51 protein-coding genes, 1 tRNA gene and 16 pseudogenes are annotated in these 109,450 nt (G+C 43.2%); 56 read left to right on the forward strand and 12 right to left on the reverse strand.

Going from position 1 to position 109,450, the window contains the following annotated elements:
- Window positions 1-305 precede the first annotated feature (305 nt).
- The 47 genes and pseudogenes from JCM10512_RS12590 (at window position 306) to JCM10512_RS24865 (ending at window position 80,797) form a co-directional block, all read left to right on the forward strand.
- The gene (locus JCM10512_RS12590; RefSeq protein ID WP_044163552.1) at window positions 306-587 is read left to right on the forward strand and encodes a fasciclin domain-containing protein; all 282 of its coding nucleotides are present in this window, start codon (window positions 306-308) and stop codon (window positions 585-587) included.
- Window positions 584-2,074 carry a fasciclin domain-containing protein gene (locus tag JCM10512_RS12595; protein WP_044163554.1) on the forward strand — a complete coding sequence of 497 codons (1,491 nt, stop codon included), beginning with the start codon at window positions 584-586 and terminating at the stop codon, window positions 2,072-2,074. Before JCM10512_RS12590 ends, JCM10512_RS12595 begins: the two co-directional genes overlap by 4 nt.
- Window positions 2,020-2,634 (forward strand): fasciclin domain-containing protein, encoded by a 615-nt coding sequence (locus tag JCM10512_RS12600; RefSeq protein ID WP_158332218.1) that lies wholly within the window; start codon window positions 2,020-2,022, stop codon window positions 2,632-2,634. The genes JCM10512_RS12595 and JCM10512_RS12600 overlap by 55 nt, the downstream gene beginning before the upstream one ends.
- Before the next feature lie 12 nt (window positions 2,635-2,646).
- Window positions 2,647-5,994, forward strand: coding sequence for a SusC/RagA family TonB-linked outer membrane protein (locus JCM10512_RS12605; RefSeq protein WP_044163557.1), 3,348 nt, complete (start codon window positions 2,647-2,649; stop codon window positions 5,992-5,994).
- Between the two features lie 12 nt (window positions 5,995-6,006).
- Window positions 6,007-6,687 carry a RagB/SusD family nutrient uptake outer membrane protein gene (locus tag JCM10512_RS12610; RefSeq protein ID WP_044163559.1) on the forward strand — a complete coding sequence of 227 codons (681 nt, stop codon included), beginning with the start codon at window positions 6,007-6,009 and terminating at the stop codon, window positions 6,685-6,687.
- Window positions 6,653-7,609: a RagB/SusD family nutrient uptake outer membrane protein gene (locus tag JCM10512_RS12615; protein WP_044163560.1), complete on the forward strand. Its 957-nt coding sequence runs from the start codon at window positions 6,653-6,655 to the stop codon at window positions 7,607-7,609. The genes JCM10512_RS12610 and JCM10512_RS12615 overlap by 35 nt, the downstream gene beginning before the upstream one ends.
- Before the next feature lie 13 nt (window positions 7,610-7,622).
- The gene (locus tag JCM10512_RS12620; protein ID WP_158332219.1) at window positions 7,623-9,272 is read left to right on the forward strand and encodes a fasciclin domain-containing protein; all 1,650 of its coding nucleotides are present in this window, start codon (window positions 7,623-7,625) and stop codon (window positions 9,270-9,272) included.
- Window positions 9,269-9,397, forward strand: a complete 129-nt coding sequence (locus JCM10512_RS24610; protein ID WP_262482606.1) for a hypothetical protein — start codon at window positions 9,269-9,271, stop codon at window positions 9,395-9,397. Before JCM10512_RS12620 ends, JCM10512_RS24610 begins: the two co-directional genes overlap by 4 nt.
- 32 nt (window positions 9,398-9,429) lie before the next feature.
- The gene (locus JCM10512_RS12625) at window positions 9,430-10,485 is read left to right on the forward strand and encodes a fasciclin domain-containing protein (protein WP_081741300.1); all 1,056 of its coding nucleotides are present in this window, start codon (window positions 9,430-9,432) and stop codon (window positions 10,483-10,485) included.
- Complete coding sequence (locus JCM10512_RS12630) at window positions 10,482-11,096, forward strand: hypothetical protein (protein WP_044163566.1); 615 nt, start codon at window positions 10,482-10,484, stop codon at window positions 11,094-11,096. The genes JCM10512_RS12625 and JCM10512_RS12630 overlap by 4 nt, the downstream gene beginning before the upstream one ends.
- Before the next feature lie 23 nt (window positions 11,097-11,119).
- Window positions 11,120-14,308, forward strand: a complete 3,189-nt coding sequence (locus JCM10512_RS12635; RefSeq protein ID WP_044163568.1) for a SusC/RagA family TonB-linked outer membrane protein — start codon at window positions 11,120-11,122, stop codon at window positions 14,306-14,308.
- Window positions 14,309-14,320: 12 nt separating this feature from the next.
- Window positions 14,321-16,072: a RagB/SusD family nutrient uptake outer membrane protein gene (locus JCM10512_RS12640; RefSeq protein ID WP_148298390.1), complete on the forward strand. Its 1,752-nt coding sequence runs from the start codon at window positions 14,321-14,323 to the stop codon at window positions 16,070-16,072.
- Between the two features lie 31 nt (window positions 16,073-16,103).
- Window positions 16,104-17,132: a right-handed parallel beta-helix repeat-containing protein gene (locus JCM10512_RS23955; protein ID WP_244437169.1), complete on the forward strand. Its 1,029-nt coding sequence runs from the start codon at window positions 16,104-16,106 to the stop codon at window positions 17,130-17,132.
- Window positions 17,129-17,698: a rhamnogalacturonan lyase domain-containing protein gene (locus JCM10512_RS23960; protein WP_244437171.1), complete on the forward strand. Its 570-nt coding sequence runs from the start codon at window positions 17,129-17,131 to the stop codon at window positions 17,696-17,698. Before JCM10512_RS23955 ends, JCM10512_RS23960 begins: the two co-directional genes overlap by 4 nt.
- Window positions 17,699-17,720: 22 nt before the next feature.
- A complete protein-coding gene (locus JCM10512_RS12650; RefSeq protein ID WP_044163570.1) occupies window positions 17,721-18,374 on the forward strand; it encodes a hypothetical protein in 654 nt (217 codons plus the stop codon).
- Window positions 18,375-19,436: 1,062 nt separating this feature from the next.
- On the forward strand, window positions 19,437-22,754 hold the full coding sequence (locus JCM10512_RS12655) for an exo-rhamnogalacturonan lyase family protein (protein WP_044163572.1): 3,318 nt from the start codon (window positions 19,437-19,439) through the stop codon (window positions 22,752-22,754).
- A gap of 91 nt (window positions 22,755-22,845) precedes the next feature.
- Window positions 22,846-25,811: pseudogene (locus JCM10512_RS12660) on the forward strand (glycoside hydrolase family 2 protein).
- Between the two features lie 6 nt (window positions 25,812-25,817).
- Entirely contained in the window at window positions 25,818-28,214 is a 2,397-nt protein-coding gene (locus JCM10512_RS12665) for a glycosyl hydrolase 115 family protein (protein WP_044163574.1), read from the forward strand.
- A gap of 80 nt (window positions 28,215-28,294) precedes the next feature.
- Window positions 28,295-30,132, forward strand: a pseudogene (locus JCM10512_RS12670) (rhamnogalacturonan lyase).
- 10 nt (window positions 30,133-30,142) lie between these two features.
- Window positions 30,143-31,548 (forward strand): annotated as a pseudogene (locus JCM10512_RS12675) (glycoside hydrolase family 88/105 protein).
- 34 nt (window positions 31,549-31,582) lie between these two features.
- Complete coding sequence (rhaM, locus tag JCM10512_RS12680) at window positions 31,583-31,897, forward strand: L-rhamnose mutarotase (protein WP_044163576.1); 315 nt, start codon at window positions 31,583-31,585, stop codon at window positions 31,895-31,897.
- A gap of 135 nt (window positions 31,898-32,032) precedes the next feature.
- The gene (locus tag JCM10512_RS12685; RefSeq protein WP_044163638.1) at window positions 32,033-36,325 is read left to right on the forward strand and encodes a hybrid sensor histidine kinase/response regulator transcription factor; all 4,293 of its coding nucleotides are present in this window, start codon (window positions 32,033-32,035) and stop codon (window positions 36,323-36,325) included.
- Window positions 36,326-37,568: 1,243 nt separating this feature from the next.
- A pseudogene (locus JCM10512_RS12690) lies at window positions 37,569-39,978 on the forward strand (glycoside hydrolase family 88 protein).
- 36 nt (window positions 39,979-40,014) lie between these two features.
- The gene (locus JCM10512_RS12695) at window positions 40,015-41,448 is read left to right on the forward strand and encodes a glycoside hydrolase family 28 protein (protein WP_044163579.1); all 1,434 of its coding nucleotides are present in this window, start codon (window positions 40,015-40,017) and stop codon (window positions 41,446-41,448) included.
- Window positions 41,448-42,757, forward strand: a pseudogene (locus JCM10512_RS12700) (glycoside hydrolase family 88/105 protein). The gene JCM10512_RS12695 and the pseudogene JCM10512_RS12700 overlap by 1 nt, the downstream one beginning before the upstream one ends.
- Before the next feature lie 235 nt (window positions 42,758-42,992).
- The gene (locus JCM10512_RS12705; protein ID WP_044163582.1) at window positions 42,993-44,534 is read left to right on the forward strand and encodes a pectate lyase family protein; all 1,542 of its coding nucleotides are present in this window, start codon (window positions 42,993-42,995) and stop codon (window positions 44,532-44,534) included.
- 36 nt (window positions 44,535-44,570) lie between these two features.
- Complete coding sequence (locus JCM10512_RS12710) at window positions 44,571-46,820, forward strand: fasciclin domain-containing protein (protein ID WP_044163584.1); 2,250 nt, start codon at window positions 44,571-44,573, stop codon at window positions 46,818-46,820.
- 21 nt (window positions 46,821-46,841) lie between these two features.
- Window positions 46,842-50,105: a SusC/RagA family TonB-linked outer membrane protein gene (locus JCM10512_RS12715; RefSeq protein ID WP_044163639.1), complete on the forward strand. Its 3,264-nt coding sequence runs from the start codon at window positions 46,842-46,844 to the stop codon at window positions 50,103-50,105.
- Between the two features lie 12 nt (window positions 50,106-50,117).
- A pseudogene (locus JCM10512_RS12720) lies at window positions 50,118-51,657 on the forward strand (RagB/SusD family nutrient uptake outer membrane protein).
- Window positions 51,658-51,669: 12 nt separating this feature from the next.
- A complete protein-coding gene (locus JCM10512_RS23965; RefSeq protein ID WP_244437173.1) occupies window positions 51,670-52,749 on the forward strand; it encodes a fasciclin domain-containing protein in 1,080 nt (359 codons plus the stop codon).
- Window positions 52,725-53,393 (forward strand): DUF5108 domain-containing protein, encoded by a 669-nt coding sequence (locus JCM10512_RS23970; protein ID WP_244437175.1) that lies wholly within the window; start codon window positions 52,725-52,727, stop codon window positions 53,391-53,393. The genes JCM10512_RS23965 and JCM10512_RS23970 overlap by 25 nt, the downstream gene beginning before the upstream one ends.
- Entirely contained in the window at window positions 53,380-53,751 is a 372-nt protein-coding gene (locus JCM10512_RS24860; RefSeq protein WP_369346473.1) for a hypothetical protein, read from the forward strand. The genes JCM10512_RS23970 and JCM10512_RS24860 overlap by 14 nt, the downstream gene beginning before the upstream one ends.
- Complete coding sequence (locus JCM10512_RS12730; RefSeq protein ID WP_369346474.1) at window positions 53,745-55,034, forward strand: hypothetical protein; 1,290 nt, start codon at window positions 53,745-53,747, stop codon at window positions 55,032-55,034. The genes JCM10512_RS24860 and JCM10512_RS12730 overlap by 7 nt, the downstream gene beginning before the upstream one ends.
- Window positions 55,035-55,053: 19 nt before the next feature.
- Window positions 55,054-58,189: pseudogene (locus JCM10512_RS12735) on the forward strand (SusC/RagA family TonB-linked outer membrane protein).
- A gap of 5 nt (window positions 58,190-58,194) precedes the next feature.
- Window positions 58,195-59,811 (forward strand): RagB/SusD family nutrient uptake outer membrane protein, encoded by a 1,617-nt coding sequence (locus tag JCM10512_RS12740; RefSeq protein ID WP_148298391.1) that lies wholly within the window; start codon window positions 58,195-58,197, stop codon window positions 59,809-59,811.
- Window positions 59,812-59,977: 166 nt separating this feature from the next.
- Window positions 59,978-62,086 (forward strand): glycoside hydrolase family 95 protein, encoded by a 2,109-nt coding sequence (locus tag JCM10512_RS12745; RefSeq protein WP_044163591.1) that lies wholly within the window; start codon window positions 59,978-59,980, stop codon window positions 62,084-62,086.
- A gap of 85 nt (window positions 62,087-62,171) precedes the next feature.
- Window positions 62,172-65,364 (forward strand): annotated as a pseudogene (locus tag JCM10512_RS12750) (DUF4450 domain-containing protein).
- A gap of 37 nt (window positions 65,365-65,401) precedes the next feature.
- Window positions 65,402-66,808, forward strand: a complete 1,407-nt coding sequence (locus tag JCM10512_RS12755) for a glycoside hydrolase family 28 protein (RefSeq protein ID WP_044163593.1) — start codon at window positions 65,402-65,404, stop codon at window positions 66,806-66,808.
- A gap of 32 nt (window positions 66,809-66,840) precedes the next feature.
- Window positions 66,841-67,221, forward strand: a complete 381-nt coding sequence (locus tag JCM10512_RS12760; protein WP_044163595.1) for a hypothetical protein — start codon at window positions 66,841-66,843, stop codon at window positions 67,219-67,221.
- A gap of 266 nt (window positions 67,222-67,487) precedes the next feature.
- Entirely contained in the window at window positions 67,488-68,183 is a 696-nt protein-coding gene (locus tag JCM10512_RS12765; RefSeq protein WP_044163597.1) for a hypothetical protein, read from the forward strand.
- Between the two features lie 46 nt (window positions 68,184-68,229).
- Window positions 68,230-68,952, forward strand: coding sequence for a DUF4369 domain-containing protein (locus JCM10512_RS12770; RefSeq protein WP_044163599.1), 723 nt, complete (start codon window positions 68,230-68,232; stop codon window positions 68,950-68,952).
- A complete protein-coding gene (locus tag JCM10512_RS12775) occupies window positions 68,945-69,319 on the forward strand; it encodes a DUF1573 domain-containing protein (protein WP_044163601.1) in 375 nt (124 codons plus the stop codon). The genes JCM10512_RS12770 and JCM10512_RS12775 overlap by 8 nt, the downstream gene beginning before the upstream one ends.
- Window positions 69,320-69,407: 88 nt before the next feature.
- Entirely contained in the window at window positions 69,408-70,997 is a 1,590-nt protein-coding gene (locus tag JCM10512_RS12780) for an O-antigen ligase family protein (RefSeq protein WP_244437177.1), read from the forward strand.
- 17 nt (window positions 70,998-71,014) lie between these two features.
- Window positions 71,015-72,964 (forward strand): discoidin domain-containing protein, encoded by a 1,950-nt coding sequence (locus JCM10512_RS12785; RefSeq protein WP_044163641.1) that lies wholly within the window; start codon window positions 71,015-71,017, stop codon window positions 72,962-72,964.
- A 1,175-nt stretch (window positions 72,965-74,139) separates the two neighbouring features.
- A pseudogene (locus JCM10512_RS12790) lies at window positions 74,140-78,427 on the forward strand (hybrid sensor histidine kinase/response regulator transcription factor).
- 49 nt (window positions 78,428-78,476) lie between these two features.
- A pseudogene (argS, locus tag JCM10512_RS24615) lies at window positions 78,477-80,268 on the forward strand (arginine--tRNA ligase).
- Window positions 80,269-80,419: 151 nt separating this feature from the next.
- On the forward strand, window positions 80,420-80,797 hold the full coding sequence (locus tag JCM10512_RS24865; RefSeq protein WP_044163606.1) for an outer membrane beta-barrel protein: 378 nt from the start codon (window positions 80,420-80,422) through the stop codon (window positions 80,795-80,797).
- 69 nt (window positions 80,798-80,866) lie between these two features.
- Here the strand turns inward: JCM10512_RS24865 and JCM10512_RS12805 are convergent, their stop codons facing one another.
- The 7 genes and pseudogenes from JCM10512_RS12805 to JCM10512_RS12835 all read right to left on the reverse strand — a co-directional run bounded on the left by JCM10512_RS12805 (window position 80,867) and on the right by JCM10512_RS12835 (window position 90,832).
- Window positions 80,867-81,589 (reverse strand): DUF169 domain-containing protein, encoded by a 723-nt coding sequence (locus JCM10512_RS12805; RefSeq protein ID WP_044163608.1) that lies wholly within the window; start codon window positions 81,587-81,589, stop codon window positions 80,867-80,869.
- Between the two features lie 18 nt (window positions 81,590-81,607).
- Window positions 81,608-82,102 carry a hypothetical protein gene (locus JCM10512_RS12810; protein ID WP_044163610.1) on the reverse strand — a complete coding sequence of 165 codons (495 nt, stop codon included), beginning with the start codon at window positions 82,100-82,102 and terminating at the stop codon, window positions 81,608-81,610.
- Window positions 82,086-82,529 (reverse strand): MarR family winged helix-turn-helix transcriptional regulator, encoded by a 444-nt coding sequence (locus tag JCM10512_RS12815; RefSeq protein ID WP_044163612.1) that lies wholly within the window; start codon window positions 82,527-82,529, stop codon window positions 82,086-82,088. The genes JCM10512_RS12810 and JCM10512_RS12815 overlap by 17 nt, the downstream gene beginning before the upstream one ends.
- Window positions 82,530-82,835: 306 nt before the next feature.
- On the reverse strand, window positions 82,836-85,187 hold the full coding sequence (gene topA / locus JCM10512_RS12820) for a type I DNA topoisomerase (protein WP_044163613.1): 2,352 nt from the start codon (window positions 85,185-85,187) through the stop codon (window positions 82,836-82,838).
- A 298-nt stretch (window positions 85,188-85,485) separates the two neighbouring features.
- A complete protein-coding gene (locus JCM10512_RS12825) occupies window positions 85,486-87,228 on the reverse strand; it encodes a TonB-dependent receptor (protein WP_044163615.1) in 1,743 nt (580 codons plus the stop codon).
- Window positions 87,229-87,235: 7 nt separating this feature from the next.
- Entirely contained in the window at window positions 87,236-90,250 is a 3,015-nt protein-coding gene (locus JCM10512_RS12830; RefSeq protein WP_044163617.1) for a tetratricopeptide repeat protein, read from the reverse strand.
- 61 nt (window positions 90,251-90,311) lie between these two features.
- A pseudogene (locus tag JCM10512_RS12835) lies at window positions 90,312-90,832 on the reverse strand (NUDIX hydrolase).
- A 322-nt stretch (window positions 90,833-91,154) separates the two neighbouring features.
- Here JCM10512_RS12835 and ahpC point away from each other — a divergent pair.
- Both ahpC and ahpF read left to right on the forward strand, forming a co-directional pair.
- On the forward strand, window positions 91,155-91,721 hold the full coding sequence (gene ahpC, locus JCM10512_RS12840) for an alkyl hydroperoxide reductase subunit C (protein ID WP_044163620.1): 567 nt from the start codon (window positions 91,155-91,157) through the stop codon (window positions 91,719-91,721).
- A gap of 79 nt (window positions 91,722-91,800) precedes the next feature.
- Window positions 91,801-93,351, forward strand: coding sequence for an alkyl hydroperoxide reductase subunit F (ahpF, locus tag JCM10512_RS12845; protein ID WP_044163622.1), 1,551 nt, complete (start codon window positions 91,801-91,803; stop codon window positions 93,349-93,351).
- Window positions 93,352-93,354: 3 nt separating this feature from the next.
- Here ahpF and JCM10512_RS12850 read toward each other — a convergent pair whose 3' ends face one another.
- Both JCM10512_RS12850 and JCM10512_RS24870 read right to left on the reverse strand, forming a co-directional pair.
- A complete protein-coding gene (locus JCM10512_RS12850; RefSeq protein ID WP_044163624.1) occupies window positions 93,355-94,062 on the reverse strand; it encodes a LamG domain-containing protein in 708 nt (235 codons plus the stop codon).
- 188 nt (window positions 94,063-94,250) lie between these two features.
- Window positions 94,251-98,194 (reverse strand): annotated as a pseudogene (locus JCM10512_RS24870) (hybrid sensor histidine kinase/response regulator transcription factor).
- A 348-nt stretch (window positions 98,195-98,542) separates the two neighbouring features.
- Between JCM10512_RS24870 and JCM10512_RS12860 the strand changes: the two are divergent.
- The 5 genes and pseudogenes from JCM10512_RS12860 to JCM10512_RS12875 all read left to right on the forward strand — a co-directional run bounded on the left by JCM10512_RS12860 (window position 98,543) and on the right by JCM10512_RS12875 (window position 105,904).
- A pseudogene (locus JCM10512_RS12860) lies at window positions 98,543-101,502 on the forward strand (SusC/RagA family TonB-linked outer membrane protein).
- 20 nt (window positions 101,503-101,522) lie between these two features.
- Window positions 101,523-103,156 (forward strand): annotated as a pseudogene (locus JCM10512_RS25095) (RagB/SusD family nutrient uptake outer membrane protein).
- A gap of 27 nt (window positions 103,157-103,183) precedes the next feature.
- Window positions 103,184-103,789, forward strand: a complete 606-nt coding sequence (locus tag JCM10512_RS24015) for a BACON domain-containing protein (RefSeq protein ID WP_244437187.1) — start codon at window positions 103,184-103,186, stop codon at window positions 103,787-103,789.
- Complete coding sequence (locus tag JCM10512_RS24020; protein ID WP_244437188.1) at window positions 103,786-104,844, forward strand: hypothetical protein; 1,059 nt, start codon at window positions 103,786-103,788, stop codon at window positions 104,842-104,844. Before JCM10512_RS24015 ends, JCM10512_RS24020 begins: the two co-directional genes overlap by 4 nt.
- 61 nt (window positions 104,845-104,905) lie before the next feature.
- On the forward strand, window positions 104,906-105,904 hold the full coding sequence (locus JCM10512_RS12875) for a glycosyl hydrolase family 18 protein (protein ID WP_044163626.1): 999 nt from the start codon (window positions 104,906-104,908) through the stop codon (window positions 105,902-105,904).
- A 208-nt stretch (window positions 105,905-106,112) separates the two neighbouring features.
- Here JCM10512_RS12875 and JCM10512_RS12880 read toward each other — a convergent pair whose 3' ends face one another.
- Both JCM10512_RS12880 and JCM10512_RS12885 read right to left on the reverse strand, forming a co-directional pair.
- Complete coding sequence (locus JCM10512_RS12880; RefSeq protein ID WP_044163629.1) at window positions 106,113-106,571, reverse strand: HU family DNA-binding protein; 459 nt, start codon at window positions 106,569-106,571, stop codon at window positions 106,113-106,115.
- Window positions 106,572-106,723: 152 nt separating this feature from the next.
- Entirely contained in the window at window positions 106,724-107,329 is a 606-nt protein-coding gene (locus JCM10512_RS12885; RefSeq protein ID WP_044163632.1) for an HU family DNA-binding protein, read from the reverse strand.
- Window positions 107,330-107,762: 433 nt separating this feature from the next.
- Here JCM10512_RS12885 and JCM10512_RS12890 point away from each other — a divergent pair.
- Window positions 107,763-108,565 (forward strand): annotated as a pseudogene (locus JCM10512_RS12890) (inositol monophosphatase family protein).
- Between the two features lie 9 nt (window positions 108,566-108,574).
- Window positions 108,575-109,286, forward strand: a pseudogene (locus JCM10512_RS12895) (ComF family protein).
- Window positions 109,287-109,334: 48 nt separating this feature from the next.
- Here the strand turns inward: JCM10512_RS12895 and JCM10512_RS12900 are convergent.
- A tRNA-Asn gene (locus JCM10512_RS12900) sits at window positions 109,335-109,408 on the reverse strand.
- Window positions 109,409-109,450 lie beyond the last annotated feature (42 nt).

The raw sequence follows: 109,450 nt of genomic DNA on the forward strand, positions 1-109,450 counted from the left end.
AACTCAATAAATTGAAGTATGAAAAACAACAAGGCTCGTATGTCTAGTCATGAGAGTGAACTCCGATGCTATTGCCTCTTATCTGGAAAAGATGAAATTCTTATTAGTTTCGGGCTCTTCGACTAAGAATATTCATCAAATATGATTCCGCTCTTTATTATATTAAATCTAAATTGTTAAAATCATGAAGCATTCGCTCTATTATGAACGTATAGGGTATGAATGGAAAACAAAAGCATTAAGAACTGTTTTTCGTCTACTTTTACTATGCTGTATGGTGTCTTGTTCTGACAATGACTCCTATTATGACCGTCCTTCTTGCTGGAAAAGCTATTTATGATGTTTTGAAAGAGAAGGGTAACTTTAAGATGTATCTCGAAGCTGCAGACAGAACTTTGTATAGTTCCGTTCTTAAAGGGTCGGGAAATTACACGGTGTTTGCCCCTAATGACGATGCATTTAAAAAATATCTAACGGAAAATGGATACACTTCGGTAGAAGCTATTCCTGTAGACGAGCTCACTAAAATTATCGGCTACTCGTTGGTTTACAATAAGTTTGAAGCGGCACACTTGGTGATGCTTTGATTTCTAAACTTTGGGAAGAAGGAACATCTATCAAAAAACGTACTTCTTATTATGGAACTCTATATAAGGAGGCTATTAACGGTGTGGAGCAATGGGTAGCAAATGGCTATACAGATGTCTCTCAGGTACAGAATAGTAATTACTATAAGTATCTTCCCATTTATACGTCTTCTTATTTCAACTCGAATGGGCTTAGCGCAGACGATTATACGATTTTCTACCCAGGTAGTACATATACAGGACTAAATGTCCAAGGAGGACGTATCGTAAACTCTGATATATATGCCGAGAATGGTATTATTCACGAAGTGGATGTCGTAAGCTATCCGTTGCAGAACTTGGATGAATCTCTGAAGAAAGATGAGAATGGCACTGCTTTTCGCAATATATTGGAAACTAAAGTGGCGAACTCCTATTTATTTATAGACTGGGTGGAGGCTCCTTTAACTACAGAGGTGTACAAGAAGCTTTATCCCGACCGTAACATTACTGAGGTTTATTTGAAATCTTATAATTCGCTTCCATTCAACCCGAATTACGAGTACTATTCAGGAGCTTTGGGAACATCCGAACAAGCTGGATTTACCTACTTTATACCATCTAATGCTGCTGTTGAGACGTTTACTACTGAACTAAAAGAGCGTGCTCGAGTGGATGACTTATCATCTTTGTCAAAGTCAGTGTTGGGGTATTTTCTCAATGCCCATATGGTGAATGAGATTGTTTGGCCATCGAATTTCAAAAAATCGATGAATGCAAACGGTGAGTTTATTAATGGAAAGGGACTTTCGGGAGTTGGGTTTGCCGAGAGCGGTGTAACCAAGAGTACATTTGCCAGCAACGGTGTGAAATATAATATCGATCACGTGATAAAGAGTAAATATTTCAATACTGTTTATTCTGAAGTATTGCTTAATCCCGACTACAAGATGGCTTACTATGCTTATACTAAGTTCTTTGCCAATAGTGTGGTTGAAGAGTTGCTTAAAAGCCCTATTACTGGTTACCTAGAGGAAAATTATACGATTTTGCTTCCTAGCGACGAATTGCTGAAAGCGGATGGATATACCTATAACGAGAACGACAACACATTCGCCAACTCCTCTAAACTAGGCAGTTCGATGAATGCTGATGACCGTCTGAAGCGCTTGTTACAAATGTGCGTGTTCAAACGTATTAAGAATGATGAGGTAAATACGGAAATCGCTAATTTCGCAGGCTCTCCCTCATTGGGATATGGTGGTTATGGTTATGCAGTCAATGACTATGGTGACATGATTCGTTTCAAAGATAACAAGATTCAGGCCGTCGGTAATATTCTTGATGGAGATGAAGTGACAGCTACCGAATTAAAAGATTTCGCTTATAATAATGGACGTGTATTTGGCATCGATAAAATGCTTCAATTCAGCCACGCACAACGAAACCTACTGTGGCAGAAGGGTGGGAAGATCAGACAATATATGCATTCCTTACCAAGTATGTGACTGATAACCCCGATGGAAAACTATTCAAGGATTATTTGGATAAACTGACACTTTATAATGCTACCGATCAAACAATCACCGGTATAAGTAAGGCTGGCTTTTATACAGTTCTTGTTCCGACGAAAGCTGCCATAGAACAGGCAGTCGCTTCCGGCTTATTGCCAGCACTCAATGATGTGTTACTGACGGATGAGAACCAATCTAAGGCTTACATATTTGTGATGACACATTTCCTCTCCGGAGTAGTGATACCAGATGATGGAACACCACGTATTGATCCGGGTAATTATGAGACATTAAGTATGCCTACAAGTCTGAAAATAACTGTACCCGAATGGGATCTGGTATCAACAAGACTATATGTAAATGTAGCAAAACAGACGGATGGTACATTGAAATTTACTCCTAGAAATTATGAAGTCGGAACGACAGTAGCTGTTGAAGGTGTTAATAATGGCACTGTTGTACGGGATGTAAAGAAGAGTAATGTGATGGGGCCTCGTGCTGTTATACACGCAATAGACCATGCGCTGCTATTTAAGATTAATCCAAAACAATAAAGCAACGATATTATGAAAAGTTACAAACAGACCTGCCGGTTGATGACCGCTGCAGTGAAACTTATAGTATTGGTAAGTTTGTGTGCTGCTCCTTTCGCATTGTCGGCCCAGGTCACGGCAACAATGATTCGGGGTGTGGTGAAAGCTGCTTCGGACAAAACGCCTCTGCCGGGAATCCATGTACTATATATGAATAAGGACGGGCGCGTTGTAGGAAATGCTGTCACTGATATAGACGGCAACTACAGCTTACGTACGGAGACACGAGCCGGTGATAAAATAGTCTTCAGCTTTGTAGGAATGAAGAAAAAGACGATTCCTATGCGCGATGGAATAACTACGATCAATGCTTTGCTGGAGGATGATACTCTCATTGACGAAGTCGTAGTTACTGCAAAAAGACAGTCAAATAATGGTTTCATGAACATCAATGAGCGCGACTTGACTACTGCCGTTAGCCGTATCTCGATGGATGAGATTGCAGACGGACTTGCCGGTGCTAGTGTAGACGATGTGCTTCAAGGACAGATAGCTGGTTTGGATATTACCGCTAGCAGTGGTAATCCCGGATCGGGAATGTCTATGCGTATTCGTGGTACTACCTCGATTAACGGTTCTTCACAGCCAATGATTGTTGTGGATGGCTTCCCGTATGAAACGGAAATATCCGCAGACTTTGACTTCGCAACAGCAGACGAAGAGGAGTATTCACAATTGCTGAATATATCGCCGGCGGATATCAAGGAGATTGCTGTATTGAAAGATGCTGCCGCAACCGCACTTTATGGCTCGAAAGCGGCTAATGGTGTTTTGTTGATTACGACAAAACGTGGTTCTGTGGTTACTAAGCCTCGTGTTGCTTATTCGTTCAAGGCCAATATAACAGAGCGTCCGGAAGGAGTTCCCACCTTGTCTGGTTCCGAATATACAACGATGATACAGGAAGGTTTGATGAATGCCGGTAGATACTATGATCCTACTAGTCAACCAGAGTTTGCTTATGATGTGAATCAGCCTTACTATTTTTATAACTATGGTCAGAATACGGATTGGTTCCGTGCTGTTACCAGAGCCGGATTCAGTCACGAACATAATGTCTCAATCTCCGGTGGTGGAGAGAAAGCTCAGTACCGCGCTTCCGTTGGTTACTATAATTGGAGTGGTACAACTATCGGAACTTCACTCGATCGTATTACAGCACGTCTGAACGTGGATTATAATATATCGAGACAGTTGAAGTTCCAAGCAAGTATGGCTTATGTACGTACTGACAATGATAAAAACTATATTTCGTACCTGTCATCTAGTGCGGATGTGAGTGGCATGGCTTTCAATCGTATGCCGAATATGAGTATTTATGAATACAATGAGATCGGACAGTTAACGGGTGGCTATTTCTCACCACTCACTTCACCACAAGGGTACTGGAACTCTAATTCCAACAGTTCTAGCCAGATTTACAATCCTGTAGCAATGGCTGAAAATGGTAGTTATTCTATTCTGTCCAATCGTATCACATCCAATCTCTCATTGATATGGACTCCGATATCTTGGTTACGCTATCAGCTCGATGTTAGTTTCGACGTGATGAATGATAAAAAGAAAGCGTTTTTGCCTCAGACAGCTACTGGTCGCCTTTGGAACGAAATTGCCGTTAATAAATCGGATGATGTAGACTCTGAAGCATTTACGATGTATACCATGAATAAGGTGCTTTTTATGCCTAATCTTGGAAAGAACCACAACTTTCAAGGTATGTTGGCTTTGACCACTAATGATAAACGTTCTTATTCTTATAAGGCTACAAGTGGTAATAGTGCTAGTCCTTTTCTACAAGATCCGTCGATTCCATCGCGTGTAGCTGGGAATTCATATCTTGGTATTAACTCGGGCAATTCGCAAAATAGAACGGTAGGTCTACTGGCTAATGTTCAATACAGTTTACTCGACCGCTATATTCTAGGCGCTAGTGCCCGCTATGACGGTAGTTCGCGTTTCGGTAAAGACGAGCGGTGGGGTATGTTTCCTAGTATATCTTTCCGATGGAGAGTTTCGGGTGAACCGTTTATGAAGTGGAGCGAAAAATGGTTGGACGAACTTAGCCTTCGTACCAGTTACGGTGTGAACGGTAATCAACCGAAGTACGACTATGGGTATGTCAGCCTCTACAATCTTTATGATTATTCTTATCTGGGTGAGTCGGGTTCTTATCCGTCTTCATTGGAATTGAACGAACTCCGTTGGGAACGTTCTACACAATGGAACTTTGGAGTGAACTTTGCCGCATTTTCCAATCGATTGAATATTGACTTTGAGGTGTACAACAAGCATACAACCGACCTTTTCTTTTATAATTTGACGATACCTTCTTCCACCGGTTTCAGTAATGTGAATATGAATGTAGGAACGATGGATAATAAAGGATTTGAACTCTCTGTGAAAACTGTGCCATTCCGTACGAAAGACTGGAGGGTTATGTTCAATTTCAATATTGCACGGAATAATAACTATATCCGCGAGATATCCGATTACTATCCGATGGAATCGGGTGTGAGTACCAGCAATGGCTCTTATATCCGTCGCTTTGAGATAAACCAATCATTAGGTTCTATCTATGGCTACCGTTACAAAGGTGTTTATCTAAACTCCGACCAAACGATTGCTCGTGATAAGAATGGAAATAAAATTTATTCGTATGATAGTTACGGTAACCCTGTTCCTGTTCGTATGCGGTTTAGCTATCCGTCTATCGGCTATGAATTCCAGGCTGGTGATGCCATGTACGAAGATATTAATAATGACGGTAATATTGACTACAAGGATATTGTTTATTTGGGTAATGCCAGTCCTATATTGACGGGAGGTTTTGGCCCGGGTGTTTCATGGAAACAGATCAGTCTTCAGACCTTCTTTAATTTCCGCTACGGGAATAAGATTATCAACTCTACAAAGATGAATCTGGAAAATATGCGTGGTTACAATAATCAAAGTAAAGCTGTATTGAAACGTTGGAGACATTCATACGAAGATGAGGCATCTGCACCATCCGGATTGTTGCCGCGTGCATTAATTGGTGTAGGATACAATTATTTAGGTTCTGACCGTTTTGTAGAGGATGGATCATTCTTACGCTTTAAGTCACTTACGCTGAAATATACGTTTAAGAAAGAGCAATTGAAAAAGACATTCTTGAGTGATTGCTCTGTGTATCTGACGTTGAATAACCTTTATATATGGACAAACTATACCGGACAAGATCCTGAAGTGTCGGTCGGTAGTGATCCGTTTAAAATGGGATATGACAACGGTTTGGTTCCGAAATCCTTCAACGCTATGTTAGGTTTAAATGTTTCGTTTTAAAAAAGAAAGAAGATGAAAAAACTAAAATATCTTGTTTATATCATGCTGGTTCTGCAAGGTGTCATCTCTACATCATGTAATGAATGGCTGAACCTCGAACCAAACGATGGTGTGCCGCGCGATAAATACTGGAAAACAAAAGAAGACGTAAATTCAGCTGTAGTAGGCGCATATATTTCGATGACTAACAGTGATCTTATGACCCGCATGTTTCTTTACGGTGAATGGCGTGCGGACATGGTTACTTATTCTCCCACCTATATTAATTCAAATATAGAAGATGTAGTCAACGGAGAAATCTCTGCCGACAATTCATTCTTGAATTGGGCTAGCTTCTATACCACGATTAATCTTTGCAATACAATACTGAAATATGCGCCTCAAGCGCAAGCAAACGATAAGTCGTTTTCAGCTACGTTATTGAAAGAATATGAAGCTCAGGCAATCGCTATTCGTAGTTTAATGTATTTCTATTTGGTGCGTTCATTTGGTGACGTGCCGTTGATATTGGAAGCCTATACAAATAGCTCGCAGGAGATGAGTGTGGCGAAGAGTAGTCAGGAAACTATTCTGAACCAGTTGGTCGAAGATCTGACGTATGCTGAAAAGTATATACCTTATAAATATAGTAGCACGGATGCTGCGCGCAACAAAGAAGATGACTGCCTATGCAGTGAAGGCCTTGTTGGCTGATGTATATCTCTGGAAAGAAGAATATGCTAAGTGTAGTGCCAAATGTGATGAAATTATCAATTCCGGACAATTCGCTTTGATTTCGGTACATCGTGATGAAGTAATACTTGAAGGTGCTACTCCGGAAGAGAATGATACCATTTACTATCCTAGCGAGACTGCTTATACTCAGCTATACGACCAATTGTACTACAAAGGTAACTCTACGGAAAGTATTTTTGAAATACAGTTTTCTGCTGAAGGCATGAATCCTTTCTATAATTATATGAATTCGAGCAAGGGCTGGTTAATGGTAAACGAGGATGGTATTGCCAATGTATTCACCCCTACCGGCTTCGGTAAGAATAACTATTTCGATGTTCGTAAGGTAATCTCTCAACGTATGAATCGCATCTGGAAGTATATCGGTGTGAACCTTAACACGGAGCGCCAATTGGAGGAGTATACATCTAATTTTATTGTATATCGCCTTGCGGAAATCTATCTGATGAAAGCCGAAGCATTGTCACAAATGGCTATTCAGGCCAATGATGATTGGACTATGCTAAAAGAGGCTCGTGCTTTGATTGAGAAAGTACGTGTACGTGCTAATGCAGTAGAAAGTACTGATCTTACCTATAAACAACCCTCTTACAGTGGAAAGACGCTGGAACAGTTCATCTTGGATGAGCGCGCCCGTGAATTTGTGTTTGAAGGTAAGCGTTGGTTTGACGTATTGCGTCAGGCAAAACGCGGTAACTATGCTGGTGATAATCTGCATTATCTGATTGATTTGGCCGGACTTAGTGCACCACCTGAGAAGACGTACATACTGCAAACTAAGTATAAGAATTTCGGCTCTCACTATTTGCCTATTTATCAAGATGAATTGGAGGCCAATCCGGCGTTAGTACAAAATGATTTTTATGCAACCAATAACTAATCTTTCTATAGATATGAAACGACATTATTTACAATTTTGCGGCTTCTTCTTGTTGGTTCTTACCATATTCTGGGGAAGCTCTTGCGATGATGAACTGGAAGGTACTGTATATCGGACTTCCGATGTGAAAATGATAGACGAATATTTAGAAGATCCGGCGAATAATTTGACCGATTTTCTAGCTATTATAGATAAAGCTGATTACCGTGGTATGCTTCATGCATATGGTACATATACCCTTTTTGCACCGAACAATGCTGCTGTCGAGAAATATATGCAGGAAGAGGGAAAAACTATTAGCGGGTTGACTAAGGAAGAAGCGATGACTATCGTGGGGTATCACGTGGTGAATGACACGATCGCAAGCAGTAGTTTTGTAGACGGACGTTTACCTTCGCGTAATATCGTAAGACAGTACCTTACTACTCGTACTCGCGAAGAAAATGGTAAAGTCTATATAGAGGTAGATCGCAAGGCGCGGGTTCTTAACAAAGATATTTCCGTTGGTAATGGTATCGTTCATACGATCGATGCGATGTTGAGTAAATCTGTAAAAACTGTTGCGCAACGAATAGACGAACTGCCTGACCGTTTCTCTTTCATGAAAGATTTGTTTAAAGAGACGAACATCTATAAGACGTTGGGGACTGTGGAGAATAAGATATACTATGGTGTATTCATGCAGGACAATCAAACATTTATTGATGATGGCATAGAGACGAGGGAGAAACTGTTAGCGCATTTGCGTGCTGCTACACCCGAAGTGGATAAGGATGCCGATTTAATAGAGAACTTTGTCTCTTATCACGTAACCCGTGATACGACCTATAAGTATGTAGTAGATTTAATGCTCGCTTCCGCATTGCCTACCGTAGTGAAAGATCAGGTGTTGAGTTTCTCCATGACAAAAGATGTCATACTGATCAACGAGTTTAAAGTAGGGCAATTGAATGAAGATGGTGTTCAAGTAGCTCGTTTGAGTGAATATACCGACTTGAGTTGTTTGAATGGTGTGATGCATGAAGTGCTGGGGACGTTGGAGATTAAAAAACGTATGGCATACCGTGTTTATTGGGATTTGGGAGAACAACCCGAAATGAAGGCTTTGAAAGGCTTCCGTACTGCAGGTACCTCTGTCAAATTTACTAATGATCAGCTTTCTGAAGTGGAAATCGGTGGCAAGGGATACATCACATACGGAGCAGGTACTGTTGCTATTTCTGCAAAGAATGAACAATATGTTTATGGTGACTATGTTAGAATGCGTATGGACACGAGATCTGTCAACGGCCTTTGCCCGTACGTTGAGTTTAAAATGCCACTGTTAGTCGAGGGAAGTTATAAGGTATGGCTTTGCTGGCGTCGTGAAAATGCGACTACTTTCCGTACTACCTTCAAACAAGACGGGCAAGAAGACCAAGTATTGCCTACAGTAATCGATTTGTCTCCCTATATGCCAATAGTATGGGCGGATCAAGCAAAGAATCTTGCCGATCATGCAGTTATGGAGCAAAACGGGTGGAAACAATATACGGCTCGTGTTTGTGTAAACATCATGAATAGTCGCTTAATAGGTACTATTAAAGTGAATTCTACCGGCCGGCATTCGCTTCGCTTGATGCGCTTACTTCTGGAAGTAAGGGGGAAAGTAGCTTCGATATGATTCAGTTTATCCCAGTTGATGAGGACCAGACATGGCCCATGATAGATATGGAAGGTAGCTTGATAGAGAAGGGGACACCCGGAACGGGAATCTTCCCGCATACACCTTATGCTTGGGAGAATTGACAGAATAAACCTGTAAAAAATAGTGTATAATTATGAAAAGAATAATTCGAAATATGCGAGGGGTATTGGCAATAGTAGCCATAACACTTATCGCTACAGCTTGTAACGACCAGTGGGATGACCACGTCGGTGTAGGCGGAAAGACTTTGCAGGGGACAACACTCGATGCTGTTCGTGCTAATCCAGAACTATCCGTCTTTTATGAAATGTTGGTAAAAACAGAATATGATGCGGTTTTAAATGGCGATTATGAGCTAACCGTATTGGCACCGGACAATGCGGCACTTGCTGAATATAAAAGTAAGAGCATAAATGAAATGAAAACTATAATCAGAAATCATATTTCATTTCTTACGTATGATGCAAAACAATTGGCTGCACAGGCAAGTATTACCATGATAAATGGCAAGCGCTTGTCAACGTCTTTATTAAAGTTGGATGCAGCAAATTCTGATGTGTTGTGCAACAATGGAGTACTTCATGTGGTAAAAACAGCCGTTATGCCTGCACAGAATATTGACGAGTACTTACAGACCATTGCTAAAGGTACGTATATTCAGCTAGATGCGTTGTATGCCCAAACTCGGAAAGTCATGGATGAAGATAAAAGTGTGCAAATAGGGGTAAACGATGAGGGAAAAGCTGTTTACGATACCGTTTGGACCACGCGTAACCACTTTTTCGAGGTGATGCCGGTTGCCAACGAAGACTCTCTTTATACATTCGTAGTGTTAGATAATGAGAACTTTAAAATATTGAGCGCTAAGTATGCTAAATATATGCAGCAAAACACAGTAAGCGAGACAGACTCTCTTGCTACTGATGAATTGATTCGTGACTTAGTGTTCCATGCGGAAAAAACAACGGCTCTGAGCGGTGTTCAGGTAGACTTCAGTCATGCTACAACAGTGAAGGAGTATAAAGCTTCTAACGGATTGGTACGCGTTATGAATGGTGTAGACATTAAATTGAAAGACAACAAAATCAAACCGATACTTATTGAGGCGGAATCTTTCTTGTCTACACAAGATGCAACGGTTGTATCTACCGTCAGCGCAGTTATGCAAGCGGCGGTTGGGATGTTATGATATCCGGGATTTCGAGACAAAAACGTCTGCTCTTTAATGAAGATGGTACGCCAATACTCAATACAGATGGTACTCAATCGGAGAAGACCTACCAATTTGCTTGGAATACAAATAAATATACGGCGGTGAAGAATTTTTATCTGCTATATAATGCACGGGTGAATTCGGTCGATTACGATATCTATTGGTTATCATACGATGATTTGGCTTCGCATGTAGCTCAGGATGAATTCCCTGAGTCTACATTGACATTAACCCAGAAATTATTTGCATCAATGCCGGGAGAAAAAGTTCTTTCACGTAACTCGGATGGATTGATACTCAATAATTACTTGAAGGGGGAGACTGGAAACTTGACTGCTTTTGTCGCTTCTTCACTTGCCGGTGTTATCAAAGAGGAACATTTGGCGAAATGGACATTGGAAGCTGATAGCAGGTATCCCTTGGCAAAGGTGGAAGGTGCGTCTGTAGATCCTTATGTGTTCTCTGTTCCTAAAATGGGAACAGCTACGTTCATGGTTTGCAATACGACCAATGCGGCAACGGGCAACGGGGGAATGATGTTCTTGGATTACATAAAATTGGTTCCCCGTATTGCAGAAGGAGATTAAATGACTTTTAAACAAAGAAGAATATGATCGAGAAAATTAAATATGTAGGACTCCTTGTTGCTTGTGCCTGTGCTATTCCTGGCTTTGCACAAGAACAAACTGATACGGTTCCTCGCAAAATAACCCATGAAGAACGCTTAGCGGTAAATGCTAAAACAGTGAAAGGAACTGTAGTGGACGCTGTTAAAGGGATGCCGCTGGAAGGTATTAGCATCTCTATACCGGGGATTAGTGCTGCAATGACGAACGAAAAAGGAGAGTTTTCTATTCGGACGAATACGCAGGAAGCGGAATTGCTCGTATCTGGCCCGGGATATCAACAGAAATGGGTTGCGTTGAAAGGCCGTTCCACAAATATTCGTATTGCGTTGAACGACGAGGCGACCGCAACTGTTTTTAAAGATATATTGACTCCGCTGGGTTATGTAAGCGGAAACCGGGTAACAACTCCCATTACACAATTGGATGATGATAACTCAAAGAGTCCGGCTGTGACTCCCGACGCTTTGTTACAAGGAAAAGTGGCAGGTTTGAATGCTATAACCCGTTCGGGAATGGACGGCGCGGGACTGAATACATTTCTGCATGGATTCAACTCCATTTATACCAATAGCCAGCCTCTGTTGATTATTGATGGTATGATTGTAGAGAATATGTCGGCAGGCGTATCATTGATAGATGGCTATCTATCTACTCCACTCAATAGTATAGATGTAAAGGACATCGAACGGATATCGGTGTTAAAGGACGCTTCTGTGTTGTATGGAGTGAAAGGAGCGAATGGTGCAATCATTGTAGAAACCAAACGGGCTAAATCGCCTGAAACGACTATCAATGTACATGCGCAGATGGGCGTGAACATGAAGCCGTCATCTATCCCTGTTTTGGACGCTTCGCAGTCGAAGCGTTATTTGGCCAGTGTTTATCAGAGTCGCGGATACTCTGCAAACCAGATGAGTAAACTACCATTCCTTAACTCTGAAAAACCGGTGTTACAGGAGTGGGGGTACGAAGGTAATGTCGATTATTATCGCTACAATAAAAGTACGGATTGGCAGGACAATCTATTCTCTAAGGGATTCAAGTCAGATTATAGCCTGAGTGTGACTGGTGGAGATGAAGTCGCTTTGTATGCTGTATCCCTAGGTATGTTAAGCAACAAAGGTGTGATAGATGGTACGGATTATTCTCGTTTCACAGCGCGACTGAATACGGACATCTCAATCTCACCAAAATTAAAGGTGCAAACTAGCATGAGTTTTATCTACGGTAAGAAAAACTTGGCGGCAGAAGGTAGCAAATCAGCATTGAACCCTATCTATTCAAGTTTAGCGAAAGCCCCTTTTACGGTAGCAAACATTTATGACGAACAGGATCTGATGTCACCGTTGCTGGAAAATGTAGATATGTTTGGTATAGCAAACCCACAGGTGGTGCTTGATGATGTGATGCATGAAAATTCCAATTATGGATTTATGGGTAACGTGTCTGTGAAATACAGTGTGTGGAAAGATCTTACATTGAGCACAGTTGTTGGGCTACGCTTTAATAAAGAGCGTGAACGTGTTTTCCACCCAAGTTCGGGTATTCCGTACGGAGAGTTGCCAACAGCTATGATAACGAATGAATTACAGCATCGTGTAGAGCGGATATTTACACTTTCTAACGAGACACGTGCTAATTATTTGTTTAAGTTTGGTGCTGATCACCGTTTGGATGCCACACTAGGAATGCGCTATCTTAATACGAAAGGTGAAGACGACTGGGGAAAGGGATATAACTCCGCCAGTGATAACTTTACTTCGATTAACTACGGTTTGAATGAACTCCGTCAAGCAGGTGGTTCTATCGGGGAATGGAACTGGTTGGCATTTTATGCTAATTTGGCTTATTCATGGAAGGATCGTTATTTCCTGACAGGTACTTTTTCGGCCGATGCTTCTTCGCGGTATGGTGATGATATTGGACAGTTCCAATCATTCCCAGCAATTTCGGGAGCGTGGCTCATTTCTTCCGAACCATTCATGAGGAATATTGATAAGGTTGATTTGCTGAAGCTACGTGCCGGGTACTCTACTGCCGGCAATGACGATATAGGTAACTTTACCGCTCGTCGTTATTATACATCTCAGAACTTGATGGGAAACTACGGGTTAGTGCGAGGTAACTTAGTGAATACAGCATTGAAACCAGAGCGTGTAGGTAAGTTTAATGTAGGTGTAGATGCCTCTTTCTTCAATGAACGCTTGTCTCTTTCGGCCGATTTCTACCGCACTAATGTGAAGGATATGATCGCTTATTCGTCAATAACACCTATATCTGGATTCTCTACTTATGTCGATAATAATGGTGAGATGCAGAATACTGGTTTTGATTTTTCTTTGAGTGGAAGACTGCTCAACTTAAGGGAGTTGAAATGGGATGCGGGACTAACAGCGTCGCATTATAAAAATAAGGTTACCAAACTGAATGGGGATCGCTACTTGACTGATATTGCTGGCGGAACGATTCTTACTGAAGTGGGAAAACCGTTAGGAGTATTCTACGGTTACAAAACTAATGGTGTGTATGCTACTTCAGCAGAAGCTGCTACTGATGGGTTATATCATCGCTCGGGACTGCAGGATTTGGCTTTTGGAGCAGGTGATGTGCGTTTTGTTAATTTGAATGCTGCTGATAAATACATCAACGAGAGCGATCGTACGGTGATTGGCGATCCGAACCCGGATGTTTTCGGAGGGCTTTTCACGAGTGTAAGTTGGAAACAGTTTAAACTTTCTGCGCGGTTTACTTACTCTGTGGGTAACGATGTGTATAACTATACTCGTAGTACACTGGAGTCGATGAATGGACTTGCCAATCAAACGCAGGTAGTACTGAATCGTTGGACTAAGGAAGGCCAGATAACAAACGTTCCTAGGGTTGTATATGGTGATCCGATGCAAAATTCTCGTTTCTCTGACCGTTGGATTGAGGACGGATCGTATCTAAAATTTAAGAATTTAACATTGAGCTATGATGTACCAATGAAGAAAGGTTTGATTAGAGGGTTGCAAGTGTATGCTGTAGCGGAGAACCTGGGCACATTGACTTCCTATAAGGGATATGATCCTGAATTTAGTGTCACTGCAAGTCCATTGGGGTATGGTATTGACGCTTTTGTCACTCCACAAACACGTACATTCTATGTTGGCTTGATACTTGGATTATAAAAAATAGTAGTTATGATGAAAGAATTTAAATATATCACTTTATGCTGTTGCATGCTAGCATGCAGCTCGTGCATAGATACGGAATTGGAGCAGGTAGTCGATCACAAAGATCACTATCAGACTATACCCGATGCTGACAATGCGATTATCGGCTTGTATGGTCAGTTTATGAAGCTTGCAGAACAAACGATTGTATTGAACGAATTGAGGGGTGATTTACTGGATGTGACAGTCAATTCTTCTACGGATCTGCAAGAAATCAACACGAACACGCCATCGTCGGGTAATAAGTATGTAGATCAGTCTAATTATTACAGTGTCATACAGAACTGTAATGATATCATGGAAGGTTTTGATACGATGTTGGCTAGCAACAAGATGACCAAAGACGAATATGCCGAACGTTATTCGGATGTAGCAGCATTGCGTTGTTGGACATACTTGCAACTTGGTATTCAGTTTGGGAAAGTGGCTTATGTTACCGATCCAGTGGTAACGGTGGATCAGGCTAAGCAGTTGGAAACATTGCCTAAAATAGGATTAGATGAGTTACTCCCTAGGTTGATTACTTGCATGGAGCAGCTCCCCTCACTGGAAGAGTATCAGAATTCTTCGCTGGTGAAATATAATCTGGATGGTTATTCTTTGCAGTACTTCTTCGTTAATAAACGTATTTTGTTAGGCGATCTCTATTTATGGAACAATGATTATATGCAAGCTGCTGTTACCTATCGCAAAGTTTTATCGGCAACAGAAGATGCTGATGCTGTAGGGAATTCTTTGAAATATCGTTGTGCGATTAATCCCATCACTTCATCGGCAGACCCGACGAGTTTTTTTATGATTGGTTATGAACGTTGGCACGAACAGGATATTAATAGTTACCACAATACATGGAAGAATTTATTCTCGCTTCCGATGACTGATCGCTATATGCCTAATGAAATGATTTGGACGATTAGCTATGACAAAGCTTATAAACCTTATTTTCCTTTGATTGACTTGTTTGCTAATACCGGACACGGAGAGTATCAGTTGAAACCTAGTATTCATGCTGTGAAAAACTTGTGGGAAGCACAAGAGCAGTCAAATGGGTTTCGTTATGATGCACGTGGGCGGGACGGATCGTTTAGTGTGGTGAATGGTGAGTATGTAGTACAGAAGTATTTGAATGATTATGACGCGTCGAAGCCTTATGAGAAGAGTGGACGGTGGTTCTTATACCGTGCATCTACAGTTATGCTTCGATTTGCTGAGGCTGCCAATCGCTGTGGTAAGCCCCTACTGGCTTATGCTCTGCTAAATCAGGGCATAGGGTCGACATTCGCTTGGGGAGACGATTATCAAGACTACAAAGTGCATAATGCAGTGAGTGGTTGGGGACCGGGACAACCTTACCCAGCGCCATTCTACTTCGATGCACGATATGTCGATGCTCCAACTTTTCGTGGCCCATGGCGTAATTTCGGTGGTGTTCGTGGGCGCGTTTACTTGAAGAGTAAAGAGTTTCCGGCAAATTGTGTGACTACCGGTGACTCTATCAGATACATGGAAAAAGAATTGATAGAGGAAGCAGCACTAGATTACGGATTTGAGGGACATCGCTGGGAAGATTTAATCCGCGTTTCTCGGCGTATGAATAAGGAAGGACGGGATGGCTCTGCTTACTTAAAAGGTATCTTGGAACCGAAATATTCGTTATCCGGTGAAGCTATGCCTGACTATTCGATAGAAAGTAAATGGTATTTGAATATAACTAAGTAGGCTTAATGTCTCTTGATGAAAAAAGAAAATTATGAAGAATATTACAAGAATAGGAACTTTACTTTTGGGACTGATTTTATCAGTCCCCTTGGTTGCACAGCAGATATATTATATGGACCCTGTAGGAAACGATAATAACCCGGGGACCAAAGATCGGCCTTTTGCCACTTTGGTGAAAGTACAGAGCGTGGTCAGTGCCGGCGATCGAGTTTATATTAATCCCGGGATATATAAAGTTCCCGCAAGTCAACCGGCGATGACCTATGATGGCAGCAATAATATTTATCATTGTGTTTTCCATATGAATAAAAGTGGGAAGATTGGTCAACCGATCTCTTACATGGCGAATCCGGATAAAACTGGTCGGCCGATATTCGATCTCTCTGAACTTAAACCCGCAGGTAAGCGTATTACCGTGTTTTTTGTAACCGGCTCGAATCTTTATTTCAAAGGATTTGATGTCATAGGTACACAAGTGACTATAACCGATCATACACAGTCGGAGTGTTTTCGTGTTGTCAAAGGAGCCAATGATAACAAATATGAAGATCTAAAACTTCATGATGGTATGGCTATTGGATTTTATCTGACAGGAGGAAATAATAACTATATCTTGAATTGTGATGCTTATAATAACTATGACTCTGTTTCTGAAGGCGGAAGTGGAGAAAACGTAGACGGTTTTGGTTGTCATATCAGTGAGCAAGGCAAAGGTACAGGCAATATATTCGAGGGGTGCCGGGCTTGGTATAACTGCGATGATGGCTTCGATTTGATTAATTGCTTTGATGCTGTGAAAATCATTAATTGTTGGTCTTTTTTTAATGGCTATAAACCTGGTGGTAAAATATCAGCAGGAAATGGAGCGGGATTTAAATCTGGAGGATTTGGTATGTCTGCCACCACAAAACCGAAAACACCGGCTGTAATTCCTCAGCATGAGGTGTATGGTTGTTTAGCCTACTACAACAAGTCTACAGGCTTTTATGCTAATCATCATCTAGGGGGATTAATTTCGAGAATAATACGGCTATCAATAGTGGCTATAACTTTCGTATGATGAACCGTAAAGACGCAACTACGCTTCCACCTGAAGATGTTAATGGCTATGGGCATATTCTGAAGAATAATCTTTCTGCACCTTTATCGAGAGGTAATAAGATGGACTGGCTGGATAGAGATAAAAGTGAGGCGGTGAATAATTCATTCGATACGGAAGAAAGTTTGAAAGAAACTGATTTTATTAGTTTAGATGAAACGGAGTTGACACGAGACCGTAAGGCAAACGGAAATTTGCCGGATATTAATTTCGGGAAATTGACTGCGGATGCCGAAGCACGCTTTTGGGGAATGGGATGCTTCACAACCGAACTAGGTAAACTGGACTTTCGCTGGTTGAAGAAACCTACAATTGTTGTGATAGGCAATAAGGCGAGTGTTTTCGGGCCAGGATCTGAATCATATACAAAAATGTATGTAATTGTAGATGGAAAGGAAGTGACAGGGTTACATAAAAGTTCGATTGATTTATCCGAGCTCAATGGCTTGTTAGAGTTGAAAGCTACCGGTGCTGAAGATACTGAAGGGAATGCCTCGAAAACGATTACATTAAAAATTAAAAGATAATCACAGACAAACTTTGAATAATATGAAGTATCTTAATAATTACATAGTATTTGCTGTTTTGATTTTGTCTCAACTTAGCCTTTTTACTTCTTGTAAAGACGAAAATACGGTTTCTGAATTAATCAGGCTTGATCGAACTGCTATTCAGATCAAGGAAGGTAGTGAAGATGTGTTGAAGATAGAGAGTGGGAGTGCCGGTTATCAGTTTGCTTTCTCTACAGAAGGTTATGCTACTGCAGAATATCGTGATAACGTTGTTCATATTCGCGGACTGAAATTTGGGAAAGTGGTTCTGACTATAACAGATTCCGAAGGTCATCGTGCAACCGTATATGTTGTTGTCGTGTCCAGTGTATTAAACTCGGATGCTCAACGGTTTGTCTGGGATGGTACAATTGAATTGAATAAAGCTAATGATTGGGGATTAACAGTACATGAGAATAGTGTCGCTGTTACGAATGCTATGGAGGGAAAGCAGTTTGTTTTATCGTGGGACGGCATCCTGTCAGTCGGCGTAAAAGAGAATGCCACTTTGCAAATTCTGAGTAGCAAAGAAGGTGTTGAAACGCAGAAAATAGAGTTGGCAGGCATGGAAATTCTGCAAATACAAGATAATCTTTGCTCCATTGTTTTCAGCACAGCCACACAAACCGGAGAAATTGTTTTCCAGAAATAGATAAATATATTGGGGTAAGACGCTAGATCTCTGCTTGCAGAATTATGTGTTGTGAGGATTGGTCCGGGAATGAAGTCGCTATAGACTTTGGCCCCGGACCGTTTTCGTGGTGCCATAATAGGTATATCTGGATCACTTGCAAAAATCTGGGGATGATCTCTCATTTTCCCTGAGTACTACTTAAATTTTGACTCTTTCTGCAAACTGTACAATGTCCGTGTACCTATTCTGCGTACCTAATTTCATCTTCGGGGCTTGGCAGAGGCACTTTGCACAATGATGCAATACGCTCATGACTAAATCACTTTTTCGCATATTGTTCAGTAGATCAGCTAATTGCAATGCGCCTTCTTTTTTGAAGTCACTTTATTCTAACGAGCGATAGTTATTGCTTATTTTCTTTAAAAACAGAGTTTCAATTCGTCAAATAAGTCCTTTCTTGAACCGTATTGTGCGGAACTATTCGTGGATTTAAGCAGTCTTTTTTCAGGTTTATTCCCTTCTATTTCCTGTTTCACATTATGTGCGACGCCTGTTCCACATTATGTGCAACAGCTGTTCCACAATAGTGAGTCGGCCGTTCCACATATGTGGGACAGGAAATGTAATGGACAAAAATGTCTTTAACTAGTTGTTTATTAGCATCTAAAAGGAGGTTTTTGCTAAGTACTCAGTCTTTGGAAATCGGTATTATCTATTGAATAGATCAGTCTGAAAAAGTAGACGCAATATATTATATTATCAATCAGCTGTTTATGGCAAAAAGTGATTATGACATGAAAGTGTTGTATCATTGTGCAACTCGCTTAAATTGCGTATTTTGCAGGTGATAAATGGATACTGATTGTTCTATTCTCAGAGAAATGCTCTCCATGCGACTGTTCTACCGCGAATCCCTGTTCTTGCGTATAATTACTTTTTATTAAGGAGAGCCACAGGATTTTTGGACAATTAAACAGGAATATGAACGATCGTCTATTTCTTTATTATCTTCCTTCCCATACATTTGTGGAAAGAAACAGGACTTCTATCTTGCAATAAGTAGAACTACTAATTAACGCCATGAAAAACATCGTAATTATTTTATGCTTGCTGGCATCTTTTACACTGAAAGCACAGGAAAAACAGAGTTCCGGTTTAAATGCTAAAGAGTTTCACAAATACTGGAAAGTGGAATCGGAGGCTGCTGACTATAAGGTGACTTTTTTAGGCGATACGGCCGAGATCGTTTCGCCAAAGGGACTGACTTTGTGGCGGAAAGAGAAGATGAGTGGACGAGTGACTATTGAATACGATGCTTGTGTGGTAGATGAGTCGGGAAGTGATCGCTTGAGTGATTTGAACTGTTTCTGGATGGCTTCGGATCCTAAATACCCTAATGACTTATGGAAGCGGGAGAAATGGCGCAACGGGATCTTCACGAATTGCTATTCGCTGCAACTCTACTACATGGGGTATGGAGGAAATCACAATACGACGACACGTTTTCGGCGGTATAACGGTGATGAGGCAGCTATTGCCGATCCGAAACTTAGGCCTGCGATCTTAAAAGAATATACGGATGCCGACCATTTGCTGAAAGCGAATCACTGGTACCACATCCGGATTACAAATGAAAATAATAGGGTTAGTTATTATATAGATGAGAAGCGTCTGGTGGACTTCCGCGATGCCGAACCGCTCAAAGAAGGCTGGTTCGGCTTTCGCACCACCTTATCGCGAACTCGTATTACCAATTTCAAGTATGAATGTACTCCATTGGCAGAATCTGCGGTTCCTTTACGTTGGGTTGGAGAAACACCGGCACAGGATAAAGCCGTTAGTTTTGGTGTCCCTTTTGATAAGGGACAAATCTTTCCGGAAAACGGTTTGCAGTTGAGCACAAATGAAGGCGAAATAGTCCCGATAGACACTTGGCCTCTAGCTTATTGGCCCGATGGCTCCTTGAAGTGGATCGGAGCAGCAGGCGTTATCCCTGCTGGCACAGAAAGCTTGAAGTTGAAAGAACTGGATAAGCATAAGAAAACTTGGCGGAAGAATGCAAACGCTGGCAGCGAAGGAGCTGTGAGCCTGTTGGAAACTTCTCAGGGTATACAAATAGAGACCGGTGTTATCTCCGCTTATATCTCCCGGCAGGGACAATTTCTTCTCGATAGCTTATTTTATAAAGGAACTAAAGTCGGCGAGAAGAGTCGATTGGTGTGCAATACACAAAGTGCCCCGATTCTTGAAAGTACGACTCAGATTTCCTTTGCTCATTATACCGGTTGGATACAATCGGCAGTTGTAGAGCGTATCGGCAAAGTTCGTGCTTTGGTAAAATTGACAGGCGTTCATCGGAGTGATGCGGGACGGGAATGGTTGCCATTCGTTGTCCGACTTTACTTTTATGCCGGTAGCGAACAGGTAAAAATGGTGCATAGTTTTGTGTATGATGGCGATCAGCACCAAGATTTCATTCGTGCATTAGGTGTTCGTTTCGATGTTCCGATGCGTGAAGCACTTTATAACCGTCATATTGCCTTCTCCGCAGCAGACGGAGGGGTGTGGAGCGAACCGGTGCAACCATTAGTGGGCCGGCGGGTGCTAACACTCGGACAACCGGAGAATGAGGAACATAAGCGAAATAGTAGCGAAGAGTCTTTACAGCGGAAACAGATGGCTGGTCAGCGTATTCCTTCTTATGAATCATTCGATAAAAAGAATCGGGAACTGATTGACCATTGGGCTTCTTGGAATGACTACCGCTTGACGCATCTTACGGCCGATGCCTTCTCCATTCGGAAGCGGGCGAATCATGATAATCCATGGATTGGTACATTCTCAGGAAAACGTTCCGAAGGATACGCTTTTGTAGGCGATGTTAGCGGAGGGTTGGGAGTTTGCTTACACGATTTTTGGCAGTCTTATCCTTCTGCATTGGAGATAGAAAATGCCCGTACCAATAGTGCTTCACTGACGGTTTGGCTGTGGAGTCCTGAGGCTGAGCCGATGGACTTGCGACATTATGATAATATAGCGCATGACTTGGATGCCAGTTATGAGGATGTGCAGGAGGGGCTGAGTACACCTTATGGGATTGCCCGTACAAGTACGCTTACCCTTTGGCCACAGGCTGCTTATCCGGGTAAAGCAGCGATAGCTGCCCAAGCTGCGAATGCTTCTGCGGTAGCACAGCTAATTTGCGAGCCGGAATACTTACATGCCAAACGTGCTTTCGGGGTCTGGAGTTTACCTGACCGAACCACTCCGCTTCGTTCGCAGATAGAAGATCGATTGGATGGAATGATTGATTTCTATCGCGATGCTATCGAACAGCATAAATGGTATGGCTTCTGGAATTATGGAGACGTGATGCACGCCTATGACCCGGTGCGCCATGAGTGGAAGTATGATGTCGGAGGTTTTGCTTGGGATAATACTGAATTGGCTTCCAATATGTGGCTTTGGTATAGTTTTCTGCGTACCGGAAGAGCGGACATCTGGCGGATGGCTGAGGCAATGACCCGGCATACCGGTGAGGTGGATGTTTATCACTTGGGACCCAATGCTCCTTTGGGAAGCCGCCATAATGTGAGTCATTGGGGATGTGGAGCTAAAGAAGCTCGTATCAGCCAAGCGGCTTGGAATCGCTTTTATTATTACCTGACTACCGACGAGCGGTGCGGTGATTTGATGGAGGAGGTGAAAGATGCCGAACAGAAATTGTATACATTGGATCCGATGCGACTTGCCGAACCTCGTGAACAGTTTCCTTGCACAGCTCCTACACGATTGCGGATCGGACCGGACTGGTTGGCGTATGCCGGAAACTGGATGACGGAATGGGAACGTACCCGCAATACGAATTATAGAGATAAAATAATAGCGGGAATGAGAAGTATTGCTTCCTTGCCGAACGGGTTATTCACAGGAAATAAAGCTTTAGGATTTGATCCTGCAACGGGAAGACTTAGTTACGAAGGTGATCCGACTTTGCAGAACACGAACCATCTGATGCCAATTATGGGTGGGTTTGAGGTTATGAATGAATTGCTGGAAATGATTGACCTTCCGGAATGGGAAACAGCTTGGCTGGACCATGCGTTGCGATATAAACAACAGGCTCGTGATATCAGTCGGAGTAATTTCCGCATATCTCGTTTGGAAGGATATGCGGCGTGGCGTTTGAATCGTCCTGATTTAGGAAAGGAGGCTTGGAATGATTTACTTTATCCGAGAAAGCAGGTGAGAGAATTTGCTCCGTTCGTTGTGAATAAAGTCCTTCCACCGGATGTTCCTGCTGCGATTAATGAAAGTCCGGGAGTGAGTACAAATGGAGTGGCAACCTGGGGGCTGGATGCAATTTATCTGTTGGAAGTCTGCCCGCCCGATGAATAAACGTTGGATTTTGCAGACATTTGTACAATAATACATGGAGGTTTAATTCCTGTTTACCTAATTTTGCCAAATACTGATATAATACCGAATTATGAAAAACCATCTTATTTTATCACTATTGATCTTACTTTTCCTCTGCCCTTTTCAGAGTCAGGCTAGAGACAAATATAACTTTAACCTAGATTGGCTTCTCCAAGTGGGAGATTTTCAGGGAGCGGAACATCCCTCTTATAAAGATAAGAACTGGAAACCTGTAAACTTACCCTATGCTTTTAATGAAGATGAAGCGTTTAAGCTTTCTATTGATCAGCTATCGGACACCATTGTTTGGTATCGGAAGCATTTTCGTTTGCCGAAAACAGATAAAGGACGGAAAGTCTTTGTCGAGTTTGAGGGAGTACGTCAGGGGGCAGATTTCTATCTGAATGGAAAGCATATCGGTATTCACGAGAATGGAGTTATGGCAGTAGGCTTTGATCTTACACCATATTTGAATTTCGGGCAAGAGAATGTACTTGCGGTACGCGTGGATAATAACTGGGACTATCGCGAACGTGCCACGCAGGCAAAGTATCAGTGGAGCAACCGTAACTTTAATGCCAACTATGGCGGAATTCCCAAGAACGTATGGTTGTATGTTACCGACAAAATATATCAAACTCTTCCGCTATATAGCAACCTAAAAACAACCGGGGTATACATCTATGCCGATGATATTCGGGTAAAGCAACGACAAGCGGTTATTCATGCCGAGTCGGAGATTCGAAATGAGTATACGAAAGCACGTGAAGTTGGTTACCGGGTAGAGGTGTATGACCGCGACAATAAGCTGGTTAGCACTTTTGAAGGAGATAAAACAACTGTTGCTCCGGGTGAAACTAAAGAAGTGAAGGCGGAAGCGACTGTCGAAGGCTTGCACTTCTGGAGCTGGGGATACGGTTATCTTTATACGGTTAAAACATCTCTTTGGGTCGATGGAAAGTGTATGGATGAAGTTAGTACCCGTACCGGATTTCGTAAAACGCGCTTTGCGGATGGTAAGATATGGCTGAACGAACGCGTGATCCAGATGAAAGGGTTTGCGCAACGCACCAGCAATGAATGGCCGGCAGTCGGAATATCGGTTCCTGCCTGGTTGAGTGACTATAGTAACGGCTTGATGGTGGAAGGCTGTGCCAACCTCGTGCGTTGGATGCATGTGACGCCTTGGAAACAGGATGTGGAGTCTTGTGACCGTGTAGGTTTGATACAAGCGATGCCGGCGGGTGACGCAGAAAAAGACCGGGAAGGGCGTCAATGGGAACAACGTACCGAGTTGATGCGTGATGCCATTATTTACAACCGGAACAATCCGAGTATCTTATTCTACGAATCGGGTAATGAATCGGTGAGCCGGGAGCATATGCTTGAGATGATCGCTATCAGAGACCAATATGATCCGCATGGTGGGCGGGCGATTGGCTCGCGTGAAATGCTGGATATTCTGGAAGCGGAATATGGAGGCGAGATGCTTTATATTAATAAAAGTGCCCGGCATCCGATGTGGGCGATGGAGTATTGCCGGGATGAAGGATTGCGTAAATACTGGGATGAGTACAGCTATCCGTTTCATAAAGAAGGAGCGGGTCCCCTTTACCGGAATGCGCCGGCAAGTGATTACAACCACAACCAAGATATGTTGGCAATCGAAAACATCCGTCGCTGGTATGACTATTGGCGTGAGCGTCCGGGTACAGGCAGACGGGTAAGTTCCGGTGGTACGAAAATCATCTTCTCAGATACGAATACTCACTTCCGTGGCGAAGAAAACTATCGCCGTAGTGGAGTAACGGATCCCATGCGAATTCCGAAAGATGCTTTCTTTGCGCATCAGGTGATGTGGGATGGTTGGGTTGATACGGAACAACCGCGTACTCATATTATTGGGCATTGGAATTACGATGCTTCCGTTGAGAAATCGGTCTATGTCGTTTCCAATGCGGACAAAGTCGAACTGCTGCTGAATGGGAAGTCACTGGGCTTTGGGCGTCAGGAATATCGTTTTCTATATACATTCGATAAGGTAAAGTTTGAAGAGGGTACATTGGAAGCGGTAAGTTATGATGTTGCAGGACGCGAATGCAGTCGGGCGAAATTAGAAACCGCCGGTAAGCCAGCGTCTCTACGACTCACATTGATGCAGGGACCGGCCGGATTGAAGGCCGATGGTGTCGACATGGTATTGGTGGAAGTAGAAGCGGTTGATTCTCGTGGACGTCGCTGTCCGTTGGCTAATGACCCGGTACAATTTGCCTTGGATGGTCCGGCTGAGTGGCGTGGAGGTATTGCTCAGGGCCCGGATAATTATATTCTTTCTCAAACATTGCCTGTAGAATGTGGCGTGAACCGGGTACTAATCCGTTCCAGTCGCATACCGGGCGATATTCGTTTGACAGCTTCCGCTCAAGGCATGAAACCGGCGGAACTTACGTTTACTTCTACTGCTGTTGACGTGCAGAATGGATTGAGTACATACATACCGGGTAATGAACTGGAAGGAAGTTTATTGAGAGGAGAAACTCCTGCTACTCCCTCTTATCAGGAGCGTGTGGTCGATGTGCCTATTGCTTCGGCAGAGACAGGAGTCAATCAAGAGTCGGCTGGCAATAGTTACGATGACAATGAATTGAGTGAATGGAGAAATGACGGTAAGTTGAGTACCGCTTGGATTACCTATCACTTGGGACGCTATGCGGTGGTAGATGAGATCTGCATCAAACTGACCGGTTGGCGGATGCGTAGCTATCCGTTGGATATCTATGCCGGCGACACGTTAATCTGGCGTGGTGATACGGATAAGAGCTTGGGCTACATTCATTTGAATGTAAAACCCGTACGGGCGAAAGAAATCACAATTCGCTTGAAAGGAGCGAACAGTGAAAATGATGCTTTCGGGCAGATTGTAGAAGTGGCGGCTCCCGTGGCCAATGAACTGGATATGTTTAAGGCGAAGGACGGAGATAAACCGCGCATGAACTGAGAATTGTAGAAGTTGAGTTTAAAGAAAAAATACAATAAATAGGTATGTGCAAAAGGTTCGTTGTTTGTGGGTTGTTTTCACTCGTAGCACAGGTTGGATGGGGGCAGAACGATAAAGCGTTCTGCCTGCAATCCGGTCGTCAGTTTGTGATTGCTTGTGATACGACTGTGGAAACTAAAGTCGTATCCAACGCTTTGCAGTTATTTGTACGCGATTGCCAAGCAGTAATGTCTGTAACACCTGCATATTCACCCCGTCAGGGAGATGTCTGGGTTGGAACAGTCGGAACAAGTCCTTTGATTGATCAACTGATTGCGGAGAATCTCGTATCTGTTTCCGAACTGAAAGGAAAGAAAGAGGCGTTTCAGGTCAGTGTATTACAGCGTGACAACAAACCTGTATTGGTCGTAGCCGGAAGTGATAAACGGGGAACGGCTTATGGTGTTATGGAGATCTCTCGATTGATGGGGGTATCTCCTTGGGAATGGTGGGCAGATGTAACCCCTTCTCCCTTACCCGCCTTTCGCCTCGAAGCCGGTTTTTCCACAACACAGTCTCCTACGGTAGAGTTTCGCGGAATCTTTATCAATGATGAAGACTGGGGGCTGATGCCTTGGAGTTCGCAGACGTACGAGCCAACGGGAGTCAAAGGACAGATCGGCCCCAAAACTCATCAACGCATTTTCGAATTGTTACTTCGCTTGCGTGCCAATACCTTTTGGCCGGCCATGCATGCTTGTTCCCGTCCGTTTTATTTCACTCCCGGTAATAAAGAGATGGCCGATCAGTATGGTATTTATATAGGCACCTCGCATTGTGAACCGATGATGCGCAACTCAAACGGTGAATGGTCGGTAGAAGGGCAAGGTGAATACGACTATGTAAACAACCGCGCATCGGTCCTACGTTTCTGGGAACAGCGGGTAGCTGACGTTGCGAAGGCGGATAACATCTACACACTGGGTATACGTGGTGTGCACGATGGAAAGATGCAAGGAGCTAAAACATTAGAGGAGCAAAAGACAGCATTGATCAATATACTGGAGGACCAGCGATTGTTGTTAGGGAAATATGTCAATCCGGATGCCGCTAAAGTTCCTCAGGTCTTCATTCCTTATAAAGAAGTCCTTGATGTTTATAATACCGGTTTGCAGGTTCCCGAAGATGTCACCCTCATGTGGTGTGACGATAACTACGGATATATTCGCCACTTCCCTACCGAGGTAGAACGGAATCGTAAAGGAGGAAACGGAGTCTATTATCATGTCTCTTACTGGGGAAGGCCGCATGATTATTTATGGTTGGGAACTACCCATCCTTCCTTGATTTATCAGCAAATGAGCAAGGCTTATGCAACGGGTATCCAGAAAATGTGGATATTAAATGTAGGTGATATTAAGCCGGCTGAATACCAAATCGAGTTATTTATGGACATGGCCTGGGACTTGAATAAAGTGGCTGTAGAAGGTGTAAACACCCATTTGGAAGGCTGGTTGAAGCGTGAGTTTGGCAATCAGGCAGGAGAAACACTCCTTCCGGTGATGAAAGAGCACTACCGACTGGCGTATATCCGTAAGCCGGAATTTATGGCGAATACCCGGACCGAAGAAAAAGATCCTTTGTACAAAGAAGTGCGTGATCTGCCTTGGAGCGAACAGGAGATAAGAGAACGCTTAAAGGCGTATAAATATTTATCAGATGAAGCAGAGCAAGTGGTGCTGGCGTTACCGCTTAATAAGCAAGATGCCTATTTTGAATTAGTTCAATATCCGGTGCAGGCTGCTGATCAGATGAATCGGAAACTACTGAACGCCCAATTGGCACGTCATGGTAAAGCCGCTTGGCGTGAAAGTGATGTTGCTTTTGACAGCATTGCTTCACTGACTCATCGGTATAACTCTCTCAAAGGGGGTAAATGGAATCGGATGATGGATGCTTCACCTCGTCGCCTACCTGTCTTTGATCGAGTGAAACCGCAGCAGATACAAGCAGGAGTACTAGCCGGTTACCGGAAGCCACTTCTTGTGTTGAATGGCACTGAGTCTGTTTCTTCTACAGGAAAACCGGTTATTTACGAAGGACTCGGTTATGGAGAGAAAGCAGCGTATATCGAAAAAGGAAGCAGCGTTACCTTTTCGTTGGATAAAATGCCGAAAGGCTCGATCGATATTGAACTTCGCTTATTGCCCAATCATCCGGTAAACGGAGAAACATTGCGTCTGGAGTTAACATGGGACGATACAAACAAGCAGGTAGTTGAATACCAGACTCAGGGTCGCAGCGAAGAGTGGAAGGAAAACGTCTTGCGTAATCAAGCGATCCGGACTTTAAGTTTTCCGATTGGAAACGCTCGCGGACACACGCTGCGCTTGAAAGCGTTAGACGATGGCGTGATACTTGATCAGATTTGGGTTTACCAAACCATCAAAAAAGGATCTTGAAGCTGCTGAGTAGATGTCTTAGCACTTCGGAGTAATGGAATGAACGATTAAACAAAACACTAGAAATAAAATATGTGAGCATGAAAAAATGGACTTTATTAATGGGTTTGCTCCTGGCTACTCTATCGTCAGCCGCCCAACCAAATTATGATTTCGATCGGTTGCAACGTGAACAGTTGGGACGTGGTGTAATCGCGGTGCGTCAAGACGCTTCGGCAGTAATTGTGTCTTGGCGTTATCTCTCTTCGGATTCAATGGACGAAAGTTTCGATGTTTATCGTGATGGTCAGAAATTGAATACACATCCTTTGCAAAACGAGACATTCTTTAAAGATAACTATACCGGTAGCACTGCCGCTCTTTATACCGTAAAGGCGATCAAAGGGCATACGGAAAGTAGTTACCAGTTGCCGGAAAATGCCCCCTTAGGTTATTTGAATATTCCTTTGGTGCGCCCGGAAAGCGGAGTAACTCCGGCAGGTGATGTTTATACCTATAGCCCGAACGATGCAAGCATCGGTGATGTGATGGAGATGGTGAATATGAGATAATCTTGAAGTGGGAGCCGTCGAATGCGCATGATAATGCACATGATGGATATACCGGCCCGGTTCTATTGGATTGCTATAAACTGAACGGACAACATCTATGGCGTATTAATCTGGGAAAGAATATACGTGCCGGGGCACACTATACCCAGTTTATGGTCTTTGACTTCGATGGCGACGGCCGTGCAGAGGTAGTGGTGAAAACAGGCGATGGTACAATTGATGGGATTGGAAAAGTAATCGGAGATGCTCGTGCGGATTATCGCGCGGATAATGGACGCATACTTTCAGGACCGGAGTATCTGACGATCTTTAACGGATTAACGGGAGCAGCGATGCAAACGGTTGACTATGTGCCTGAGAGAGGCGACCTCATGGGTTGGGGTGATACGCGTGCAAACCGTAGCGATCGCTTTTTGGCTTGCGTAGCTTACTTGGACGGAGTACATCCCAGTGTGGTGATGTGCCGTGGTTATTATACCCGTACGGTGTTGGCCGCTTACGATTGGGATGGAAAAGAACTCCGTCAGCGTTGGGTATTCGATAGCAATACACCCGGGAATGGCGGATATGCCGGACAAGGAAATCATAACCTGCGCGTGGGTGATGTGGATGGTGATGGTTGTGATGAAATCATATACGGACAATGTGCCATCGATCATGATGGTACAGGGCTTTATACAACCGGTATGGGACATGGAGATGCTATTCATATGACCCAATTTGATCCTACTCGTCCCGGGCTACAGATCTGGGGCTGTCACGAGAACCGTCGCGACGGTTCTACGTATCGAGATGCCGGTACGGGAGAAGTGCTCTTTCAGGTAAAGAGTGGGGAAGATGTAGGCCGTTGCATGGCAGCGGATATTGACCCGACTCATCCGGGGGTAGAGATGTGGTCATGGGCAACAGGAGGCGTTGTCGACATTAAAGGTGAAAAGGTGACCACTAAGATGCGCCGCTTCCCTACGAATATGGCTGTTTGGTGGGATGGAGATCTGCTCCGTGAGTTACTCGATCGGAATGTGGTAAGCAAATATGATTGGGAAGCCGGAGTTTGCCGGCAAATGACTGTTTTCGAAGGAGCTATCTCTAACAATGGAACCAAAGCTACCCCTTGTTTGCAAGGAGATATAATAGGTGACTGGCGTGAAGAGGTGTTGTTGCGTACGGAAGATAACTCAGCGTTGCGTCTGTATGTCACTACTATTCCGACCGAATACCGCTTTCACACCTTCCTCGAAGATCCGGTTTATCGTATCAGCATTGCGACACAGAATGTAGCTTACAACCAACCGACTCAGCCCGGGTTCTACTTCGGACCGGAACTGCGTGGACAAACATTCCGAGGATTTAAAATACCTAAATAAAAGAAAGATCATGAATTATCGCATCATTCCAATGGCTCTGCTACTAACGGTAATGGTTACTTTACCGGCAGGGGCGCAAAAGAAGAAAGCGTCATAAACGATTCCAATACTCCGTTGCATTTGTTGCAACCGGGCTATCAGGGAAAATATGGGGAGTTAACACCCGAACAAGTCAAGACAGATCTCGATCGTGTTCTCACGTATGTAGATCGTGAGACTCCCGCGCGGGTAGTGGACAAGCATACCGGTAAGGTGATTACTGATTATACGAAGTTGGATGTCAACTCTCAGTTGGAACGGGGAGCTTTTCGGTTGGCCAGCTACGAATGGGGCGTGACCTATTCTGCGATGATGGCAGCAACCGAAACCACAGGGGATTCGCGGTACATGGATTATGTGAATAACCGCTTTCGCTTCCTAGCCGAAGTAGCGCCGCATTTCAAGCGGGTGCTCGAAGAAAAAGGTGATACAGACCCACAGATGAAACAGATACTTACACCCGGTGCTTTGGATGATGCCGGTGCGGTGTGTGCAGCCATGATCAAGGCTTCTTTGAAAGATCGTACCCTCCCGGTACAAGCTGATTGAAAACTATTTCGACTTTATTGTGAACAAGGAATATCGGTTGGCCGACGGAACCTTTGCACGCAATCGTCCGCAGCTAAATACGTTGTGGTTGGATGATATGTTTATGGGTATTCCGGCTGTAGCGCAAATGAGCCTTTACGCAGATAAGGCGCAAGCGAAACACCAAGCGGAGGCTGTCAGACAATTCTTGCAGTTTGCCGAACGTATGTTTATCCCCGAGAAAGGACTCTACCGCCACGGATGGTAGAGAGCAGCTCCGATCATCCGGCTTTCTGTTGGGCACGGGCTAACGGATGGGCAATGCTGACTGCCTGCGAACTGTTGGATGTACTTCCGGAAAACTATCCGCAACGCGACAAGGTGATGGCCTACTTCCGGGCACATGTGCGGGGGGTAACTGCCTTGCAAAGCGGTGAGGGCCTATGGCATCAATTGCTCGACCGGAATGACTCCTACCTGGAGACATCGGCTACCGCTATCTACGTCTATTGTCTGGCGCATGCCATTTGTAAAGGTTGGATAGACCCGATCGCTTATGGCCCGGTGGCACAGTTAGGCTGGAATGCTGTATCTGGTAAAATCAATGCGGAAGGCCAAGTGGAAGGAACTTGTGTCGGTACAGGTATGGCGTTCGATCCGGCCTTCTATTACTATCGTCCGGTGAATGTGTATGCAGCTCATGGCTACGGACCGGTGATTTGGGCAGGTGCGGAAATGATTCGACTCTTGAAAACCCTTCATCCGAAAATGAACGATAGCGCTTTGCAATACTACACGACCAAGCAGGCTACGGCCGCTCCTATTTTCTCGGTACCTACCGCTGAATGATGCTGCTGATGAGTAACTTTAATTATATAAGACTATGAAACGAGAAGCTTTTAAAATGTATTTGAAACCGGGCTGTGAGGCTGAGTACGAGAAGCGTCATGCAGCCATCTGGCCGGAGCTGAGAGCCTTGCTTACAGCAAATGGCGTATCGGATTACTCCATTTATTGGGATAGAGAAACCAACATCCTCTTTGCCTGTCAGAAGACAGCGGGCGAGGGAGGATCGCAGGATCTGGGAAGCACGGCTATTGTGCAGAAATGGTGGGATTATATGGCTGATATTATGGATGTAAATCCGGATAATTCTCCAGTTTCGATACCACTCCCGGAAGTGTTTCATATGGATTGATACTTTGGTCAATAAAGCAAGGGTTGTTTAGCATCTGATAAACAACCCTCTTCTTATTTTATGCGCTAATTGTTTTCTAATTTCAACTATCTTGGCTATTTTTGTATAGCATTTATCATTAATCTTAACATCCACATGAAGAATAGGTTTACTCTGACTTGGTTACTTCTAACCTTGCTAATTTTTAATACGTATGCTGGCATCGAGCTTCGTTCCAAACAGATGAGAACGAGCGACGGACTCCCGAGTAACTCAGTGCGTTACATCTATCAGGATAGCAAAGGCTTTTTGTGGTTGGGTACTCTGAATGGGTTAAGCCGGTATGACGGAAACTCCTTTCTTACTTTTCAGCCGGGAGCGGGGAAAAACGACCGTATTTCATTGGCGGACAATCGAATTAATCGTCTGATAGAAGATAAAAACGGTTTCCTTTGGGTGGCCACTACTCCTGAATTGTACAGTTGTTATGATTTGGAGAATGCACGCTTTGTCGATTTTACAGGTACTCGGAACCTGGAACAGAATTACTCCAATATGCTTGTTGCCTCCAATGGCGATGTATGGCTTTGGCATGTGGGGAACGGAGTGCGGCGAGTAGCGGTAAGCAAGGAGAAACGGGAAATGACCTCGACGGAGTTTAAGACCGAGCATGGCAACTTGTCGGACAACCGGGTGCAGTTTGTTAGCGAAGATTCTTCGGGAAGAATGTGGTTTGGCACCATGCGCGGCCTTGTCTCATTCTATAAAGGAAAATATAAGATAGAAGATAGAAAAAGCAATTTTATCTTCTCGCAGTCGTATCAGAAAGATATGTATTTTCTAACTACCAATGGAGATGTTTACTGTTACGTGGCTGCTTCCGGAGAACTGAAAAAACGGGCTTCGCTAGTAGGTGGAGCCGGACGCATTACGCCGACAGGGAGCTTACTTCTCAAAGATAAATGGGTCATCTTTACCGCCAATGGAGTCTATAATTATGATTTCACCTCGCAGCGGGCCTCCGTCAACTCCGAGTTGAAGATAAAGCAGGGGAATGTGATTTGTGACAATAAAGGGAATTATTGGATATATAACCATACAGGGCGTGTTTATTACATCTTGGCTAATACCGGTGCGGTGAAAGAGTTTCAATTGATCCCGGAGGATAAGTTGAGCTATATCGATTATGAGCGTTATCACATGGTGCACGATTCGAGAGGTATTGTCTGGATCTCAACTTATGGCAACGGACTTTTTGCTTATAATACAGCTGAAGATAAACTCGAGCATTTTGTTTCGGACGAGAAGAATGCCAGTCCGATCAGTTCGGATTTTCTGCTGTATGTGATGGAGGACCGGGCGGGAGGTATCTGGGTCAGTTCGGAGTATTCGGGGCTGTCGCGAATAACGATTGCTAATGAAGGCATTACACGTGTGTTCCCAGAGTCGAATGAACTCTTCGATCGCTCGAATACGATACGTATGTTAACTCGGATGCAGAGTGGCGATGTTTGGTTAGGAACCCGGAAAGGAGGCTTGTACAATTACGATGTGCATTTGAATCCCAAAGTGAGCAATCAGTATTTTCACTCCAGTGTCTACGCCATTATGGAAGACCGAGAGGGGCGAACCTGGATGGGTACGCGTGGCGATGGCTTGAAAATAGGTAATACCTGGTATAAACGGGTGGCGACTGATCCTGCCTCGTTAGCCAATGATCATATATTCTCCCTTTACAGAGACCGGCAAGATCGTATGTGGATCGGTACGTTCGGAGGAGGATTGGATCTGGCAGTACCTACTGCTGACGGTAAGTATGAGTTTCGTCATTTCTTTCAGCAGAAATATGGATTGCGTATGATTCGGGTGATGGAGGAGGATGAGAACGGACTGGTTTGGATGGGGACTAGCGAGGGAATTTGTGTCTTTCATCCGGACTCGTTGATCGCTAATGCCGATAATTACCACTTGTTCAGTTATACCAACGGAAAGTTCTGCAGCAATGAAATCAGGTGTTTGTATCGTGACAAGAAAGGGCGTATGTGGGCCGGAACCTCTGGTGCGGGGCTAAATCTTTGTACGTTGACCGATGATTATAAAACGTTGAAATACGAGCATTATGGAACCTCAGAAGGGCTAGTGAATGATGTGGTACAGGCTATTCTGGAGGATGAATCCGGACGTTTATGGGTTGCTACAGAGTATGGTATCTCAAAGTTTAATCCCGAGAATAGCTCGTTTGAAAACTATCTATTCTCTTCCTATACGCTTGGAAATGTATATAGCGAGAATAGTGCTTGTCTGGGAGTCGATGGGAAGCTGCTCTTCGGAACCAACTATGGGTTGGCTGTGATTGACCCCCGGAAGATCCCAAGCAATGAGTCTTTTTCTCCGGTCGTATTCACCAACCTCTATGTGAATGGTATTCAAACGAATCCTGAAATTGACGATTCGCCATTGAAGCAGTCACTGTCTTATTCGGACGAAATAACTTTGCGGTATTTCCAGAACTCTTTCCTGCTTGATTTCTCTACCTTCGATTATTCGGATAGCGGACAGACCAAATACATGTACTGGTTGGAGAACTATGATAAGACGTGGAGTGCACCTTCGTCATTGAACTTCGCTTCGTATAAGTATCTGGAGCCGGGCACATACCTGTTGCATGTGAAATCGTGCAACGGCGCAGGCATCTGGAACGAAAGGGAAACGGTATTGAAGATCGTAATTGTCCCTCCACTTTGGAAAACCGGTTGGGCTATGGTGGGTTACTTTATCTTGATTGTGGTGGCTTTGTATTTCGCATTCCGCATCGTCCGGGACTTCAACCGGTTGCGCAATCGCGTCAATGTAGAAAAACAATTGACCGAATACAAACTGGTATTCTTCACTAACATTTCGCATGAATTCCGTACGCCGCTAACCTTAATTCAGGGAGCTTTGGAAAAGATACAGCGTGTCGACGATATTCCGCGAGAATTGACGCATCCGCTGCACACCATGGAGAAGAGCACTCGCCGGATGTTGAGGCTGATCAATCAATTGCTCGAATTCCGTAAGATGCAGAATAATAAGCTGACTCTATCTTTGGAAGAAACCGATGTAATCGCTTTCCTATATGAGATATTCCTCAGTTTCGGAGATGTTGCCGAACAGAAGAACATGGTTTTCCGCTTTCTGCCTTCTGTGCCTTCCTATAAGATGTTTATAGATAAAGGGAATGTGGATAAGGTGGCTTACAATATTCTTTCCAATGCTTTTAAATATACACCATCGGGTGGATCGGTTCTCTTTACGGTTCATGTAGACGAAGAGAAGAAGATGCTGCAAATTCAGGTGTCTGATACCGGCGTTGGTATTCCGAAGGATAAGCAGAATGAGCTGTTCAAGCGTTTTATGCAAAGCAGCTTCTCGGGTGATAGTATCGGAGTGGGTTTGCATCTGACTCATGAATTGGTACAAGTGCATAAGGGAACGATTGAGTATACGGCAAATGAAGGCGTTGGGTCTGTATTCACGGTTTGTATTCCTTCGGATAAAACGATTTATGCCGATAGCGACTTTTTGATTCCCGGAAATGCGTTGCTCAAAGAAGCGGCCGGGCAGGCACAACATCTGCTTGATCTGAATGAAGAACTTCCCGAACCGGAGAAAATCGCGGTTCCTTTAAATAAACGGAAGGTTCTCATTATTGAGGATGATAATGACATTCGAGAATTCCTCAAAGAAGAAGTCGGCATCTATTTCGAAGTAGAGGTGGCAGCTGACGGAACGTCAGGCTTTGAGAAGGCGTGTACCTATGACGCCGATCTGATAATCTGTGATGTCTTAATGCCGGGTATGACCGGATTTGAAGTTACCCGAAAACTGAAATCCGACTTTGCAACCAGTCACATCCCTATTATCTTGTTGACGGCCTTAAACTCGCCGGAGAAACACTTTGAAGGCATTGAGGCCGGTGCAGATGCTTATATTGCAAAACCATTCAGCATCAAACTGCTGTTGGCTCGTGCTTTCCGCCTGATCGAGCAAAGAGATAAGTTGCGAGAGAAATTCTCTAGCGAACCGGGCCTTGTTCGGGCTGCGATGTATACTACCGACCGCGATAAGGAATTTGCCGACCGGTTAGCGATAATTTTAGAGCAACACCTCTCTCGTCCGGACTTCTCAATGGATGAGTTTGCTCAGTTGGTCAATCTCAGGCGTACGGTGTTTTACAAGAAACTACGTGGGGTTACCGGTTATTCTCCGAGTGAGTATTTGCGTATCGTCCGGATGAAAAAAGCGGCGGAACTATTGCTTTCGGAAGAGAACTTCACCGTAGCGGAGGTATCGTATAAGGTTGGTATCAATGATCCGTTCTATTTTAGTAAATGTTTCAAGGCTCAGTTTGGTATGGCTCCTTCCGTTTATCAGCGTGGGGTAGATAATGCTTCTCCGGAAGAGTAACCCGCTTAACTACTTTCCTACATTTTACGAGTCCGATAAATGCATGGCAGGCGGTGGTTCGAGAGATCACCGCCTGTCCCTATTTGCAAAGCATGTTTTATGCATTTGCCCGATCTTATTATGCAAATTCCAACATCATGCGGTAGAAATTTCTGCCGGGCTTATGAGCAGCCAACGGAGGCCGGCCGATCGGCTAACGGAGGTTGGCTTATCGGACAACCCGGGTCGGCTGATCGGCCAACACATGTTGCCTCTATTGTTTGCTTGCCTATTGGAATCCAAACAATCGTTTGTGTTTGCATACGCATTCTCTGTGTTTTAGCCGAACCAAGCTGTTGCAACAGAGAAAGACTGAAAGGCTCTTCGTTGATTTAGGTTCAAATTTGCTCTCGTTTCGTTCTGTTTTTATTCGATATCCGGATGGTTATAGGGTAAAAGTGGTTCTATAGTCACTTGAAATTAGCCTATTGTTGTTAGGCTCTCAGGTGTTAATAGCTTGGGCTTGGAATATTAATAGTCTATCTCTCAGCTATTAATAGGTTGGCACGCAAGTAACCTGAATCAAGAAGTTCGGTTACTCAGCCCAAGTACTCAGCTTACCCCAACCTGGCACTCCGTTTACCTCACTCAAGTACTCAGGTTGCTTTCAACAAGTACTCAGTTTACTTAAAACGACTGATCAACTCTTCCAAATACCCGACGGAATTATCTCTTTGAGAAAACAGGCTTGCATTTAAATAGGCTAAAAACCGCCTGAAACCCGGTAACCTGCTTTTAATTACAGCTTTCAGCCGCAAGTGTCTATTGTATAGCTGCTTATCTCTGAAACTGAAACCTGAAGGGGGAAATCAAACGATTGTTTTACCGCTGTTTTTACATGTAATTATTGAGCTGTTTATTCCAAATATATATCATAAAAGCGTTCGCATTTGTGAATCCGAACAGGCTGTGCACTATCCTGCCGCCATATGGGGATGGAAAAACGTACAGATGCATGGATAATCATACATGCATACCTTGCCAGGGATGAAGAAACGTACAAATTTACATTGATAGCTTAATTTATCTATTTTTCATCTACTAATAACGGGATATATTTGCGACATGTTTAATCGGGTCTAATAACTATAAAAACGTCATGAAACAGTCTGCATATATAAGTATTCTCTTGTTCGCATCACTTCTGTTTTTCCCTTTGGGGCTTCTTGCTGATGTGCAACTTCCTTCAATCATCTCGGATAATATGGTTTTGCAGCAGAATGCGAAAGTACGTGTTTGGGGGAAAGCTCGTCCGGGAGAGAAAATCACATTAAAATCTTCGTGGGAACGTAAAAAACACAAAGTCACAGCTTCTGAAGGAGGCCGTTGGGAAGTGTTTATGCAAACTCCGTCGGCTGTGGCCAACCAGACGCTGACTTTAAAAGGAGATAACGAAATTATTATCCGTAACATACTCGTCGGTGAAGTTTGGTTATGCAGCGGACAATCGAACATGGAATTTCCGGTAGCCAAAAATCCGGCTACGAAATGGAAAACTGGTATGCTAAACGAAGCCGAAGAAATGAAGGATGCCGACTATCCCCAGATTCGTCTCTTTCATGTAGAACATCAGTTATCAGCCGGAGTGGAAGCGGAAGATTGCAAAGGGGAGTGCTGGTATGCACACCCGAAAACTTAAAAGACTTTTCAGCAGTAGGCTTCGTCTTCGGACGCCGTCTTTATAAGGAACTGAATATGCCGGTCGGTCTGATCCAGTCCACCTGGGGTGGAACGCACGCCGAATCATGGACACGTATGAATGTAATGGAGAATAATCCGCTTTATGCCGATGTAATGGCGGAGTTTGCGCAGAAGGATGTGAATAAAACCCCTGCTACGCTGTGGAACGGAATGATTGCTCCTTTACGTGGATATACTTTGAAAGGAACAATCTGGTATCAGGGAGAATCCAATTCAATTCGTTATGAGAAGTATCAGGAGGTGTTTATGAATCTGATAAACAGTTGGCGTACAGAGTGGAACCAGCCGGATATGCCTTTCTACTTCGTACAGATTGCTCCTCATTACAAGCAGCCTGCCGGTATACGGGAAGCGCAGCTGAAAACATGGCAAAGTAATTTAGATAATATAGGTATGGTAGTTGTGACGGATGCAGCCGATTCTACGGATATACACCCGCGCAACAAGGTAGTCCCGGGCGAGCGATTGGCAGCTTGGGCGTTAGTGAAACAATATGGTAAAGAGATGATTTGTTCAGGTCCGCTGTATAAGTCGATGGAGATAGCGAACGGAAAAGTTACGCTGACATTTGACTATGCGGCAGGCGGCCTTCGAACTTCTGGTGATGAGCCTGTGAAAGGATTCTTTATAGCGGGTGCAGATGCTCGCTTCTATCCTGCTACGGCACTCATCACTGGGAGCACGTTGGTTCTGTCATCCCCTCAGGTTGTTTCCCCGGTAGCTGTGCGCTATGGATACGGCACCTTTTTCCGTACGAACCTATATAATAAGGAAGGATTTCCGGCAGTCCCGTTCCGCACCGATACATTTGCGGCAGATACTTACTATCGTCTGTTTGCTGATTCGGAAATGCGACGTTTCCCCGAAGCGTGGCAATTGGATCACGGAAAGCGGCTGTTTTTTGGATATGCGCAGGGCGTAGGGTGCTGTGCCATGTTGCGCCTGTGGAAACAGACCGGTGAGAAACGCTATTTCGACTATGTGGAAAAGTGGGCTGACTCCTTGATCAATGAGAAAGGGCAGATTCACCTTTACGCAAAGGAAACTTATAACTTGGATTATATCAACTCCGGTAAAGTGTTATTCGACCTTTATCGCGAAACTCATAAAGAAAAGTATCGCTTGGCGATGGACGATCTGATCGATCAACTCAAGAAGCAGCCGCGAACAGCCGACGGTGGCTTTTGGCACAAGAAGATATACAATCGTCAGATGTGGCTGGATGGCTTGTACATGGCTTCTCCGTTTATGGCACAATATGGCGTGGAGTTCAATCAGCCGCAATGGATCGATGAAGCCGTACGTCAGTTTAGACTCTGTCACCTGCATACGTATGATGCTAAAACAGGTCTTTATCATCATGCTTGGAACGAAGATAAGAGCGAGCGTTGGGCCGATCCGGTAACGGGACACTCACCTAACTTCTGGGGACGTAGCATTGGTTGGTGGTTTATGGCGTTGGTTGATGCGCTTGACTATATCCCTCAAAACCATTCAGGATATGCCGATATGGTTAGCTGGATCAACGGCTTGGCGGAAGCACTTCCTAAGTATCAGGATAAAAACGGGTTGTGGTATCAGGTTATCGATCAGCCCGATCGCGAGGGAAACTTCCCCGAAGCTTCCGTTACCGCTCAATGCATGTATGCCTATGCGAAAGCTGTCAACAAGGGATATATTGATGCAAAATATCGCGCTGTAGCCGAAAAAGCGTTCAAAGGGATCTCGGATAAACTACTAGTTCGCAATGTCGACGGTACATTGACGCTGACTAGATGTTGCCAGGTGGGCGGATTGGGAGGAAAACCCTACCGCGATGGAAGTTTCGAATATTACATTGGCGAGAAGATGCGCGACAACGACGCAAAAGCTACCGGCCATTCATTATGGGATGTTTGGAATTAGGGAAATAATAGGTATTCAATTATAAGAACATAATCGTTTTAATTATGAGTAAATGTGTGTGTATAGCTTTCTTTTTTGCGTCTCTGGCATTAGGAATTACTGCCCAAACTTTAAATATCCCGGATTTTCCTTGGATGAAGGAGGTTGGTGCAAAAACATTTCCGGTTCAGCCTGTAGAGTATAATGTAAATGACTTTGGCGCTTTGGGAGATGCTGTACAAATGAATACGGAAGCCATTCAAAAAGCGATTGATGCGGCCGAACAAGCAGGAGGCGGAACGGTTACTTTCAATCCGGGGGCTTATCTTACCGGTTCTATTTTCTTAGGTAATAATGTCAACCTGAATATTCCCAAGGGAACTACGCTTTTAGGTTCTCAGAATCTCGAAGATTATAAGCGTATCGATACTCGTGTTGCTGGTGTAGAAATGAAATGGCCCGCTGCTTTAATTAATGTTTTGGGGAAGAAGAACTCCGCTATTTCCGGCAATGGAGTTATTAACGGGCGAGGCAAAGTCTTTTGGGATAAATACTACGCAATGCGCAAAGAGTATAACCCCAAAGGATTGCGTTGGATTGTCGATTATGATTGTGAACGTCCGCGCGGAATTTTGATTGAAAGCTGTGAGAATGTAACCGTACAGGATATTGTTTTGTATCAACCGGGTTTTTGGAGCCTTCACATCTTATATAGTAAATACATCACTGTAGATGGAGTTATTATTAGCAATAATATAGAAGGGCGGGGTCCGAGCACCGATGGAATCGATATTGATTCTTCGGAATACATCTTGGTTCAAAACTCAAACATAAATTGCAATGATGATAACTTCTGTTTGAAGGCCGGACGTGATAGTGACGGACTTCGGGTGAATCGTCCTTGCCAGTATGTTGTGATCCGCGATTGTATTGCCGGGCATGGGGATGGATTATTCACTTGTGGCAGCGAAACATCGGGAAGTATCCGCAACATCGTTGCTTACAACATGAAAGGTGTGGGAACGAAATATGGACTCCGCTTCAAAAGTACCTGTCAACGTGGTGGGGTAATAGAAAACATCTATCTGTCTAACATCGAGATGATCAATGTGCGCGATCCTTTTGTCGTAGACATGGATTGGCATCCGGCTTATAGCAATTCTTTATTGCCGAAGGGATATAATAAGAATACGATTCCTGCTCACTGGACGAAGATGCTGACTCCCGTAGATCCGAAGCAGGGCACTCCTAAGTTTCGTAATATCTATTTGAACAATGTGTCGGCTGTTAATGCAGAGACTTGTGTGAAAGTGACCGGTTTGAAAGAGAGTACACTTGATACCTTCCGGTTTGAAAATGTTCGTTTCAACGGTAAGAAAGCGGGTAAAATCGTTTGGGCGAAAGATTGGGAAATGACTGACTTTCTGGTAAAAGCCTCAAGCCAGTTGCATATGGAGAATAATCAGAATGTACAAATGTATAATAAGAAAGTAGAATGATGAAACGATTAAATATTCTTCAAGTATTGGCAGTCGTTGCCAGCTTGTCGAGCTTCTCCGTGCAGGCTCAGACAAAAATGAGTGCAGAAGATGCTGCCGTTAAGATTGCTGATCGAATTTTGAGTCATACAACTTATGATTTCAAAGATACGAAAACAGGGAAAATATATCCCTCAGTGAAGAATATACCTTTCTCCATGGATGTAAAAGTCAATTGCAAGTATAACAATTGGCATTACACCAATGGCGTTACCCATATTGCTTTGATGGAACTTGCCGATAAGCTCGGTAATAAGAAGTATGAAAGCTATGTGCAGAAGAATATGGACTTTGTTTTCAATGAAGGAAACCTGGACTTCTTCCGCAAACAATATGACGAGGCTTTCAAAAAAGGAGGATGGAATGCTGTTCGTAGCCATAGCTGGCATATGATTTTCCGGGGAAAGCGTTTGGACGATAACGGGCCGATGGGTGCCAGCCTGATTGAGCTGCAAATGAAACACCCTGATAAAGCGTATTTAAGCTACATCAATGAGACGGCAGCACATCTAAATGATGGAGAACCTCGTTTGGATGATGGAACCATTGCTCGTATCTGCCACACGTAAATACGATTTGGGCGGATGACGCTTTCATGGCTATTTCTTTTCTCGCCCGTATGGGGACCTTGACCGGTGAGGATAAGTACTTTACGGATGCTGCTATACAAGTGCTCAATTACACCAAGTATTTATGGTGTGCGGAAAAGAATATTTATTACCACTGTTATCACACAGATAATAATGAGCACGGTGTAGCTCATTGGAGTCGTGCCAATGGTTGGGTATTCATGGCACAAGCCGATTTGTTGAGCCGGATGCCTAAGAATCATCCGATGCGTGAAGCGGTTCTTGAAAACTTCCGCAAGCAAGCAAGTGGTGTAGCTCGCTATCAGGGCAAAAATGGCTTGTGGCATCAACTACTGGATAAAGAAGATTCGTATGAGGAGATTACTGGGACTGCCATGTTCGTTTTCGGAATGGCTCGTGGGGTGAAAGAAGGATGGTTGAATCCGGATTTTATCTATGTCGCCTGGCAAGGATTATCCGGTATGATGACTAAAATTACAGATAACGGTGATGTTTCTGCCATTTGTGTGGGTACAGGAATTATGCCTTCTACGACTTACTATTATCGTCGTCCGACACAGTCCAATGACCCTATGGGCGAAGGCCCGGTATTGCGGGCGTTAGTCGAAATGATGGATGCTCCTAAGTACACCGAGATTAAAGCAGAAGAGCAATACGATAAGATCGGACCGGGTCTTTAATTGTATGTTTATTTTATAACGTTTGATTGTAATTGGTATGTGCGTATTTCTCTACAAATGGAGTTTGTTAGTGAGTTGAAGATAAAAGCGTGTTGATTCGCCATGTTGGTTTTGGGCAAGGCCATGGTTGGTTTTTAACACTGGTAGTTATCGTTGGAGAATAGGCCTAAATACCGTTTTATAGTAAATTTAGAAAACCAATGTTTAATTAAATAATGCCCATATTTAGAAGTATATGAAAAACATTTTCTTATCTATTTGCAAGAAAGCTGGAATCTTATTGATCCCTTGCTTATCGGTTGCTACTTTGTTTGCCTGTGTAGACAAAAGTGGTGAGAGTGATTTAAATCCGGTTCCTCCCACCAATTTGGCGGACGGTTCAGACGGAGTTGATAATAGCGGTGGAAACAGTGGTGGAACTGGCTTCCCTATTTTTGAAGGTGGGGGCGTACTAGCTTTCCCTTATGCCGAAGGTTATGGACGTAATGCTACTGGTGGACGTGGTGGTGAGATCTATCACGTGACAAACCTCAACGATAGTGGTGAAGGATCATTTCGTGATGCTGTCAGTAAATCCTATCGTGTGATTGTATTTGATGTGTCGGGTATCATCAAACTGAGCTCAAGCCCGATCGTATTGAAAAGTAATCAAACAATTTTGGGACATACTGCTCCCGGTGACGGAGTGGTGCTCTACGGTGGCCGAATCTCTGCCTCTGGTGCTTCCAACTTGATTGTGCGTTACTTACGCGTTCGTATGGGCGCTGCTTTTTCCGGAGATTCTGATGCTATGGGGATTGCGAATGGTAGTAACATGATTTTCGACCACTGCTCGATTACATGGGGAAAGGATGAAAACTTCTCTATCAATCCGGATGGAAAGGGTACACGCCCTAAAGATATCACGATTCAGAATTCGATCATTGGTCAGGGATTACAGAATCACTCTTGTGGTGGTTTGATTCAAACGAACACCGATGAAGGAATTACGATTTATCGTAACCTCTATATTGATAATAAGACTCGTAACCCCAAAGTGAAAGGCTTGAATCAGTTTGTTAACAATGTAGTGTACAACTGGGGAAGCGGTGCAGCTTATAACATGGGTGGAGACTCATCGGGCTCATCGGAAACGGCTATTGAAGATAACTACTTTATTGTAGGGCTTTGCAATAACTGGCAGAATGTAGCACAGGTTGACGGAAGTATTAAGGTAGAGAATGTACCCATGAATCCTGCTCGTCCATTTACGGGAGGTAATGCGGATTTTAGCACCTATTGCGTTGGTAACTATTATGATAAAGATAAAGACGGAGTCTTGAACGGGGTGGAAATTACGGAAGCGAATTGGGCTGAACATTGTAGTGGTGCACCTAATTTTCTAGCTGCCCGTGCCTCTGCTCATCCCGTTATCAAAGAACATATGAATGCTACCGATGCATATAACTGGATCGTGAAGAGCGTAGGAGCTGTTCTCCCCGTACGTGATGAAGTAGATGCATTCTTAATTGATGAGTTGACCTCTTTGGGAACAAAAGGTACGATTATTCAAAAAGAAACAGATAAAACCCAATTCCCTCTAGGTGGCCCCGGTACTATTAAAACCGGAACAAAACTTTTGGATACGGATAATGATGGTATGCCTGATGTATTTGAAGACACATGGGGATTGGATAAGAATGATCCTTCCGATGCACTGAAGAAGGCGTCCAACGGATGGACAAACCTTGAGAACTATGCTTTCTCGCTCGAGTATCCGGCAAAGTATGTTAAGTAAGAATTTAATTCTTTGTAAAATAAATATTTAATCAACATGAAAGACATCAAGTTTATTAGAAAAATGTGGTGGCTATTGTTTGCTCCGCTATTCTTGCTCGCTTGCGAAGACAAGATGACGGAGCATTATGAGGTGCCGGACTGGGTAGCAGGGAGTGCTTGGGAAGTACTGCAAGAGAAAGGTGGTTATTCCATCTTCCTGCACGGAGTAGAATTGGCAGGATATAAATCCATTATGGATGGAAGAAGTATCCTGACTATCATGGCCCCGGACGATGACGCCTTCAAGGTATATTTGCAAGCGCATGGGTATAGTAGTATCGACGAAATAAATGCAGAGGAACTGAAAAAACTGATCGGGTTCCATTTGCTTTATTATTCGTACAATACGGATAAACTGATCAATTTCCGTCCCGAGGGAGACTTGGCTTCGGAAGAGAATAAAAATAAAGAAGCGGGTCTGTACTATAAGTTTCGTACGCATAGTGCCAGTTCTCCCAGTACGGAAATTGACCGTAAGACCGGAAAGCATATTACGGTATATCACCTGGAACGTTTTTTACCGGTGTTCTCGTATCGCTATTGGCAAACCAAAGCGATTGATGCTAAATCGAATTATGAGTATTTCTATCCCAATTCTACATGGTCGGGAGAGAACGGATTCAATGTATCCAACGCTTCAGTGCAGGAATATGGTATCACCGCTAACAATGGATATATCTACAAAATTGACCGTGTATTAGAGCCGTTAGAAACGATCTATACTGTCTTGGAAGACCACGACGAATATTCTGTATTCCGTGATTTGTATGATTCTTACAGTGAGTACGCGTACGACCAAACGCTTTCGAATGATTATGGGGCTACCATCGGTGTAGACTCTCTCTATTTACATAGTCACGGAACTTCACTGCCTCCTATAGCCATGGAGTGGCCGACATCGTCTTATCAGGCGGTAAAAACGCTAGCTTCTGTTTCTTATAGTGTATTTGCTCCAAGCAATAAAGCTTTGAATAATTTCTTTGAAACGTATTGGGCGAAGGGCAATTATGAATCGTTGGAGGATGTGGATAAGTTGGCTATGAAGCACTTACTCTTCCAGTTTGTAAATGTTGGCTTAGCTGTTTTTCCTGATCAAATAAAAAATGGTACGGTGAAAAATCAATACGGCGTGCCTTTCAACTTCGATCCTAATAAAGTAAAAGATCGGGTTATGTGCGTAAATGGAACTTTCTACGGCTTGGATGAAATGACAAATCCTCCTCTGTTTGGTTCTGTAATGGGCCCGGCTTTCCGTGATAAAGACCGTCTGGCTTATCTGTATGCTTTAGATGGCTCTAATATGCTGAACTCCTACGCTTCGACCGAAGCTAGTTACACGATGCTGATTCCGTCCGATGAGGAAATGACCGAAGGGGAATTTACGCTGAATTATTATGAGGACGGAAACGTATTGCAAAGAGAAACCGAAAACGGATGGTCTGACATCGGTTCATCTGCATTGCAGCAACTTGTACAAACTCACACATTGGGTAGTGAGAAAAATCTAAAGGCAACTGGCTCGCATGTGTATACATCACAGCTAAGCTTCAACTACTGGTTCCTGAAAGATGGTAAACTTACTTGTAACGCTTGGTACAATCAAGTGCTAGAACCTGATTATAATGGCAATCCTTTCGTGGAATTGACAGAGCTGACAGATGATGGGAAGAAATGGACAAACGGACGATCTTACGCTTATGGGAATACGAATGGATTGATAAGCTTGGATGAAACGAATGGTTTGGAGCAAAAGCTGGCAATTAACAGCGACTCCCGTTATCCTTATTTCGCTTTTGTGCAATTGCTCAAGAAAGCCAATATGGTGAGCGGTGAAAGTATTTCCGGTTTGTTCGGCGGACGTTTTATTGTGTTTATTCCTACCGAAGCTGCCATTAAGACAGCCTTGGCAAATAATGCTATTCCGGGAATCACAAACGGTGCATTGAGCAGTAGCGGAATTACCGGTACAATCAATCTAGCTACACTTCAGAATTATCTGCGTTCTTATTTCATCAGTAGAACGACCAATGTGTTTACTGATTATCCCTATATAGGTTCGAATTTTAAGAATGCTGTCTATCAGACGCTCAATCCTGAAGTGAAAATGACTTATACTGATACCGGAAGCTCGTTGAATGTAAAATTGAACAACAGCAATAAAGTAGGAACGGTGACTTCCGATTACAACTATTTCCCGTTTGCTTTCAGTGACGGTTGTTTCCATTTTATTGATTCTACCTTTTGATAAACCGAATTTAATATGATTATGAAATTAATAAGATACATGCTTATCACTTTGCTTTTTCTGGGGACAGAAGAGGTATTTGCCCAGGCACAAGTCATCACCGGTAAGGTGACTGAATTGATGGGAGGAAAAGCGGAACCGATTACCGGAGCGAATATCAATATTATGAATGCCCAGAACCGTTCAGTAGGCGGTGGCATTTCCGACCTCGATGGGGTATATAAATTGCAGATACCTGCCAATGAATCGAATGTGACTTTGGTCTACTCTTTCATTGGTATGAAAACGAAGCGGATCAAGTACACCGGGCAGAAGGTGCTTAATGTACAGCTGGATGCCAATGTACAGACATTGGACGAGGTGGTGATTGGTGCACGCCGTATTCAACGAAATGACATGGGTATCAGCCAAAAGGAACAAGTTACAGCTACCCAAAAGGTGAAGATGGATGATCTCATTTCGATTGCTCCGATTACGACAGTCGAAGAGGCATTGCAAGGCCAATTGGGTGGTGTGGATATTATTACCGGTGGCGGTGATCCCGGTGCTCGTAGCTCTATCCGTATCCGTGGAACAAACTCTTTGAATGCTTCGTCTGAACCGCTGATCGTTATTGACGGGGTTCCTTATTCGACAGATATTGACGAAGACTTCGACTTCTCTACCGCCAATGATGAAGATTTAGGTGCATTGTTAAACATTGCTCCTGCTGATATCGAAGAAGTAGAGGTATTGAAAGATGCTGCTGCTACTGCTATTTGGGGTACAAAAGGAGCGAATGGTGTGTTGGTAATCAAGACAAAGAGAGGATCAACCGGAAAAACACGCTTTGGCTTTAACTCGAAGTTTAGTGCCAAATTTGAACCGACAAGTATTCCGATGCTGAATGGAAAAGAATATACGGCTTTAATGCAGGAAGCGATCTGGAATAGTGCCAATTATGTAGGAATGGCCTCATCAACAAACAAATACTTGAAGCTACTTTATGATACACCCGAAATCGGTAATAATCCGGAGTGGAAATATTATGATGAGTACAATCAAGATACGGATTGGTTGAAAGAAGTACGTAAGAACGCCCTTACTTGGGATAACCAATTCTCAATGAGTGGTGGTGGTGAAAAAGCAACGTATCGTCTCTCTTTGGGCTACCTGACAGAGGGTGGAACAACGATCGGTACGAACATGGATCGTTTGAATACCTCAATGGCAATTGACTACCAGTTTTCGGATAAACTGAAGTTTGGTGTTGACTTCGGATACACCCATACAGACAGAGATGCTAACTGGGCGAATGTGCGTAAGGAAGCATTTACCAAGATGCCGAATAAATCTCCTTACTGGATGGACGACAATGGTGATCGTACGTCACAGTACTTTGCTTATCAAACCAAAGACTGGGAAGGTGTTTTTAATGGTAAAAGCGATGATAAAGCTTATTACTACAATCCCGTGGCAATGGCGAAGGAAAGTGTTAACAAGACGATTCAACGCGAAAGTAAAGTGACGTTCCGCGCAAACTATAAGATTTTGCCCGAACTAAACTATCAGGGATATGTATCTATGCAAATGCGTACGACAAAGAATCGCAAGTTCCTTCCTCAGGTTGCAACAGGTGTAGTCTGGACGGATAAGAGTGCTAACCAGAGTACGGATGCAACTTCCGATCAGTTATCAATGAAGACAGAGAATAAACTATTGTTTACTAAAAACTGGAGCGATAAGCATAGTTTGATCGCTACGGCTTTACTACGTACAGAGCAGATACAAAAATCGAGCTACTCGAGTGTGACATCAGGAAATGCGTCTCCCGGGCTGTCTGATCCGATTGTCGGTAGTACAGTAGAGTCCATCGGATCGGGAGAGTCGGAGACACGTAGCGTGCAGGGTATTGGTTTATTGAACTACACGTTGCTAAACCGCTATGTATTCCAAGGATCTCTTACCATGGAGGGGAATTCAGCTATGGGACGCTCAAACCGTACCGGTTACTTCCCTGTGGCAGGTATTTCCTGGAATATACAGGAAGAGGCGTTTATGGAGAAAACGAAAGATTGGTTGGATGAGGCCAAAATACGTGTCAGTGCCGGACAAAGCGGTAGAGCACCGAGTGGCGCTTCAATCTACTTAGGAGCATTTAGCTCGTTGGGTGAATATATGGACATGCCTGCTATCTATCCGGTGCGTATGCAGTTGGATAAACTGAAATGGGAAACTTCAACCGAATATAACTACGGCTTGGACTTGGGCTTTTTCAAAGGGCGCTTGAAGTTTACCTTCGACTATTATCAAAAGTATGTGAAAGACCTATTGAATAAGGACGTGGAGGTTCCTGCTACCACTGGGTATGCTAATATAAAATTCTATAACTCCGGTAAACTGACAAATAAGGGATGGGAATTCCGTACGGATGCTACTCTCTTGGATAAAAAAGACTGGCGTGTAAGTGCTTATGTAAACTTGAGCCGCAACGTTAATAAGGTGACCGAGCTGCCTAACAATATGACCCAGGAAAACTATTCATTCGGTAATGGTGTATATGGTATCCTTGTGGAAGAAGGCCGTCCATTGGGCTCTTTCTACGGATACCGCTACAAAGGGGTGTATCAGAATCAGGATGCTACGTATGCTCGTGATGCACAAAATGTAGTGATGAACGATGTCTCGGGCAATCCGATCGTAATGAAGAATGGCAATCAGACTGTGTGCCCCGGTGATGCTGTTTACGAAGATATTAATCATGACGGTGTAATTAATGAATATGATATTGTTTATCTAGGCAACTATATGCCGTTAATCACCGGAGGAGCAGGCTTTACCGTTAGATGGAAACAGTTGACGCTGACTACTTTCTTTCACGGGCGTTTCGGCCAGAAAATTATCAATGCCACTCGTATGAATAATGAAGCGATGTACAGTCAGAGTAACCAAAGTCGTGCCACATTGCGTCGTTGGCAGAAAGAAGGTGACATAACCGATATCCCACGGGCACTTTATAGGGAAGGATATAACTACTTGGGTTCCGATCGCTTCGTAGAAGATGCTTCATACGTACGTCTAAAAACGTTATCGTTGGCTTATGCATTGCCCAAAAAGGTATGCCAGCATTGGGGCCTGAATAGTATGAGTGTATTTGTTACTGGTTACAACCTATTTACCTGGACAAAATATACAGGTCAGGATCCGGAGGTTTCTATACCGAGTTCGGCTACCAAATTAGCACAGGATAATGCGAATACTCCTTGTACGATACAGTTCTCTTGCGGTTTGAATTTGAGTTTCTAATATACTATGAATATGAAAAAAGTACTTTATATATGTATGCTTGCAGGTAGTATGCTCTTTAGCGGTTGTAGCGACTGGCTGGATGTATTACCCAAAAACGAGCAAGTAACAGCTAACTATTGGAAAGCGAAAGAAGATGTCGAAGCCGTGCTTGCTTCGGGATATTATTATATGCGTGAGGCAACTCCTTTACTTATTGATTGGGGTGAATTGCGGGCAGGTTCTGTCTACATGTACATCGGGTATGAAGAACAGTATAAACTGATGGACTTTCAATTGATATCTTCTTCAAACTTATGTAAGTGGGAGACTTTTTACAAGATTATCAATATGGCGAACTCTGTAATCACGTATGCCCCCGATGTGGAGGAGAAAGATGAGACATACAGCAATGCTGCGATGCTTTCGCATCAGACAGAAGCCTACTTTATGCGTGCGCTTACTTATTTTTATTTGGTGCGTAATTTCAAAGAAGTGCCTTTGGTGTTGCAGCCTTATGTTGATGATTCGGCACCGTATAGCATTGCCAAGGCCAGTGAGGAGACTCTCATTGCTCAGATTAAAGCAGATATCAATATGGCATTAGAATCGGGCGCTGCTAAAGAATTCTATGATGACGACAAGTGGGCTGGAGCTAGCAAAGGGCGTGCTACGAAGTGGGCGCTATATGCTTGATGGCTGATGTATGCTTGTGGTCGGAAGATTATGAAGGCTGTGTGAAATACGCTGATTACTTAATTAATGCAACAGCTGCCAGACGTCCCGCTTTTATGTCTGTTCCGGAACAGTGGTTCTCTATATTTAATCCGGGAAACAGTAATGAGTCTATTTTTGAGTTGAATTGGGATAAGACGTTGGGACAGACTTCCAAATCGCCCAGTAACTATTTTAAAGTAAGTGTGGTTGCGGATTACCAATTCTCACCGACGATGTTGACACGCCTGATTGAAGAAAAAAATGAAGTAGAAATGCAAATAAAGAATCCAATAAGAAGCGCTTATGGTGCCTATGCATTGTATGGCTTAGAATCGTCGGAAGGACGTCAAGGCGTTATTTGGAAATATAATGGTACAGAGGTAGCTGATATTACAGCCGTGCGTACTACTAGTGACGCTAATCTGATCATCTACCGAATGACTGACGTGTTGCTGATGAAAGCGGAAGCTCTTATTTGGCAAGGTAGTGGACATTGGCGGATGCATTAGCTATTATCAATAAGGTGCGTGTACGTGCCAATTTAAAGGAACTGGATGTGAATCTGTCGGAAACGGACGAGCTCGAAATGCTTGAACTCTTATTGAACGAGCGCGATATAGAATTTGCTGCAGAACTGAAACGCTGGTATGATCTGGTACGCTTCGGGAAAAGTAAATCATATAAGTATAAAGAACAATTTATCACGAAGATTGCGGAAGAAAATTCTTCGGCAAATGATAGTTGGATCCGCTCTGTATTGAAGAATCCGTATGCTTGGTATCTGCCTATTCACAACAATGAGATAGAGGTTAATGCTGCGTTGGTGCAGAACCCGTATTATGGAGTAACCAATTAAAAAATGCGATTTATGAAAAATATACTTAGAGGGTGTGTAGTGGCATTGGTTGCCCTGCTGTATGCATGTAACGATCCCTACGAAAACACAACGTATCAAGTTTACAATATGAATCCGGCCTCGGCTTATTTGGAGAGTCGTCCTGACGACTTTTCTGAATGGGTGAAGGTCTTGAAATATGCCGATTTATTTAATGCAGTGAATCAGGCCACCGAGTCATTTACACTTTTTGTGCCGAACAATGCGGCAGTCAAGGCTTTCTACGAAAAGAAACATGTGAGTACGATCGAAGAATTGGGTAAGGACTATGCTCGTGATTTGGCAAAATACCATATAATCAATGACTCCATCAATCGAGATGTATTTATCGGAGGTGGAAAGTTGGAAAGCAGAACACTATCAGACGATTATCTGACTGTTTCGTTTAATGAAGATGGAGGTGAGGGAGGCGGCTTCAACTCCGTGTTTATGAATAAAGAAGCACGGGTGACTGAATTTGCTACGGAAGTTTCCAATGGATACATCTATGTTTTGGACGCTATGCTTAGCCCGTTGGTAGAAACGGTGTATGAGCGCGTTAACGAAAACAATAAATATGGTATCTTTAAAGAAGTGCTTGACTTGACCGGCTGGAAAGATAGCCTCAATACGGTCTATGATGAAAGCAAGACGCCTGGCGGAGTGGTGACTAAGACAAAACGAAATTATACAACTTTTGCTGTGTCTGATGGTGCCTATCAGCAAGATGGTATCACTTCTGTAGCCGATCTGGTTGCCAAACTGAAAGCAGGAAGCGATTATACCAATGTAGAGAATGACTTATTCCGCTATGCGGCGTATCACGTAATCGAAGGAAACTATTCGCTCTTTGAACTTCAAGAATTTGAAAAAAATGCGACAAAGAAGATGTGGGATACAAAGTCGGGCGTAATGGAAATCTCGAAAGAGTCGGATGGTGAGTATTACATCAACTATGATAGTAAAACTCTGAAGTCACAGTTTGTAGAAGCGACTTCTGATGTGCAGGCAAAGAATGGAATGTTGCATGAAGTGACTAGCTATATGCCATGTGGGAATCAACTACACCTGTAGAAGTGCTGTTCGACTTTTGTAACTATCCGGTGATTAGCTCATATATTGCTGCGGGCAAAGGGACAGCGGGACAAGCCTATCAGACGGCAACGACAAGCAATGAATATCGTACAAATGTGATGAGTCTTTCTTGCTATAATGTGATGTTAGGTCCGTCGGGGCCTGCTAGTACTAGCAGTTGGAATGAAGTGGATTACTTTACCGTAAAAACTGGTAATGCTTTCAAAAATTGTAAATACAACGATATGTTGGTGTTAAACTTAGGCTACTTAGGTACAATTTCCATGAAGACTCCGGCTCTCATCGCAGGTAAGTATAAAGTTACTCTGTATATGGGTTATTCTACTTCTATGAATTTTATTCGTACGATGGGAAGTGGTAGTAACGGTGGTGAAATGATATTCTCTTTCGATAACGAAGATGCTACGAAAATCTATACCAAACCTTTTACGGAGGTGAGTGCGAATACGTTAGGCGTTTATTCGGCTGTAGTATACGAGGAATTGGAGTTTGCTAAAACCGGTGCTCACACCTTTAAGATTGTAATTAACGATCCGACGGCTAGCACAAATAGCAACTTCCGTATGCAATTGGATTATTTATTATTTACCCCAATTATTGACGAATCAAATGAAGACAATTAAATATTTAGTAACAGCGGTACTTCTTTCGGGCAGCTTTTGGAGCTGTACGAATGAGTGGGACACCCATTACGGTGCTGATAGCGAGGTGGTGAATAACGATCAGGTCTCCGTGGTAAATAGTTCTGCGGTTGATTATCTGAAATCGGAAACGGACTTGAGCAATATGTACACCCTATTTCAGGAAACGGGATTGATTGATCAAATGAATGGTAAAGAGCAGCTTTTTACGATCCTGGTTGTCGAAAACTCGGCTGCTACCCGAGCAGAAGCTGATGAAGAACGGTATATCTGGCAAAATCACACATCTCTGATGCATCACTGTCACCATCTAATCTTACTGATGGGCAGCGTGTGTTGATGTGGAATGGCAAATATATAAACGTAAAGAAGGAGATAGAAGCAGGTGTGGAAACGATTTATTTCCAAAACAGCAAGGTTACGAAAATTACGAAAGTAAACAATGGGTATATTTACACAATAGATCAGTATGTCGATTCTCCACGCTCAATGTATGAGTTAATTGAGAGTTTAGGAGATGACTACTCTATCTTCCGTAATATGATTGTTTCGCGTAATGAACGTACTTTCGACAAGGCAGCCAGTCTCCCTATCGGAGTGGACAACACGGGTAGTACCGTATACGACTCTATCTTTGTCATTACCAATCCTTATTTCAAAGCGCAAGGGTTCGATCTTATGTCTGAATCGTTGACAGCTACCATGCTGATACCATCAAATGCTGTAATCGAACAGGCCCTATCCGATGCCCGTGCGAGTTTGAATGAATGGGGGTTGACTCGTGTCGATTCTATTATGGAAAACTGGATTTTCCAATCGGCATTCTTTAATAAGAAGTATGTGAAACAGGATTTTGCAGATAATGAAGATCTTACTTCTATTTTCAGCAAACAATGGAGAACAACGATTCAAAAAGTCGATCTGGACGAACCGGTGTCGATGAGTAATGGTGTAGCTTACTATATAAACTCGATGAAGATTCCAACGAACGTGTTGATTTATCGCTTGAAAGATTATATGAAGTACTATGAGCTCTTGAACGAAACGGAAAAAGCAAGCTACTTTGATGCAACTAACTTGACATATAGTAAAACGGCAACAGAGGTTACAGCTTGGTCAGGCTGGCCGGCAGCAGGATTCCCTTATATTGAAAACCGGGTGGTTTACTTCAACCTAACGGATAACACTCTTAAGGAATTTACGCTGAATTTTGTGCCATTCCATTATAAAGACCTAACCGCCGGTTCTCATGAAACAACCCCGTATTTAATTCCCCCGGGTGAATATGATCTCTGTCTCGGATTCAAACAAAAGCTTGGACATGATGTGGCAGTAGCTTTCAACGGTGAGTATATAAATACGATTACCGCGTCAGAACTGACCTCGACTACCTATCACTATGATCGTGGTGGACAAGGATATCCCGAGGGGTATGATACTTCGAAAGCAACGGATAGTAAGAAAACGAACTACGACCGTGATGGAGGTAAAGTCGGAGTGGTAACAATTACTGGTACTGAGGCTGTTCCGGTGACGATCACTTTGAGTTGCCCTAATATGGACACCAAAACGAGCACCCTATTTCACCATTGGTGTTTGAAACCGACGAAGAACTGTTATTAATGTTGATAAGTAAATGGATATGAAAAATATAAAAATTACATTGATGAGCCTTCTGCTCTTTTTGTCTGCGGCTGAAGTATGCGGACAAAAAGTGCACAAGATTAGCGGAAAGATCCTGTCATCGTTTCATCAGCCTATTGAGGGGGCTATTGTGAACATTCCGGGGGGTAAAGAAGCAATCACTACGGGAGAGGGAACTTTCCATATAGAGTCGAAAAAGGATATAAAGCAGGTCTCTGTCTGGGCAGTTGGTTATTATCCGGTTACTCAGTTAGTGAATGGGCGTGAGGAAGTTGTCATTATGATGGTTCCTGAAGATCGCTACAAATATAATGAGTCGACTGTACTTCCTTTCCGTCAGGAATCTACGAGATCTGAGCAAACTACAGCTACAAATATCACAAAGAAGGACTTTACAACAGGAGTTAGAAAGATCGACCAGGCTTTGACTGGACAAGTAGCAGGATTGCAGACCACTCGTACCGGTGGAATGCCAGGCGAAGGTAGTTATATGAATCTACGCGGTATTCGTTCGCTAGTAGGAGCCAATGCACCGTTGGTAGTTATCAATGGTGTTCCTCATCTACCCGATACGCATGAATCGCAGTTGATTAACGGATTTTCGAGAGATATCTTTCAAGCTTATAATATTCAAGATATTCAGAATATTACTGTGCTGAAAGGGGCGGAAGCTTCTATGTATGGTTCAATGGGATCTAACGGCGTTATTTTGATTGAAACCGACGGAGCAGCTCTAATGACTTGGAAACGAAAATTAGTTTCTACGGTCAATATGGTGTGAGTTGGAACGATAAGCGGATGCCTTTACTGAAAGGAACAGATTATAAATCATACCTTTCAGATGTGGGCCTGACGTATTATGATAACATGGGAGACTTCTTTACGGCATTCCCTTTCATGAGTGATCCGAATAATAAGTATAACTATTTGTATAATAATAAAACTGATTGGCAGGATAAGATCTACAAGAATGGTTTTGTAACAGATAATCTGTTTCGTGTTGAGGGTGGTGATGCCATCGCTAAATATGACCTCTCTCTCGGGTATGCTATGGAAAATGGTATATTGGAGAAAACCAAGTCACAGCGTTACCATACACAGTTGAATACCAATGTGCTTATTAGCAAGAAAATAGAGATGTTTGTAACGGCTGGTTTAGCTATATGAGTGGTAACTATCAAGAGCAAGGTATGATTTCGCAAACGAATCCCATCTTGGCAGCTTACGCACAATCTCCATTGTTGAGTCCATATAAGAAAGACGATAGTGGTAATACACTGGCTACGTACTCTTCTTATTATTACGGGAACAATCAGAATACAGATTTCTTAACTAGTAATCCATTGGCCATTGTTAATACGCTGGATGCTCGCAATCGCCAGTATGAAGTAAACGTAAGAGCTGGTGTCACTTATAAGCCACTTACGGGACTAGAACTTACGGGAATGGTTGGCGTATATTACAACTATAACAACGAACATCTATTTGTACCAGGGATCACAGATCAGAGTATTCGTCCATTCTTTGACCAATACGGAAGTGCAAACAATACGGTAGAAGAGGGTGTGGGAGAAACCTATAATTTCTTTTATAATTTGAACGGACGCTATCAGAAGACTTTCAATCATATACATAAACTGAATGTGTTGGCAGGTGCGCAAGTACTGACCACGAAGAATGAATATGATGCCGGAAGTGGACGTAATACGGCGAATGACTTCTACCAGACTTTGGGAAGTACACAATCTGTTGGCCGTTATTTTCACGGTTATGTTGATAAATGGAACTGGATGAATTTTTATGCACACGCTGATTATACATATAATGAGATGCTATCCGCTTCTGTGAATATGGCAGTAGATGGTTCTTCTTCATCGGGAACTTACGGCAATCGTTTCTATATGTATCCATCTGTAGCATTGGCATGGTTGGGTAAAGGCTGGCTTCCGCTTTCCAATTCTACATTTGTGAACCGTTTGAATGTGCGTGCCGAATATGGAATGACCGGTAATAGCCGTTATTCTTCCACGCTCGGAAAGTATTATTATACAAGTTTGCCTTATCAGGAAATCTCGGGTATAGTACGCGGCAATGTTTCTAATACATACTTAAAGCCCGAGAAGAATAAGCAGCTGAATCTCGGCTTAGATTTGACACTTTGGAATAATCGTATTGACTTGTCAGTAGATTACTATAACAACCAGACTACAGATGTAATCTTTGCAATTCCACAATCTTCTGTTTACGGAAGTAATAAGTACTATGATAACTGTGGAAAGATTGAAAATCAAGGTGTCGAATTGTCTTTGCAAGCTTCTCTAGTTCGTACACGTGACTTTGAATGGATTGTTGGTGGTAACATCGCTCGTAATAAAGGGAAAGTTAAATCACTAGGTGGTGTAGATCAACTAGTAAATACGTATAGTGATGGTGCTCAGATTGTTACGCAGGTAGGATCTGATCCATATCAATTCTACGGCTATCAGGCTGCCGGTGTGTTTGCAACAAAGGCTGAAGCAGCAGAGGCTAATCTCGTAAGTAGTACAGGACGTTCTTTTGAAGCTGGTGATGTACACTTTATAGACCAGAATGGCGATCATCGTATTGACGATAAAGATCGTGTGGCTTTGGGAAGTTCGGCTCCGAAATATTTTGGAGGTTTTTTTACTCGCATTGCTTACAAATCATTTGCCCTTTCTGCTGAATTCTCTTATTCAAAAGGAAATAAGGCTTATAATGCTGTAAGACGTGACTTGGAATCACTCTCTACATTAGGAAATCAAAGTGAAGCGGTGATAAATCGTTGGAGTCTGGAAGGACAACAAACTTCTATGCCGCGTGCACAATGGGGTGATCCTGTGGGTAACAGTGATTTTTCTTCTCGTTGGATTGAGGACGCTTCTTACGTACGTATGAAAAACATCACATTCAGCTACAGTTTCGATAAAAAGTTCCTGAACTTCTTCCGTTCCGGTACTTTGTATGTGACTGGTGAGAACCTGATTACTGCTACTAAGTATTTGGGTATGGATCCGGAGTTCTCTTATTCCTATGACGATATGATACAAGGGTTTGACTATGCGAAACTGATGCAACCCAAATCGGTTAAATTCGGTGTAAACTTGAAATTCTAATGACAATGAAAAAGTATATTTGGAAATGTTTATTGCTTTCGATGGTAATAACATTGGGAGCATGTGAAAGTTTCTTCAATGTAGAAACAGACAACGTATTGGATCATGACGACTACATCTCCCAGGAGAGCGAAATGTATGCCGGCTATATCGGTATCATGACAAAAGTGCAAGCTATCGGTGATAAGGCAATCTACCTAACTGATACGCGAGGTGAATTGTTAGAGCCAACTAAAAATGCAAAGAGCGAATTGTATAGTCTATACAATTATGAGACGGATTTGACCGGTAATTCATATGCCGATCCGGCAGCCTATTATGATGTAATCATCGCTTGTAACGATTATTTGCTGCGTATTTATGAATATAAAGAAAAGAACAAGACTTCTGTCAATATCGATCATTACCAAGCATTGGTTAGTTGTACGTTGCGTGTGAAGGCGTGGGTGTATTTGACTTTGGGTAAGGTATACGGAGAGGCTGTATGGTTTGATGATCCGATGCGTGAGAAGAAAGACTTATCTCAATTTCCTTTGAAGAATTTGGATGAGATTGTAACGTCTTGCAAGGAATTATTGGTTAATGGATTCGATGGCGTTAATGGCCGTCTGTCCATCTCTTGGAAGGAATGGCTGGACCCTGAAACAGAAACGAGTGAAAGTATCTATCGATATTGGGATAGTATGACACCTGAATACTTCGCATTGTATGCAGAGCTTTGTTTATGGAGCGGCGAGTATCAGAAGACAGTCGACCTAATTCTATCCGCTATGAATGCAAGATTTGCAGCTACGGTAAATGATGCGACCCCTTGGATGCGTAACGATAAGATTGGTGGCGTGTACGGTACTATTTGGAATCTGCTGAATCCGGCACCACAAGAAACGGTATCCGCTATTTTATATGACTATACGCAGAATCAAACGAATAGTTTGCTGAAACATTTCGGATCGGAATACCCCAATGAATATTTGTTGGCTCCGTCGACAGTCGGAAGAACTCGTTTTTCAGACACGAGCTTTAACCCACTCGGAGGTGCTGCTGCTGATAGACGTGAGGGGGTAACCTTTGCAAAAGATGCTGCCGGTAATTATGTAATTCAGAAGTTCCGCCCGATTAGTAAACCCGCGCGTGCAAATGCGTATCAGGACGATGTACACATCTATATTTACCGTGCAGGTGAATTGTACTGTATGTTAGCTGAGGCTCTTAACAACTTGGGTAGAACTGCTGAGGCTTCTGCATTGATTAATGCAGGTATCAATGGCTCATTCCCGAATGGAGGAGTTAGCTGGGCAGGCTTTACCGATGCATGGACAACAGCATGGCGTGTTGGTGAAAAGAACCGTACCTATGCAGACAAGGGAGTACGTGGAATATTTGGTTTGGCGAATCGTAAATTTACGGACGATCAGCAGGCTAACGATATGCAAATATTGGACGAGATGATGTTGGAATTCCCTTGTGAAGGCAAGATCTATCCGGCAATGATTCGCATGGCTAAACGCTATAACGATTATAATATTATAGCAGATCGCGTTTGTCCGAAGTATACCAATCCCGAAGATATTCGTGCTAAGATTCTTGCAGGTGGTTACTTTCTGCACTGGAACCTAAAGTAAGAGTTAGTTAATCTTTCGTCCCTTGCGACAAGTGGTTCCTATCTGGAAGAGATTTTCTATTCCGGGAGAACTAAAGAATTTGTCACAAGGGACGAAACCTTTTTTGTCAACTCCTTATGCTTTAATAAAATACTATCTTTGTCATAAATTCTATAACAATTCAATCATGAAGAACTTTCTTTACCCTTTGATGGGCCTTGTGGTAACAGCTTGTGGAGCAGGAAAGCAATCACCTATTGATCGCGAAGCGCTTGTTACGCGAAATAGTCCTGTTGTCACTTCATTTGACTCGCTAGCTTCTCTTTCCGTAGGTAATGGTGAGTTTGCTTATACGGTCGATGTAACCGGTCTTCAAACCTTCCCCGATTCTTATAAAAAAGGGGTGCCATTGGGCACACAAAGTCAATGGGGATGGCATAGCTTTGCTAATCCGGAACAATTACGCGCCGAAGAAACATTGAAAGAGTATGATTTTGGGCGTGGCAAGATGGAACCTTATGCTACTCAGTTCAATGAAAAGGGTAGAGCGCAAGACGCGGCTAACTGGTTTCGTGTCAATCCGCATCGTCTCCATTTAGGGATCATCGGTTTTGAGTTACCGCAAGGAACAGATATTTCACAGATTAAAGATATTCGTCAGACACTCGATCTCTGGAAAGGGTGCATTAACAGTAATTTCCAATTAGGTGGCAACAACTATCGGGTTGAGACGGTATGTCATCCCTCGGCTGACCTCATGGCAGCACGTATCAGCAGTAAGGCACACACGGGCATCTGTTTCCGTTTTCCTTATCCTACTGGTGGGCACTGCGATGATGCTTGTAATTGGGAAGCTAATGATTTACACAATACGACGATTGTTAGTACAGACGAACATTCCGCTGTGCTGAAGAGAGAATTGGACGCTACGGTTTACTACGTCACGGTGCGCTGGGAAGGGAAAGCTGAGTGGGTTGAGAAAGGTAAGAATTACTTCGTACTGACTCCTGCTGTCGATGACTTTTCATTTACCTGTGCCTTTACTTCAGAAGCTCCTTCTACCTTGGCCGATACGGCTACTCAGACGCAGGAAGCAGCAGCAGCCCATTGGACAGACTTCTGGAAGTCTGGTGGAGCAGTCGATTTCTCAGAATGTACGGACGTGCGTGCCAAAGAACTGGAACGCAGGGTCGTACTTAGCCAATACCTACTTGCTATTCAATGTGCCGGAACTACTCCTCCGCAGGAAACAGGACTGACATATAACTCTTGGTTTGGGAAGTTTCACCTGGAAATGATTTGGTGGCATCAGGCACAATTTGCGTTGTGGAATCGTTCAGAACTGCTCGATCGCACATTGGGCTGGTATGAGAAAGTAGAACCGGTAGCACGTGAGATTGCCCGTCGGCAAGGCTTTGATGGCGTACGATGGATGAAAATGACGGATCCTTCCGGCAAAGAAGCCCCCTCCAAGGTAGGTAGTTTTCTCATTTGGCAACAGCCACATCTTATCTATATGACCGAACTCTTGTACCGTGCCAATCCATCGAAAGAAATATTGGAAAAGTACAATCGTCTGGTGCAGGAAACAGCTGCGTTTATGTATTCTTTTGCTACCTATGAGGAACTGGAAGGGCGCTTCGTGTTGAAAGGGGCAATTCCTGCGCAAGAAACATTGCGTGCTGCCGAAACAGTGAATCCTCCATTCGAACTCTCTTACTGGCATTTCGCTTTAGAAACCGCTCAGAAATGGCGTGAGCGTATGGGAGAGAAGCGTAATCTGGAGTGGGATGAGATGATTGATAAACTTTCTCCGTTGGCATACAATGAAGATGGGCTCTACTTAGCTGCCGAAACTGCGACAGATACATATAAAGACATCCGTTTTACATCCGACCACATGGCAGTGCTTGGAGCAGCGGGTATCCTTCCTATGAACAAATTGATACGCGAAGACTACATGAAGAATACCTTGCATTGGATCTGGGACAACTGGAACTGGGGCAAGACGTGGGGATGGGATTATCCAATGACTGCGATGAACGCTACCCGCATGGGAGAACCGGAGAAAGCTGTCGGTGCTTTGTTAATGGATAAGCGGACGAATACCTATCTGGTAAATGGACACAACTATCAAGACGGCCGCTTACGTGTGTACCTACCGGGTAACGGTGGTTTGCTTACGGCGGTTGCTTTGATGTGTGCCGGCTGGGATGGATGTACGGTTACCAATCCGGGATTCCCTAAAGACGGAACATGGAACGTGCGTTGGGAAGGTTTAAAACCGTTGCCATAAGTTGTTATCTAAAGAACATACCATGAAGATTTTACATACTACTATTCAAAAATATGCTATTTATTTCTGCGGAATCGGCTGTTTAATGCCGATTCCCCTTACCGCTCAGTTTAAACAACAGGGTGACGTAATAGAATCTGTTTCACAACACGACCCCTCACAGAAGAAACAACGTACCTTGCAGTATCGCCCTGAAGGAGATGCATTTGTCAGTGTGAACGGGAAGAATCGTTTTACCCGTGCATTGTATGGTGGGCACACACCGTTCAGACTCGAAACGAGTGATGTGCCTGTTTTTGCCATCTATGACAATGGCATGCAGGGAAATATTAGCTTTAGCCTACAACTTGCTGACGGTACAATATTACCTTTTGATCAAGTGGCTCATTGCGAAGCTCGCTATCAGGGTGGCAAGCGATCCTATTTGCTCACGGACTGCTTGGGGAAAGGGAGAAGTACGGATGGAAGTTCTTGCATTGTCTGATGCAGATGGGGCTATTTGGAAGATTAGCTCTACAGCCCTGCCCAAAGGATCTATCATTAAGTGGCAGCACGGTGGCATCACCGGCAAACGATTTAGCCGCAATGGAGATATGGGCGTCGACCCGAAAGATTGTTTCGAGTTGAAACCCGATGCGAATGATTTGATTATAGGAAAATTGGCTATCAATAAAGAGGTCTATTTGATACGGGGGAAAGTAGAAGGGTTGCGAGCTTCTGCGGCACTATTTGCTAAAGCAGAGAAGGCTCGTACAGAACTGACTTCCCGCTTTCGGATAGAGACCCCTGATGCCTATATGAATACGTTGGGAGGTGCTTTGATGGCGGCCGCTGACGGAATTTGGGACGGTGAGGTGTGGCTGCACGGAGCTATTGGTTGGCGAATGCCGCTGAGTGGTTGGAGAGCAGCTTATACGGGAGACGCTTTGGGATGGCACGACCGCGCACGCACACACTTCAATGCTTATGCCAATAGTCAGGTGACGGAAGTCCCCAACACGATACCTCATCCTGCACAAGATCCTGAAATGAATCTGGCACGGTCGGAAAAGGAATGGGGGACACCTCAGTATAGTAATGGATATATCTGTCGGAATCCGAATAAGAATAATCAGATGCATCATTACGACATGAATCTTTGCTACATCGATGAACTGTTGTGGCATTTCAACTGGACGGGAGACAAAGAGTATGTCCGTAAGATGTGGCCGGTACTTACCCGTCACCTCGCTTGGGAAAAGCTAAACTATGATCCGAACAACGATGGATTGTATGACGCTTATGCGTGTATCTGGGCGAGTGATGCGCTCTATTACAACAGTGGTGCTGTTACGCATTCTACAGCTTATAACTATCGCTCTAACAAAACTGCGGCTCTTTTGGCAGAACTAATTGGTGAAGATCCCGCTCCCTACCGAGCAGAAGCGGAGAAAATATTGGCAGCTGTGAATAAACGTCTTTGGATGCCATCCGCCGGTTGTTGGGCAGAGTATGAGGACTTCATGGGGCATCGCCGCTTGCATGAGAGTCCCGGAGTATGGACCATCTATCATGCTATTGATGGTGAGACAGCCGACCCGTTCCAAGCGTATCAGGCAACCCGTTACGTCGATACAGAGATTCCTCACATTCCGGTTGAAGCCGATGGCCTGGATGGAACATACGCAACGATTGCTACTACGAATTGGCTACCCTATTCATGGAGTGTGAATAATGTTGCTTTTGCGGAAGTGATGCACACAGCGTTAGCTTACTTTCTGGCCGGTCGTCCAGAAGAAGGATATCGATTGATGAAAAGTTCTGTGCTCGATGGTATGTATCTGGGCGATAGCCCCGGAAACTTTGGGCAGATTAGTACATACGACGCCGCACGTGGAGAGTGCTACCGAGACTTCGGTGATCCGGTTGGTGTAGCTTCGCGTTTATTGGTACAAGGCTTATTTGGTATTATACCCGATGCTCTGAATGGCAAACTATTGATTCGTCCGGGATTTCCCACAGCATGGGATCATGCATCAGTGGCACTGCCCGAGATCGCATATAACTTCCGTCGCGTGGACGATACTGACACCTACTGTATCGAACAGCATCGCCCGACGTCGTTGGCTTTGACACTTCAGGTCAATGCAACGCGAGAAAAGATTAAAACAGTGAAGGTAAATGGAAAAGAAGTTGCCTGGAATTTCGTTTCTGCTGCTGCGGGCTATCCGGTTATTGCCGTAACTGCTCCTGCTGTAGCGAAAGCTGTCGTAGAGATTTGTTGGGAAGGTGCTTCGTTAGGAGTTCCCCGTACGGAAATAAGTTATCGTTCTGGAGCAGCTTTCTCTCTTCCCGCTTCCGATGGAATCACTTTCAAAGAAATATTTGATCCACAAGGCGTATTGGTGCAACCTATACTTATAGCAAATCATTTATCAGGTCAGGTGCTAGGAAAGCCGGGACATCGTACACTTTTCCTGCGTTTGCAACAGGGCGAGATGCAATGGTGGCAACCGGTGAATGTTATTATAGAGAAAAACCAGAGAGAAGTACCGGGTGCTTTACCTTATGCGCAGGTAGATGCTTCACAATGTCGGCCGGTAGTGATGGATGTAGCTTTCAATGCGAAGGTTACGGATATTTTCCGCAATGAGTATCTCACTCCCCGTTCGCCCTACACTACTTTGCAGTTGCCCAAGCAAGGTATCGGTGAATGGTGTCATCCGAAACTAATAGCCGAAATTGACGATTCGGGGCTACGAGCACCCTATCGCAACGGACTATTCGATACCGGTTTGGGAGTACAATTCCGCACACCTTCCGAAGGGGCTAATATTGCGTTTACATCTTTATGGGACAACTATCCGGACAGTCTGGCCGTACCCTTAAGTGGAACAGCTTCTCATGCCTATCTGATGTTGGCAGGAAGTACCAATCATATGCAGTGTCGCATTGCCAACGGAGTAATCCGTGTGTATTACGAAGATGGTACTTCGGATACGTTGGAATTGGTTAATCCGGATAATTGGTGTCCGATAGAACAAGACTTCTTCATCGACGGACAAGCTTTCCATACCACAGCCCCACGTCCTTACCGCTTTCATTTGAAATCAGGATTGGTAAGCAATGACTTGGGCAAAGCATTGAAAATTGACGGTGTTTACGGCCGAGCTATTGAAGGTGGAGCAGGCGTATTACTCGATATGCCACTAAATCCATCGAAGAAGTTGAATCGATTGACACTGGAAACAGTAGCGAACGATGTTGTGATTGGCTTGATGGGGATTACCCTTCAATAAGAAAGAAATTGTAGTATTTAATATAAAATTCAAACGAATGACAAAAAGACTTTTACATGTTTGGTTATTGTTACTGGTAGTAACGCTAGCCCGTGCTAATTCAATTGATTTTGATAAAGCCTTTAAGGAAAGTGCGAAGATCGAAAAACAAATTAAGCGCACTTCATTCCCAAAACGTACATTCTCTATTACTGATTTTGGTGCGAAGCCGGATCATGAAGCAGAACCTTGCCACGAGGCCATCAATCAAGCAATTCTTCAATGCAGCCTGGCAGGTGGAGGAACTGTGATTGTACCGAAGGGAACATTCTATACGGGACCGATCACGCTGAAGAGCAATGTCAACTTCCATATGGAAGAAGGAGCAGTCTTAAAATTCTCTACAGATCAGAGTTTATATTTTCCGGCTGTCCTGACACGTTGGGAAGGGGTTGATTGCTACAATGCGCGTCCGATGATTTATGCTTATGGTGAGAGTAATATTGCGATTACCGGCAAAGGGATTATTGACGGACAAGGTGCCATGGATACTTGGTGGCCTATGTGTGGTGCAGCAAAGTATGGTTGGAAAGAAGGAATGGTAGCTCAGCGCAACGGCGGTCGTGAACGATTGTTGATGTATGCTGAAACCTCTACACCGATCTATAAACGTTTGATGACACCGGAAGACGGTATGCGTCCCCAGCTATTGAATCTCTACGCTTGTCACACCATATTGATTGAAGATGTGACGTTGCTCAATTCACCATTCTGGGTAATTCATCCTCTTTTCTGCGAAAGCTTGATCGTGCGTGGTGTAACCGTGTTTAATCGGGGACCTAACGGTGACGGATGTGATCCGGAATCATGCAAGAACGTTTTGATTGAAAACTGCCTGTTTGATACGGGTGACGACTGTATTGCCATTAAGTCGGGTCGCAATGAAGACGGACGTAAGTGGGGAGTTCCCAGTGAAAACATAATTGTTCGTGGCTGTACGATGAAGAATGGACACGGTGGCGTGGTGATTGGTAGTGAGATCTCTGGTGGCTACCGCAACCTCTTTGTGGAAAACTGCCAGATGGATAGTCCTGATTTGGATCGTGTTATCCGTATCAAGACTAGTACTTGTCGGGGAGGACTTATTGAGAATGTGTTTGTACGCAATATCACAGTCGGACAATGTCGGGAAGCCGTGCTTCATATCAATCTACAATACGAGAATCGGGAGAAGTGCAAGCGTGGCTTTGATCCGGTAGTACGTAATGTGCATTTGAAAAACGTAACCTGTGAAAAGAGCCAGTTTGGAGTGATGGTTATTGGACTGGATGACGACAAACATGTTTATAATATTAGTGTAGAAGATTCTCACTTTAATAATGTGTCCAAAGATAGAAACGATATCAAGGGAGCTAAAGATGTTACTTTTAAGAACTTGTATATCAACGGAAAACTGGTGGAATAGAAGATTGTTATACTAAATCAGGGTCCCTGGATATGAATGAAAAAGAAAATTTAGAAGAATCCCAATGTTTTGTTTTAAATATACAAAAGAATTGGAGAACAACCTATGATGCGCAGGTTTATATCACATCTTTATCTGTAATAAGCAATAATGATTGGAATAAATTAGAACAGTGGATAAATCTTCATCAGGATGCCTTCGTTTATAAGTTAAGACGTTATTATCCTATGCTTTCAGAAGATGACATACGTATCATCCTTTTGTTACGTATTGATTTTAATAATGCTCAAATAACAGAGTTGTTCCACATCTTAGGGAGTTCTTTCAGGATACGCCGTTGTAGATTAAAAAAGAAAATGAATGTTACCTGTGAATCTATCACCGATTTTATTAAATCATTGCATTTAGAATGATTTTTCTTTAAAAACCATATACAAAATGCGTACACTAGCCGATGTATACGCATTTGTATACGGTTGATCTTTTCATTCTAATTTATAAATGTTTTTCTTTGCTGAGGCAAGAGAGATAAACTTTTATTTGTACTAATATTATGGAAAATGTAGTCCATTGTCTTTTGGAGTATAGGTAGAGCTAAAAATGGGTAAACGATTATTTATTAATATGTGACATTCCGTTGAAAAACATTCAATATTATTAATCTTTAAAAGTAATTCTTATGAAAAAATGGAAGATTTTCTGTTCTATGGCTGCATTAACAATTTTAATCAGCATTTCTGTTCTTAGTTGTCAGACGAATGATGCTGATGATTTCCCTCAAGAGGCAGTAGATCTGACTGCTGCTGATCTCTTTATTGCTTCGGAAGCCTATCATAAACTAGAAAAAGAAGTCGGGAAAGATATGAGAAGAGAACGAAGTGCTATTTCCAAATTGTCCAAAGAAGAGTTGGAACGGTATCGCTTACTCCAGAAAGAGATGCTTAACTTCGAGACCTATGCTGATGCAATCGCTCAATTAAAGGTCTTAACAGGATATGATTATCAAACTAATCGTGATCGTATCTCTTCCTTGGTCGGGGAGGTTTTTAAAGATGTGAATTTTACTAAATTAGAATTGATGCGGGCCCGACAAAAAAGTCGAATGCATAAAATTGCGATTACACGAACTGAAACCAATGAGGAATTACGCATACAATGCAAGGCGGAATGTGACAAAGAATCTAAAGAATCTATAATCTGGTGCACTGAAAATTTCCTTGATTGTGTTAGGGATTTGCCTTCTAATCAATACCCTGGTACTCCCGGTTACGCCCATTGTGAATGGGTGCGGGAAGTGTGTCTAAACGCTCAAGAAGATAGAGTGAATGCTTGTAAGCGTGCCTGTGATGAAAGTTATCCCGATGAGAAAAAATAGATGATTTCGTTAATTGTAGGAAATTAAAAACATAATTGTTGTATTTATGAAAAAACATCTATGCTTCTTTATTTTCGTGTTTTTAGCTCAACTATTCTACGGGCAAGCAAAATACACTATTCAGGGTGAATTACCCGATCATTCGTTAGATAATAGCTATTTGTGCTTAATTAATAGTTCAGCTCTTAGTCAAGAGAGCGAACGCATTAAGCATTCATTTATTGATAGTATATTAGTAGTTGACGGGAAATTCTATTATGAAGGCGTCCTTTCACAAAAACCTTTTTTTGCATACCTTAGGAGTGTTAAGAATAGCGGGTTGTTGAATTTAACTACATCTTTTATAGTCGAGTCGGGTAATATTCATATTCGCATTGCCAATTGGGCAGACAAGGGGATTTTGTCAGGAACTCCTATTAATGAGGATTACTATACCTATATGAGTGACCCCAAAAGAGAGATGGGAAAAGAATTACTTTTCTTAGAGAAATATGCTCAATATCCAGATGTTGTACGATTCCTGTTATCTTTCTATTTGAATAGGCGAGAAGTGTCAAAGGATCCTGATTTCCCCAAATATCTACAGATTATCAACCGAATGCCCGAAGAAGATCGAGATATCCTTTTGGGCTGGCTGGACTATACTATTAAAAAGAGAGAATATGATGAAAAGGTCAAACCATTATTGGATAGTATTCGTAATAATGCCCCTCGTTTTATCGAGACGGTTTCAAGTAGTTCGCTATCAACAACAATGAAAAATGAGTAAAATAATTGGCTTTATTATCATTTTGATAATATGCGTTTCCTGCAAACAAAATAGGAAGGCAGAGTTATCTCTGTCTTCTTATTCGCATGATTTCGGAACAATTGGTGCGGATCGTATTTACCATGATAGCATTATAATTACCAATGTTGGTAATGCCAAGTTGGAAATTGGAACCATTGAAACTGGATGTGGATGTACTCAAGCTTCAGTAGATAAATATGAGTTAAATCCCAACGAGTCATGTCCGCTACGTTTCTCTTTCAGCCCGAAAGGAAAGGGAGCAGGACCCAATGAAGAATTAATCATAATCAATGCGAATACGGACTCTCTCTTCTATATTTTGCAAATCAAGGCAACTATTCAGTGATGGCATCATGCCTTTCGCCTTTTTAGCCATCACTACTCTATTCTTGTCGACAGACTGGTTCATGGATAGGTGTTTTATGCCTAAAAGCATGAGCCTCGTTGTCGGCATCGTATTATGGACAGGTATTTGTATTGGAAATTGGAAGCGAAGAATAGAAATTACAATTGATTTTTTATCTGTATCATTTACTGTTTTTGTGGGGTACATCTTTGTTCGCAGTCTCTTCACGCCGCAGTATATACAAAGTGTATACATCGGATCTTCATGGATTCTTTTTCTGCTAATGCGTAACAGAGAAAATCCGACAGAAATATTTAGTAACATTTTAGCGATTGCAGGAGTGCTGTTGGCTTTTTATGGGGTGCTACAATACATTGGGTATATAAAAACTCAATTTTATTTTCCTGTTATCGGCTCTTTTGATAATCCGGCAGGCTTTGCCGTAAGCATCGTTCTCTGTTATCCTTTTCTTTTGCATCAGACTTCTATCGGAAAAAGAAAAATGCTCAAATTTATGGCTTGTCTTCTCCTCATTGTAGCCGTTGTCCTATCCGGGTCGAGAGCTGGTATACTTGCTTTATGCGTAATAACGATTCTTTTTTTCACCGTCTACTACCAGAGGTTTATTAATAAAAGACGCATCTTTTTCATCAGCGGAGGAGCTTTAATTCTAATAGGTTTGTTCATTGGCTTGATTTATCTGAAACCAGACTCCGCTTCCGGCCGTGTTTTGATCTGGAAAGTGTCTGCCGAATTGCATAAAGAACATATGATTCTAGGAAATGGCCTTGGCTCTTTTAAGGCGGATTATATGCTAGAACAGGCCAAATACCTGTCTTCCTCCCGTGCTAATGAAAATGATAGGATGTTGGCTGGGAATACGAATCATCCATTTAATGAGTATTTGTTACTACTTATTGAACAGGGATTGGTCGGAGTTGCTTTACTATTATTGTTGTTGATTGCTATTTTTCGGAGTAATGTTCCATTGAACAGTCCAGCCTTATTGGCACTTGTTGCTATTGTTATATTCTCTTGTTTTTCCTATCCATTCAAATATGCTTTTGTTTGGTTCGTGACTATCTACTGCCTCTCTTTACTTGATCAACGGGGAGGGCTACGGACAATATGTTTCAATAGACCATTCTTATTGATTATTCTTATTATACAGTGTTTCTTTTTGGTGAAGAATATCATCTTCGAGCGGACATGGAAACGAATCTCGTTGATTACAGAAAAGGGCACTGGTTTACTGGATAATGAATTATCTATATTCACTAAATTAAACGATGAGTGGAATGGAAATCCCTATTTCCTGTACAACTATGCGTCAGAATTGAAGAATGTAGAATTATACCAACAAAGCGTTGATGTATTTCTGCATTGTGAATCGTATAACAATACGTATGATCTGCAAATGCAATTGGCTGATAATTACTATCAGATGGGGTGTTGGGAAGAAGCTGAAAATCGATATATACAGGCACAATGTATGTGCCCTAACCGTTTCCTCCCATTACAAGGACTTTTGAGATTATATGCAAAATCCAATAACCGGATACTTGCCGAACGAGTAGCTTTAGAGATTCTTAATAAAACAGTAAAGGTGCCTTCTTACACTGTTTCTATAATAAGAGAAGAAGCTAAAGCTCATTTGAATAAAAAGTCTATTCATTGACAATAAAAAACATATTTATGAGAAACATCTTGTTATTATTCCTTTCTATTTTGCTTTTAGGTTGCGAAAATCCTGAAGAAAAGCAGTTGGAAAAAGTTCTGACCCTGTCAGGCAACAATCGTCTGGAACTCGAAAGGGTATTGGATCATTATAAAAAAAACGAAGCCGATACTTTGAAACTGCAAGCTGCTAAATTCTTAATAATGAATATGCCTAGGCACCAATCGTACACCGGAAAAGATATTGAAGAGTATTATGCCGAAGCTGAAAAGATAATCTTCTCTAACAGGAAGATTGATGAAAAGGTGGATGAGTTAAATAATCTGTTGCTAGAGTTTCCATCAGACGACTTTGAATTTGAGGAGGATTACTCTATCATAAAAGCCGACTATCTGATACAAAATATAGACGCGGCTTTTGACGATTGGCAACAAGGTAGTTGGGCAAGAGGTATTACGTTCGAAGAATTCTGCGAATACATGCTTCCTTATAAGTGTGTGGAATTTCAGGCTTTTGACAATTGGCGCAATGTGTTGCAGCCGATAGCTAATGATACATTAACTGATTTTTCTTATAACGACATTTGGAACAAAACGCCCTATCATGCGGCAGAGGCTATTAATATTAAACTGCGTGATACTGTCATTGTAGATTTGAAAAGACCTCTGAAGTGGCATGCGTTGTATAAGGTTCCGTTTTGGTGCAATATACCTTCTAATTCTTGCGAAACTAGGACAAACACAGCTTTAGCTATTATGCGTAGTAAAGGCTTTGCCGTTTCGTATGATTTCATTTTGCAGTGGCCTACAAAAGCAAATGCACATTCGTGGCTGAGCATTTTGATCGATCATAACCGCAGAATGGTTTGCGAAGGCGGTCATGAACCTTTCTTGACTGCTCTACGACCGGGTGAATGCAAAGGGAAAGTATACCGAAGAACGTATTCTCCCAATCCAGACTTAATCCGACTGAATGAAGAAACCAACAGTGTTCCACAGACACTGCGTAATGTGTTTATGAAAGATGTTACGGATGAGTATGCAACAACTGTTGACCCTGTTTTTTCTGTCCTTTCCGAAAAAAGAGAACGCAAAGAAAAATACGCATATCTGGCCGTGTTCGATAATGCGGGATGGGTGCCTATCTGCTTTTCTAAAATAAAAGAGAACAAGCAAGTCGCCTTTGATAACGTAGAGAAGGGAGCAGTCTATTTGCCAGTGTACTATATAAATGGAAGAGTTCGCCCGTTCAACTATCCTGCCCTATTGAATGACAAAGGTCAATTAGAGTTCTTGAAGCCTGATAGTGTATACAAAAGAAGTATTAGTTTAAAACGGAAATACCCTTTGATGAACAAAGCTTTCAACGCAGCACTTCGTCTAAAGCACAGCATGTTTCAAGCTGCGCATAAGGAAGATTTCAGTGATGCCGTCACTGTGTATACGCTCAAAGAGTACAGTGTATCGGGTAGTGTGGATGTAAGCGATACGATAAAGTATCGTTATTGGCGCTATATCTGCCCTAACCCTTACCGCTGTAATATTGCAGAATTAATGTTCTTTGATAAGGACAATAAAAAACTGACAGGAACAATTATAGGTTCTGAAGAACGAAGCAAAAATCCTCATTATAGCCGCTCTGCTGCCTTTGACTTAGACCCGCAAACATTCTTTGCTTCTGAAACTTTAAATGATGGTTGGGTAGGATTGGATCTGGGCAAACCGGCATCTCTTGGGAAAATAGGCTATATGACACGTAATGATGACAATAATGTTCGTGTTGGAAGTACTTATGAACTTTTTTATTGGGATATGGAATGGATATCCTTGGGTAGACAAACGGCAGAAGATTTTAGCTTAACTTTTCACCATGTGCCGCAGAAAGCTTTGCTTTTATTAAAAGATCTTACGAGAGGAACGGATGAACGGATTTTCTTATATGAAGATGCTAAGCAGATATGGTATTGATTCATCGAATTTGAAAGTCAATGTCATATATTAAGAAAAGCAATCGTATGTTTCATGAGATTGAAATAATCTTATGAAACATACGATCTTCTTGTTTTGTCTAATATACTTTTAATTAGCTCCTTTTTCGTAGGAACTGCGAATTCAAGGTCATCTCATTGACGAAGAAAAAAATGATTTAGTTGCGGCTACAGTCCGCTGCTATGTGGACGATATCCTTTTTGTGAAAGGGATGTTAGCTAATAGTAAGGGGACAAACTTAAACTATCTTCTGCCGAGAAGAAGGACTAGATCACTTGCAAAAGTATTGGGGTTATACATGATAGCCTGCATTTATAAACTAATCTACTCGTAAAACATGAAATTGAAGCGAGTAACAAAATGCAAACGACATCTCGTCATAATCACTTTTTGTCGTAAATGGCTGATTGATAATATAATATATTGCGTCTACTTTTTTCAGACTGATCTATTCAATAGATAATACCGATTTCCAAAGACTGAGTACTTAGCAAAAACCTCCTTTTAGATGGTAATAAACAACTAGTTAAAGACCTTTTTGCCCATTACATTTCCTGTTCCACATATGTGGAACGGCCGACTCACTATTGTGGAACAGCTGTTGCACATAATGTGGAACAGGCGTCGCACATAATGTGAAACAGGAAATAGAAGGGAATAAACCTGAAAAAAGACTGCTTAAATCCACGAATAGTTCCGCACAATACGGTTCAAGAAAGGACTTGTTTGGTGAATTGAAAACTCTGTTTTTAAAGAAAATAAGCAATAGCTATCGCTCATCAGAATAAAGTGATTCCAAAAAAGAAGGCGCATTGCAATTGGTTGATATACTGAACAATATGCGAAAAAGTGATTTAGTCATGAGAGTGTTGTATCATTGTACAATGTGCTTTTGTCAAGCCCCGAAGATGAAAATATAGACGCAAATCGGATAAGTCTTTCCACCAGTTATCGCTTTACATTTGGAAAGAAGAAATACAAGTTTGATAATACGGTTATATCAACGTACGGTATCTATTGAGTAACTGCTATAGAACGTGTTCTGAATGGTGAAACCGTTTGACATCGGGCAAAAAAACAAATGATTTGCAGTGTGTGAATGAAAAAGTCACTACTTTTGTCGGAGTTATTGCTAATCTGCTAATCTATATTGTATGAGACCAAAGTGCTTCTTTCTTTTCGTATTTCTAATTATATCCATGATTGATGTTTGGGGTAACATTGAAGTTCGCTCCCGGCAGATACGAGCCAATGAAGGCTTACCTAGTAATTCCGTACGTTGTATGTATCAGGATAGTAAGGGCTTTTTGTGGCTGGGTACATTGAATGGATTGAGCCGTTACGATGGGAATGCCTTCCTGACGTACCAGCCTCAAATGGGAAAGGATCAAATATCATTGGCGGACAACCGTATCAATAAATTAGTAGAGGACAAAGACGGTTTCCTTTGGATTGGTACTTCGCCGGAAATATATAGCTGTTACGACTTACTTCAGTCGCGCTTTATCGACTTTACGGGAAGCGGCGAAAATCAACAGAACTACTCGAACCTGTTTGTTGCTTCAAACGGAGATGTCTGGTGTTGGCACCGTGCCAATGGATGTCGTCAAGTGATTCATCAGAAGGATCGGACGATGCAATCGGTTGCATTTAAAGCGGAATATGGAAACTTGGTGGACAATAGAGTGCAGTTTGTCAGCGAGGATACTTTGGGAACTATCTGGATCGGTACGCAACGTGGTCTTGTGGCTGTACGTAATGGACAGTTTAAAGTCGAGAATCGGGGTGCGAACTTCGCATTTGTTTTTCGCAACGAACAAGGCATCTACTTTGTAACCGATACGGGGGATGTGTATTCCTATTCCCATACTGAGAAGAAGGTGGTGTGTGTGGCTGCCTTATCTACAATCGCCGGGGAAACAGCTCCTAGCGGAGTCTTTCCATTTGATGGGAAGATGGTCATTTTGACTAATACCGGAGTCTACAATTATAATTTCCGGACTCATCAAGTGGCGGTTAATTCGAAATTGAATATTATGCGTGGTAAAGTGACCCGAGATAATCAAGGAGAATACTGGGTATTCAATCGCACAGGTAAAATATACTATTTATCTTCCAAGACCAACCGGGTGAAAGAGTTGCAGCTAATCTCTCCGGATAAAATGAATTACATCGATTACGAACGTTATAATATCGTTCGTGATCATCGGGGCATAATTTGGATATCCACTTATGGCAATGGACTTTTTGCTTATGATGAAGATGCTGATAGGTTGGAGCACTTCGTTGGCGATGTGAACGATTCGGGAACTATCGGTTCCGATTTCTTGTTGTCTATCCTGGCGGATCGATCCGGTGGAATCTGGGTTAGCTCCGAATATGCGGGTTTGTCACATCTTTCTGTCCTGAACAAAGGAGTTTCGCGTATCTACCCGGAAGCACAAGAACTTTCCGACCGGTCGAATTCAATCCGGATGCTGATGCAAACATCGGATAATGATATTTGGGTCGGTACACGCAAAGGAGGCTTATATATATACGATAGTGCTTTAGTTCCGAAAGAGCACAAACAATATTTCCTTTTCAATATTTACTCTGTCTTAGAGAGTGAGAATGGCAATCTATGGCTTGGAACACGTGGTGATGGACTAAAGATTGGAGATAACTGGTATCATCACGATTCTGCCGATCTTTCCTCGCTAGCCAACAACAATATCTTTTCAATGTATCGCGACCGAAAGAACCGGATATGGGTCGGTACTTTCGGAGGAGGCTTGGATCTGGCTATACCGACAGCGGACGGTAAGTATAAGTTTCAACATTTCTTTCGAGAGAAATACGGATTGCGCTTAGTGAGATCTATCACAGAGGATAAAAACGGAATGATCTGGATGGGGACTAGTGAGGGTATTTGTATCTTCCATCCGGACTCATTGATAGCCAACCCGGAAGATTATCATTTATTTAGCTATACAAACGATAAGTTCTGTAGCAATGAAATTAAATGTATTTATTGCGATCATAAAGGCCGCATGTGGGTTGGTACATCGGGAGCAGGTTTAAATCTTTGCGTGCCCGAAGATAATTACAACGTATTGAAATATGAGCATTATGGCACTTCCGAAGGGTTGGTTAATGATGTGGTTCAGTCTATTTTAGAAGACAATGCCGGTTATTTATGGATAGCAACCGAATATGGGATATCTAAATTTAATCCCAACAGCCATTCTTTTGAGAATTACTTCTTCTCCTCTTATACATTGGGTAATGTATATAGCGAGAATAGTGCCTGTATGGGAAAAGACGGGAAATTACTTTTTGGTACGAACTACGGCTTAATTGTAATAGACCCTAGTAAACTGCATGAAAGTGAAACCTTCTCGCCGGTCGTTTTCACCGATTTATTTGTTAATGGTATTCAGATGAATCCGGAGTTGGAAGATTCACCATTGGAGCAATCACTTGCATATTCGGATAAGATCACGCTCAAGTATTTTCAGAATTCTTTCCTTATTAACTTCTCTACTTTTGATTATTCCGATAGTGGGCGGACGAAATATATGTATTGGCTCGAGAACTACGACACAGGGTGGAGTTCACCTTCTTCATTGAATTTCGCCTCATTCAAATACCTTAATCCGGGTACATACATTCTGCACGTGAAGTCATGTAACGGTGCCGGAATATGGAATGAGAGCGAGACAGTTCTGAAGATTGTAATTGTACCTCCATTCTGGAAAACCGGTTGGGCACTATTGGGTATCTACTCTTATTAGCGATTGGTTTTTATTTTGCTTTCCGCATTATTCGCAATTTTAACTCTTTACGCAACCGCATCAATGTGGAAAAGCAGTTGACCGAATACAAACTGATTTTCTTCACGAATATATCGCATGAGTTCCGTACGCCGCTAACCTTAATTCAGGGAGCTTTGGAAAAGATACAGCGCGTTAACGATATTCCACGCGAATTATCGTATCCGTTGCAAACGATGCAGAAGAGCACTCAACGTATGTTGCGTCTTATCAATCAATTGCTGGAGTTTAGGAAAATGCAGAATAATAAATTGGCTCTATCTCTTCAAGAGACTGATGTGATTGCTTTTCTTTACGAGATATTCTTAAGCTTCGGAGACGTTGCCGAACAGAAAAACATGACTTTCCGCTTTCTGCCTTCTTTACCGTCTTATAAGATGTTTATTGATAAGGGAAATGTAGATAAAGTGGCCTATAATATATTGTCTAACGCCTTCAAATATACGCCTTCGGGTGGAACGATTCTGTTGACTGTTTGTGTGGATGAAGAGAATAAAAAACTCCAGATTCAGGTTTCCGATACCGGAGTAGGTATTCCCAAAGAGAAACAGCATGAGTTGTTCAATCGTTTTATGCAAAGTAGTTTTTCGGACGATAGTATCGGAGTAGGCTTACACTTGAGCTATGAGCTGGTTCAGGTTCATAAAGGAACAATTGATTATAGTGCCAATGAGGGAGGAGGTTCGGTCTTTACTGTTTATCTGCCGATTGATAAATCCATTTATGCAGAGAACGATTTCTTGGTGGCCGACAATGTGCTGTTAAAGGAGGAAGCTAAGCGAGTGCATCATTTATCAGAGTCTTCAGAAGAGACGGTGGAAAGTAAGAAGACGGTAGCTCCTTTGGGCAAGCAGAAGGTGCTAATTATTGAAGATGACAATGATATCCGCGAACTTTTGAAAGAAGAGATCGGTGTGTATTTCGAAGTAGAAGTAGCGGCTGATGGTGTTTCAGGTTTTGAGAAAGCATGTACGTATGATGCCGATTTGATTATTTGCGATGTCTTGATGCCGGGGATGACCGGATTTGAGGTGACAAAGAAGTTGAAATCGGATTTTGCCACCAGCCATATTCCCATTATCTTATTGACAGCATTAGGTTCTTCGGAAAGACAACTGGAAGGTATCGAAGCGGGAGCCGATGCGTATATAACCAAGCCGTTTAGCTTGAAATTATTGGTAGCGCAGGCCTATCGTTTGATCGAGCAACGGGAAACATTGCGAGAGAAATTCTCCAGCGAACCGGGGCTCATGCGTGCGGCTGTGTGCTCTTCAGAACGCGATAAAGAGTTTATCGAACGCCTGACCGTTGTGCTGGAAGGGAATCTATCCAGGCAGATTTGTCGGTCGATGAATTTGCGCAACTAATGAATCTGGGGCGTACCGTGTTTTATAAGAAACTACGAGGAATAACTGGTTATTCGCCCAATGAATACTTGCGTATCGTCCGGATGAAGAAAGCTGCGGAACTGTTACTTTCGGAAGAAAATCTGACCGTGGCGGAGGTTGCTTTTCAGGTAGGCGTACACGATCCGTTCTATTTCAGCAAATGCTTTAAGAATCAGTTTGGGATGGCGCCTTCCGTTTATCAGCGGGGTGTGAAGAAGAATTCTTCTTCAGAAGAGTAACCTTAATAAATTATTCCTGTATCTTTGCACACTGAAACAATTGTAGATTATGAAGATAGAAGATAAAATCGTGTCGTCCGTTATCAGCGGACTCAAAGCGCTTTACGGTCAAGATGTGCCGGAGAAGATGGTGCAGGTGCAAAAGACTAAGAAAGAATTTGAAGGACATTTGACTCTTGTCGTGTTTCCTTTTCTGAAGATGTCTAAAAAAGGACCTGAGCAGACAGCGCAGGAAATTGGTGAGTATCTGAGTGCAAACGAATCTGCCGTGGCAGCTTTCAATGTAATTAAAGGATTCCTGAATCTGACCATTGCTTCCGATACATGGATCGAGTTGCTGAATGAAATTCAAGCTGATAAACAATATGGCTTAACCGAAGCAACCGAGAACTCTCCATTGGTAATGATCGAATATTCTTCACCCAATACAAATAAACCGCTTCACCTGGGACATGTGCGTAATAACCTTCTTGGAAAAGCATTGGCTAATATTATGGCAGCTAATGGCAACAAGGTGGTAAAGACGAATATTGTAAACGACCGGGGAATTCATATTTGCAAGTCCATGTTAGCGTGGAAAAAGTATGGAAATGGCGAAACACCTGAAAGCACGGGTAAGAAAGGCGACCATTTGGTGGGCGACTACTATGTAGCTTTCGATAAACACTATAAAGCGGAGATAGCCGCTTTGATGGAAAAGGGTATGAGCAAAGAAGAGGCGGAAGCCGCTTCACCTCTGATGCAAGAAGCACGTGAAATGCTTGTGCAATGGGAAGCCGGTGATCCGGAAGTTCGTGCTTTGTGGACCATGATGAATAACTGGGTATATGCCGGATTCGATGAGACCTATCGGAAGATGGGAGTCGACTTCGATAAAATATATTATGAATCGGAAACTTACCTCGAAGGTAAAGAGAAAGTTATGGAGGGCTTGGAGAAAGGCTTCCTCTATCGCAAAGAAGATGGCTCTGTTTGGGCTGACTTAACTGCCGAAGGACTCGATCATAAACTCCTGCTTCGGCTGATGGTACCTCTGTGTACATGACTCAGGACATTGGTACTGCCAAATTGCGTTTTGCCGATTACCCCATTGATAAGATGATTTATGTGGTTGGAAACGAACAGAACTATCATTTTCAGGTACTTTCTATCTTGTTAGATAAGTTAGGCTTTGAATGGGGAAAAGGATTGGTTCACTTCTCTTACGGTATGGTTGAACTGCCTGAGGGTAAGATGAAATCCCGTGAAGGTACAGTGTCGATGCCGACGACTTGGTGGAGGAGATGATTGCCACCGCCAAAGAAACATCGCAAGAGCTTGGCAAACTGGATGGACTAACACCGGAAGAAGCTGAGAATATAGCGCGAGTTGTAGGTTTGGGAGCGCTGAAATACTTCATCCTGAAAGTTGATGCTCGTAAGAATATGACATTCAACCCGAAAGAATCAATTGACTTTAATGGCAACACCGGGCCGTTTATTCAATATACCTATGCACGTATCCAATCGGTACTTCGCAAGGCGGCTGAAGCAGGTATTGTGATACCGGAAGAGATACCGACCGGTATTGAGTTGAATGAAAAAGAAGAAGGATTAATTCAGATGGTTGCCGAGTTTACCGCTGTAGTGAAGCAGGCCGGTGAGGATTACAGTCCATCTGTAATTGCCAATTACACCTACGAATTGGTAAAAGAATACAATCAGTTCTACCATGATTACAGCATCTTACGTGAAGAGAATGAAGCCGTAAAAATATTCCGTATTGCCTTGTCGGTGAACGTGGCAAAAGTTGTTTGCCTAGGTATGGGATTACTTGGTATTGAAGTACCTTCCAGAATGTAGAGCTGTTAGCAGAATATATCTTTTAGATAAATAAAACCAATCAAAGGCTTGCGAGTAATCGTGAGCCTTTGATTTTGTAGGACGTTGTCGGATTCAAGCCCCTTATTCTATTTTATTAAATATCAGAATCTTGTATATAGCATGATTGCTAATGAATCGTGATAAGCTCTCCTATGTTTTGACTTTTAACAATGACTTCTCTCTTTCGAAAGACTTTTCCATCTCGACTTACTATACTTATCGGAGTGACTTTCAAGACTATATATCTGAGATTGGTGGGTATTCACAATTTGATATAAGATTCCAAAAGCGGCTTTTCAGCAAAACGCTAAGTATGAATCTATATGTCAATGATGTCTTTAACTGGAAAAAAGAAAAGTTTGAATCGTTTGTAGATAACTACAATTTTCGGAATAATAGAAAAAGAGAGACTCAATATATGACATTTACTGTCCAGTATTCGTTCAATAGCACAAAGAAATCTTATCGAGGGAAGGGGGCTGCCTCCGACGACTTGAATCGATTATAGCCTAGATTTCCTCCCTGTGTTACCGAATAAAGTCTATTCTGCCACAGGGAGATGATCGAGCAATTAAAGTTATGGAGTCTCAGCCTCGTTGATTCGAGTTCGTATCTTGCTCCAGGCGTGCGTGTCAAACAGGCTGCTTTGTCTCATGGTATGATACATTTCTTTAAATCGCGATATGGGTATTACAAAACTTAGTATATTGGCTTCCACGTAAGGACGCACGGAAGGGTCGAAGAAACCGATGAACGTTCTTCTGCCGTTTCTTTTGTTTTCGTTTATCGCATTGGTCACCACTGCCGAGCAGCCGGAGCCAAACATGGAGGTAACTGCATCCTCCGAATTGTTATCGAAATAGGCCCAGGTTGCCAGGCCGGATATGATATCGGGCGTTACTAAAAACAGAAGGCCCTCTATGCCGTCGAAACTTTCGATGCAGTCTATCCGGGCGAAATTGAGATATGCCCGATCGGCTAACGGTACTTCCAGTTTCTCTATAAACTCCAGAACCATTTCCGGTGTCTCTTTATACTTCTCTTTGAGCGAGACGAAGTTCGGAATTCGTTCGGGCATTTCTGTAAATCCTGTGTAGAACTTACCACCTCCACAGCCAATTGTTTCCGCGTTCAGACTGATCGGGTTCCCTTCTCTTACGATTTTCAAGCCTTTAAAAAAGCAGCCGTTAATCTTTTCAGTATCTGCTACCGGCTTATCCGAGTACCAGAAAACAAGAGGGAGTTCGGCTCTTTCACCGAATGCTTCCCTGTAGTTGTTGATGAATACATTTACTTCCATATGCTATCTGTATAAAAGTTACTTCTTCTTCTTTTTCCATGGTTTGAAAACCGATATCACAACCAGAATGATTAGCGCAAGGCCTTGAATGGATGAACTAATGAGCGTTTGAATGGTATTAGTTGCTATTACCGGATTGTCTAATGCAGCGTCGCGGGTCTGATCGGCAATCTCCAGACTTTGTTCCAGAAGCGGGCTATAATAGAAAGTCCCGGCGAGTATGATCAGGATTGCCACAATCCACTTTACGGTAATCCAGCGATACTTGAAGAATCCCCAATTGGTGAAAAACCCATAGATAACTCCGACTACAACTGTGAGAATAGCGCCGGGTATCACAAAGACCCAGTCGATGAAAAGTATAATATTCAGCACCATATACAGTTCATCTCCGGATTTCGGTTTCAGGAGGTAGAGGGTTGCCATTGCTAATACTCCCGTGACCCACATCATTACCAGTAATAAATGGATTGTTTTTAAGACTTTGATTCCTTTGCTATTTAGCTTCTTCATTGTTTTTATTTTCAAGGTTCGTATAGATTTCATCTAGCATTATTCGCAATAAATCCTGTTGCTCTTTCTTAATGCCCGTAAACGCTTTCTCTATGGTCTTTTCTGCTATTCGCAAAACTACCGGCATTAGTTCCCGGCCTTTATCGGTTATGCATACCGAGTTCTTGAGTGTTCTCACCTGTGTTCGAGTCACAAGTCCTTTTTGCTCTAAATTGTCTACGGTACGTTTGATGGTTGCTGCATCTTTCGATAGGATATTAGCTATTTCCAGCTGACTTAATCCATCTTTATAATATACGCATCGCAGTACAATGAACTGCGAATGCGGTAAGTCTATGTCCTCATTGACAATAGCGGCATTCAACGATTTGGATAGAGCAATAGATGCTCTGCTTACAAGAAGCCCCAATGAGTAGAAATCATCCATACGATCTTTTCTTGCAAATATAACTAAATCTATTGACTAGTCAATAGATCGCTTCTTTTTTTGCTGCATAAAGCGAATCTTTATCCACTACTTATCGTTTATAATAAATTAAGAGTGAGTTTATAATAAACAGCTATCACGTTTATTATAAACGTGGAGTATGTTTATGCATGCGCTCCTGTATTCGCTCTTTCTGTCGGGTATAGACTAGCGAATAGGTCAGATAAAAGTAAGAGAGTTTGAGGAGGTAGGAGGTAAGGGCGGAAGAAAAAAGGGTATCCTCAATGGAATACCCTTTTCATTACTTTATTTCTTTTTTGCTGTTCTCTTTCTGCCTTTGGCTGGAGAGGTAGCTCCTTTTTCATCTTGTATCTTGATGAGTTCCATACAGCTTTTCAGATTTAGATCCGTTGGTACAATATCCTTTGGGATTTTATAGTTGGTACCTTTGTAAGCAATGTATGGACCATAACGACCATTCATGATTTCCAAATCCGGTTCTTCCTCAAACTTCTTAATATGGCGTTGTGCATCTTTTGCCCGCTTTTCGAGAATTAATTGTTCCGCTTCATCCAACGTAACTTCCATTGGATCGAGCGTCTTCGGCAATGAAACATATACGCCGCTGTGTTGGATGTAAGGCCCGAAACGGCCGATCCCTACATTTACGACTTTGCCTTCATATTCACCAAGCGTACGTGGCAATTTGAACAGTTCTAATGCTTCTTCCAAGCTGATTGTCTCTATAGACTGTCCTTTCTTCATAGGTGCAAAACGCGGTTTCTCTTCATCTTCGGCTGTTCCTATTTGAACTACCGGTCCGAAACGACCGATCTTGACCGAAACAGTTTTGTTTGTTTCTGGTTCTGTGCCCAAGATACGCTCCCCAACCCTATGCTCCATTTTAGTCGACAGCGTCTTTTCTACTGCCGGGTGGAATTGATCATAGAAGTTTTTCAAGATGCTGCTCCATTGAGTTTCTCCTTCGGCAACCTCATCAAATTCCTTCTCAACACTGGCTGTGAAGTTATAATCTAAGATATCCGGGAAGTACTCGGTCAGGAAGTCGTTTACTACAGTACCTATATCAGTCGGGAATAATTTTGATTTCTCCGCGCCAACCACTTCTTTGTGATCCTCATCTTTGGTTTGCTGATTCACGAGTGTAAGCACGTTGTAAATTCGTTCTTCACCATCTTTATTTCCCTTTTCCACATATTCGCGTTGCTGGATTGTGGATATGGTGGGGGCATAAGTAGACGGTCTACCGATACCTAACTCTTCCAGTTTGCGTACCAAGCTTGCTTCCGTATAACGTGCAGGACGTTGGGTAAAACGTTCGGTTGCCACAATGGGACCATGTTCTAACTGTTGTCCTTTCTTCAGCGGAGGAAGTAGGCGGCTTTCGTCTTCCTGATCCGATTCGTCGTCGAAAGATTCGCGATATACACGTAGGAATCCGTCGAACTTAATAACTTCGCCAACAGCTGTAAACACATCGCCGCTATTGCTGATCGAAATGGTAGCCGTGGTCTTTTCAAGTTCGGCATCCGCCATTTGCGAAGCAATGGTACGTTTCCAAATCAGATCGTATAATTTCTTTTCTTGTGCAGTTCCTTCAACAGCCTGGTGCTCCATATAGGTCGGGCGTATAGCCTCATGCGCCTCTTGTGCTCCCTTAGTCTTTGTTTCAAAGCGACGAGAATGTATATAACGTTCTCCCATCATTTGAGCGATTGCTGCTCTACTACCTTGAGTGGCAAACTCAGATAAGTTGACGGAGTCTGTACGCATGTATGTGATATATCCCGACTCATAGAGTCTTTGCGCGATAATCATAGTTTGCGCCACCGTATAGCCTAATTTACGTGCTGCTTCCTGTTGTAAGGTAGAAGTGGTAAAAGGAGCCGGAGGTGTTTTCTTTACCGGGCGGGTTGTTATATCTTCGATTGTGAAGAATGCCTGTTGGCAGGAGGCCAGCAAAGCGTTAGCCTCTTCTTTGGTCTTGATTCGGCGTGTTAGTTCAGCTTTCATTTCCACCGATCTTCCATCAGCTTCCGGAACCAAGAATATGGCTGTGATTCGATAAGATGCTTCTGTCTTAAATGCGTTTACTTCGCGCTCGCGCTCTACTATGAGGCGTACTGCGACAGATTGCACACGTCCGGCAGATAAAGCCGGTTTTACTTTTCTCCAGAGTATGGGAGATAGTTCGAACCCTACGATTCGGTCGAGTATTCGTCGTGCCTGTTGAGCGTTCACCAAATTGAGATCGATACTGCGTGGCTGTTCGATTGCTTTTAAGATAGCCGATTTGGTGATTTCATGGAATACAATTCGTTTCGTGTTTTCCGGTTTAAGTTTTAGTACTTCGTACAAGTGCCAGGCAATAGCTTCTCCTTCGCGGTCCTCATCGGATGCGAGCCATACAGTTTCAGCATTTTTTGCTTCTGCCTTTAGCGTGTTGACCAAAGCTCGTTTGTCCGCCGGTATTTCGTAATCGGGCTTAAAATCGTTTTCTACATCGATACTGAATTCTTTTTTCTTCAGATCGCGTATATGTCCGTAACTTGAAAGGACTTTAAAGTCTTTCCCAAGAAACTTCTCAATCGTTTTAGCTTTTGCCGGGGACTCGACAATGACAAGGTTTTTTTGCATAATTCTTTCTTTATAATGGCTTGTACCATGATATTCCGGGGCAAAAGTAAAAAAAAAGATTCTCCTTACCTTATATTATAAGGAGATTCTGATGTTTTTTAATAAAAACTTAAGATTTGCCAATGTTAATTTTGATTTTTACAGATGTCGAAGTTAAACTTTCTTTGAAATTGTATGGCAGGTTGTTTAAGCAGGACGCTCCTTTGGCGAGGGGACTGACGACATGAAAAGACAAATGCGAAGTACTTATTCTATACCGTGTAAAATAAGCACTTCGCATTTTGCGACATCAACTATTTTAGAAGTTAAAGCTCAAGCCTCCTAAAAAGTTCAGGCCTTCTGTCGGATAATACAAGTAATACTGATAATCCTTATTCAGTAGGTTGTTGATTTTGGCATAGATTGAGACGCCCTTGTAAAACTTATAAGTAGCTCCGGCATATAGATTGCTGATCGCTGCCATCTTCACGAAGTCTGTCTCACTCTTGCGGCTGGTGTAGTTGTAGCCTAGGTTGAGGCTCAAAGTCGGCATGGGGCGTACATATACATCGAATGTAAACTCACTTTCCGGTTTGCTGATTAGCAGTGAGCGGTATTCTTCTTTGGCATCCCAACTCCGGTACATGTATTTAGCAGCTAGTGATAAATATTCTTTGTAGTCGTAACTTATGTTTCCTCCGGCATACACATTATTTGTGTTACCTTGCGCGAAGTTGAGATAGTGAGTTACGGTTGTAGGGAGCGACACTTCCATGAGACCATAAGATAGATCGTTTTTAAGATTCTGATAACCTCCCTGTATATTGAACCAAAGGCCCGGATAGGGGCTGGTCTTGAAACCGATGCTTCCGTTAATTTGCTCATAGGTGTCGTAGGGACGTTGCACATACTCATATGGAGTAACGGAGCTTAGTGGGTCTGCAACTCCGGGAAGTTCGCTATACGGAGAGATCTCTTCCGCTCTTCTGAAGTCATTGAATAGCTTCCCTCCGGTAGCCTGTGCATACAGAATGTAACTGTCGGAGAATAGGTATTGTGCCGTAATGTCGGGAGAGACACGGATTGATTTATCGAATCCGAAAGAAAAGTCAGTATGTGCTCCCAAATGTATTTTCCAGTCATCACTGTTAAGCTCGTAATAAGGGTTTAGCCCGATTGCCGTGTAGCTTTTGAGATATTTGTCACCGGTTTCGGCATTCGTTGTTTTACCTCCATATCCGTAATTATTCAAGAGCAGTGCAAGCGTGATTCGCTGTTCGTCACTGATTGCTCCGCTGACATCTCCTTGCAACCGCAGGATGGTTTCTTTGAGGGAATTACTCTGTTGCTCACTGAATAGGTTGTGTTGACGCTCATAGAACAGGAGATTAGCTTCCGCGTTAAACTGCAAGGGAGCTGTTTCGTCTTTGGACATAATTCCAGCGTATACATCTCCGGATGTGAACTTCTGTTTGTTGTTGATACTTTCCGGCTTGTAGTTGAAATTACTCAGTCCGAAGTTACCACCGACATTGAGATCCATTCGATCGAACTGATGCGTATAATCTACATTGGCACGTGTACGATAATAAAAAGCGTTCCATTTGGTGGCTTCGCTGTTCGGATAAGGGATGTTATCTAACTTCCCGTTCATTCCATCCATTTGGAAACGTACATTCAGCTTATCTGTATCCGAAAGGCGGAATAGATAATTGGTTAATAGATCGAGGTTGCCATAGCTACCGTATCCGGCACGTACATAGCCGGGTGTAGCCGTTTTCTCGACTTCTTTCCCCATATACGGCTGCATCGGGCTGCCTGGAATTGAAACGGCGGGAAGAAGTGTTGTGGCATATTCCACTTTCTTTTTGCTGACTGTGGGCTCTTCTACTTTAGGAAGGACATTGACTTTCGATGCGTCCAAAATTTCGGGCGCGTACTCTTGCTCTACCGTTACCGTACGGTTCAACGTGGTGTCTTTATGCTGAGTTTGCGCTTGCAGCTGCGAGAACAGCATCGTACAAGCAGCAATTCCTAGTGAAATATAATAGTTCGGTTTCATAATTCGTTTACTTATTAAGTTTTTTCAGTCGGGTTGCAATCATACCTTCGATGTTATCGTTGGCATGATAGTTTTGTTGTAAGCTTAACAGGTATTGGCGAGCATCCAACTCTTTGCCTGTGGCAACGTAGACATCGGACAGCAGGATAAAGCTGCGAGCAAGCCAGTAAGCATGTGGTGTGCTCTGATCGATGTATTCCAACAATAACTTCTCAGCAGCCGGATACTCTTTATTATTATACAAAGCTTGTGCGATCTGATATTTGGCTTCTGCTCCGTAAGAGTTGCGGGTGTCTTTAGCCAGTTCGCGTAAGTCGTCCATCGCTTTCTTATCAGCCTTCTGATTTGTGTAAGCCTTGGAGCGGAAGTATAACGCTTCGTTCTTTAGTTCAGGGCTTAGTTTAGCTTCTGCCAATAAGGCCGTAGCGGCATGGATCGTTTCAATATCATTCTGAGAAAGGTAAGCCGAGCGAAGGGTACCGGTGGAAGCCAATACGCGATTATCGGTGGTAGTTGCTTTCTCCATCAGCATCTTATAGCTGACAAGTGCTTTGGCAAACTGCTGTTGGTTGAACTCGACTTCCGCACGCATAATAAGCGCTTCCTCGGTGAAAGGGCTATTGGGGTATTCCAACAGTTTTCCGGAATGTTCGAGAATGGCGTTGTAATTCTTCTGCTCCTTACCGATGAGGCAGAGATAATAATGCGTATTCAAGCTAAATGCACCTTGTGGAAATGCTTGAAGGTATTTGTTGAAACTGGTCTTAGCTTCTTCAATCCGTCCACGCATGTATATTTTCTCAGCGGCGATATAGGTCAGTGAATCTTGTTCGTTCACGTCAAAACGGATTTCGCCGGGCATGGAAGCCGCCAACGCAGCAAACTCATCGATACGGTTCATATCGATATAGATGGATTTTAAATCCCGCATAGACAGACGCGCCTCCTCGCTACCCGGATATTTCTGGATAACTTGTTTATACGCTTCAATAGCCTGATTGTAATCTCCATTCTGATAATAGAGCAGACCCACTTCTGTAGCTGCTTTCCGGCTGACAGGGCTTTCGGGGTATTTATTCAATAACTCCTTGAAAGAAGTAATCGCTTGTTTGCTGTTGTCCATCAGTACATAGGAACGGCCCTTTTCGTAAAGAGCACTAACCGCATAGGGTGAAGACGGGTATTTACCTGCCAGACGGTTCAGTAACGTAATCTTGCCGGAATAGTCTTTCTGCAATCCCGATACCAGTGCCAGCTGATAGAAAGAATAGTCGCCGGAGGGCGTATCCTTGGCTTCCGCTTGTGCATAATAGTGCTTCGCTTCTTCAAAATTACGACTATGCAGGTAACAGTCGCCAGCCCGGTTGTAAGCATCGGCTAGCGCTGCGATGTTCTCGCCTTTTTCCAACTGGATGTATTTCAGGAACCAGGTTCGCGCTTGCCCATAATCTTTTCGGTGGAAAGAGATATATCCCAGGTTGTAATGCGCGAGGGCATACATCTCCTTATTGGGTTGTTGAGTCAGTTGCAAGTAAGCATTAAAGTCGCGTGCTGCTTCCGTGGGGCGGTTCAGGCGATAGTAAGATTCTCCACACCAGTAGTAAGCGTCCGCCTTTGTCTGACGGTTATATTGTCCCAGAGCGATGGACTGATTAAAATAGGTAAGAGCCTGTTCAAACTTCGCATTGGCGAACTCTTGCGTACCTAATTGGAATAGGATATTTTGTTTAGCCTCCAGTATCTGACTGCTTGGACGAGCGATGCGATCGATTGATTTCAGTGCCGCATCGTAGCTGCGTGTGTTCATATAAACCTCCACCAGATAGCTGCTTACTTTCTCTGCATAGGTAGAAGCCGGAAACTCGTTTAAGAACTTCTCGAAGGCCGTTACCGATTCTCCAAAAGCAGAAAAGGATGTTTCGTGTAGGCAGAGCGCATAATTGTAGGCGGCTTGCTCTTTGATCCGAATGTCTGCATCGGAAGCTGCCGCTTGCTCAAATGCCATGCGGGCCTTATTCTTCTCACCCATTTGCAGGTATGACAACCCCATATGCAGGTAAGCATTCTGTGTTAGGGCATCGGCCACGGTAGTTGCGCGACCAAGTGTTTCGGCTGCTTGCGGGTAGACTTGAACTTGGTAATAGGCAAGTCCGAGCATATACATGGCATCCCGGCGGTAAGCCTGCGGAGCAGTCGCTTTCAGGTAATATTCGAAAGCAGGTACGGCTTGCTGATACTGCTGAAAATGATAAGAGGCACTGCCCAGAATGCGGTACATTTCTGCTGTATTCTCGTTATTCGGGTAAGCGGACAGGTAGTTTTGCGCTACAACCTGTGCTTTGCTATAATTTCCTTGGGTGGCGTAAATGTCAGCTATATAATAAGGTACGAGTGCTTTGTACTTCGCGTCATCCTGCAACGGGAGGAATCCTTGAAGAGCCTCATCATAGCGTTGCTGCGTGTAGCGGATGTAAGAAAGGTAGTAGGAACAGTCTTTGCTGTATCGGTAACTGCTTGCTTTTAATGTCTCAAACCAGATGGCGGCTTCTTTCATCTTCCCGACTTTTAGGTAACAGGAAGCTAATTGATAGGTCATATCATCCCTCTCCTCATCGCCGAGCAAGTCGAGACGCGCTGAGTTGAAAAGAGCGAGCGACTCGTCATACTTGTTTTCGTAGAAATAGGCGGATGCCAACAGGGCGTAGATACGGTTGGCATAGGGAGTGTCCGGATAGCGATCTAGGTATTGGCGCAGCAACTCAATACGGTTTTTATCTTTCAATTCGTAGTTAGCGCACACCAACATGTATTCCGCTTCTTGTTGCAAGGTGCGGGCAGGCTTCTGTTTCATGAAAGCTTTCAGGGGTGGGACTGCTGCAGCATAATTCTTTTCTTGAAAGAGTTCTTTCCCTTCCTTATAAAGTTTATCCGGCGAGGCTATCTTATCAGTAGTCTGCGCAGTCGTTAGTAGCGGAGCGCAGCAGATCAAAGCACAGACGGCTCGATAAATTCTTTTTTTCATAATTGAGTGTTTTGGCAAAAATACGATTATATGTGTAAAGCCACGTTTTGATGTGGGATAATTAAATATCTTTCAGAAACTTCGACAATCCTTTTCGGATAGAATCCAAGCCGAAGTCTTCGATATGGATATCTTTCAGCGGGAGAAAAAACGAGTCGGAGATATCGTCCATTGCTGAAAAATGGCTGAGGTCTTCTACTGTGCAAAGATAAAACAGATCGAGCGTGTGTACGGTAAAGCCGGAGTAGACATAAATATTAGGAAGCGAAAACTTATAAACGGCTTCTTTTACTTTCAGCCTGTTTCTTCCAGAACTTCTCGGGCAACACCTTCTTCCCCTGTTTCGGCTATGTCGATAAAACCGCCGGGGAGATCAAGGGTTCCTTTGGCTGGGTTTTTTCCTCGTCGGCAGACCAATAATCCTTTCTCTTCATCGAAAATGAGTGCTACGGTTGCTGCTGAGGGATTAAAGTAATAAACGAAACCACAGGCTTCACATTTCTTTGATTTTTCGTTATGACTCTCGAAGTGAGAGGAACCGCATTTAGGACAGTATAAAAATTGGGCAAGAGGATGTTCCATAATTATAAAGATATGTCAATTAAGTTAGTCTTTAAGTTGACAAATATACAAAAAAACAAGTGTATTCTTTGAAAAAAAACGCTTAAAAGGAGCTGTTGCAGGGTAATCGATAATTTCGGCTTCCTCAAACAGTGATAAGAGAAGGATGCTGAACGGGAAATCAAAGCGACCTGAACCGTGAAAATACGAATCCGATTGGTTCCATCTATCTCTGCATAGATTTATTCGATTGGACTTTTTTTGGGAAGACGTACGTTGCTCTTTATCTTTGTATCAGAAACAAAAAGGAACAATAAGTTATAACATATAAAACAAAAAGATTATGGAACCAATTTTAAATTCTCAACTTCCTGAATTTAGTGTTCAGGCTTTTCACAACGGAGCTTTCAAGACTGTAACGAACAATGATTTGAAAGGCAAATGGGCTATTCTTTTCTTCTACCCTGCTGACTTCACATTTGTATGTCCGACCGAGTTGGTTGATATGGCTGAAAAGTATAATCAGTTCAAATCGATGGGAGTAGAGGTTTATTCTGTAAGTACAGACTCGCATTTTGCACATAAAGGTTGGCATGATGCTTCAGAAAGCATTCGTAAAATTCAGTACCCGATGTTGGCCGATCCTACCGGAGCGTTGAGCCGTGCACTCGGAGTGTATATTGAAGAGGAAGGAATGGCTTATCGGGGTACATTCGTTATCAATCCGGAAGGAAAGATTAAAGTAGTGGAATTGAATGATAACAACATTGGCCGTGATGCCAGCGAACTACTTCGCAAAGTGGAAGCTGCACAATTTGTAGCTACTCACACCGGTGAAGTTTGTCCTGCCAAGTGGAAAAAAGGAGAATCCACACTTAAACCAAGTATTGATTTAGTCGGTAAGATTTAATAGATTGGGTTATGCACGAAAGGCTGGTAACGGTAGACGCTACCGGCCTTTCTTTCATTAAAAGAAAAGGAGAAAAGAAATGTTAGATTCTGCATTAAAAGAACAATTGAAAGGTGTCTTTGCCAGCTTAGAGGCTGAATTCACTTTTAATATATCCGTATCGGCCAATCACGAAAGCCGTACTGAACTATTGGAACTGTTGGGCGATGTAGCAGACTGTTCCGATCATATTACTTGCCAGGTGAATGAAGGAGATAGCCTGCTGTTTACTTTGTTGAAAAATGGTGTGCAAACCGGTATTACGTTCCGAGGAATCCCCAACGGACATGAATTTACCTCTTTATTGCTGGCTATCCTGAACCTCGATGGCAAAGGAAAGAACTTTCCGGATGAAGCGATCTGCAACCGGGTTAAAGCCTTGAAGGGACCGATTCGGCTGATTACCTATGTTTCGCTGACTTGTACCAACTGCCCCGATATTGTACAGGCACTCAATGCTATGGCGGTGCTGAATCCTTCTATAACTCACGAGATGGTAGACGGTGCGCTCTATCAGGATGAAGTCGATGCATTGAAGATACAGGGAGTGCCTTCTGTCTTTGCGGATGGGAAGTTGCTGCATGTAGGACGTGGAGAATTTAGTGAACTGCTTGCCAAGTTGGAAGAACAATACGGTGTAGACGAATCACTGCTTTCTAGTGAAGAAAAAGCATACGATGTGATAGTAGTCGGTGGCGGGCCTGCGGGAGTATCTGCTGCAATCTACTCTGCCCGTAAGGGATTGAAGGTTGCGGTTGTAGCTGAGCGGGTCGGCGGACAGGTGAAAGAAACAGTCGGCATTGAAAACCTGATATCCATAACCGAAACGACAGGAAATGAATTGGCGAATAATTTGAAGACGCATTTGCTTCACTATCCGGTCGATCTGTTGGAACAACGCCGCATTGAACATCTGGAAATGGAAGTCGATCGGAAAGTACTAACCACCTCTGTGGGTGAAAAGCTAACCGCACCGGCAATCATAATTGCTACCGGCGCAAACTGGCGTAAACTCAATGTTCCGGGCGAATCGGATTATATCGGGCGTGGAGTCGCTTTCTGTCCTCATTGCGATGGTCCTTTTTATAAAGGTAAGCATGTGGCGGTTGTCGGTGGAGGCAATTCAGGAATCGAAGCGGCTATCGACTTGGCCGGTATCTGTTCGAAGGTTACGGTATTCGAATTCATGGATGAACTGAAGGCTGATAAAGTACTTCAGGAGAAGCTTCAAACACTTCCGAATATCGAGGTTTTTGTTAACTCACAAACCCTTGAAGTGATTGGTAACGGTGATAAGTTGACGGAACTGCGCATGAAAGATCGCAAGACGGAAGAAGAACGCTTGGTCGAACTTGACGGAGTATTTGTACAGATCGGACTATCGGCTAATAGTGCTGTATTCCGGGATGCTGTGGATACCAACCGGGCTGGAGAAATTGTGATCGATGAGCATTGTCGAACCAACGTCCCCGGTATCTATGCAGCCGGCGATGTGTCTACTGTTCCTTATAAACAGATTGTCATCTCCATGGGTGAAGGAGCCAAAGCGGCCCTTTCTGCTTTCGATGACCGGGTACGTGGCGTGATTTGATCTTTAGTCATGATACTCATATCTGACAAAGTCGAATAAACCGGAATTTTCTTGTTGTGCCGGTCGGTCTCCGATAAAATTCAGATTCTCGACGCTGCAGAAAATATGGAATGCGATTTCTTTACCAAATTGCAATTGAAGTTGATGTCTCGGTTCTTTGTCTATTAGCCAGGTGATGTGATAGTTGCCATCTTTTAAAGTTAGATCGATCTCGAATAGATGCCATCCGGTCTGAATCTTTACGGGAACGCAAGAGAACGGATATGCTTGTGATGTCATGTAAGCGATCATCTCATTGGGAGCGGCGTTCAGTGCCCGGCGAACCGAGTCGACTCCATACCCAACTTCAAAATCCAGTTCGTGTTGGTCGTCGTGATATATCCACGAACCTATGCTGCACCGATCTCCTTTTCCGGTTTGGGGGATATGGGTGCGCCAGGTATATCTTCCGGTAGTGTAAATTCGGTCTACTGTACGGACCTTTTTTCGATCTACAGAATTAGCTCGCGTAAAGATCCGTAAGTAGCCGTTCTCTAAAACGCATTGATTATCCGGATTGTTATCTTGATGTCCGTATTCCCACCCATCCAAGCTTTGGAAGTTCCACTCTTTGTTTAGCGACTTTTCGGTAGCGACTTTATTTGCCGGTTGCTGTGCAAAGCAGACACTGCAAATACATGTCAGTGTCAGCGTTAAATAATAGCTTCTCATACAGATCGAATTAGTGTGTATTTGTTTTTCTAAATTACTTCTGTTGCAAAAGTAGTCGTATGTCTCCCTTTGCTCATCAGGTTTTAGTCTTTTCAAGTCAGGGAATGTTCAAATCTGCATGAAAAGTTTTCGTTTGTATGTTTTGCGTGGCTTGCTCTCTGTGCAGCCGATCCATGAAGGGTGTTGAACTACTTGGTCTGCGCTTGCTGCTTGGTACTGTGTTGTGCTCTGAATTGAGAAGGAGTTACCCCTTTCATCTCTTTGAATAAGGTACTGAAATATCGTTGATAGGTGAAGCTACCTGCTCCGATATTTCCGTTATATTTAGTTCGGACTGAACTAATAAAACGGTTGCCCGATCGATTCTCCGGTAATTGATATAATCGTTTGCCCCCATATCAGTCAACTCCTTGACCTTATTGTATAGAGAAGTCCGGCTCATGGCCATTTGATCAGTCAGGAACTTCACGTCCAGATTAGGTTCGGGTAAATGTTGATCGATTACCTCGTTCAATTTGATCATAAACTGTTCGTCGGCATTACTGAATGTCACTTCTTGCGGCGATAGGATTGCCTGATTACCTCTGTATTTGGATTTAATGTATTCACGGTTTTTAATCTGGTTTTGGATAACGCTGAGGAGCATCTCCATTTCAAAAGGTTTCGATAGATAGGCGTCAGCCCCTAACTTATATCCGAGCATCTGACTTTCGGAGTCGGCTCGTGCAGTGAGTAGTATAACAGGGATGTGGCTGATGTCCAGATTCTCTTTAATCTCTTTGCATAGTTGATAGCCATTCATTTGCGGCATCATGATGTCACTTACTACGATGTCCGGATGCTGCTGTTTGATGATCCAAGTGCTTCCAACCCGTCTTCTGCCTGATAAACTTTCTTGAATTTATCTTTAAGCGCATCTTTCAAGAACTCTCTTAAATCCTGCTTGTCTTCTACAATCAGCAAGGAGTATCCTTGCAGTGTAAAGGGAACCGATTCAACTTGGTCTTCTTCGGGAGCACTCAATAGTTCGTTGAGATAAGAATGCTGAGGGCATGACACCTCTTGCTCTTGCAGGTTGGCAGGCAATTCATAAAAAAAGGTAGCTCCTCTGTCCTCATTATTGAAAGCACCTATTCTACCCCCGTGTAGATCGATCAACATCTTGGCATATGATAAACCGATACCACTTCCTCCTGGCTATGTTTACCTTGGTAAAAGCGGGTGAAGAGTTTGGTTATATCTACATGCTCCAGTCCGATACCTTGGTCTTGCACGAGTACTTGAATACTTTCATCCGTGCGGAGTGTTTTTATCAGAATCCGTGAGTTGTTCGGGCTGTATTTCAAAGCATTCATAAGCAGGTTTGAGAGTACAACCTTACACTTTGTATCGTCATATGCGACACTTTGTATCTGCTCGTCAAAGCTATAGGAAATTTCAATGTTTTTTGCCTTAGATGCCGTTTGGAACGTATCGGCTACTTCCTTTACCCACTCATGCAGCGGGTGTGAAGATATGCGCAGCACTTCTTGTCCTACTTCCATTCTTCGGGCGTCAAGCACGATATTAATGATATCTTTCATCTGATCGGCTTGCTTGTATGCACTGTGCAGGTATTCCGGTATCTCGGTTTGTTTGACTTCTCCATTCAGGAGTCTCTTCAAAGAAGCATAAATGAGCGTTAAAGGAGTGCGCAATTCATGGCTGATGTTGATTAGAAAACGTATCTTCTCTTCGTATGTCTTTTTCTCATGTTCGCGCATCTTTTGTTTCAGGCGGTTTTCTTTCTTTTTAATCAGTGTATAGAAAACAGCTCCTCCCGCACATAGAACCAAGAAAACACATGATAAGATAAACCAGGTGGATTTCCACCAAGGGGGAGATACAACAATGGTCAATAGCTCTGCCGGTTGAGTCCATTCGCCATTAGGCGTATCACAAGAAACACTGATGGTGTATTCTCCCGGTGCCAATCGGCCGAGTTCCAATGTGTGGAGATAACTATCGAGTTCCATCGCATTCTTTCCTTCAATGGTGTATCGGAAAAGATGTTTTCGGAAAGAACTCTTTTCGTCGGCAATCACTTTCACATTGAACGATGAATGATTCCAGGGAATCGAGATCCGTTTATCTTTAATCTGTTCTAAAGTAGACTTGCCATTCAACTTGGCATCAAGCAGCTTGAGTATCGGGGACGAGTTATTCTCAAAAACAAGATCAGTGTTTATACGAACCAGTCCCATAGTACCTCCCATGTATAAGTTCTTGGTATGTAAAACGGGGATAGGGGTGAAGATTAATTCATTGAAAGGCATTCCATCCGATTCGTCGAGGATTACAAAACGTTTTTCCTTGATGACATAAGCGAAAAGCATATTCTGAGCTCCTATCCAAATCCTTCCTTTTTTATCGTAGGCAAGACTCGATACGCTGTTGAATAAGTTGGTATGTACCTTCTCGGCGGTTCCTGTTTCTTTGTTATAGAATAGGAGCCAGAGTTACTTCCTATCCAGAAATTTCCTTTATCGTCTCTACACGCAGAGGTGAAATCGTCACGCTCTTCCGTACTGACTAATGACAAGAGTTCGTTGCTCTTCATATTTAGCTTAAACAGGTTATTGGTTCCCATAAGATACAGATCGTTGTCGTCTGAATAAATGGCCTGCATAGCTATTTTGCGCTGAACGTCTATTTGCGGAGCATTGAGAATGGACGTGCGCCGGGTATGTTTATTATAGATATATACCTTAGCTCCTAAAATATAGATATGATCTTTGGTGGCGTATAGATTCACTAAATCGCCCGAAGAAAATTCGCGTTTGGTAATAGAATCATTGACAATCGGGAAGGGTTTCATCTGCGTAGTCTTCTTGTTAAAGGTAAAGACTCCTTTGTTGAAACATGACACTAGTAATTCATGCTCCGAGAAACTCGCTATCGAGGTAACTTTCTCTCCGTATGTCGAGGGATAATGATGAAAAGTATTGGTTTTCTGATCTAACGAGTTGATACCTCCTCCATCGGTTCCGACCCAGAGCAAAGTGTCACTATCCTCATATATGCTGGCTACGGTTCGCTCGCTGATTCCATGCGCATTACCCAGCGGTACATCTTTGTAGGTTTTGATAAATACCTTTTTGATGCCAAATAAGCCTCCGCGAATACTACCGCCCCATATGTTGTCCATTTGATCTTTGTAGAGGCAATAGATGGAATTGCTCGGTAAGGATTGTTCGTCATCAGAAACATGTTTAAGGTACGAGAACTTCATGGTTGGGAGGTCCAGAATATTGATACCTCCTCCATCGGTAGCTATCCAAAGTTGGTTGTCTTTTTCTGAGAAATCAAAGACGATGTCATTGTTGAGGCCTGAGTTTTTACTGGATAGGTTGAATAGCTTTTTCTCTTCCTTCGAATAGCATACGATGCCTTTACCATAGAAAGAGACCCAAAGCCGGTTGCGGGAATCGACAAAGATCGTGTTTATTTCGCGCTCTTTGACGAATGGGCAGCGATACATTTTCTACTTGACAAGGTCGTACATCCATAAACCGTCTTTCCGGCTGCTGGCAATCAGTAAGTTGGGCTGCCACTGAAAGATACGGTTGATCTGTTTCCGGCTATCTCCCTCTATATGTGGGAAAATAGCATGTATATGCTGGTCTGTCGGATTATACGTGTAGAGAGTTTCTTCTCCTCCGAATAGAAAGCCATCGTTTGTTGGAAAATACGACCAGGCTTGAAATGGCTTTCCATCATATACCAATGGATGGAACTGGTTCTCTGTTTTATTGTAAGTAGCAACTCCTTTATTAGTAGATACATATAAATTGCCGGAATGGTCTTCTGTGATGAAGCGGATAAAGTTGTCAGGCAATGAGTTAGGTTGGTTACGATCGTGAAGATAGCTTTTTAGCTCCGACTGGTCATAACTATTGAGCCCCCATTTGGTTCCTATCCACATCACTCCCTGATGATCTCTGTGAATACATTGTACTCTTGATTGTGACAGGCCTTGTTCCAAAGAGAACTGCTTGAAATAGTAATGCTGTTCTTCGGCCCTTGTAAAGAGTGTAAAGAATAGTATCCAAGTTATAGACAAATAGATTTTTGGCGTGCGTCTTTCTAGCATAGTATCACTATTTGATAGAGCAAATATAGGGGAAGTTATGTAACTATACAATAAAAAAATACCTTCTTTTATTTTTCTAGCCTTACTTAATATTCCAGAAAGGTGCTAGAAGGCGTTTTTTGAATAAAAGAGGACTTTATTTGTATGCTAGTTGACATCTTGTTTTGCACATCGCTTTATCTTTGTCATGCGATATCCGGAATGGCTCGGACTTCTCAGTTTACGGATCTATGAAGATGGGGTGGCAAGGTAGGGAATATTTCAGCTAGTACATTCGCACAGTAAAGTCAGTAAAGAAAAAACGCTAAATAATCTAATAATCGTTATACTTTAATTAATGAAAAGCATATGAATAATTTAAGAAAAACGCTTAGCTGCTTGTTATTATTTCTTTTTGCAGTAGCTACATCTACTTATGCACAAGATGCAAAGATGTATTCGGGTACTGTTGTTGATGTGGATAGCAGCGATCCCATCATTGGTGTTAACGTTGCCCTAAAGGATACGCGGACGGGTACAGTTACAGATCTCTCCGGAAAGTTCTCAATTAGTGCCCCTGTGGTTCTACACTTTTATTTTCTTATATCGGATACGTTACGAAAGAGGTTAAGTTGGGAGCGAGTACCAACTTAAAGATTACGATGCAGGAAGACCAGAATCAACTGACTGAAGTCGTTGTTATTGGTTATGGGGTAGCCCGAAAATCGGATATTACCGGTGCTGTGGCTTCCATCTCCTCCAAACAATTCAAAGACCAGCCGGTGAAACGGGTGGAAGATATTTTGCAGGGCCGCACAGCGGGTGTGGCGGTCACAAGTGTAAACGGTCTGCCCGGAGGTGAAATTAAAGTTCGCGTTCGCGGTACTACCTCCATTAATACAAGTAATGATCCGTTGTATGTCATCGACGGTGTCATGTCCGGTGGGCTGGATGTGAATCCTGCCGACATCCAGTCGATTGAAGTGTTGAAAGACGCTTCGGCAACAGCAATTTACGGCTCCCGAGGCGCGAATGGCGTCGTACTGGTTACTACCAAGAAAGGGGTAGAAGGCAAAGTACAGATTTATGCGGATGTGGCTATAGGCGTATCGAACATCCTCAAAAAATATGATTTATTGAATGCCTATGAGTATGCAAGCGCACTGAAGGAGTACAATGGTATTTCCTTTGCAGATGACGAGATGGCAGCCTATAAAAATGGTTCCAAAGGCATCGATTGGCAGAATCTGATGTTGCAAACAGGTATTAGTCAAGATTATAAATTGGGCGTTTCGGGTGGAACGGCTAAGAATAAGTATCTTATTTCGGCCAATTTGCTCGACATGACAGCCATGACCATTACAACCAAGTATCAGCGTGCACAGTTGCGGGTGAATTTAGATAATGAGCTCACGAATTGGTTGACGCTCTCTACCAGAATAAATGCTTCCCGTGCTCACAGCCATAATGGCGGTATTGACATTATGAACTTTCTGAACTATTCTCCTACGATGGAGATGAAAGATCCGGTAACGGGCGTTTATAACATGGACCCCTACAACTCGGTTAACGGGAATCCCTACGGAGCTCGCGTAGCGAATTACGGTGATTTATATGTGTATGCTTTAAATACAAATATGGATTTGACCTTCAAAATCATGAAAGGGCTGACCTTTTCCGTACAAGGTGCTGCCAACTACTCCCATATTCCAAGTTACTCTTTCACCTCAGAGTTGGCCAAACCCGGGCAACTTAGCGAAATGGAGAACTCAAGCCGGATGAATCTCTTTTGGCAGAATACGAACAATGTAACTTACAACACAAATTTCGGCGATCATAACCTGACGGCAACAGCTGTATTTGAAGCCAGCGGTGCTGAAGGAAGAAATCTGAAGCTGACCGGTAGCGAGTTGGCGAATGAGTTTGTCGGCTACTGGAATGCGCAGAATGCAAAGACGCGCGATGGAAGCAACGGCTATTCCAAGGAAGCTATTGTGTCGGGACTCGGCCGAGTTATGTACAACTACAAAGGAAAGTATATGGTGACCGGTACCTTCCGTGCCGATGGCTCCTCCAAGTTCCAAAAGGGCCATAAGTGGGGGTATTTCCCCTCAGCAGCAGTTGCTTGGGACATTGCCAAAGAAAACTTCATGAGCAAACAGGATATTTTCCGGCAATTAAAGCTAAGAGGTAGCTTTGGTATCGTAGGTAATCAGAGTATCGGTGCTTACAGTACACTGGGTATGTTGGCTGCGACGAATTACGACGGCTATGGCAGTGATGCGATTCATACAGGCTATTGGACCGGTAATCTGGCTACACCAAATGTGACTTGGGAAAGCACGTATCAGTATAACATCGGTTTGGACGCCAGCGTGCTGGATGGCCGCTTGAACTTTACGGCCGAATGGTTCCGGAAAGATACCAAAGATTTATTGCTTCGTAAACCGGCGCCGCAATATAACGGTGGTGGCTCTTTCTGGGTCAACCAGGGTGAGGTGAGAAATTCGGGTGTTGAATTCTCGATTACGGCTACTCCTCTAACGGATAAAGATATTTTTGGCTGGGAAACATCGCTGAACGCATCGTTCCTGAAAAACAAGATCGTCGATCTGGCGGGTAGTGATTTTATCGTTGGCGAGAATAACACAAGTATCGGAGGCGGACCTATTGAAATTAAGAAGGTGGGTTATCCCATCGGGTCTTTCTATCTGTATGAATGGCAGAACTTTAATAACGAAGGGGCCAATCTCTACAAACGTCAGTCTGATGGAAGTTTGACAACCAATCCGGGTGCGGATGATTTGACTACCATGGGGCAATCAGAACCTAAGTGGACTTTCGGTTGGAACAATACATTTACGTGGAAAAATTGGACCCTCAATCTCTTTATTAATGCTGCATTGGGGCAGGATCGATTGAACGTAAGCCGCTACTCGATGGCTTCCATGACAGGTGTATATCGTTTCATCTCTTTGTCCGACGCTTATTACAAAAGCTGGGATCAGGTAGCCAATAAAGCGGGAGCCGTGTATGCAAGTCATAAAAACTCAGACAACCGCAACTATCCGGACTCTGACTTCTGGCTCGAAGATGCTTCATTTGTGAAGCTGAAAAATATAAGTCTTTCATATAGCATCCCTAAAAAGGTAGCGAGAATAGCCGATATTCAATTGTCGGTCAGTGCGCAGAACTTGCTCACACTAACCAAATATACCGGTATGGACCCTGAAGTGTACAGCGAAGGTGTTTATGGTTATAATGGTGTAGACATGGGATCTTATCCTGTGCCAAGAACGTTCACTTTTGGTATGAAACTTAACTTTTAATCTTTTAACTATACATGGATATGAAAACAATATATAGAATATTCAAAACGACCGCACTGGTATTGTTGGCACTTTGGATGGTATCCTGCCAGGATTTACTGACAGAGGACCCTAAAGGACAGTTGGCCGTGAAAAATTTCTTCAATTCAAAAGGCGATTTAGACCTGGCACTGAATGGAATGTACTCCAAAGTAGCCCAAGATATGTATGCCAATATCTGGGCAGGCTTCGAGGCTGTGATGGGTGACGATATTTCTACGCATCCGGCGGCCAATAAACAGGGGCTCCGTGAAGTGGATACGTATAATATATCAGATAACAACTCGTGGGTGACCGAATTGTGGGGTGCCCGCTGGAGGTTGGTAAAAGCGGCTAACTTCATCATCGACAATGCCGGACGGACGCCCGATCTAACTCAGGAAGAGAAAGATGCAGGTATCGGACAAGCTTATTACTGGCGCGCTACTCGTACTTCTATTTAGTAATGGCTTGGGGTGAAGTGCCGATGGTGGTGAAAGATGAAATCAATTATAACATGCCTCTGGCATCTATCGCTGACATTTACGACCTGATCGTATCCGATCTGAAAAATGCGGAACAAATGGTTCCCGACAATTATACGAAAGAACCTTTTGCCAGAAATGGGGTAAACATTGCTGTTAACAAAGGAGCTGTGAAGGCAACATTAGCCTATGTATATATGTCGATGGCGGGATACCCGTTGAACAAGGGTACGGAATATTACCAATTGGCTGCCGGCAAGGCAAAAGAAGTGATCGATGCCTCAAAGAAAGGTACCTACTACTATAAATTACTGCCCGATTACAAGCAGGTATACTCCATGGAATGGAATAAAAAGAATCCGGAGGTATTGCTTGGAGTTTATTACAATCTTGGGATAAAAGCCATTACCAACGCTCCTTTGGCCGACTTCCTGGCTGACTACGCTTATGGCGGCGGTGGCTGGGGCGATACGAACGGAGAAATTAAATTCTGGTACGATTTCCCTAAGGGCTCTCGCAAAGACGCGTCTTATTTTCCTAAGATCATTTTAAAGAACGAAACCCAATTGCGGGATTGGTGGGAAGATCCGGACCCGACAGCTCCCCGTGTTGTTATCGCTCCCTGTTTCATGAAGAAAGTGGAGACTACCACCGGTGATGAGTTTGACTATACGAATCCCAAGGTTTTGATGAATCAGAATGGAGAAAAGACTCATCAGATCATTCGCCTTTCGGAAGTGTATTGCTGGTATGCCGAAGCGGTAGGCCGTTCCAAAACCGGTAGTATCACCGAAGCGGTTAATCTTTTGAATGAGGTGCGCAATCGAGCCAACGGAACGGCTGTTGCGGATAGAGACATCTATAAAACGACTATGTCGTATGATGAATTGGCGGAAGCTGCTTACAATGAGCATGGGTGGGAAATAGCCGGTTATTACTGGGGGAACATTGCTACCAGAGCCCGAGATATGCTCCGCATGGATCGCATCAAAGATCATTTTGAATACCGAAAATTGAATCCGGCTATTGAAGTAGCGCCTGGGGTATTCAGAAAAGAAGCCGTATCCGTATCGGGTACGTGGAATGATAGCAAGGTGCATCTTCCCCGTCCTTTCGTGGATTCATCTATTAATCCGAATTTAAAGAACTGAGTGAAACAGCTATAAAAGATATGCATTATGAAACTAAGATATTTGTATTTGGCAATAGGTGCATTATGTAGCACCGCTCTGATCTCATGTGGCGATAGCTACAAAGAGAAAGTAGAGATTATTTCATGCGGAGCTTCTGAAGATGCCTTGACATTTGAGGTCACTCCGGTCGATATGAAGCATGTAGACATCACCACAGATGCTGACTGGAAAGTATCGGTAGATCAGGGAAGTGGTAATTGGCTTACGGTTTCTCCTTTGGAGGGGTCAGGCAATGCTACCCTCAACATTTCCGCAACCAAGAATACGGGTCCCAAACGTGGGGCAACACTTACAATAGCCGCTAAGGGTGCAGAAGTTCAAACGATTACGGTAATCCAGGATGGGTATAGAGGTACGATGTATAACTTCGCCGATCTTCAAGGATGGGAAAAAACCGGGATGCAGGCAGGGATAGAGCCGTTTGCAATTGTAGACAGCCCCGACTGTGAGGATGGAAAGGCGTTGAGGATATTCACACGGCAGGTGAGGAGTACTCATGGCCTACCGCGGACCGCTTCAAAGTACAGACCACCACCCAGTTTGGTTCGGGACGTTACGAATGGCGGGTATTCGTTCCTGAAATGGGAATGAACGACCGGGCGAGTATCGGAGCGTTTGTGTATTTCGATGACGGACATGAACTGGACTTTGAAATCTGTTCCGGTACGGCTGTTGATCGTGGTACCTATAATGTGAAATCGGACGAAGTTTTATGTCTGGTTTCCAGTCAGGCGAATCCTTTCTTCACGGATAAATTCGCGATCAAGAGCAATGCTTGGTATACACTAGTATTGGATTTGAAATTGGAAAATGGCAAGTACCTCGCCGAATGGCTGATCAATGACAAGAGTGTGAAGAAACAACTCTTGAACTTCGGTGAAAAAGAGGCTTATTTCCGTGCGCTATGTAGCGTTGAGAATCTTCCCGGTATGGGCGATCATCCGGCTACTCGCGAGAACTACGCCTTGTTTGATTATCTGGAATATGCGCCGTACGATTATTCGATGAAACCGATTCCCGAAGGTCAGCTTCCTCCTGAGCCGGAAGGAGTAACCACGCGTTGGGACTTCAACGAAGATGGAGTTATACCTACGGAATGGAATAATGCCGGAGGAAGTATATCGGGCGGATTCTTGCATTTGCCAAACAGCACCAATCTGGGCTACAAAAAGGCGGTAGGAGCCGGTAAATACACGTGGGAAATTGATGTTCCAAGTATCGGAATAGGCGAAAAATGGTTGGGAGGTGGTAATATCTCTGCTACGAACGCGGAAGAAAGATCGTTCTCTATGTTCGTCTTCCCGGGTACTCAGAATGATCGCGCAGCCTGTCAGATTCCTCCCTCTCCGGGGCAGATGTTGGTACGTTGCTATACCGAGTCTTTGGGAGTTTACAGTGTACCTGTAGATCCGGGCAAACACACGTTGACCATTGATTTGAGACTGAAAGATGGTATGTATAGTGCTGCATGGATCATAGACGGTGATATCGTGAAAATATTCGATACATGGTATACCCCTGCGCTATTCCAATTCGGCTTCTCCTTCACAACCTTTGCCAATGGTGGCGGATGGCAAGGAGATAAAGAAACGCAAGGCGTGTATACAGCCAAATATGACTATTTCGAGTATAAGGAGTATGAATAATTCGGTAAACATTAAATAAATGACGCATTCAAAACTAATCAGCACAGTTGCATATTGTGTGATGTTGGTAATGGTAAGTGTTTCCTGTAAGCAGGAAACACTTACCAAAGCCGAGAAAAAAGTATTCCCCTGGTATATATATAAGGAAGGCAGTTCGTTTCAGGACATAGAACCTGTGAAAGAGCTTGTTCATTCGATTAGTGTTTTCGGAAATCCGCCGAAGTCTTTTATAGATGAATGCCACCGGAATAACATTGAGGTGTATCATGCTGTGGGTGGAAGTGAAGAGAATATCGATACCCCGGATAAGATAAAAACCTTAGTAGATGGCTATGTAAAGGATTGCAGCGAAAACGGATATGACGGCATAGACATGGATTTCGAACATTTAAGTGCGGATGTGCAGAGCACCTATACGGGTTTTCTGGAACTTGCTTCCCAGGAACTCCATGCTGCCGGAAAGAAGTTGAGTCATTGTGTCGGATTTTATCCAGCCTTATACGAAGATGAAACCACGCCTATGTTTCACGATCCGGACGTGTTGGCAAGAACCTGCGATCTAGTTCGGGTGATGTGCTATGATATGTATTTTGCACCTGGAGTAGATAAACCGGAGCTTAAGGATCGGGATGATTGTATGGGTGTTGGCCCGACTGCGAACTTTGCCTGGACCAAAGAGACCATGGCCTTTTGGATCAAACGTATTCCTAAACAGAAACTGGTGATGGCTCTGCCGGCGTATTCGAATGACTATGCCGTGAGCGGCAACATCCGGGGCAGACAGATTTATCAGGCGGTGCCGGACAGCGTAAGCGGTGTTTTGCCTGCTCCTACGTGGCTGTGCTATGAAAAAGTAAATATGTACTTGTACGACGGCTCGGATGGAAACCGGCATCTGTTTTACGCAAGCGATGCCCGGAGTACGGAGGCTTTGCTTAAACTTGCCGACGAATTGGAGATCCCTCAAATTGGTTTTTGGCATTTCAGTAGTGTAGATCCGCAGATGTGGGTTGTTACTGAGAAGTGGAAAAAACAAACGGAGCATGTGTCCGGGAACTAGTATGAGATTATAAATCGACCTTGAATGATATAGCCATGTTTATACCCCCATTTTTAGAAAGGCTATTTTGAGAATAAAAGCCACAGACGGATGCCTGAGTCCGCTGTGGCTTTTTGTTTTTCAATCCTGTTTCTTGTTTTGCGGAAATAGGGTGGGACGATCCGAACTCTTGGATAGCCCCATCACTTGGAACTTAATAAGAGGATGTTTATTCGGTCGGGTCCGGTGCTTCCCCTCCTCCTTCATTACCTCCACCGCCGGAAGCATTACCTTCTGTCTCCGGTAGTTCCAGTTTCTGAATACTGACTGTTTTGATCATACCTTTCAACAGACTTCCCGGAGTGAAGATGATTTTACGATTCTTTAGCGTCTCCGTGGTTACACCTTTCGCTTCATCCTGACTTTTACATCCGAAAGAGGGGCGGAAGGTTCCAAACTCTCCAAGGCTGACAGATGCTCCGATTTCCATATACGTTTTTAGGGAATCGATCAATCCGTCGAGAACTGATTTTACCGTACCGCGCGGGACGAATCCAACTCTGGTTACCTGATCGCATAGTGTTTTAAAATCCACATTAACCGCATTGAACGGGCGTGCTACATATTTTTCGGCTTTATCCTTATCAAAGCCAAAGGTTGTTTTCTTGACTACATATTTCAGTGCCATAATTCTTAATAGTTTAAATTAATAGTAATATTTTAGTTTGTGATCACGACACAAATATAGAGTAGACGAAATTACTGAGCAAGCGATTTTAAAGAAGTGCGTTCATAAATTCGTTAATAATCGGCATGGGAGAAATAGTCGATTTGCGCTTCTCATAATACATTCTTTAAATACACAATAGTTCGTCCGCCTCCATATTTTCGGATGATTCTTTCCTCCAAAAAACGTTTCAATAGCTCGAGAGCTTTGTCCCGGCTTATTCCGGTTATTCTCATAAAGTCAGCACGGGTGATGCAACCCTGTTCATTCACATACTTCATTAAGAGCGTGCGGCATTCATCGTCACTGTGGTTGCTGGTTGTGCGGTAAGGCGATTCCATGCGTTCCAGTTGCAAGGATTCTAAGGCTTCGCGGAATCTCTTATTAATACGTAGGTTTACCCGATTGAGATGAATCGATGGTGAACGGATTTCTTTCTTTTCCATCACAGGGCGGTCACATTTCAAGGATAGGTAGAAATGCCCTAATTCTCCGACCTCTACTATCCAGCCTTGTGCCAGCCAATGTCGAAGCTCGGCTGTGACTGCTTGCAGGCAGCCTTCGATGGTGGCCGGACTGAAGCCATTTGCCTTGGATGTCAGTTCAATAAATTTCTTGGCGTCAATTGTCCCTGATGGAATGACGCGGGCGTGAAGCGGCTGTTGCTCTTCGCTCTTGAGTGGATTACCACTCGTGTAAAGATCGTAATGGATACTCATATAATAGTTTATTTCTAGTTGTTCAATGAATAATAGTTTGCTTTGCACAAATTAATTCGGGGGACTATACGCCTACGCAAAATAGACTATAGTGTTTCTTTCGAAGAACTATAGTCCTACGAAAGAAACACTATAGTCCGATGTATTAGTTTGTGCACTCAAAGATATTATAATCTGCGGCGAAAACCGTTCTTTTCTACTGCTTCCGTTCATAAAGAAGGTAACCTATTTCAAGATGATTCACTGGAGCAGCTTCTTTATGAGGTTTGTGTTATGCTGCAACTCTGCTGGCGTACAGGATCTCCGTGGAAAAGTGAATAAAAGAATGATACGTTGAAATTTTCTTTCTTTTTCGGAGGAAACGCGATCTTCTATCAAAAAAAGGATAATTTTGGCATAAGTTTTTAATTTGTCTAAATTATAAAAGATCGAAATGCTGGATTTGAAACAACTTACAGCTGACGTATGCCGTATTGCAACGGAGGCTGGATGTTTTTTGAGAGAAGAGCGGAAAGGATTTCGCCGCGAGTCTGTTGTGGAAAAACATGCACATGATTATGTGTCGTATGTAGATAAGGAATCTGAGATCCGATTAGTCAAAGCGCTTTCAGCCTTATTGCCCGAAGCTGGATTTATTGCGGAAGAAGGATCGGCCACTTATAAGGATGAGCCCTATTGCTGGGTGATAGATCCGCTCGACGGTACAACAAACTATATCCATGACTATGCACCCTATTGCGTATGCATTGCTTTGCGGAGCCGGGATGAGTTGCTTCTGGGCGTTGTCTATGAAGTTAGTCGTGACGAATGTTTCTATGCTTGGAAGGGCGGAAAAGCGTTTCTAAATGGAACCGAGATTCAGGCTTCGGATGTGAAAGACATCAAAGACGCTTTTCTGATTGTTGAACTGCCTTATAACTCTGAGCAATACAAGCTGACTGCTCTTCACCTTATCGACCAACTGTATGGGAAGGTTGGGGGCATTCGCATGAATGGTTCTGCCGCTGCCGCAATTTGTTACGTTGCCAGTGGGCGTATTGACGGTTGGGTAGAAGCATTTATTGGTAAATGGGATTATTCGGCCGCGGCTTGATTGTACAAGAAGCCGGAGGGCGGGTGACCAACTTCTACGGAGACGACCATTTTATAGAAGGGCATCACATCATTGCAACCAATGGCTATTGTCACCCCTTGTTGCAGAAATTGCTAGGAGAAGCGCTTCCGACAGGTATGTAACGCCATGCAATGAAATGTATATCTACTATAAAGGAATGGGTTACTGCCTTCTTTACTCTCTTCTTCCCGCGGTGCTGTATCGTTTGCGGACACCCGCTAGCTAGGAGAAGAGTGTATGTGCGTATTATGCAATATGGGTCTTCCCCGTACGAATTACCATCTTTTGCCGGACAATCCCGTCGAACAGATCTTCTGGGGAAAGACACCTTTGGTTCGCGCTACTTCTTTCTTTTTCTATCGGAAAGGAAGTGCTTACAAGTACATTCTTCATCGGCTCAAGTATGGTGGGGAGAAGGAGATTGGTGAGATCATGGGGCGATATGTTGCTAACGAACTTCTGCCGTGTGGTTTCTTTAAGGATATAGATCTTATAATTCCTGTACCCTTGCATCGCAAGCGGCAACGAGCGCGTGGTTATAATCAAAGTGAATGGATTGCGCGAGGCATCGTTTCCGTAACAGGACTCCTTTTGGATGCTGAATCGGTTGTCCGGGATAAATTCACAGAGACACAAACGCATAAATCTAAATTTGAGCGTTGGGAAAACGTCTCAGGCTTTTTCAGTCTTACGAAACATGCTGACGAATTAGCTGGTAAGCATCTGCTTATTGTGGATGATGTGCTGACTACCGGAGCTACTATTGTTTCAGTGGCTTCTTGCTTATCAGCAGTGGAGGATGTACGAATCAGTGTACTTACATTAGCTATAGCATCCTCTTAATGAGGGATGTAAAAGAAAAAGCCAGCACGAATGCTGGCTTACTTTCTGCTCTTCCTCTTGGACTTGAACCAAGGACCCTCTGATTAACAGTCAGATGCTCTAACCGACTGAGCTAAGGAAGAATTTTGTCAATCAAGATTTCTTATTTTCGCTCTTCCTCTTGG

It is taken from the genome of Bacteroides reticulotermitis JCM 10512 (genome assembly GCF_000517545.1).
Classification (GTDB): Bacteria; Bacteroidota; Bacteroidia; order Bacteroidales; family Bacteroidaceae; genus Bacteroides; species Bacteroides reticulotermitis.

What these genes read in the sequence shown, in the direction of transcription:
- JCM10512_RS12705 (WP_044163582.1), top strand. Translation starts at nt 42,993, where the DNA reads ATGAAAAACATTTTCTTATCTATTTGCAAGAAAGCTGGAATCTTATTG.
- JCM10512_RS12665 (WP_044163574.1), top strand. Translation starts at nt 25,818, where the DNA reads ATGTGCAAAAGGTTCGTTGTTTGTGGGTTGTTTTCACTCGTAGCACAG.
- JCM10512_RS24015 (WP_244437187.1), top strand. Translation starts at nt 103,184, where the DNA reads ATGAAACTAAGATATTTGTATTTGGCAATAGGTGCATTATGTAGCACC.
- JCM10512_RS12755 (WP_044163593.1), top strand. Translation starts at nt 65,402, where the DNA reads ATGACAAAAAGACTTTTACATGTTTGGTTATTGTTACTGGTAGTAACG.
- JCM10512_RS24865 (WP_044163606.1), top strand. Translation starts at nt 80,420, where the DNA reads ATGAATCGTGATAAGCTCTCCTATGTTTTGACTTTTAACAATGACTTC.
- JCM10512_RS12815 (WP_044163612.1), bottom strand. Translation starts at nt 82,529, where the DNA reads ATGGATGATTTCTACTCATTGGGGCTTCTTGTAAGCAGAGCATCTATT.
- rhaM (WP_044163576.1), top strand. Translation starts at nt 31,583, where the DNA reads ATGAAACGAGAAGCTTTTAAAATGTATTTGAAACCGGGCTGTGAGGCT.
- ahpC (WP_044163620.1), top strand. Translation starts at nt 91,155, where the DNA reads ATGGAACCAATTTTAAATTCTCAACTTCCTGAATTTAGTGTTCAGGCT.
- JCM10512_RS12830 (WP_044163617.1), bottom strand. Translation starts at nt 90,250, where the DNA reads ATGAAAAAAAGAATTTATCGAGCCGTCTGTGCTTTGATCTGCTGCGCT.
- topA (WP_044163613.1), bottom strand. Translation starts at nt 85,187, where the DNA reads ATGCAAAAAAACCTTGTCATTGTCGAGTCCCCGGCAAAAGCTAAAACG.
- JCM10512_RS12880 (WP_044163629.1), bottom strand. Translation starts at nt 106,571, where the DNA reads ATGGCACTGAAATATGTAGTCAAGAAAACAACCTTTGGCTTTGATAAG.
- JCM10512_RS12785 (WP_044163641.1), top strand. Translation starts at nt 71,015, where the DNA reads ATGAGAAACATCTTGTTATTATTCCTTTCTATTTTGCTTTTAGGTTGC.
- JCM10512_RS12605 (WP_044163557.1), top strand. Translation starts at nt 2,647, where the DNA reads ATGAAAAGTTACAAACAGACCTGCCGGTTGATGACCGCTGCAGTGAAA.
- JCM10512_RS12640 (WP_148298390.1), top strand. Translation starts at nt 14,321, where the DNA reads ATGATGAAAGAATTTAAATATATCACTTTATGCTGTTGCATGCTAGCA.
- JCM10512_RS23960 (WP_244437171.1), top strand. Translation starts at nt 17,129, where the DNA reads ATGATGAACCGTAAAGACGCAACTACGCTTCCACCTGAAGATGTTAAT.
- JCM10512_RS12850 (WP_044163624.1), bottom strand. Translation starts at nt 94,062, where the DNA reads ATGAGAAGCTATTATTTAACGCTGACACTGACATGTATTTGCAGTGTC.
- JCM10512_RS12710 (WP_044163584.1), top strand. Translation starts at nt 44,571, where the DNA reads ATGAAAGACATCAAGTTTATTAGAAAAATGTGGTGGCTATTGTTTGCT.
- JCM10512_RS24020 (WP_244437188.1), top strand. Translation starts at nt 103,786, where the DNA reads ATGAACGACCGGGCGAGTATCGGAGCGTTTGTGTATTTCGATGACGGA.
- JCM10512_RS12610 (WP_044163559.1), top strand. Translation starts at nt 6,007, where the DNA reads ATGAAAAAACTAAAATATCTTGTTTATATCATGCTGGTTCTGCAAGGT.
- JCM10512_RS12780 (WP_244437177.1), top strand. Translation starts at nt 69,408, where the DNA reads ATGAGCCTCGTTGTCGGCATCGTATTATGGACAGGTATTTGTATTGGA.
- JCM10512_RS12740 (WP_148298391.1), top strand. Translation starts at nt 58,195, where the DNA reads ATGAAAAAGTATATTTGGAAATGTTTATTGCTTTCGATGGTAATAACA.
- JCM10512_RS23965 (WP_244437173.1), top strand. Translation starts at nt 51,670, where the DNA reads ATGAAAAATATACTTAGAGGGTGTGTAGTGGCATTGGTTGCCCTGCTG.
- JCM10512_RS12810 (WP_044163610.1), bottom strand. Translation starts at nt 82,102, where the DNA reads ATGAAGAAGCTAAATAGCAAAGGAATCAAAGTCTTAAAAACAATCCAT.
- JCM10512_RS12650 (WP_044163570.1), top strand. Translation starts at nt 17,721, where the DNA reads ATGAAGTATCTTAATAATTACATAGTATTTGCTGTTTTGATTTTGTCT.
- JCM10512_RS12630 (WP_044163566.1), top strand. Translation starts at nt 10,482, where the DNA reads ATGATATCCGGGATTTCGAGACAAAAACGTCTGCTCTTTAATGAAGAT.
- JCM10512_RS12715 (WP_044163639.1), top strand. Translation starts at nt 46,842, where the DNA reads ATGAAATTAATAAGATACATGCTTATCACTTTGCTTTTTCTGGGGACA.
- JCM10512_RS12775 (WP_044163601.1), top strand. Translation starts at nt 68,945, where the DNA reads ATGAGTAAAATAATTGGCTTTATTATCATTTTGATAATATGCGTTTCC.
- JCM10512_RS12635 (WP_044163568.1), top strand. Translation starts at nt 11,120, where the DNA reads ATGATCGAGAAAATTAAATATGTAGGACTCCTTGTTGCTTGTGCCTGT.
- JCM10512_RS12885 (WP_044163632.1), bottom strand. Translation starts at nt 107,329, where the DNA reads ATGAGTATCCATTACGATCTTTACACGAGTGGTAATCCACTCAAGAGC.
- JCM10512_RS12760 (WP_044163595.1), top strand. Translation starts at nt 66,841, where the DNA reads ATGAATGAAAAAGAAAATTTAGAAGAATCCCAATGTTTTGTTTTAAAT.
- JCM10512_RS12685 (WP_044163638.1), top strand. Translation starts at nt 32,033, where the DNA reads ATGAAGAATAGGTTTACTCTGACTTGGTTACTTCTAACCTTGCTAATT.
- JCM10512_RS12805 (WP_044163608.1), bottom strand. Translation starts at nt 81,589, where the DNA reads ATGGAAGTAAATGTATTCATCAACAACTACAGGGAAGCATTCGGTGAA.
- JCM10512_RS12655 (WP_044163572.1), top strand. Translation starts at nt 19,437, where the DNA reads ATGAAAAACATCGTAATTATTTTATGCTTGCTGGCATCTTTTACACTG.
- JCM10512_RS12745 (WP_044163591.1), top strand. Translation starts at nt 59,978, where the DNA reads ATGAAGAACTTTCTTTACCCTTTGATGGGCCTTGTGGTAACAGCTTGT.
- JCM10512_RS23955 (WP_244437169.1), top strand. Translation starts at nt 16,104, where the DNA reads ATGAAGAATATTACAAGAATAGGAACTTTACTTTTGGGACTGATTTTA.
- JCM10512_RS12765 (WP_044163597.1), top strand. Translation starts at nt 67,488, where the DNA reads ATGAAAAAATGGAAGATTTTCTGTTCTATGGCTGCATTAACAATTTTA.
- JCM10512_RS12875 (WP_044163626.1), top strand. Translation starts at nt 104,906, where the DNA reads ATGTTGGTAATGGTAAGTGTTTCCTGTAAGCAGGAAACACTTACCAAA.
- JCM10512_RS12625 (WP_081741300.1), top strand. Translation starts at nt 9,430, where the DNA reads ATGAAAAGAATAATTCGAAATATGCGAGGGGTATTGGCAATAGTAGCC.
- ahpF (WP_044163622.1), top strand. Translation starts at nt 91,801, where the DNA reads ATGTTAGATTCTGCATTAAAAGAACAATTGAAAGGTGTCTTTGCCAGC.
- JCM10512_RS12620 (WP_158332219.1), top strand. Translation starts at nt 7,623, where the DNA reads ATGAAACGACATTATTTACAATTTTGCGGCTTCTTCTTGTTGGTTCTT.
- JCM10512_RS23970 (WP_244437175.1), top strand. Translation starts at nt 52,725, where the DNA reads ATGTGGGAATCAACTACACCTGTAGAAGTGCTGTTCGACTTTTGTAAC.
- JCM10512_RS12770 (WP_044163599.1), top strand. Translation starts at nt 68,230, where the DNA reads ATGAAAAAACATCTATGCTTCTTTATTTTCGTGTTTTTAGCTCAACTA.
- JCM10512_RS12695 (WP_044163579.1), top strand. Translation starts at nt 40,015, where the DNA reads ATGAGTAAATGTGTGTGTATAGCTTTCTTTTTTGCGTCTCTGGCATTA.
- JCM10512_RS24610 (WP_262482606.1), top strand. Translation starts at nt 9,269, where the DNA reads ATGATTCAGTTTATCCCAGTTGATGAGGACCAGACATGGCCCATGATA.
- JCM10512_RS12590 (WP_044163552.1), top strand. Translation starts at nt 306, where the DNA reads ATGACCGTCCTTCTTGCTGGAAAAGCTATTTATGATGTTTTGAAAGAG.
- JCM10512_RS24860 (WP_369346473.1), top strand. Translation starts at nt 53,380, where the DNA reads ATGAAGACAATTAAATATTTAGTAACAGCGGTACTTCTTTCGGGCAGC.
- JCM10512_RS12825 (WP_044163615.1), bottom strand. Translation starts at nt 87,228, where the DNA reads ATGAAACCGAACTATTATATTTCACTAGGAATTGCTGCTTGTACGATG.
- JCM10512_RS12615 (WP_044163560.1), top strand. Translation starts at nt 6,653, where the DNA reads ATGACTGCCTATGCAGTGAAGGCCTTGTTGGCTGATGTATATCTCTGG.